The organism is Photobacterium sp. 2_MG-2023 (genome assembly GCF_030547675.1).
Classification (GTDB): Bacteria; Pseudomonadota; Gammaproteobacteria; order Enterobacterales; family Vibrionaceae; genus Photobacterium; species Photobacterium arenosum.
In genome coordinates this window covers 1-84,436 of record NZ_JAUOQQ010000020.1, presented here as the reverse complement: position 1 = coordinate 84,436, position 84,436 = coordinate 1, and the positions used below count along the sequence as shown (strand labels likewise).

Annotated in this window: 76 protein-coding genes, 1 tRNA gene and 1 rRNA gene; 50 read left to right on the top strand and 28 right to left on the bottom strand. The window is 52.1% G+C overall.

The genetic code is table 11. The features are described from left to right. The first annotated feature begins 275 nt into the window (after positions 1-275). The 5 genes from rrf to Q4491_RS15745 all read left to right on the top strand — a co-directional run bounded on the left by rrf (position 276) and on the right by Q4491_RS15745 (position 3,048). Positions 276-391: ribosomal RNA gene (gene rrf / locus Q4491_RS15765) — 5S ribosomal RNA — on the top strand. Positions 392-678: 287 nt separating this feature from the next. Continuing rightward, positions 679-755, top strand: a tRNA-Asp gene (locus Q4491_RS15760). Positions 756-975: 220 nt separating this feature from the next. Next, positions 976-1,293 (top strand): hypothetical protein, encoded by a 318-nt coding sequence (locus Q4491_RS15755; protein WP_303458707.1) that lies wholly within the window; start codon positions 976-978, stop codon positions 1,291-1,293. Between the two features lie 139 nt (positions 1,294-1,432). After that, positions 1,433-2,635: a multidrug effflux MFS transporter gene (locus Q4491_RS15750; RefSeq protein WP_303458705.1), complete on the top strand. Its 1,203-nt coding sequence runs from the start codon at positions 1,433-1,435 to the stop codon at positions 2,633-2,635. Positions 2,636-2,721: 86 nt separating this feature from the next. Beyond that, complete coding sequence (locus Q4491_RS15745; protein WP_192017542.1) at positions 2,722-3,048, top strand: DUF2799 domain-containing protein; 327 nt, start codon at positions 2,722-2,724, stop codon at positions 3,046-3,048. A gap of 60 nt (positions 3,049-3,108) precedes the next feature. Here the strand turns inward: Q4491_RS15745 and dapD are convergent, their stop codons facing one another. Together dapD and Q4491_RS15735 are read right to left on the bottom strand one after the other, a co-directional pair. Next, on the bottom strand, positions 3,109-4,140 hold the full coding sequence (gene dapD / locus Q4491_RS15740) for a 2,3,4,5-tetrahydropyridine-2,6-dicarboxylate N-succinyltransferase (RefSeq protein WP_218386497.1): 1,032 nt from the start codon (positions 4,138-4,140) through the stop codon (positions 3,109-3,111). Between the two features lie 256 nt (positions 4,141-4,396). Further along, positions 4,397-4,699, bottom strand: a complete 303-nt coding sequence (locus Q4491_RS15735; protein WP_192017544.1) for a YebG family protein — start codon at positions 4,697-4,699, stop codon at positions 4,397-4,399. A 96-nt stretch (positions 4,700-4,795) separates the two neighbouring features. Between Q4491_RS15735 and Q4491_RS15730 the strand changes: the two genes are divergently transcribed. Next, positions 4,796-5,479: a DNA-3-methyladenine glycosylase I gene (locus Q4491_RS15730; RefSeq protein ID WP_192017545.1), complete on the top strand. Its 684-nt coding sequence runs from the start codon at positions 4,796-4,798 to the stop codon at positions 5,477-5,479. On the opposite strand, the gene Q4491_RS15725 is transcribed toward Q4491_RS15730, so the two are convergent. Beyond that, positions 5,426-6,364: a LysR substrate-binding domain-containing protein gene (locus Q4491_RS15725; protein ID WP_303458701.1), complete on the bottom strand. Its 939-nt coding sequence runs from the start codon at positions 6,362-6,364 to the stop codon at positions 5,426-5,428. The genes Q4491_RS15730 and Q4491_RS15725 overlap by 54 nt on opposite strands. Before the next feature lie 136 nt (positions 6,365-6,500). Between Q4491_RS15725 and Q4491_RS15720 the strand changes: the two genes are divergently transcribed. The 4 genes from Q4491_RS15720 to recD all read left to right on the top strand — a co-directional run bounded on the left by Q4491_RS15720 (position 6,501) and on the right by recD (position 17,147). Then, positions 6,501-7,472, top strand: coding sequence for a TDT family transporter (locus Q4491_RS15720; protein WP_303458699.1), 972 nt, complete (start codon positions 6,501-6,503; stop codon positions 7,470-7,472). Between the two features lie 104 nt (positions 7,473-7,576). Beyond that, positions 7,577-11,020 (top strand): exodeoxyribonuclease V subunit gamma, encoded by a 3,444-nt coding sequence (recC, locus tag Q4491_RS15715; RefSeq protein WP_303458697.1) that lies wholly within the window; start codon positions 7,577-7,579, stop codon positions 11,018-11,020. 350 nt (positions 11,021-11,370) lie between these two features. Then, positions 11,371-15,015 carry an exodeoxyribonuclease V subunit beta gene (gene recB / locus Q4491_RS15710; RefSeq protein WP_303458713.1) on the top strand — a complete coding sequence of 1,215 codons (3,645 nt, stop codon included), beginning with the start codon at positions 11,371-11,373 and terminating at the stop codon, positions 15,013-15,015. Next, positions 15,015-17,147 (top strand): exodeoxyribonuclease V subunit alpha, encoded by a 2,133-nt coding sequence (gene recD / locus Q4491_RS15705; RefSeq protein WP_303458695.1) that lies wholly within the window; start codon positions 15,015-15,017, stop codon positions 17,145-17,147. The genes recB and recD overlap by 1 nt, the downstream gene beginning before the upstream one ends. Positions 17,148-17,186: 39 nt before the next feature. Here recD and argA read toward each other — a convergent pair whose 3' ends face one another. Further along, positions 17,187-18,512: an amino-acid N-acetyltransferase gene (gene argA, locus Q4491_RS15700; protein ID WP_237796174.1), complete on the bottom strand. Its 1,326-nt coding sequence runs from the start codon at positions 18,510-18,512 to the stop codon at positions 17,187-17,189. Between the two features lie 217 nt (positions 18,513-18,729). Between argA and Q4491_RS15695 the strand changes: the two genes are divergently transcribed. Beyond that, positions 18,730-19,113 carry a DUF2850 domain-containing protein gene (locus Q4491_RS15695; protein WP_192017551.1) on the top strand — a complete coding sequence of 128 codons (384 nt, stop codon included), beginning with the start codon at positions 18,730-18,732 and terminating at the stop codon, positions 19,111-19,113. Positions 19,114-19,135: 22 nt separating this feature from the next. On the opposite strand, the gene Q4491_RS15690 is transcribed toward Q4491_RS15695, so the two are convergent. After that, positions 19,136-19,363 (bottom strand): hypothetical protein, encoded by a 228-nt coding sequence (locus Q4491_RS15690; RefSeq protein ID WP_303458692.1) that lies wholly within the window; start codon positions 19,361-19,363, stop codon positions 19,136-19,138. Between the two features lie 335 nt (positions 19,364-19,698). Between Q4491_RS15690 and mltA the strand changes: the two genes are divergently transcribed. Together mltA and tcdA are read left to right on the top strand one after the other, a co-directional pair. Then, a complete protein-coding gene (gene mltA / locus Q4491_RS15685) occupies positions 19,699-20,895 on the top strand; it encodes a murein transglycosylase A (protein WP_192017606.1) in 1,197 nt (398 codons plus the stop codon). A 54-nt stretch (positions 20,896-20,949) separates the two neighbouring features. Beyond that, a complete protein-coding gene (tcdA, locus tag Q4491_RS15680) occupies positions 20,950-21,756 on the top strand; it encodes a tRNA cyclic N6-threonylcarbamoyladenosine(37) synthase TcdA (protein WP_192017553.1) in 807 nt (268 codons plus the stop codon). Positions 21,757-21,781: 25 nt separating this feature from the next. On the opposite strand, the gene csdE is transcribed toward tcdA, so the two are convergent. Both csdE and csdA read right to left on the bottom strand, forming a co-directional pair. After that, a complete protein-coding gene (gene csdE, locus Q4491_RS15675; protein WP_192017554.1) occupies positions 21,782-22,219 on the bottom strand; it encodes a cysteine desulfurase sulfur acceptor subunit CsdE in 438 nt (145 codons plus the stop codon). A gap of 15 nt (positions 22,220-22,234) precedes the next feature. After that, complete coding sequence (gene csdA / locus Q4491_RS15670) at positions 22,235-23,449, bottom strand: cysteine desulfurase CsdA (RefSeq protein WP_303458689.1); 1,215 nt, start codon at positions 23,447-23,449, stop codon at positions 22,235-22,237. 382 nt (positions 23,450-23,831) lie between these two features. Here csdA and Q4491_RS15665 point away from each other — a divergent pair, with 382 nt between their 5' ends. From Q4491_RS15665 to rlmM, 4 genes are all read left to right on the top strand, one after another. Then, positions 23,832-24,770, top strand: coding sequence for a transcriptional regulator GcvA (locus Q4491_RS15665; protein WP_192017556.1), 939 nt, complete (start codon positions 23,832-23,834; stop codon positions 24,768-24,770). A gap of 128 nt (positions 24,771-24,898) precedes the next feature. Continuing rightward, on the top strand, positions 24,899-25,555 hold the full coding sequence (locus Q4491_RS15660; protein ID WP_225445364.1) for an alpha/beta fold hydrolase: 657 nt from the start codon (positions 24,899-24,901) through the stop codon (positions 25,553-25,555). Between the two features lie 39 nt (positions 25,556-25,594). Further along, positions 25,595-25,969 (top strand): DUF423 domain-containing protein, encoded by a 375-nt coding sequence (locus Q4491_RS15655; RefSeq protein WP_192017557.1) that lies wholly within the window; start codon positions 25,595-25,597, stop codon positions 25,967-25,969. A 9-nt stretch (positions 25,970-25,978) separates the two neighbouring features. Continuing rightward, on the top strand, positions 25,979-27,061 hold the full coding sequence (rlmM, locus tag Q4491_RS15650) for a 23S rRNA (cytidine(2498)-2'-O)-methyltransferase RlmM (protein WP_192017558.1): 1,083 nt from the start codon (positions 25,979-25,981) through the stop codon (positions 27,059-27,061). A 24-nt stretch (positions 27,062-27,085) separates the two neighbouring features. Here rlmM and xni read toward each other — a convergent pair whose 3' ends face one another. From xni to queF, 5 genes are all read right to left on the bottom strand, one after another. Next, positions 27,086-27,859, bottom strand: coding sequence for a flap endonuclease Xni (xni, locus tag Q4491_RS15645; RefSeq protein ID WP_218386475.1), 774 nt, complete (start codon positions 27,857-27,859; stop codon positions 27,086-27,088). A 59-nt stretch (positions 27,860-27,918) separates the two neighbouring features. Further along, complete coding sequence (gene ppnN, locus Q4491_RS15640; protein ID WP_192017560.1) at positions 27,919-29,292, bottom strand: nucleotide 5'-monophosphate nucleosidase PpnN; 1,374 nt, start codon at positions 29,290-29,292, stop codon at positions 27,919-27,921. Between the two features lie 227 nt (positions 29,293-29,519). Continuing rightward, positions 29,520-31,046, bottom strand: a complete 1,527-nt coding sequence (locus Q4491_RS15635) for a GGDEF domain-containing protein (protein WP_303458684.1) — start codon at positions 31,044-31,046, stop codon at positions 29,520-29,522. A gap of 229 nt (positions 31,047-31,275) precedes the next feature. Beyond that, positions 31,276-33,540 carry a lipopolysaccharide assembly protein LapB gene (locus Q4491_RS15630; protein WP_303458681.1) on the bottom strand — a complete coding sequence of 755 codons (2,265 nt, stop codon included), beginning with the start codon at positions 33,538-33,540 and terminating at the stop codon, positions 31,276-31,278. A 107-nt stretch (positions 33,541-33,647) separates the two neighbouring features. After that, on the bottom strand, positions 33,648-34,493 hold the full coding sequence (queF, locus tag Q4491_RS15625) for an NADPH-dependent 7-cyano-7-deazaguanine reductase QueF (RefSeq protein WP_192017563.1): 846 nt from the start codon (positions 34,491-34,493) through the stop codon (positions 33,648-33,650). A 67-nt stretch (positions 34,494-34,560) separates the two neighbouring features. Between queF and syd the strand changes: the two genes are divergently transcribed. Both syd and Q4491_RS15615 read left to right on the top strand, forming a co-directional pair. Further along, complete coding sequence (gene syd, locus Q4491_RS15620; RefSeq protein ID WP_192017564.1) at positions 34,561-35,115, top strand: SecY-interacting protein; 555 nt, start codon at positions 34,561-34,563, stop codon at positions 35,113-35,115. A 3-nt stretch (positions 35,116-35,118) separates the two neighbouring features. Next, a complete protein-coding gene (locus Q4491_RS15615) occupies positions 35,119-35,889 on the top strand; it encodes a Zn-ribbon-containing protein (RefSeq protein ID WP_192017565.1) in 771 nt (256 codons plus the stop codon). A 91-nt stretch (positions 35,890-35,980) separates the two neighbouring features. Here Q4491_RS15615 and Q4491_RS15610 read toward each other — a convergent pair whose 3' ends face one another. The 4 genes from Q4491_RS15610 to Q4491_RS15595 form a co-directional block, all read right to left on the bottom strand. Next, the gene (locus tag Q4491_RS15610; RefSeq protein WP_218386468.1) at positions 35,981-36,268 is read right to left on the bottom strand and encodes a hypothetical protein; all 288 of its coding nucleotides are present in this window, start codon (positions 36,266-36,268) and stop codon (positions 35,981-35,983) included. A gap of 31 nt (positions 36,269-36,299) precedes the next feature. Beyond that, positions 36,300-36,530, bottom strand: coding sequence for a DUF2789 domain-containing protein (locus Q4491_RS15605; RefSeq protein ID WP_303458676.1), 231 nt, complete (start codon positions 36,528-36,530; stop codon positions 36,300-36,302). A 1,392-nt stretch (positions 36,531-37,922) separates the two neighbouring features. Beyond that, complete coding sequence (locus Q4491_RS15600) at positions 37,923-38,225, bottom strand: DUF3301 domain-containing protein (protein WP_192017567.1); 303 nt, start codon at positions 38,223-38,225, stop codon at positions 37,923-37,925. Between the two features lie 34 nt (positions 38,226-38,259). Continuing rightward, complete coding sequence (locus Q4491_RS15595) at positions 38,260-39,306, bottom strand: DUF3549 family protein (RefSeq protein ID WP_255558084.1); 1,047 nt, start codon at positions 39,304-39,306, stop codon at positions 38,260-38,262. 142 nt (positions 39,307-39,448) lie between these two features. Between Q4491_RS15595 and Q4491_RS15590 the strand changes: the two genes are divergently transcribed. From Q4491_RS15590 to Q4491_RS15580, 3 genes are all read left to right on the top strand, one after another. Then, positions 39,449-39,775 (top strand): YqcC family protein, encoded by a 327-nt coding sequence (locus Q4491_RS15590; RefSeq protein ID WP_303458672.1) that lies wholly within the window; start codon positions 39,449-39,451, stop codon positions 39,773-39,775. Then, on the top strand, positions 39,772-40,524 hold the full coding sequence (truC, locus tag Q4491_RS15585; protein ID WP_303458670.1) for a tRNA pseudouridine(65) synthase TruC: 753 nt from the start codon (positions 39,772-39,774) through the stop codon (positions 40,522-40,524). The genes Q4491_RS15590 and truC overlap by 4 nt, the downstream gene beginning before the upstream one ends. Before the next feature lie 120 nt (positions 40,525-40,644). After that, entirely contained in the window at positions 40,645-41,100 is a 456-nt protein-coding gene (locus Q4491_RS15580; RefSeq protein ID WP_192017609.1) for a flavodoxin, read from the top strand. 80 nt (positions 41,101-41,180) lie between these two features. Here the strand turns inward: Q4491_RS15580 and Q4491_RS15575 are convergent, their stop codons facing one another. The 3 genes from Q4491_RS15575 to map form a co-directional block, all read right to left on the bottom strand. Next, on the bottom strand, positions 41,181-41,561 hold the full coding sequence (locus Q4491_RS15575) for a DUF3461 family protein (RefSeq protein WP_192017569.1): 381 nt from the start codon (positions 41,559-41,561) through the stop codon (positions 41,181-41,183). 203 nt (positions 41,562-41,764) lie between these two features. Further along, positions 41,765-44,395, bottom strand: coding sequence for a bifunctional uridylyltransferase/uridylyl-removing protein GlnD (glnD, locus tag Q4491_RS15570; protein ID WP_303458668.1), 2,631 nt, complete (start codon positions 44,393-44,395; stop codon positions 41,765-41,767). 180 nt (positions 44,396-44,575) lie between these two features. After that, positions 44,576-45,373, bottom strand: coding sequence for a type I methionyl aminopeptidase (gene map, locus Q4491_RS15565; protein WP_192017571.1), 798 nt, complete (start codon positions 45,371-45,373; stop codon positions 44,576-44,578). Between the two features lie 326 nt (positions 45,374-45,699). On the opposite strand from map, the gene rpsB reads away from it, so the two are divergent. From rpsB to Q4491_RS15465, 20 genes are all read left to right on the top strand, one after another. After that, on the top strand, positions 45,700-46,428 hold the full coding sequence (rpsB, locus tag Q4491_RS15560) for a 30S ribosomal protein S2 (protein WP_192017572.1): 729 nt from the start codon (positions 45,700-45,702) through the stop codon (positions 46,426-46,428). A 114-nt stretch (positions 46,429-46,542) separates the two neighbouring features. Further along, positions 46,543-47,388 carry a translation elongation factor Ts gene (tsf, locus tag Q4491_RS15555; protein WP_192017573.1) on the top strand — a complete coding sequence of 282 codons (846 nt, stop codon included), beginning with the start codon at positions 46,543-46,545 and terminating at the stop codon, positions 47,386-47,388. Between the two features lie 91 nt (positions 47,389-47,479). Then, positions 47,480-48,211 (top strand): UMP kinase, encoded by a 732-nt coding sequence (gene pyrH, locus Q4491_RS15550; protein WP_027251665.1) that lies wholly within the window; start codon positions 47,480-47,482, stop codon positions 48,209-48,211. 67 nt (positions 48,212-48,278) lie between these two features. Next, positions 48,279-48,836 (top strand): ribosome recycling factor, encoded by a 558-nt coding sequence (gene frr / locus Q4491_RS15545; protein WP_192017574.1) that lies wholly within the window; start codon positions 48,279-48,281, stop codon positions 48,834-48,836. An 87-nt stretch (positions 48,837-48,923) separates the two neighbouring features. After that, entirely contained in the window at positions 48,924-49,691 is a 768-nt protein-coding gene (locus Q4491_RS15540; protein WP_192017575.1) for an isoprenyl transferase, read from the top strand. A 130-nt stretch (positions 49,692-49,821) separates the two neighbouring features. Next, on the top strand, positions 49,822-50,670 hold the full coding sequence (locus Q4491_RS15535; protein WP_237796166.1) for a phosphatidate cytidylyltransferase: 849 nt from the start codon (positions 49,822-49,824) through the stop codon (positions 50,668-50,670). 149 nt (positions 50,671-50,819) lie between these two features. Continuing rightward, complete coding sequence (ispC, locus tag Q4491_RS15530; protein WP_192017577.1) at positions 50,820-52,016, top strand: 1-deoxy-D-xylulose-5-phosphate reductoisomerase; 1,197 nt, start codon at positions 50,820-50,822, stop codon at positions 52,014-52,016. Continuing rightward, complete coding sequence (rseP, locus tag Q4491_RS15525; protein ID WP_303458663.1) at positions 52,013-53,368, top strand: sigma E protease regulator RseP; 1,356 nt, start codon at positions 52,013-52,015, stop codon at positions 53,366-53,368. Before ispC ends, rseP begins: the two co-directional genes overlap by 4 nt. Before the next feature lie 36 nt (positions 53,369-53,404). After that, the gene (gene bamA, locus Q4491_RS15520; RefSeq protein WP_192017579.1) at positions 53,405-55,822 is read left to right on the top strand and encodes an outer membrane protein assembly factor BamA; all 2,418 of its coding nucleotides are present in this window, start codon (positions 53,405-53,407) and stop codon (positions 55,820-55,822) included. Positions 55,823-55,841: 19 nt separating this feature from the next. After that, positions 55,842-56,351 (top strand): OmpH family outer membrane protein, encoded by a 510-nt coding sequence (locus Q4491_RS15515; protein ID WP_192017580.1) that lies wholly within the window; start codon positions 55,842-55,844, stop codon positions 56,349-56,351. Between the two features lie 207 nt (positions 56,352-56,558). After that, positions 56,559-57,587, top strand: coding sequence for a UDP-3-O-(3-hydroxymyristoyl)glucosamine N-acyltransferase (lpxD, locus tag Q4491_RS15510; RefSeq protein ID WP_192017581.1), 1,029 nt, complete (start codon positions 56,559-56,561; stop codon positions 57,585-57,587). 103 nt (positions 57,588-57,690) lie between these two features. After that, positions 57,691-58,146, top strand: a complete 456-nt coding sequence (gene fabZ / locus Q4491_RS15505) for a 3-hydroxyacyl-ACP dehydratase FabZ (RefSeq protein ID WP_027251674.1) — start codon at positions 57,691-57,693, stop codon at positions 58,144-58,146. Beyond that, complete coding sequence (gene lpxA, locus Q4491_RS15500; protein ID WP_192017582.1) at positions 58,143-58,931, top strand: acyl-ACP--UDP-N-acetylglucosamine O-acyltransferase; 789 nt, start codon at positions 58,143-58,145, stop codon at positions 58,929-58,931. The genes fabZ and lpxA overlap by 4 nt, the downstream gene beginning before the upstream one ends. Position 58,932: 1 nt before the next feature. Continuing rightward, positions 58,933-60,093, top strand: coding sequence for a lipid-A-disaccharide synthase (gene lpxB, locus Q4491_RS15495; protein ID WP_303458657.1), 1,161 nt, complete (start codon positions 58,933-58,935; stop codon positions 60,091-60,093). Between the two features lie 13 nt (positions 60,094-60,106). Then, complete coding sequence (gene rnhB / locus Q4491_RS15490) at positions 60,107-60,724, top strand: ribonuclease HII (protein ID WP_303458655.1); 618 nt, start codon at positions 60,107-60,109, stop codon at positions 60,722-60,724. Between the two features lie 85 nt (positions 60,725-60,809). Further along, positions 60,810-64,289, top strand: coding sequence for a DNA polymerase III subunit alpha (gene dnaE, locus Q4491_RS15485; RefSeq protein ID WP_303458653.1), 3,480 nt, complete (start codon positions 60,810-60,812; stop codon positions 64,287-64,289). Positions 64,290-64,345: 56 nt separating this feature from the next. Next, positions 64,346-65,305, top strand: a complete 960-nt coding sequence (accA, locus tag Q4491_RS15480) for an acetyl-CoA carboxylase carboxyl transferase subunit alpha (protein WP_192017586.1) — start codon at positions 64,346-64,348, stop codon at positions 65,303-65,305. Positions 65,306-65,470: 165 nt separating this feature from the next. Next, positions 65,471-66,781 carry a tRNA lysidine(34) synthetase TilS gene (gene tilS, locus Q4491_RS15475; protein ID WP_303458710.1) on the top strand — a complete coding sequence of 437 codons (1,311 nt, stop codon included), beginning with the start codon at positions 65,471-65,473 and terminating at the stop codon, positions 66,779-66,781. A 70-nt stretch (positions 66,782-66,851) separates the two neighbouring features. Further along, a complete protein-coding gene (locus Q4491_RS15470) occupies positions 66,852-67,160 on the top strand; it encodes a cytochrome c (protein WP_192017588.1) in 309 nt (102 codons plus the stop codon). A 174-nt stretch (positions 67,161-67,334) separates the two neighbouring features. Then, positions 67,335-68,684 (top strand): sodium-dependent transporter, encoded by a 1,350-nt coding sequence (locus tag Q4491_RS15465; protein ID WP_303458649.1) that lies wholly within the window; start codon positions 67,335-67,337, stop codon positions 68,682-68,684. Positions 68,685-68,756: 72 nt separating this feature from the next. On the opposite strand, the gene Q4491_RS15460 is transcribed toward Q4491_RS15465, so the two are convergent. The 6 genes from Q4491_RS15460 to tsaA form a co-directional block, all read right to left on the bottom strand. Further along, positions 68,757-68,945: a DUF4250 domain-containing protein gene (locus Q4491_RS15460; protein WP_192017590.1), complete on the bottom strand. Its 189-nt coding sequence runs from the start codon at positions 68,943-68,945 to the stop codon at positions 68,757-68,759. Further along, the gene (locus Q4491_RS15455; RefSeq protein ID WP_192017591.1) at positions 68,942-69,151 is read right to left on the bottom strand and encodes a YaeP family protein; all 210 of its coding nucleotides are present in this window, start codon (positions 69,149-69,151) and stop codon (positions 68,942-68,944) included. The genes Q4491_RS15460 and Q4491_RS15455 overlap by 4 nt, the downstream gene beginning before the upstream one ends. Positions 69,152-69,226: 75 nt before the next feature. After that, positions 69,227-70,081: a GGDEF domain-containing protein gene (locus Q4491_RS15450; RefSeq protein WP_192017592.1), complete on the bottom strand. Its 855-nt coding sequence runs from the start codon at positions 70,079-70,081 to the stop codon at positions 69,227-69,229. Between the two features lie 93 nt (positions 70,082-70,174). Next, entirely contained in the window at positions 70,175-71,299 is a 1,125-nt protein-coding gene (locus Q4491_RS15445; protein WP_192017593.1) for a patatin-like phospholipase family protein, read from the bottom strand. Positions 71,300-71,464: 165 nt separating this feature from the next. Next, positions 71,465-73,180: a proline--tRNA ligase gene (locus tag Q4491_RS15440; protein ID WP_303458645.1), complete on the bottom strand. Its 1,716-nt coding sequence runs from the start codon at positions 73,178-73,180 to the stop codon at positions 71,465-71,467. A gap of 127 nt (positions 73,181-73,307) precedes the next feature. After that, positions 73,308-74,030, bottom strand: coding sequence for a tRNA (N6-threonylcarbamoyladenosine(37)-N6)-methyltransferase TrmO (gene tsaA / locus Q4491_RS15435; protein ID WP_303458643.1), 723 nt, complete (start codon positions 74,028-74,030; stop codon positions 73,308-73,310). A gap of 143 nt (positions 74,031-74,173) precedes the next feature. Here tsaA and Q4491_RS15430 point away from each other — a divergent pair, with 143 nt between their 5' ends. Beyond that, on the top strand, positions 74,174-74,437 hold the full coding sequence (locus tag Q4491_RS15430) for a type B 50S ribosomal protein L31 (protein ID WP_192017610.1): 264 nt from the start codon (positions 74,174-74,176) through the stop codon (positions 74,435-74,437). After that, a complete protein-coding gene (gene ykgO, locus Q4491_RS15425; RefSeq protein WP_192017596.1) occupies positions 74,434-74,577 on the top strand; it encodes a type B 50S ribosomal protein L36 in 144 nt (47 codons plus the stop codon). Before Q4491_RS15430 ends, ykgO begins: the two co-directional genes overlap by 4 nt. A gap of 105 nt (positions 74,578-74,682) precedes the next feature. On the opposite strand, the gene Q4491_RS15420 is transcribed toward ykgO, so the two are convergent. The 3 genes from Q4491_RS15420 to metN all read right to left on the bottom strand — a co-directional run bounded on the left by Q4491_RS15420 (position 74,683) and on the right by metN (position 77,341). Continuing rightward, complete coding sequence (locus Q4491_RS15420; RefSeq protein WP_192017597.1) at positions 74,683-75,507, bottom strand: MetQ/NlpA family lipoprotein; 825 nt, start codon at positions 75,505-75,507, stop codon at positions 74,683-74,685. Between the two features lie 123 nt (positions 75,508-75,630). Next, positions 75,631-76,317 carry a methionine ABC transporter permease gene (locus Q4491_RS15415; RefSeq protein ID WP_120513953.1) on the bottom strand — a complete coding sequence of 229 codons (687 nt, stop codon included), beginning with the start codon at positions 76,315-76,317 and terminating at the stop codon, positions 75,631-75,633. Then, positions 76,307-77,341: a methionine ABC transporter ATP-binding protein MetN gene (gene metN / locus Q4491_RS15410; RefSeq protein WP_192017598.1), complete on the bottom strand. Its 1,035-nt coding sequence runs from the start codon at positions 77,339-77,341 to the stop codon at positions 76,307-76,309. Before metN ends, Q4491_RS15415 begins: the two co-directional genes overlap by 11 nt. Before the next feature lie 341 nt (positions 77,342-77,682). On the opposite strand from metN, the gene gmhB reads away from it, so the two are divergent. The 6 genes from gmhB (at position 77,683) to Q4491_RS15380 (ending at position 84,184) form a co-directional block, all read left to right on the top strand. Continuing rightward, entirely contained in the window at positions 77,683-78,240 is a 558-nt protein-coding gene (gene gmhB, locus Q4491_RS15405; RefSeq protein WP_192017599.1) for a D-glycero-beta-D-manno-heptose 1,7-bisphosphate 7-phosphatase, read from the top strand. A gap of 270 nt (positions 78,241-78,510) precedes the next feature. After that, positions 78,511-79,536, top strand: coding sequence for an ABC transporter permease subunit (locus Q4491_RS15400; protein WP_192017600.1), 1,026 nt, complete (start codon positions 78,511-78,513; stop codon positions 79,534-79,536). 1 nt (position 79,537) lies between these two features. Further along, on the top strand, positions 79,538-80,581 hold the full coding sequence (locus Q4491_RS15395) for an ABC transporter permease (RefSeq protein ID WP_237796158.1): 1,044 nt from the start codon (positions 79,538-79,540) through the stop codon (positions 80,579-80,581). A 33-nt stretch (positions 80,582-80,614) separates the two neighbouring features. Next, positions 80,615-82,447, top strand: a complete 1,833-nt coding sequence (locus Q4491_RS15390; RefSeq protein WP_303458639.1) for an extracellular solute-binding protein — start codon at positions 80,615-80,617, stop codon at positions 82,445-82,447. Between the two features lie 16 nt (positions 82,448-82,463). Continuing rightward, positions 82,464-83,333, top strand: a complete 870-nt coding sequence (locus tag Q4491_RS15385; protein WP_237796156.1) for an ABC transporter ATP-binding protein — start codon at positions 82,464-82,466, stop codon at positions 83,331-83,333. A gap of 32 nt (positions 83,334-83,365) precedes the next feature. Next, positions 83,366-84,184, top strand: a complete 819-nt coding sequence (locus tag Q4491_RS15380) for an ABC transporter ATP-binding protein (protein WP_192017604.1) — start codon at positions 83,366-83,368, stop codon at positions 84,182-84,184. Positions 84,185-84,436: the final 252 nt, after the last annotated feature.

The window sequence follows — 84,436 nt, the reverse complement described above, 5'->3', positions numbered from 1 at the left end:
TAACCTGTACTAATTGCCCGTGAGGCTTAACCATACAACACCCAAGGGGTTTTACGGACTCCATGAGCACTTGAATGTCGTGCTGAGAACACTAGTTAACTTTCCAGAATTGTGAAAATATCCCACCTGCTCAGGTAGTGCCGGGATAAAGCTTGATAGCAAGGCAAGTTGTGAGTCGAGGGAGGGGGTTTAGTACGCTAAATGACCGAACGAGAGAGCCACTTAACGCCGATAGCGAGCTTTATAACCAGCGGGATGTTTTCAAACAGAATTTGCCTGGCGACCATAGCGTTGCGGACCCACCTGATCCCATGCCGAACTCAGACGTGAAACGCAGCAGCGCCGATGGTAGTGTGGGGTCTCCCCATGTGAGAGTAGGTCATCGCCAGGCTTTAATTGCCAATTTGTCTACGGTAGCTTGCCGCTTTTGAGTGCTGCGATGCTCATGTACTGAATGTACACTGCGCTTCTCGCATCAAAATCGTCATCGCACAGCGACAAATTACTCAAACAAAGCATTGTAAGAGTAAGACTTTGTTTGAAAGATATTTCCTGGGAAACGCAGGAATTTTTGATGCGCTCAAGACATTCAAAAGATGAACGAAGGAGCATACATAAAGTATGTGACTGAGTGAAGAATGCAGAATAACGACGAGCACATTGAAAATAACCAGTTTCGGAGCGGTAGTTCAGTTGGTTAGAATACCGGCCTGTCACGCCGGGGGTCGCGGGTTCGAGTCCCGTCCGCTCCGCCACTTATCAGAGAAACCCAGTCAGCAATGGCTGGGTTTTTTGCTATCTGGCGTTTGTAATTTGTTCGACTGCTCGTTACTTATTGAAACCTCATGACACGCCTCTGAACCCGCTCTAGCAGGTAGAAACTGGTTACAATTTGGTTGGTTAAGCTCTTGCCTTAGGTGTGAAGCTGTGAGAGGGTTAGGACAATTTTTCTGGGATGATTAAAGATAATTCGCCATGAGTTTATTCTACGAGCGGCAAGAAACCGCTGATTCTGTCACTATTACGCTGAAACCGCATTCCTTGTACCTGATGCTGGTGATGCTCGCGATCTGGTTAGGGAATGATTTCTTGTTAAAGTCAGCCTCCATGGCGCAAATCATCATGCCGATATTTATTGTGTTCATGGTGATACGTTTCTTTTCGTTAGTCAGAATACAGCGCGAAGTGCTGGTTGCAATGAAACAGGGGCGGGTTACCACTCAGGGCAGCAAGTTCTCTTTCACTAATCCGTTTCGTTATGTGATTCAAAAAACACAGAGCTCCGACTCCTAAGTCTTTCATTTCATGAAATAGCCGTAAAACAGTGCGGCTATTCTTTCCTGTCAGGACATAGCTCCTGTTGCCAATGATGGCTTATTCCTGGCCAGTATGCAGGCATAATATCTGTGTTGTTATCGATATAGAGAAATGTATGCCAGCATTCCATTGGAAACCCCTGTTATTTGCTTGTTTGATTGTCAGTATTGGTCAGCTCAGTCTTGGCCTGGTGTTTCCATTGTTACCCTGGATTGGACAGGATCTGACATTGACCTCAGATCAAACACAGCTTCTGGTTGCCATTTATCTTTTAGGTTTTGGTCCCTCACAGCTGGTTTACGGTCCGCTTTCTGACGTGCTGGGTCGTCGGCCGGTATTGCTTGCTGGGGTGATGATAGCTTTGTTCGGTGTTGCGCTGGCGATTTTCAAAGCGGAATCGTTTTCCGGATTATTGCTTGGACGCTTTATTCAGGGCTGTGGGGCCGGCAGTGTGTCTGTACTGGCCAGGGCGACAATCCGGGATAGCTACCAAAAGCAAAATCTGGCGAAAGCCATGACTTGGTTAGCCATTGTTGCCGCATTTACTCCTATTATGGCCCCAGTGATTGGCGGTATGGTTAATCATTATCTGGGCTGGCTTTCTGTTTTTGTGCTGCTTATTGCTTACATCGCACTGGTTTGGTTATTGCTTGTATTTAGCTTTCGCGAAACCTTAAAGACAACAGGCATGCCACCTTCAGTTAAGCAACTTGCGGGTAATAACCTGTCTTTGTTTAAAGACCGCCATTTCCTGACATTTGCCGGTATAGGCTGGATCAATTTTGCCATGGTTGTACTGGCAATTTCCATGATGCCCTACATTATGCAAGTTCAGTTAGGGATAAGCTCTGACCAGTATGCGATGTGGGCTATGGTGCCGGCTTGCGGACTGCTTTTTGGTGGTTTGCTGTGTCAGCGCTTACGGCCAAAGTTGGGGACAGCAAGAATGTTGCAGCTGGCACCTTTGATGCAATTGGTCTCGGCCGCTGTGTATGTGTTGGCCCCGTTAGACCCGGTCTGGATGTCAGCGGCCCATTTTCTGCTGGCGATGACAAACGGCATTGCTTTTCCGTGTGCACAGTCGATGCTTTTGGTTCCGTACGGTGAAAAAGCAGGGACTGTGTCTGCGTTATCCGGGGCTTGCCAGATGGTTGCGGCGTCTGTTATCAGCCATTGCCTGTTACAGATGGGGATCAGCCAGCCCTGGCATCTTGGGGCAGTATTGCTGAGCGCCGCATTTCTTGGGATCGTATTGGTGAATCTGGGGGTAAGAAGTGAATCAGGGCGGCAGGCATCGCTGGAACTGAGCCAGCCTTGATAAAAGGCTCAGATGAGAAACTTTCTCACGCCAGAGATATTCTTCCATACTTAAGACACCGGATCGCAGTTGGCTGAGGAGGTCGTATGCGTCAGCTGATCTGTTTGGTGGTGATTATTTTGCTATCGGCTTGTGTCAGTCAGTATGAGGCTAACTTGTCTCAGCATGGTGAATGGCAGGAACTGGGGGCTTATCACGGAGAGTATGGTTATCAGGAGTGGGAGAAAAAGCGCCTGGACCGGCTTGGCGTGATGTCTGAATCTGATTATGAAAAATACCGCGCGGGCTATCTGCAGGGGCGATATGAGTACTGCACGGGTAAGAAAACAGTGACCACAGCGCTTAACCCAGGTTACCCAGATGAATGCCGGCAAGATGCCAGCCAGTTCGGGCTGGCGGAAAGAGGCTACTGATACAAATAAGAAAGGCTGCCATTGGCAGCCTTTTGGGATCTTTCACTCAGTGACTGAGGATCAGTTGTTGCTGTGCAGCTCGCTGTTCAGCTCAACCGCAGTTTTATTGGTCAGACATTCGATCGCGCCGCTTACTGAGTTACGACGGAACAGCAGATCGGATTTGCCCGCCAGGTCACGTGCCTTGACGGTTTCAACGACATTGCCATCTGCATCCAGCATAGTTACTTTGGTGCCTGCGGTGACATACAAGCCAGACTCAATGGTACAACGATCGCCAAGCGGGAAGCCAAGACCGGCATTGGCACCCAGCAGGCTGTTTTCACCAATCGCAATGACCACTTTACCGCCGCCACTCAGGGTACCCATGATAGAAGCGCCGCCGCCGATATCGGAACCATCGCCGACCACAACACCGGCAGAAATACGGCCTTCAACCATGCTCACACCTGTTGTACCAGCATTGAAGTTGATAAAGCCTTCGTGCATCACTGTGGTACCTTCACCGACGTGAGCGCCGAGGCGAACACGGGAGGTATCGGCAATTCGCACGCCAGCCGGGACTATGTAATCGACCATTTTCGGGAATTTATCAACGCAATCGACGCTCAGCACCTCGCCGCTCAGGCGAGCTTCAATCTGACGCTCTGCCAGTTCAGGCAGATCAATCGGGCCTTTATTGGTCCAGGCAATGTTGTGCAGCAAACCAAAGATACCGTCCAGTACCAGACCATGAGGCTTAACCAGTCGCTGAGAGATCAATTGCAGTTTCAGGAAGCCTTCAGCAACAGAAGCCGGCGCCGTATCAGCAGCCAGAATGACTACCACGAGAGACTGGCTAGATTGTGCTGCTTTTTCAGCAAAACCAGCACTGGCTTGCTCGCCATTCGCTGCGAAAGCACCGGCTAGTTCAGCCGCCTGAGCCGGGGTAATCTCAATGGCTTGGTTACCTTCCTGGTAATCAACAACTTTTGCGATGGTATCAACCAGAGCCTGAGCTGGATTCAGCAGCGGGGTCGGGAAGAAAGCTTCGATGATTTTACCGTCACGGTTTTTGGTCGCGGTACCCAGGGCTAGAGAAAATGTCGCCATGATGAAATGGTCTCCATGTCAAAAGGGATAACGACTGCAATGTATGGCAGTCTGTCTGATATTGAAAAAGTGAGATGTTCCCATCATAAAGAGACTGAGCGGGATATTGAAGGGGAAATCTGCCATTCATGGCAAAATGACTGAGAAATGACGAAAATCCGCACTTAACCACATATAAAATCAGTCTTTGTGAATAAACACGGAAATAAATAAACCTCCCGGCGGAGGTTTATTATTCATCGTCAAGGGGACTGACTCAGGCGGCTTCGCTGTCAGCGTCGTCTTGCACAGCTTCGGGTTCTACCGCTTTCTTTTTAGCGGCGGGTTTGGCTTTTTTCGCCCCCAGAGCGACAAGGACTTTTTCACGCTCTTGTGCCAGGAATAGTGCTAATTCTTCCTGTTTGGCTTCGTCTTCAAGCAGTTTGCTTTCACTCAGAACAGCAAACAGCTCGTCAGCCATATCCAACATTTTATCGTAGGCATCAGCTTCAGATTTAGAGGTAAAAGTCATCTTCTCTTCTCCGTTGCGCTCTACTACATATTTGACGATAACAGCCATGGTCACCCTCTCCAGATATTGATTAACTGGTTTTTTATACAGTAGGATAAAGGCATAGTCCAGTGCTGAGTTCTGACAGAAGGTGTTCTTGTGAGCATGAGAGAAAAATTTGAACAAATTTATACCCGTGCCGCTGATCGCAAAGGGGGCAAGGCGGCGTTGGAAAGCTTGTTGTCGGCCCCGCTTAGTGCAGAGGCGTTGACCGCCATTGCCGATGATCGCTGGCTGGCCGCCTTTACGCAGAAAGTGTTCCAGTCTGGTATGAGCTGGAAAGTGGTCAGGCAAAAGTGGGACGGTTTTGAGTCGGTATTCTTTGGCTTTGATATAGAAAAGTTATTGCTGGTGCCGAACGAAATGTGGGAGCGAAAAGCCACAGATCCGGCCATTATCCGTCATCTCGGCAAAGTCATGACGATTCCGGAAAATGCGTACATGATTCACCGAGCCGCGAAAGAGCACGGCTCGTTTGCCGCTATGGTCGCAGCATGGCCATCGGATGACATTATCGGTTTATGGCACTATCTGAAAAGCAAAGGTAAGCGTTTGGGCGGTAATACCGGCCCCTATACATTGCGGGTGATGGGCAAAGATACTTTTATTCTCAGCCAGGATGTTGAAGCTTACCTGCGCAGTACCGGAATTATTGATGGCGGTCGGGACACCCAGCGCTCCCTGTCGGCGGCACAGGCGGCGTTTAATGACTGGCAGCAGGAATCCGGCCGGCCTTTATGTCAGATCAGCCAGATCATTGCCTTCAGTGGCGGCGATAACCGGATCTGAGCCCGGTTGCCAATGCTGACAGAATGCAATAAATGCAGATAACAGCGGGCTGTTGTATTTGTCTTTGTGATACAGCAGCCAGTATTGTCTCTGCTTGCTCAGCGTGATGGGCAGTTCAGCCACGCGTTTTTCCTGTACTGCATGATGGACCGCGCGCCGCGATAAACAGGTCAGGCCCAGTCCGGCGGCGACGCTGTTGATAATGGCTTCTGTGGTGTTGAGCTCAAAGGCCAACTGCCAGTTATCAATTCCCGGGGCGAGATGATGCAGGAAATAATCCCGGGTGCCGGATCCGGCTTCCCTGAGTACCCATTCCGAGTGTTCAAGATCTGACAGAGACAGGTTGTTTCTGGTCAGCAGTGGGTGCTCGGGATGACCGATAATTACCATCTCATCCTTAAGCCAGGGTTGGCTTACCAAGTGTTTTTCCGTGACCCGGCCTTCAACCAGTCCGATATCCAGTTCAAAATCACCTAACTTTTTCACGATTGACGCGGTATTGCCGATCAGCAGTGACTGGTCAGTATGTGCTGTCTGCGCCCTGAAATCCCGCAGCAGAAAAGGCGTGAGCTGATTACCTACGGTATCGCTGGAACCTACAGCCAAGCTGCCGGACAACGCGCCGGTTTGTGCGAAGAGTTGTTCAATACTCTGGGTACGCTGGAGCAGTTCATCGGCCAGAGGTAACAGGCGCTTGCCTTCGCTGTTCAGGGTCAGCCGGTTGTTGTGGCGATCAAACAGTGGCTGGCTGAGTTGTTTTTCCAGCTCGGCCAGCGCCATGCTGACAGCCGGCTTGGTTAGAAACAGCCGCTCGGCGGCAGCAGTAATGGTTTTTTCCTGTGCTACGGCAACGAAGACTCTTAATTGTTTCAGCGCAATGTTCATAGTCGTTCTTTATCGGTTAAATTAAATTTAACTATTGTTTAAATTTATTCAATTATTCTAAACCATGCGAGAGAAGTACACTGCCTCTATCGACAAAAAGAACAAAAAACGAATCGGATGTGATGGAGAGCAAATCATGAATCAAGCCTGGAAAAATCGGTTTACCTTGATGCCGACACCCATGGCCGGGCTGGCGCTGGCCATTGCCAGCCTGGGCTGGTGCTGGGAGAATGCGGCGCCATTTCAAGGTATGGCGCAAACGGGCAGTGCCGTCATTGCCGCTGTGATGCTGCTGGGGCTGACGCTGAAGTTTGTTTTACATCCTCAGTTACTGTGGCAGGATTTGAAGCACCCTGTGGTCGGCAGTGTCGTGCCTACTTTTTCGATGGCACTTATGGTGGTTTCTCATGCGCTGGCGAAATATCTGCCGCTTGCCGGGTTAGTATTGTGGCTGGCGGCTGTGATCTTGCATCTGGCGTTTTTAGCCTGCTTTGTCTTCCACCGCTTGAGCCGGTTTGAGCTGCACCATATGGTGCCCAGCTGGTTTGTGCCGCCTGTCGGTATCATAGTGGCCGATGTCACTTTTCCGGGTGGGGCGCTGGCACCCCTGGCGCAGGGCTTGATGGTGTTTGGCCTGAGTGCTTACGCCCTGATGCTGCCCGTGATGTTATACCGGCTGATTTTCTGTCATCAAGTACCGGATGCGGCCAAGCCGACCATTGCGATTTTGGCGGCACCGGCCAGTTTGTCACTGGCGGGTTATCTGACAGTGACGGCGCACCCTTCAGTGTTACTGGTAGCGCTGCTGGCGAGTATCGGATTGCTGATGACGCTGGTGATTTATCTGGCCTTCTTCAGACTCTTGCGATTACCCTTCAGTCCGGCTTATGCCGCGTTTACGTTCCCTATGGTGATCGGGGCGACGGCCTTGTACAAAACGGCTCACTGGATGAGCACTCAGCCCCTGCTGGCCGACTACGCGCATCAGGTTCAGGTGCTGGCTCTGGCCGAGCTGTTAATCGCTACTGTGGTGGTCAGTTATGTCATAGTGCGCTATCTGGCCCATTATTGTACCGCTGAGACAGGTTATCGCAGAGCAGCGATGTAATGCATTGAAGCGAAAGGTCGGCGGTCATCACAGGCACTGCTGTTTACACCCTGCGTGCCTTGGTAGACAATCATGGCATTATTCTCTGCCAGCGAGCCTGATGCGTGTTTACTGTCTACCATTCCAACCAGCTGGATCTGCTGAAGTCTTTGTTGGTTGAGCTGATCCGCCGGGATCCGCTTTCAGACCCTTTTATCCCTGAGCAGATTCTGGTGCAGAGTCCGGGCATGTCACAATGGCTCAAACTCGAACTGGCCCAGTCGCTGGGCGTGGCCGCCAATATTACTTTTCCGCTGCCAGCGACCTTCATCTGGGACATGTTCACCAAAGTGCTGCAGGACGTGCCGGCACGCAGTGCCTTCAATAAAGACGGCATGACCTGGACGCTGATGCAGGTGCTGCCCGGATTGCTGGAGCAGCCGGAATTTGCGCCACTGGCGCGTTACCTTGCAGAGGATGCCCATCAGCAGCGCCGTTTTCAGCTGGCCGGAAAAATTGCCGACATTTTTGATCAGTATCTGGTGTACCGGCCGGAGTGGATACAGGAGTGGGAAGCGGGGCACATTGATCCTGAATTGGCGGGCGATCACCCCTGGCAGCCAGTGTTATGGCAGGCGCTGTATGACCACATTCTGGCGCAGGGGCAATCGCCATACCACCGCGCTAATTTGTATCAGCAGTTTATTGAAACGCTGACGCATTACGCCCAGTCCGGGACAGAGCTACCGGATGGATTACCTCAGCGTCTGTTTGTCTTCGGTATCTCAGCGCTGCCGCCACGCTATATGGATGCCCTGGCGGCGTTGGGGCAGCACATTGATGTGCACCTGATGTTTACCAATCCTTGTCGCCACTATTGGGGGGATGTCAGAGATCGCAAGTATCTGGCCCGGCTGGCAGCGCAGCAGCGTCAGCAGGTGATTTGGCAGGATCAACACAGCGAGAAGGCCGGGGCCGTGGGGATACTCAAAGGCTCGCTGGAAGATAACCTGATTGACGAAACGCATCAGGATGCCGCAGTTGGCAACACATTGTTAGCGTCACTGGGTAAGCTGGGACGGGACAATCTGTATCTGCTGTCGGAATTACAGGCCTATGAAGTTGATGCGTTTGTCGATATTCAGTCTGACAGCCTGCTGCACAGCATTCAGTCGGACATCCTGAATCTGGAAGACAGAGTGAATGACCAGCTGCTGGCCGACAGCCGGCACAAACAGCCGGTTGAGGCGCAAGACCGCTCTTTGTCGGTGCACGTCTGCCACTCACCGATGCGGGAAGTGGAAGTTCTCTATGATAATTTGCTGGCGATGCTGGATGCCGATCCCGGCCTGTCGCCACGCGATATCGTGGTCATGGTTGCCGATATCAATGCCTACAGCCCTTATATTCAGGCCGTTTTCGGTAATGCGCCGTCTGATCGCTACCTGCCATTTTCCATTTCTGACCGCAGTGCCGATCAGGAAAACCCCGTACTGCTGGCCTGTCTGCGCTTGCTGGATTTGCCCAATAGCCGTTGTCATGCCTCTGAGCTGACGGAATTGCTGGAAGTACCGGCCATCATGAAGCGGTTTAATCTCGACAGCGATCGTTTCATGCAGGTAAAGGGCTGGATTGAGGAAGCCGGGATCCGCTGGGGACTGGATGCCGACACGGCGAGCGAATTTTCACTGCCGGTGCAGCAGCAAAATACCTGGCTGTTCGGGTTGCAGCGTATGTTGCTTGGCTATGCGATGCCGGCGCAGGCGGGTTTGTATCAGGGGATACTGGCCTATGATGAAGTGCAGGGCATGGATGCCGAACTGGCCGGTCAGCTCAGTGTCTTTGTTGAGCAGCTAATCCATTACCGCCGGGTACTCAATCAGCCGCATTCGGCGGTCGAGTGGTTCAGTGTGCTGAATCAGCTGTTGGATGACTTTTTCAGTGTCGATACTGAAGGCGAACTGGTGCTGCGTCTGATCCGGGAAAAGCTGCAGCAACTGGAGCAACAGCTGGATGATGCCGGTTATCAGCAAGCGCTGACGCCAGCGATCATGCGCGATTACCTCAATGATAAGCTGAGCGGCGAGCGTGTCAGTCAGCGCTTTCTGGCCGGTCAGATAAACTTCTGTACTCTGATGCCGATGCGTTCGATCCCGTTTAAAGTGGTCTGTCTGCTGGGAATGAATGATGGTGTGTATCCCAGAACGATTGCCCCTGAAGGCTTTGATCTGATGGTGGGGCGCCAGCGCGCCGGTGACCGTTCTCGCCGCGACGATGACAGATACCTGTTTCTGGAAGCACTCCTGTCTGCCCAGCAGCAGCTGTACATCAGTTATGTCGGGCGCTCTATTCAGGATAACAGCGAAAAAATGCCTTCCGTCCTGCTCAGTGAGTTACTGGATTATTGCCAGCAGGGTTTTTGTCTGCAGGGAGACAGCGCGCTGCCTCCTGAAGACTCCGCGGAGCGTTTGATCCGCTGGTTGACTCACCACCATCCACTGACGCCGTTCAGCCCGCAGGCGTTTCTGGGAACATTGCCCAGCTATGCCGCCGAATGGCTGCCCGCGGCACGGCGCATCACGGTCGACACTGTGGATTTTCTGTCGCAATCGCTGTCCCCGTTTGCGCTGACGGATCTGGCGGAGTCATCCTCCTCACTGCCTGTGATTGAAATGGCAGAGTTGCAGCGCTTCTGGCGCCTGCCGGTGCAGTACTTTTTTAACCGGCGTCTCAAGGTGTATTTTGACGCCGCTGCTGGGGCCATGGTGGATGAAGAGCCCTTTGCGCTCGATGGTCTGCAGAGTTATCAGCTGCGGGCACATTTGCTGACCACTATGCTCGAAGCGCAAACCCGCCCCGAAGCGATGAGCCGTTTTCAGGCAATGCAGCAGGCGGCCGGCACCTTGCCGATTGCGGCATTTGGTGAGCTGACTCTGGAGCAGGAACAACAGCAGATAGCCCCGCTGGCTGAGCGAATTGCCGGTTTGCTTGCCTCACCACTCGATGATCCGGAAATTGACCTGCCGATGGCGATCTCTTCCGGGCAGTGCCGGTTACTAGGCTGGATCCGCCATTATACTGCGTCTGGAGTGATTCACTTCAGGCCCGGCAAAGTGCGGACCCAGGATCTTGTTCATGCCTGGCTGGAGCATCTGGCGATGTCGGTACAGGGGATAACTGCCGATAGCCATATACTGGGTATTGACAAGCATGTTCGTCTGCGGCCCGTTGAGGCAGCGTACGCCAGGGAGCAACTGACTATGCTGACAGAAGGGTATCTGGCCGGACAGTCATCCCCTTTGCCTTATTTTCCGCGAACGGCGCAGGCCGGCCTGGAGGCGCTGCGCGACAAAAGCGGGCACTGGCTGACAGATGAAGACAGTCAGGAAAAAGCATTCACCAAAATGGCCGGGGTGTTTAACGACAGTTATCTGTTCAGCGGTGAAGGCAGCAATGCTTACATCGCCCGGGTCTGGCCGAACTGGCAGGACGATCTTGCCATTGAGGCAATGGAGTGGGCGCGGCGGGTGTTACAGCCTGTGTTGATGCATCTTGAAGAGATAGCTTAGTGGAAGGTGCGAGGAGAAAGGTGCGAGGTGGCCGCCGGCAAAATCGTTATAAGGTGTAGGGTGTTCACCGGTCGGCCACAAGGTCCAGAGGTAGACCAAATTTCTTGGCAGCGATACTACCGAAAGCCCGGCACTGAAAATGTGAAACGTATCCCATAGTGATAGATGAATCAGGATAGAATCCGCTGGCTGAGAGCTAATCAGTCAGAGATCACACAGTGCTTTGAAACCAGCGGCAGCTTTCCATCATTTATGCTGCCTGAAACCTAAATTATTGTCGCTGCGGCTTATGGAGTGAGTGCATGAGCCGCAGCGAGCCTGACAACAGGAACCGGTTGACGATCATGACTTTGACCCCATCAACAGATGTCTCCGCCATCATGCCGCAAACACTGGAACCTATGGTGTTTCCGCTGCACGGTACGCGACTGATAGAAGCATCGGCAGGGACAGGGAAAACCTTTACCATAGCGACCTTGTACCTGCGTTTGCTGCTGGGACACGGTGATGCCAATACCGCGTACCCGCAGCCTCTGACGGTGGACAAGATACTGGTGGTGACTTTTACCGAAGCGGCAACGGCTGAGCTGCGTGACCGGATCCGTCGCCGTATTCATGATGCCAGGATCGCCTTCAGCCGCGGCATGAGTGATGATCCTGTGCTGGCGGCTCTGCTGCGTGATCTGCCGGATCATGCCCGATCGGCGGCCTTGCTGCTGCAGGCGGAAAGGCAGATCGATGAAGCGGCGATCTTCACCATCCATGGTTTCTGCCAGCGTATGCTGACGCAAAATGCCTTCGAGTCAGGCAGCCTGTTTTCCAATGAATTCATTACCGAAGAAAGCCAGCTGCGGGCGCAGGTGGCGGCGGATTACTGGCGGCGCTATTTTTACCCTCTGCCCCGCGAACTGGCGAACGAAATCCGTCGTTGCTGGCCTGCACCGGCAGAGCTGCTCAAAGATATCAATGCATTTTTGTCCGGCGCCCCGGTCACGCTGATGGCCCCGCCGCTGTTGGGCGATCTGACGCAGCTGCATCAGCAGAATCTGCAGCGGATTGAGGCGGTAAAGCAGGGCTGGCGCGAGCACGCGGCAGATTTTCTGGCGCTGATCAGTGACTCAGGTGTGAATAAACGCAGCTATACCAAAACCAGCCTGCCTAAAGCGCTTGAAGAAGTGGGACTGTGGTCAAGCCAGCCAACGCTGGATTACAGCTTGCCCAAGGCGCTGGAAAAATTTGATCAGGCGGTGCTGGAAGAGAAAACCGCCAAGGGCACCGTGCCGCAGCATCCGGTGTTTGCCGCCATTCATGACTTGCTGGCTGCCAAGCCCAGTGTCAGGGAGCCGATTCTGGCCCATGCGATTCAGGCCTGCCGGGAGCTGCTGGCAGAGGCCAAGCAGCGCAAGGGCTGGCTGTCGTTTGATGATCTGCTGACTCAGCTGGCGGCGGCTTTACTGGCGGACAAAGATAGCGGCGAAGGCGCATTGGCTGCCAGGATCCGCCATTTGTATCCCGTTGCCATGATTGATGAGTTTCAGGACACCGATCCGCTTCAGTATCAGATCTTCAGCACTGTGTATCTGCCTGATGATCAGGCCGGACCGGATCATGCGGCTATGAGCTCCGGATTGTTCATGATCGGCGATCCCAAACAGGCGATCTATGCTTTTCGCGGTGCAGATATCTTTACCTACATCCGGGCAAGGCGCCAGGTCAGCGCGCACTATACGCTGGGCACTAACTGGCGTTCGACCGCCGGCATGGTGGCAGCGGCTAACCGGGTGTTTGCACTGCCGGACAGCCCGTTTATTTATGACAGCGATATCCAGTTTCTGCCCGTTCAGCCCAGCCCGAATGCGCAGAGCAAGCACTGGCAGCTCAACGGTGAGCGTCAGCCGGCACTGTGTTTGTGGCAGATGGACGCCGACGCCCCGGTCAGCAAAGGTGAATATCAGCAGTCGATGGCGGATGCGACGGCAGCGCAGATTCAGGCCATTCTGACTCAGGCTCAGGATAACCAGGCGTTATTGGTTAAGGGCAGCGAGCAGCGGCCGGTGTCGGCCGGTGATATTGCTGTGCTGGTGCGTACCGGTTCAGAAGCGGCGCTGGTACGCCAGGCACTGGCTGTTCAGGGGATACCCAGTGTGTACCTGTCTAACCGCGACAGTGTGTTTGCCAGCCAGGAAGCGGCAGATTTGCTTCGCTTGCTGGTGGCTGTACTGCACCCGGAGCAGGAAACGACCTTGCGGGCCGCCCTGGCCACCCGTCTGTTTGCGCTCAGTGCCTTTCAGCTCGACAGGCTGAATAACGAAGAAGACGAGTGGGAGCGCTGGATTGCGGAGTTTCGTGACTATCGCAGCCTGTGGCTGCGCCGCGGTGTACTCCCTATGATTCGTCATGCTTTAACACGCCGCCAGATCGCCGAACGTCTGCTGGGTGAAAACGGCGGTGAGCGCAGATTGACGGATTTACTGCATTTGGGCGAGCTGCTCCAGCAGGCCAGTCAGACCCTGGACAGTGATCAGGCCTTGATCCGCTGGCTGGCTGAACACATGGCATCGCCGAACGGTAACAGTGATGAACAGCAATTGCGGCTGGAATCCGACAGTAATCTGGTGCAAATCGTCACCATCCACAAATCCAAAGGGCTGGAATACGAGCTGGTCTTTCTGCCGTTTGTCTGCAGTTACCGCAGCACCGAAACAGCGCTGTTCCATGATCCGCTGTCTCAGCAGGCGGTGCTGGATATCAGTGGCCAAGAGCGCAGCTTGGCTCTGGCCGATCAAGAGCGACTGGCCGAGGATCTGCGCCTGATTTATGTGGCGCTGACCCGGGCTGTTTATGGCTGTTATGTCGGCATGGCGCCGCTGCGCAATGGACGAAGCACTAAGGAACCCACCGGGCTGCACCTGTCTGCAATGGGTTATCTGATTCAGAACGGCAAAGAAGGCGGGTTGGCCGAGCTGTCTGAGGCACTCAATACGCTGGCGCAAAGTGAGGATATCCGTGTGGAGCTCCCGCCCGCGCTGCCTGAGTCGCTCTGGCAACCGGCGTTGAGCGAGCAGCCTGTGCCGCAAGCGGCCCGCTTTTCACATCCCATCGAGCACAACTGGTGGATCACCAGTTATTCCGCTTTGGTGAAGCAGGGCCACTCGGCGCTGGACGCCACCAGCGAATTACCCGGTTTTGATACCGATTCATCGCAAGACAACCTGCTGGATGACCCGGACAGTGAAATGGCCGTTGCCGCGCCTGAGCGCTCTGTGTTTACCTTCCCGAAAGGCGCCAGGCCGGGAACCTTTCTGCACAGCCTGTTCGAGACTATTGAATTCACCGATGCGGTCGACAGTGCTGCCACCACCCAGGTCATCAGTGATTTACTGCGACAGGAAAATTACGACCCCGAGTGGCTGCCGGTACTGCAGCAAATGCTGAACCAGGTACTGAACTGTGCCCTGGATGGTCAGGATTTGCGTCTTGGCGCCCTTCAGCCCCAGCAACGTCTGGTCGAGATGGAATTCATGCTGCCGATTCGCCTGCTGTCATCGGCCTTGCTGAACAAAACGCTGGCCCGGCATGATGCTTTGTCGGCAAAAGCAGGGGAGCTGGGGTTCTCTACGGTCAGCGGGATGCTGAAAGGGTTTATCGATCTGGTGTTTGAGTATCAGGGGAAATATTACGTGCTGGACTGGAAATCGAACTGGCTGGGAGACACCCATGAGGCGTACCGTGGTGAGGCATTGAATACGGCGATGAGCGAGCACCGCTACGATCTGCAATACCAGCTCTATGCGCTGGCGCTACACCGTTTTCTGAAAAGCCGAAAAGCCGATTACGATTATGAGCAGCACTTTGGCGGCGTGTATTACCTGTTTTTGCGCGGCGTACGGGCAGAAGACAACAGTGGTATTTTTCATGCCCGGCCAAGCCATGCGCTGCTGAGCGAACTTGAACAGCTGATCGATGGTCAGATTAGCCAGGGAGAGCCAGCCTGATGAGCCTGTTAAGCCACACTACCTATGATATTGCTGTTATCGGCCAGCTTGAGCGATTGACCCGTCAGGGCGCGCTGCGGCCGCTGGATAGCCAGTTTGCCAAGTTTATCTGTCAGTCGGTCAACGGACAGGATGATGAAGCGTTGCAACAGGTGCTGGCCCTGGCTGCGGCCTGGCTCAGTCAGGAGCTGGGGCGCGGCCATGTTTGCCTGCCGCTGGCGACTGCGACCAGCCCGCCTTTGGGGCTGCCAAGAGAGATGGCTGAATCGTTGCTGGCGGTATTGCCGGCAGCCTGGCGTTTACCAGCCAGCTGGCCAGCTGTACTGAGCCAGTCCGCTGCCGTGTCCGATGGTTCTCAGCCCACGCCTTTGGTGCTGATCGACAATCGATTGTATCTGCATCGTTACTGGCAATATGAACAGACTGTCGCGCAGCGACTGCTGGTCTCTGCCGGGCAGGGGAATGTCCGGGGAGCCCGCCAGGCCGGCATGCTGGACACCTTGTTTTCACGCAATTATCGCTATGTTTATGACGCTCTGGCTGATTTACGACGCAACGGCAACGACAGCGCGGAGCAGCGCCGGATGATGGTGTGCGATAAGCTGGATGTGGTGGCAGCGGAATCCCTGAAATGGGCTGAGATAGACAGTGTGCTGTGTCAGGCGCAGCGCTTTTCCGATTTGGTAGCGCTTGATCGGCTGATCCCGGATGATGCTTGCCTGAACTGGCAGAAAGTGGCGGCCGCCACCGCCCTCAGTCGTCAGTTTGCTGTGATCTCCGGCGGGCCGGGAACAGGGAAAACCACCACAGTCGCCAAATTGCTGGCCGCGCTGGTGATGCAGGCGCAACCCGATACAGAAACGCTTGATTCAGCCAAAGTGCCCCATATTGTGCTGGTGGCGCCGACCGGAAAGGCGGCCGCACGCCTGACCGAATCGATCGGCAAGGCGGTTCAGTCTTTGCCTGTGCCACCGGCGATTCAGTCGGCCATTCCGACCCAGGCCAGTACCTTGCACCGTTTGCTCGGCGCCATTCCGGGCCGGGCCTCTTTCCGGCATCACGCTGCGAACCCATTGCATGCCGATGTGCTGGTGGTGGATGAAGCTTCTATGGTCGATTTGCCTATGATGGCCCGCCTGCTGGAAGCACTGCCTGCTCACTGCAAGCTGATTCTGCTGGGCGACAAAGACCAGCTGGCTTCGGTGGAGGCGGGCGCTGTGTTGGGGGATATCTGTGCATTTTCCGGTCAGGGCTACAGTGCCGGACAAGCCAGACAGCTGAGTGAGATGACGGGCTTTGTGTTGCCGGCCGGGCCGTCAGGCGGGCAGAGTCCGGTCGCTGATTGTTTGTGTGTCCTGCAAAAAAGCTACCGTTTTCATGCATTGTCAGGCATAGGGCAACTGGCGAAAGCCATCAACAGCGGCCTGCCCGACAGGCTTGCGACTGTGTGGCAACAGAATTTTACCGATATTCATCAGTACCCGCTCAGTGCCGAGCATTACCAGCGTCTGATCAAACAGATGTCCGTTTTTTATCGTCGCTATCTTGAGGCAATTGCTGAGGGTAAAGAGCCCGGTGAGGTGCTGCAGGCGTTTGCCAGCGTAAGGCTGCTGTGTGCGGTCAGGGAAGGGGATTTTGGCGTGAAGGGTCTCAATACACGCATTGAGCGGCAACTGGCCAAAGAGGGGCTGATCGCCCCCGGCGAGGAAACCTGGTATGTCGGGCGGCCGGTAATGATCACCCGCAATGATCATGGTCTGGGCTTGTATAACGGGGATATTGGTATTGCGATGCCAGACCCTGAGGGGCGGACTGACAGTAAAGGCCGTCTGGCACTCAGGGTGTATTTCGATATGCCGGACGGCAGTATTCGCAGCTTTCTGCCCAGTCGTCTGCCGGATCATGAACTGGTATATGCGATGACAATCCATAAATCGCAAGGCTCGGAATTTGCCGATACCCTGATGATACTGCCGCCGGATTTCAGCCCGATCCTGACACGGGAGTTGGTGTATACCGGCGTTACCCGGGCCAGGGAAAGACTGTACCTGTATGCTCAGCCAGAGGTGTTGCAGCGCAGTATCCAGCGTTGTATTGAGCGGGCCAGTGGCTTGGAAGCCAACTTAAGCTGAGGGCTGCTTATCCGCCAGTCTTTGACTGGCGGTAGCGGCTCACAGTGCCAGCGTCAGGATTTTTGAGCGGCGTTGCAGGTTATAGAGTGCCTGTTTTGCCATAGGCAAATCAGAGACATCAATTTCGACAAAACCGTGTTCCCTGAACCAGTGCAGACTGCGGGTGGTCAGCACAAAGAGTTGTTTCAGCCCCTGAGTGCGTGCCTGGTGGCGAATGCGGTTGAGCAGCAGAGAGCCGCGGTCACCGTCGCGATAGTCAGGGTGAACGGCAACGCAGGCCATCTCGCCCATCTGCTCTTCCATAAAGGAATACAGGGCCGCACAGCCGATGATCAGGCCGTCCCGTTCGATCACCGTAAATTGTTTGATTTCCTGCTCCAGCTGTTCGCGGGAGCGACGAACCAGAATGCCATCCTGCTCCAGCGGGCGGATCAGTGCCAGAATACCGCCGATATCATCTATGTTCGCGCCCCGGACTTTTTCAGCACTGGCCATGACGATTTGCGTACCTATCCCGTCAAAAGAGAAGAGCTCCTGGATCAGTGCGCCATCCTCTTTATAGCTGATCAGGTGGCTGCGCGGCACACCTGCCCGGCAAGCGGTCATCGCGCCACGCAAGAAACGCGCGGTGCCTGAATCGGCTTTGTTTTGTTCTGTCAGTCGCTGCAGTGTGGCTTCGGCTTCAGCGGGAAGCATTTCAGAAACGATTTGATCATTTTCATCCCTCACGCCCTGGTGAGAGCAAAAGCCAATCAGTTTGTCGGCTTCGAGCCGGATTGCCACCTGAGTTGCCACTTCTTCCGAGGTCAGATTGAAACACTCTCCGGTGACCGAGCTGGCAATCGGGCCCAGCAGTACAATGCTGTTCTGATCCAACTGGCGTTTAATGCCGTCGACATCGATGCGGCGGATGCGGCCGCTGTGGCAATAATCGATACCGTCATCAATGCCCAAAGGCTGGGCGATGACGAAGTTGCCGCTGACCACATTGATCTGCGAGCCCGCCATAGGGGTATTGTTCAGACCCATAGAGAAGCGGGCTGTGATATCTAAATGGAGCTGACCCGCGGCCTGCTTGGCAATTTCCAGTGAACGTTCATCGGTGACCCGGACGCTTTTATGGTACGGGGTGCTGTACCCGTGCATATCGAGCAGGTGAGAGATCTGCGGACGAGCGCCATAAACCAGCACGATGCGCAGCCCGAGGCAGTTCAGCAGAGCAACATCGTTAACGATATTGCGAAAGTTGTTATCGGCGATGGCTTCACCGCCCAGCATAATCACCAGCGTCTTGCCGCGGTGGGCATTTACATAAGGCGCTGATTGGCGAAAGCCTTTCACCAGCGCAGTGCTTCTGAGCTTCACTCTGTCTTCCGTTACAATAATTAATAGGGATCAAGCATGCCTGCATGTTGCCTGTTTATCCTCTGCGCAGCAAGCATGAAAATCACTCAGGACGCGCGGCGTCGGAAGGAAAATATTGAGTCGAGATCCCATTCTGACATTACGCACTTATTCGATGCGCCGAAGCGACGCCAGATAAGCGTATAGTTGTAGAACGTGCGGATGACTGGCAATGTTAATGGCATTCAATAATTACACCCGGTGGCAGGCAGCCACAGTACTGTTTATCTTGGTGAGTGGCCTTGCATTAAGTGGCTTTATTGCGGTGGGGGCAGCCAAAGGAGACTGGTTTTCCCCTACGCCAGAGCCAACTATTTACGGCACCTGGATAGAGCAGGACGTGGCGCCCTACGCCGCGGACCAGTTCGAACTAAGAGCTAATGGTGTCTATGTGTCAGGCCGTCTGGTCAGTACCACCTATGAATGGGACGGTAGCCAGTTACGTTACCGCATGGGAGAGGATACTTACCGTTATACCTTTGAAGAAGGTCAGTTCATCCGCCAGCAGCCTGCGCATTATGTGTCTTCGTTCGCACGGCAAGAAACCAAACAGGGCTCGTAAATCTCCAAGCGGGCCACCCGCTTTATTCTTCTTCCTTGAGGCGGGTAAAAAGCTGGTGGACCGGAAGTTTATTCAAGGCTACCTTGCGCAGTGTATCCGCAGTCTGGGCTGTGCCGCCAAGGCAACGCTGGATCACAGTGTTGATTTGTTGCGGAGAATTGCCGTCACTGGCCAGATTGCGAATCCACTGATATTCAATAGCGTTTGGATCAAGTAAGGTTTCTTTGCCAATTTTAAACTGATTGTTCATGCCAGTCCTTCCTGAAATGTCATGCTCTGGGGCTTAAGACCCGTAAAGGTGCTCGCATTGCTGTTTGTCGTTTTGTTGCCATGCTGACATTGTCTGTCGGCTGGGCAATGATGTCGTTTGTATGACGTTTTTATTAAACCGTTATATTGTGACACTTATATGACAGCCAATGCGTATTATTAATCTTTCGTGACAATCAAAACAAGACTTTGACATTGGTTATGATAAAACAGCCTAACATTGTGGCTTTATATGTACATGGTATGTTTGAGATGACCTGCCATGCGTTAACCTGTCGATATTACTAAGGCATTTCTGTGTTCCAACAACTTTCCCTGCTAAGAAAACTGACCTTCGTTTCCTGTGTGTTCGGCCTGGCGGCGTGTGCCCGACCGGTTGACCGCGGCCAGCAATACCTTGATGGCGAGTTTGATGATCTGCTGAACCCGGTCACCAATGTGGTATCGGATAAACCTCGCGATTACAGCCGCTTCGAAGCGCAAGCGGAACAAGTGCTCACCCGTTCTCCTTCTATGATGCTGCGTTATCAGAATTTGTATCAGCAGATTAACGACTGGGCGGCGAACAGCGGCGATCCGACATCTTTCTCTCAGTACGGTTTGACGACTGAGCAGATGGGCGGCGGTGACGGTTACGGTAATGTGATGTTCACCGGTTACTTTTCGCCGGTGATCGAATTGCGTCACGAGCAGGACGACAGGTTCAAATACCCGGTTTACGCGCTGCCAGAATGTAACGGCCAGTGCCCGACCCGTGCCGAGATTTACAATGGTGCACTGGCTGGTCAGGGGCTGGAGCTGGGGTATTCCGCCTCCAAGCTGGATGTTTTCATGATGGAAGTGCAGGGCAGCGGTTTTGTCCACTTCGAGGACAATGACGAGCTGCAGTATTTTGCTTATGGCGGTAAGAACGGCCATCCTTATGTCAGTATCGGTAAAGTGCTGATTGAGCGCGGTGAGGTGCCAAGAGAGAAAATGTCTCTGAAAGCGATCGCTGAGTGGGTCAGTGAGCATGATGATGCCACAGTACGTGAGCTGCTGGAGCAGAATCCGTCTTATGTCTTCTTTAGTCCGCGCGACGAGCTGGATGTGTTAGGCACTGCGGGTATTCCGCTGTTACCTATGGCTTCGGTAGCGGCTGACCGGGAATTCTTACCTATGGGCAGTGTGCTGCTGGCTGAAGTGCCACAGCTGGATGCGGACGGCAACTGGAATGGCAAGCATGTATTAACCTTGCTGATGGCGCTGGATACCGGCGGCGCAGTCAAGCGTAACCATTTGGATCTTTACCATGGTATGGGCGCTCAGGCCGGAATCGATGCCGGTCATTACAAGCATTTTGGCCGGGTATGGAAACTGGGACTGACACCAGATACCGACGCTGAGCTGACGGAACAGAGAATCGAAGCCAGTCAGGAAGCCGTGATATCACCGGTGGATACCACGCTGACCTTCCATGAGGAAGCTGTTGTGGCCCAGCCGGCTCAACAGGCGCAGGGACTGGACAACTGACAGCAGAGCGCGTATAAAAACGCGCTCATTCTCAACACACTCTGACAGGCCGTTATGCAGCATCCCGACACTCCAGCATCAGACAATTATAACCAGCGTTTTGGCGGCACCCGCCGTTTGTATGGTCATCAGGAGGTTGAGATCCTGAGGGCTGCTCATGTCTGTGTGATTGGTATCGGCGGTGTCGGTTCCTGGGCTGCCGAAGCCCTGGCCCGATCCGGTATCGGTCAGCTGACGCTGATCGACATGGATGATGTCTGTGTGACTAATATCAACCGTCAGATCCATGCCATGTCGGGGACGGTAGGCCGCAGTAAAATTGAGGTGATGGCAGAGCGGATCGCGTTAATCAATCCGGACTGTAAAGTGAACCTGATTGACGATTTTATTTCCCCGGAAAACATCCCCGAGTACATAGGTAGTCAGTTTGATTATGTGCTGGATGCGATTGACAGTGTGAAGCCTAAAGCGGCGTTGCTGGCGTTCTGCAAGCGAAATAAAATCAAGGTGATCACCACAGGTGGTGCGGGCGGCCAGATTGATCCGACCCAGATTCAGATCGCTGATCTGGCCAAAACCATTCAGGATCCGCTGGCGGCGAAAATCCGCAATATGCTGCGCCGCTTTTACAACTTCAGCAAAAATCCGGCGCGCAAATTTGGTATTGACTGTGTGTTCTCAACCGAGCAGCTCAAGTACCCTCAGGCTGACGGCAGTGTCTGTGAGGCCAAAGCGACGGCGGAAGGCCCGAAACGTATGGATTGTGCAACCGGGTTTGGCGCGGCAACTATGGTCACCGCGACCTTCGGTTTTGTGGCAGTATCCCGCATTTTGCAAAAACTGATTGAAAAACACCGTTAACAGCCACTGCTGCGTGAGCCGTGTTTTAGCGGCTCACATTAGTGATAATGGCGTCGACAATAGCTTTCAGCCCGTTACTGCGTGATGGGCTCAAGTGCGCCAGTAATCCCAGCTGTTCGAAATACCCGTCGATGTCAAACACCAGAATCTGCTCCGCAGTTTTCCCCTCGTAGGCGGCCAGCACCAGGCAAATCAGCCCTTTGACAATTCTGGCGTCGGAATCGGCGGCGAAATGGTAATGACCGTTGTCACAGCGCTGAACCAGCCACACCTGGCTTTCACAACCACTGATTTTCACTTCCTCGTTTTTCAGCGTCTCCGGCAGGGCGGGCAATTGCTTGCCAAACTGAATCACATGGCGGTATTTGTCTTCCCAGCCTTTGGTCTGAGCCATTTTCTCCAGAATATCTTCAGCAGAAATCGTGGTGCCAAACGGGTGCGAAGGGAATGGAACTGAGGTCATGCTCTCTCTCTTTGGTTACAACAAATCACAGGCTTTGTGCAGCGCAGCCACAAAACGCTCAATATCTTCTTCAGTATTATAGAGGGCCAGAGAAACCCGCAGGGTGCCTGTCAGTCCGAGTGCATCCAGCATTGGGTGGGCGCAGTGATTGCCGGCACGCAGTGTCACGCCCTGTTCATCGAGCAGGGTCGCGATATCCTGATGGTGAATGCCGTCAACCACAAACGAAAACAGGCTGGCGTCAGCTTGCAGGCCGACAATCCGCAAGCCGTCGATGTCCTGGATTCCATCCAGTGCTTTTTGGCGGAGCGCGTGAATATGGCACTCGGCACCCTGACGATCAATGCTGTTGAGCCAGTGAATACTCTCTGCCAGCGCGATTGTGCTGGAAATGTTTGGTGTACCGGCTTCAAACTTGCCCGGTAGTCCGGTGTAGTGAGTACCTTCGAAGGACACTTTTTCGACCATCTTGCCGCCGCCGTGCCAGGGCGGCATGGCTTCAAGCAACGCCTGTTTGCCATAGAGCACACCAATGCCGGAAGGGCCGAACAGCTTATGGCCTGAAAAAACATAGAAATCGGCATCCAGCGCCTGTACATCAACAGTTTCATGCACAATGCCCTGCGCACCATCAATCACGACAATGGCGCCGTGGGCGTGCGCTGCGGTGATTATGGTTTCAATCGGATTCCGGGTGCCGGTGACATTGGTGATGTGCGCAACCGCGACAATGCGGGTTTTGGCACCGAGCAGCTGATGAAAGGCATCCATATCCAGGGTGCAGTCGGGCTTCATCGGGATCTTCACCACAGTTGCGCCAGTCTGTTCGGCAACCATCTGCCACGGCACTATGTTGGCGTGGTGCTCCAGTTCGCTGACCAGAATCTCGTCTCCCGGCTGCAGGGTGCTGCGCGCCCAGGATTGTGCGATCAGGTTGAGAGCCTCAGTGGCCCCGCGGGTCCAGATGATTTCTTTCGGGCTGCTGGCGTGAATAAGCTGGCGCACCGTCTCTCTGGCTTGTTCGAAACGCTGCGTCAGACCCGCTGTCAGCTGATGACTTCCCCGGTGCACATTAGCACTGTGTTGCCGGTAAAAGCTGTCAAGAGACTGAATCATGGCCAGCGGCTTTTGCGTGGTCGCAGCACTGTCGAGGAAAGTGATCGGGTGCTGCGCATCATGTAATGCCGGAAACTGCGAACGGATCGCCTGAATGTCAAATGGGATGGTCATACTGGGCTCATTGTCTGGTGTATGGGACGATCTTCCTTATTATCCGTCACTGAGGCAAGGGGTGCAGGGGGATTATCTAAAAAAATGGCACCGCGTTGGGGCGCAGTGCCATAAAAAAGTTTTGACAGACAGGTCAAAAAACAGGAAGTAAATCGGTAGCACTCCGGCTACCCGCCCAGAAGAGACCGGGCAATATGCAAACACAACATTGCAATCTAAGAGGTAACAAAAGCTGATAAACAATTCTGCGATTAAGCAAAATTACAGCGTTTTACCCTTGAGATTGCGGCGCCAATCTTAGGGTTTATGTGGTACTTGAACAATCGACAATTTATAATGACCTGGATAAAAAAAACTAATGCAACCAGTATGGCAGGACATTATGTCAAGACGACTCCCACCACTTAATTCGCTGAAAGTATTTGAGGCTGCCGCCCGGCACCTGAGTTTTACCCGAGCGGCAGAGGAGCTGTTTGTTACTCAGGCCGCAGTCAGCCACCAGATTAAAGCGTTGGAGGAATTTCTGGGCCTGAAACTGTTTCGCCGGCGTAACCGTTCCTTGTTGCTGACCGAAGAGGGACAAGGGTATTTTCTCGATCTGAAAGATATCTTCAGTGCCATCTCAGATGCCACCGACAAAGTGTTGGAACGGGGTTCAAAAGGGGCGCTGACCATTAGTTTATCTCCCAGTTTTGCCATCCAGTGGCTGGTGCCCAGACTGAGTGACTTTAATCAGCTGCATCCTGATGTGGATGTCAGAATCAAAGCGGTTGATCTGGATGAAGGCTCTCTGACAGATGACGTGGATGTAGCGATTTATTATGGTCGTGGCAACTGGCCTGGACTGCGCTGTGACCGGCTGTATCAGGAATTTCTGCTGCCCGTCTGCTCCCCTATGCTGCTCAGTGGCCCTAAGCCGCTCGACACCCTGGCTGATCTGCAAAAGCACACCCTGTTACATGACGGCTCGCGTAAGGAGTGGAAAAACTACATGCGTGAGTTCGATATTCCGGGCGCCAATGTCAACCAGGGGCCGATTTTCAGTCACTCTACCATGGTGTTGCAGGCCGCTATCCACAGTCAGGGGATTGCACTGGCCAACAATGTATTGGCGCAACCTGAGCTGGAAGCCGGCCGATTAGTCTGTCCGTTTGATGAGGCTTTGCTGAGTAAAAATGCCTTCTATCTGGTGTGTCAGGAAAAGCAGGCCGAAACCGGCCGGATTCAGATCTTCCGTGACTGGGTGCTGGAGAAAGCCCGTAAAGAACAGGAAGAGGGTCCGCTCCCTCAGCCTGAATATCAGGCCGAGGTCATGGCTTGATCCCACCAGCGTTACTCTGATTTTGTGTTGCTGGTTCTGCACCGGCCGATGAGTGATTAACAATCAGGGTGGGCCAGTAACCCAGGTTCAGTCTGCCAATCGAATATGAGAGGAAATCAGTGGAATATCTGATAACAACACCAGAAAACGGCCAGTTCGCTGCCACCTTTCTGTTTGCCCACGGCGCCGGTGCCGGGATGGATCACGCGTTTATGACGGCGGTTGCCCAAGGGCTGGCTGCCGAAGGGATTCGCGTGGTGCGTTTTGATTTTCCCTATATGGTGAAACGGCGGGAAGACGGCAAAAAGCGTCCTCCAGACCGGCAGCCAAAGCTGCTGGTGGATTTTCAGCGCCATATTGAACATTTCAGTCAGCAAGGGCCGCTGGTGATCGGCGGCAAATCTATGGGCGGCCGCATGGCCAGTCTGATGGTGACGGAAGCTGCCGAATCGACACCGGATGTCCATAACTGTCAGGACAAGGTCTGCGGCGTCGCTTGTCTGGGGTTCCCGTTTCATCCGCCGGGCAAACCGGAGAATTTTCGCGGCGATCATCTGAAAACAATCGCTGTCCCGACCCTGATTCTGCAGGGCGAGCGCGATACCTTTGGTATCCGCAGTGAGGTGGAAGGGTGGAGCTATGCCGACACAGTGACGCTGTCTTTTCTGCCGGACGGAGACCACAGTTTCAAGCCGCGCAAAGCCTCGGGCTTTAGTGAAGCCGGTAACCTGGCGCAGGCTGTCGATGTGTTAGCCCGGTTTATTCGCCAGTGCGTATCAGACTGAAATCATTCCATGAATACAAACCACAGAAGGACAGAGTGAATGCAGAGCCGGAGTATGATTCTTTTCGCCGCGATCAGCGGTGCCATTGGGGTAGGTTTAGGGGCCTTTGCCGCCCACGGACTGAAAGTGCACCTTAGCCCGCATTTACTGGATGTTTTTAAGACAGGCGTGGATTATCAGCTCTGGCACAGCCTGGCATTGTTGGGCTGCGGCATTTGGGCACGCAATTTTTCTGCAAAAGCGCTATCATACGCGGCCCTGTTATTTGCAGTGGGGATCTGTCTGTTCAGTGGCAGCCTTTATCTGCTGGCATTAACGGGGATGAAGTGGCTTGGTCCCGTAACACCACTGGGGGGACTGTGTTTTATTCTAGCCTGGTTGTCACTTGCTGTGGCGGCCTGGCGTTCTGCGTGAGGACTCGTGGTGAATCAGGTTCTGTTGTACTGCCGTCAGGGATTTGAAAACGAATGTGCCGGAGAGGTGCAGGATAAAGCCAATAAACTCGAATTGTTTGGCTTTCCGCGTGCGAAGAAAAATACCGGTTATGTACTGTTTGAATTTTATCAGGCAGGGGATGCTGATAAGTTCGTGCAACTACAGCCGTTTTCGGAGCTGATTTTTGCCCGTCAGATGCTGGTAGTGACAGCACGTCTGGAAGATTTACCGACCGATGATCGTATCAGCCCTATTCTGGCTGAGGCGGAAGCATTGCCGCGTTGTGGCGATCTGCGGGTTGAAACCCCAGATACCAACGAAGCCAAAGAACTGTTGAAGTTTTGCCGCAAGTTTACTGTGCCATTGCGCCAGGCATTTCGTAAGCAGGGGGCTTTGTACGCGAAAGATAACCCGAAGAAGCCGGTGCTGCACTTGTGCTTTACTGCACCGGGCTGCTGTTTTATCGGCTATTCCTACACCAATAACAATTCGCCATTTTTCATGGGAATCCCGCGGCTGAAGTTCCCGGCGGATGCCCCAAGCCGTTCTACGCTCAAGCTGGAAGAGGCATTTCATGTCTTTATTCCGCGCGAAGAGTGGGACGAACGACTGGCCTCTGGCATGTGGGGCGTGGATCTCGGGGCTTGCCCTGGGGGCTGGACCTATCAGCTGGTGAAGCGTTCCATGTTTGTGCATGCTATTGATAACGGGCAAATGGCCCAGAGTCTGATGGATACGGGACAGGTGAAGCATCACATGGTGGATGGCTTCAAGTTTGAGCCGCCACGTAAGAATGTCACCTGGCTGGTGTGTGACATGGTTGAAAAGCCTGCCCGGGTCGCGCATTTGGTGGGGCAGTGGCTGATTAAAGGCTGGGCAAAAGAAACCATCTTCAACCTGAAATTGCCCATGAAAGGCCGTTATGAGGAAGTACTGCAGGATATTGAAAATCTGAAAGTCTTTCTGATTCAGAATGGCATGAAATTCCGCCTGCAGGCCAAACACCTGTACCATGACCGTGAAGAAATCACGGTACATATCCAGAGTCTGGACAACCGTCATCCTCACTAATTGATCTGGTAGCTGGCGGGCTGCTCAGCCCGCCAGCTGAAATCGGATATCCTGCAAATTAAAGCCAAGCTCTAGATCGGTTTTCAGCCTGGCGACCGCTTTACTGGCTCTTGCGCTGTCTTTATTGGGTGCGATTTTCTTGCGCCATTTCTCCGGGAGATTGTCCGCGGACAAAATGCTGTCGAGATCCGGATAAAGTTGTAACAATTCACACGCTGCTTTAGGGCCGATTCCTGGTACGCCCGGAATTTTGCTTGAGCTGATCCCCGCCAGTCCCCAGTAATCGGGCAACTGCTCAGGACGGACCCCGAATTCTTTTGCAATGAACGGGCTGTCAAGCCACCGCTGCTGGAAGTAATCACGGATCATTACAGTCGGTCGCAGCAGCTGGCAGTAGCCTTTGTCGGTTGACACTATAGTGACCTTGCCGCCATGGTCTGCCACTTTGAGCGCCAGGGTGGCAATCAGATCATCGGCTTCATCGCCGTCAGACAGCAGTGAGTCGACGCCCAGCGCCATGAAGTCATCCTGTATCTGATCCATCCCTGTCTGCAGTTCCGGCGGCATAGGTTTGCGCCCTTCTTTGTAATTGGGCAACAGCTCAGCCCGCCAGCCTCTGTCATCGCCATGATGGTCAAACACCGCCACGATATGGGTTGGCTGGCTGATGGCAATGATTTTACTCAGCGCCTGGCAGCACACCTTACTGGTGCTGGCGATATCGGGCTCGCCCGGCTGGGCGGCATGCACACGGCGGATCAGGTTGAGGGCATCAATGACGACTAAGTGTATGGACATATATATCAACAATAGTAAAACAGGGCCTGCTGGCCCTGTATTCTACGTTGCATGGCAAATTATTTCACCATGTCGGGGTGAGTGAGGATCCGGTAGCAGGGAATATATTCGCTGCCCGGCAGTTTCATGCGTCGCTGAGCGACGAAATTTTTGAGCAGCTTATCCATGCGCTTCATCAGGGATGGATCGCCGTTGATCAGAAAGGGGCCATTGCGTTCAATTTCCTTGATCCCTTCTTCTTTGACGTTGCCGGCGACAATACCGGAAAAAGCACGGCGTAGATTCGCGGCAAGCTGTTCCGGCCGCTGGTTGAAGTGCAAATCCAGACTGCCCATGGCATCGTGGTTGGGTTCAAAGGGCAGTTGAAATTCCGGTGGGATTTTCAACGACCAGTTGTAACAATACGCGTCCCCGGTTTCCTGACGGTATTCTTTGGTTTGCGGCATGGCCGCTTTCATGATGCGGGCCACTTTCGCCGGGTCATCAATGACTATCTGATAATGTTTGGTTGCTTCTGCACCTAAGGTATCGCGCACAAAGCTGTCCAGGGTGCGGAAATACGGCTCACTGCTTTTCGGACCGGTGAGCACTACAGGCAAAGGTTGATCCTGATTTTCCGGATGCATCAGAATACCTATGATGTACAGCAGCTCTTCGGCGGTACCGGCTCCTCCGGGGAAGATAATGATGCCGTGACCCACACGGACAAAGGCTTCCAGCCGTTTTTCAATATCTGGCATGATCACCAGTTCATTGACGATAGGGTTAGGTGGCTCGGCGGCAATGATGGACGGTTCGGTCAGGCCTATAAAACGGCTTTTACCGTATCTTTGCTGGGCATGGCCGATGGCGGCCCCTTTCATTGGCCCTTCCATGGCACCGGGCCCGCAGCCGGTGCAGATATTCATCTCACGTAATCCTAACTGGTGGCCGACATCCCGGGTGTATTGATATTCTTCCGGGTTAATGGAGTGCCCCCCCCAGCAGACCACGATATTGGGATCTTCCCTTGAGCGGACTGTCTGGGCGTTACGCAGAATACTGAAGATGAAATTGGTGATGTGTGGTGCACTGGTCAGGTTTAAATCGTTGCGCTGGTTAACGTGAACGTTGACGTAAATAATGTCCCTCAGCACGGCAAACAGGTGCTCCTGAATACCGCGAATAATTTTACCGTCGACAAAGGCGTGCTCGGGTGGGTCTTTGAGTTCGAGTTTTATCCCGCGTTCTCTTCTCAGTACATTGATATCAAATGACTTATTGAGTTCCAGCAGTGCGTTGGAATCGTCACTGTTACTGCCTGAATTAAGTACAGCCAGTGAACAGTTGCGGTACAGGCGATACAGGTCGCTGGCCGCTGTGGCCTTCAGACTGTCAACTTCGAGCTGCGACAGCAGTGTCATCGCACCAACCGGACTGATGTGTGTAATCATGCTTACCTCCCTGGAGACGAATACAGAGGCTGATGCTTCTGTATGTAAGCGATTTTCCTGGCGGATAAAGGATCGACCGCGGATGGAAATAGCGGGCATTTTCCTGACCCGTACTATTGAACATACACAGGGTTACAGGGTTTGACTAGGGCAGAAAGAAAAAAAAGAGTTTGTGTAGCAGTGGGTTAGAGCCTGGATTTGCCAGCAGCTGAGTGAGTAATCAGTGATTAAGCGATCCAGATCAGATGGTTGCGGCCAGCGTGTTTCGCGCTGCTCAGAGCCTTTTGTCCCCGCTCGATCACCTTGCCCGGGGTATCTGTGTCATCAAAGAGCGTCGCGCCTATTGAGGCCGAAATGGTGACGTTCTTTTCCCTGAACCGGAAGGGGAGCTGCAAGATGGCTTCACGAATACCGGACAGCCGTCGATGACGTTCATCTTCGGCGATATCAGGCAGGATAAGCATGAACTCGTCATTGCCGACCCGGGCGATAAAGTCGGTATCTCTGAGATGCTGGTGCACAGTACGGGCGATAATCTTCAGCACTTTGTCGCCAGCCTGGAAACCATAGTTGTCATTGAGATCCCCGAAATGATCGATATTGACAATGGCCAGGCACAGCGGGTGCTGATAGCGAATCCAGCGGCGGTATTCGTGCTCCAGCCGGTCATGAAAAGCCGCCCGGTTGTAAACACGGGTCAGCGGGTCAAGGAATATCCGGCGTTGCAGATCTTCAATCTGGCGATGCTGGTTCTGCGTTTGCTGATAGAGGTGCTCGGCACGATTCTGGTGATAATGTAGTTGCTCCAGCAACGCCTGTTCGCGGTTTTCAAGCGAGCGCTGGCGCTCGACCAGTTGTCTGAGTGAGGTATCGAGCGAATGTGCGGCACCGCGCCAGCTTTCCAGGTTGGTGTACTGCTGCAGCGCGTGGTGGAAGCGGTCAGACAGTTGCCCAAGCTCGGCAGTCAGTTCAGAACGGTGCTTGTACAGCGCTTGCCCCTGATCGGCGGTCTGGCGCGTCGTTTGTTCCAGTGCTGCCAGATCGCCGCTGATGACATCAAGAAATTTTTGCGAATGGCGACGTTCGTGAATAAAGCTGTCCAGCGCCAACCGCAACACATCCAGGCATAGCTCGACCAGTGAAATGGGCTCGACACCGGCGAGCAATTGGTGCCGTATGGCCAGCAACTGGTCGCCGGATTCACCCTCGGCATCCAGCTCTGTGATGATCTGTTGCAGCTCATTGCACAGCTTATGCTGTAAATCGTTGTCTTTTGAGCGTGATTCACGTTCGATGCTGACAGGCACAGTCAGGAGTTTCAGGGCGCGATCATACAGACCGAACAATTGGGTGATTTGCTGGTGGCTGTGGTGCAGTGAGTCAGGTGCCTGGGACAGAAGATCATGGATGTCGCGTTTTAGCTGAACCGGCAGGGCAGGGATGCGTTTCAGGCTTTCAGAGCTTTGCCGGATCAGATCAGACAGGCGTTCCATGGTTGAATGGGTTGAGGTTTGCCGGAGCAATAACCGTTCAACCTGGGCCAGATGCGGCACAATCTTACTGATATCTTTGTTTTGTTCCAGATCGGTACGCAGGGTATCAAGCCGTTTGTCCAGCTCGCTATCCAAACCTTTACAGGCAACAGACATACGGGCAATCAGGCGTTTTAGAATAACGATTTCACGACGCGATTTTAATGACACATCGCGGTATGACAATTGAGCCTGATCCAAACGCAGCTTCAATTCACTCACATCAGAAGCTGCATTATATTTCGCAGTCACGTCGACTAATAATTACCTTATCTAAACATCCATTACACCCAGCGGCAGGCGCTGTGCAAGCTCGGATGTTAGCAAAAATGTTCTGATGAGTTGAACATTATTAACGGCTTGTTTTCCCAGACACAAACGCTCGCGTGCTTTTTATGCTATTTCGTGATCTTTGTAGCTCTAAACAGCGGAAATACTGAGCGTTTTTTCCTCAGAGGTGCCGGCGCCAGTCATATTCCTGATGGGAAGAGGTCTGCACCCTGACCAAACCTTTGTCCATCGCCAGTATGCAAGCGCGGCGGATATTCTCGCCGGCGAAACTGGCGGCCGGGGCTGCTTCGATGGCACTCAGGTGCACCCATTGGCTGCCGGTTTCGGTTTTGCTTATCTGGCGGGCGGCATGGGTGGCCATCAGCAGAATGTCGATCAGTTCCTGATCATTGATGGCGGTACAGGCCCGAGGCAGAAAAGGGTACTCGGCCATTCCTATGCGTACCCGGCTGTCGAGCTGCCTGTCGTTCATGAAAGTGTCCACCAGTTGTTTGATGGAATCTGCCAGCTGCTGAGGCGCACTTTCAAGGCGTGAGTTTGGCTCTATGTACAGGAACATGGCATCGGAAAAATGGTACAGGCGGGCCGGTTCGCAAATCTGGGCTTTGAGGTAATCACCAAACTGGCGCTCCAGCTCCAGTCCCTGCTGGTAGCCATGTTCAAGATAGACATGTTTGAGTAGTGGGACTTCAAACAGGGCAAAGCGTAACCGGTCGCTCAGGGGTTCGTTAATGATCTCCCCCAGGTGCCACTGCTCGAAATGCGCACTGCTCTGCTGCAGCGAGCTGGAGAGTCTGGCATTGAGCATTCTCAGGTTGCGCAGGCCACTGCGGGGGTGGGTGTAGAATTCATCCCGCAGCAGCGCCAGGCGCTCCCGCCAGCGGCATGCGGAGCGGTGACGATACCAGAGCACCAGCAGGGCCAGCAACAGGCCGATCAACAGTACTGTGGTGATGTTCTTTTGCTGATAAAGGGCTTTTTCCTGGGTGAATTGCTGTCGTTCAAGTTCTTCTAACTGCAGCGCCCGCGCCATCATACGCTGTTGCTGGCGGAACACTTCGGCATTACTTTTCACCTGATTTTCCTGCAAAGAGGCATACAACTGCTCATAGCGGCGTTGGCTCAGCAGGGCGTTGTAATAGTCTTTCTGCTTCTCAAATGCGGCCGACAGGCTGATTTCTCCCTGCATTTGCAGAGCCGGCTGTGCTTTGGGCAAACGGCTCGCCGCCAGCAGTGCCGCCTGGATGGTCGAGATTGCCTGCGCGGTTTTATCTTCTGCCAGCTCAAGCTGTCCCTGGAGCAGCTGTGACTTGATCAGAGTGATTTCATCATCGCTTTCCTGCGCCAGCTGACGGGCATGGTGCAGGTATTGTTCAGTTTTCGGGTAGTTATAGAGTTTGAGATAAACGCGGGCAATACTCAGGCGCAGCTTGGAGGAGCGGGTAGGTAAGCGCAGCTGGTTTTCCTGATCTAAAGCATTGAAGTAATGCACCAGCGCAAGGTTATACCGGCCCTGCTGTTCGTAAATATTGGCTATCAGCGCCAGAGTGCGGGCCAGGGGGATGGTGCGATTGAAGTGCTCGAAAAACTCTCCTGCCTGCGTCGCGTGTTCCAGTGCCTTGTCAAAGACTTTGCGCTCTTCGTAAAGCGTGGCCAGTTCCAGGTTGGCGATCGCCATTTTGCCGTGATCGTCTTTTTCCTGCGCCAGCCAGTAGCCGCTCAGCAAACGATCCAGCGCCAGATCATAGTGCTGGTGCCGTAAATAATGCATCCCGTGATTAAGCAGGAAGTTGATTTCTTCTTTACTATCATCAAGCTCGGACAGGTCACGCTTGGCACGGATATACATTTTCTCTGCCTGTCTTTCATCGCCAAGGGTGGATTCCATATCGGCACGGAGCATCAGCAACTGATACTGCAGAATCTTGATTTGTTCGCTGCGTTGCAGTTTCTCATCACCGGCGATGACCTGATCGATTTTATCCAGTCGAGCCGCCGCTGAGGAGGCCTCGCCCATCCCGTGCCATAGAACATTGGCATGAATGAGCTGTGTTTCGAGTAGCGTATAGCTGAACGCGTTTTCAATCGCCAGTGCTTCGGCTTCGTTGATGGTGTGAATGGCGTCGCTTTGCGCATTTAACAAAGACTGCGCTCTGGCTTTTATTTGCAGCGCATTGATGGTGCTCAGCGGGGTGCGGATAGAATGGTCAGTTTCTTCATTAACATGGACGCGAGAGCTGTCGACAGGCACACTGAGGCGACGTTGGTTCAGGTAGCGTTCGGTGATCTCCAGTGCTTTTTCCGGGCTGGTTTCCAACAGGAGATCGGCATCGGCCAGAATAGGGGTGGCATAAATCTTCGCCTGAGCCGGCAGGGCGGTGAGAAACAAAAGCAGGATGCTGAAGAGCCAGTAACGACAGTTCATAGCGCACTTATCCATCGGGAAACACGGCCCTCATATTACTGGCTCAGGACGTCAAGTCCAGCAAAGTAAAGCGATTTGCCGGACTTGACTGCTAAGCGGGCGAGCCTTTACTGACGTGCCATGCGATCGTTGTTGCTTGGCGTCTTGCCCTGATTGGTGCGGTAAGGGTTAATATCCAGACCGCCACGGCGGGTGTAGCGGGCGTAAACAGTCAGTCGCTCCGGCTGGCAAAAACGCATCAGATCCATGAAGATCCGCTCAACACATTGTTCGTGGAACTCATTGTGATTGCGGAAAGACACCAGGTAGCGCAGCAGTTTTTCACGATCTATCCGCTTGCCTTTATAGGCAATTCGTACGCTGCCCCAGTCTGGCTGGCTGGTGATCAGGCAATTAGATTTCAGCAGATGGCTGTGCAGCACTTCCTCTACTTCCTCACCACTGGCGGCATTGTTCAGCAGCTCAGGTTCAAAGTCGAAACTGGTAATCTCAATATCCTGCTCATCAATGCATTCACCGGCAAAATCCACGATAGGCTGATCGGTAAAGTCACTCAGCGGCTGGATAGTCACGTCCACATCCATCCCGGCGCAGGCGGATAAATCTTTCTGCAGAATATCTGCCACTTCCTGCCAGCTGCCGAAACGGGTATTGTTCAGGCTGTTCAGGAAGAGTTTGAAAGACTTGGATTCAATCAGATTAGGGCTGCTGGCGGGCAGACGCACTTCACCGATAGCCACCTGAGGCAGTCCTTTGCTGTTGAGCCAGGACAACTCGTACAGGGTCCAGATGTCATACCCGGTGAATGGCAGGTCGTCGCTCAGCGACAGATCATCACGATTTAGCTTACGCGGCACGGCCTGCAGCAGAGTGGGATCGTACTGATCTTTGTATTCGCTTTTTTGGCCAAGAGTTAAACCGGCTAGTTCTTTCGCGTCTTTGTATTTGCTCATATTGTCCTGGACACACACACTTGGATTAGAATAGGCAAAGTTTACTGAATCTTGCTTGAGGTTGCGAATGAATCATCCTGTAACGGCCGCATTGGCTGAATTTTCTTCCCGTTTTATTAAAGTGTGGCACGATGAGCGCGCCTGTCTGCCCTGCAGCAGCGATCTGATTGGCCTCACATCTCCTTGTATTGAAACGGATAATGGCGATACCGTGAGCTGGCAGCCGGTCGCGCGTGAGCCTGCTGGCCGTTTTGATGCGGTTGAGACAGGCATTGAACTTCGTCTGCATCCGGATATTACGGCGTTTTACGGCAGCTTTTTCAGTGGCGATATGGCGGCCCGTTTCAAGGCGCTGGAATTTGACCTGCTGCAGGTGTTTAGTGAGTCGGATCATCAACGGCTGCAGGAAAACATTCTGGGTCACCTGGTGACTCAGCGCCGGCTGAAGCTCAAGCCGACTGTCTTTATCGGGGTGATGGATGCAGAAGATCAGGTAATTGCTATCTGTAATCTGACCGGTAACGTTATTCTCGAGACGCTGGGCAAATCCGACCGGGAGGTGCTGGCGTACGATGTCGAGACCTTTATTCGCCAGCTTGAGCCCGTTGTGAAGGTGAGTTAAGCCATGTATGTCGTTGAGCTACAGTTTGAATGCTTTGACAACACCACTGTCGCTGCGGTGGAGCAGGCGATCAATGGCCTGATGGATGCGCTGCGCTATAACGGCCAGGTGCTGGGGCGGGAGTTCCCTGTCGTGATGGATGAAGCCGTGTTTAAAGTGCGGGCTGTCTGTCCGGAGAAAACCAGCCTGCACAGCCAGTTTCACAGTCCGCAGGTCAAAGCGGGTATCAACAGGCTGACACAAGCCAGTTTGCTGGCCCCGAAAATTAAAGTCTTGGGGCGTGATATCAATTCGGAAGCGACGGCCGAAGAAGCACCGGGCTGGCAGGTGCTGTATACCACTTATGTGCACACCTGCTCCCCGCTGCGCAGCGGCGACAGCTTATTGCCTATCCCTTTGTACCGGATACCGGCAACCTTTAACGGTGATCATAAAGCCTTGGTCAAATGGCAGACCGAATGGCAAGCCTGTGATGAAATTCAGATGGCCGGAGGCTGTAAAGCTGAACATGCGGCCCTGCATGAAATCCGCGATGCCGACAGTGATTTGTTCCGCCGTGGCTGGGATTTACGCGGCAGGATTGAATTTCTGACCAAAGTGCCCACCTATTATTATCAGTACCGGGTGGGTGGGGTCAGTCTGGTCGATGAGGCTGATCGTCCTTGCCCTAAATGCGGACAAGCCTGGCGGGTGGATGAGCCGATCCACGGTATTTTCCATTTCAAATGCGATCCGTGCCGGCTGGTGTCCAACCTGTCCTGGGATTATCAGTAGCTCAACCCCCGTTGGTCGGCATGCGCCGTTCGACGCAGTCACCGCCCGTTACCACAAAGCAACGGGCGGTGACTGCACTTAACAAGGCAGGTTATTTATCTTGCTGGGTCTGCTCCAGGGCGACAAGGCGTGCTGTCAGGCTGGCGACTTGTTGCTCCAGGGCAGCCAGTCGTTCGCTGTCGCTGGCCGGTGCTGCCTGGCTGGCTTTAATGTCTGGTACTTTGGCATGCTGTTTCCAGCTTTTAAGCGCCTGAATGATCACAGGCATAGGTAAAGGCTCACGCAGGCGGGCTTTCACCAGTGCGACACTGGGCTCTTTACCTTCCGCGATGAGTGTGGATATGGCGCGCTCCAGCGCATCGGTAATGGCAGATGACATATTTCTTCCTGAAAGAGTGGCTCGGGTTCACTTATTTTCGTAGCAAAGCGTCTAATTGATCAATCACTTCGCACCAATCGGCATCTTCAGCAATCGATTCTTTGAGAAAACGGCACTGGGCGGGTTGCCAGAAATCAGCCTGAGCGAGGGTTTCGTCTTGTTTGAGATTATGGTCGCGAATGAAGCCTTCTATCGATTCCTTGGACGAATTCATTCCTAACTGATTGAATAAACTGTGTAAGTCGTGGCTGAATGTTTCCATCTTGCTATTCCCCTACTGGTGTTTGTCATAAGTATAGTGGGGAATAGTCGTCAATTCGTCTCTGTGGTTTGTGAGAGATCGCTTACAAGCATGTAAGACATACTGAAGTCTTGCTATGGCAGTTAGCCTAAATGGATACAGATAATTGTTTATTATCATGTGTTTATGTTGATTTTGTCGTGCCGGGCTAAATGTGGCGTGATAACTGACATTCAATGTGCGCTTGTTCGAATCGGGATATCGCGTAATCTTAACTCTGTCGGAAGGAGCTGACACGGAACAGGAACATGAGCCACGGAGTTGGCGGTCTCAGGATGAGACACGGTCTTCAGGATGAGGGCTGACATGGACAGTTCGGAGACTGCAGGATGTAGTCAGTGCAAGCAGGATGTTTGCCGTCAGGATGACACAAGGATGATGCTTCAGGAAGAAGCCAGGGACACCGCCAGGATGGCTGTTGAGAGTTCACCCGGGATGGGTAACGGGTCAGGAGACCAGGACACTTCAGGATGAAGTTCAACAAGGGAAGCGCTGAAGGATACAGCATACAAAGGAATGATGCAGGGAGCACCATAGTAGTAGGAAGCTACAGGTAAGACCTAAGGGCGCAACGCAAGTTGCGCCCATTCTTTTATGTCTGGAATGTGGTAACAGGGCGTACCACAGCAGGCATTCCGACCGTCAGCTCATTTTTGTTCCCTTGTCTCATACCCTGTATTGGCTGTACTGAGTTGCGACGGCTGATTACGCGTCATCCTGCTTCATATTTTGCCTGCTATCTTGTAAGCGATCTCTCACAAAAGCGTGAGAAATATGCGTTTTCTATGATCTCTTTCAGCGCACAAATCTAAAAATATATCAACCAATTCATTGTCTTATGTTTTTATCGCCTTGTGGCCTGAGCGCAGGGGAAAGAGCAAACCAACGACTGTGCTGTGTCCGGCGCGTAATTATCGTAGTCTTAGAAGTGTCGAAGGAATTGACACACGGAACAGGATAACGGCCAGGGAGCAGGGTCGGTTAAGGATGATAGTGAAGGCGAGGACAGCTTTCACGCTAAGGACGGTTCAGGACATGGCGGGATGCCGGCTGCAGTGTTCAGGATGACACTGCTCAGGAAGAGACAGGGATACTTTCAGAACGAAAGCAGGGACACCGCCAGGAAGGTCGAAGAGAGTTATTTCAGGATGAAGTAACGGATCAGGAGATCAACGGACACGTTCAGGATGAGCGTTTAAAGGAAAATCGCCGACGGATTCCGGCGCATCAAAGGAATGAGGCAGGGAGCCTATGTGTAGCCGGATTGCTGCAAGTAAGACCTAAGGGCGCAACGTAAGTTGCGCCCGTTTTATTTTGTGTGTTGGGAAAAAGAAAAATTGGCGCGGGAACGGTTCAGCCCGGCATATGGTGCGGCGGCACATAAAACTGTACCGGACGCAGCCCCTTGAAGGTGGCGCATCCCTGATAGGCATCAGCACCGTCAGCTGAAAACTCAAACAAGTACAGGGTTTGCCAGCTCCAGTTGCCGGCATCATCTTTCAGGCGGTGCGAGCCTCTGGCGACACTCAGCAACTGCAAGCCTAACTGCTGGCAGCGTTGAGTGATAAATTGCTGGGCCAGCTCGCTCTGGCGCCTTTGCTGCCAGAACAGATAGCCCAGTATGGCCATCGCCAGTATGCCAAGTAAATTATCCATCCGTGGGATTTCCTTCTCAGTTCCGTTTCATTTGTTATTGGCCGCGAGTGGCTTGTTGCAACCGGGTAATGGCCTCGGTCAGCTCGGCATTGGCTGAACTGTGCAGCACCTGCAGCATAGTGCCGCGCAGTGCTGGCAGCATCACCAGATCGGCAAACAGCTGGTTGAATAAATTCTGATCCTGAGTCTGGGCCAGGCGCAGTAAAAACTGACTGGCTGAGTCAGTGTCAGCTAGGCCTTTCCAGCACCGGCCGGCTATGGCGACCAGCATTTCAGGGTGGCAGAGTTCAGGTTTGGCCAGTATGGCCTGAAGCGCCCGGTTCAGCATAGCCGTCTCGGCACCTGACATGGCACGCAGTAAGGCAGACAACAGGAAGATGTCGGTTTGCTGTGCCGTCAGCTCACCTTGAATGCGTTCCGCCAGACGCTCAGACAGCGCCGCTGGCAGCTCACAGTGTTCCAGACAACCCAGCAGCGCGTACAGCGGCGTCATGGGGAGATTCTGCAGCGCCTTGCGCAGGCAGGTCGCGTTATTTTCCTGCTTCATGCGGGCGCAGATATCGGCCAGCCCCTGTAAGCCGACGCCCTGCCATTGCGCCCAATCCAGTTTACCGCTGAGATAGACCTGGGCATGTTCGTAATACTGGCTGGCTGGCAACGCCAGTTGCTGACGCAGATGGGCGTGGAAGATCGCCATTTTGTCGTCTTTCGGTTTGAAGGTGTACGGGTTGGCTGCCAGCTTCTCCTGCTCTTCGTCTGTTGGCACCGCATTGAGTGTGGCGCCCATGGCTTCGATGACATACTTAATGAAATCGCCGACTGCGGCCTGTTTGAGTAAGCCCCGCTCATCCAGCGGCAGCTTGAGAAACCAGATCCAGGGCGGATTACCCTGCTGCCAGAAGGAAATCGACAGGTGAGCATGCTGCTGTAACGGCCATGGATAAGGTTGGCGGTTATCTTCAACCGCTTTGAAAGTTGCTCGCTCGATTTCACAGACCCGGCGGCCCAGATCGAAAATCTTATACTGGCATCCGGCATTGTCCAACAGTTGGGTCAGGGTGTGAAATTTATCCATGGGCATGCTACAGGGCTCCTAGAGTTTGACGGCTTATGGTGGCGCATTATAGGGAGTTGAGCGTGAAGATGGTATCCTTGCGCGCCAGTTGTCCGGCTGAGCTCACCCTCAGCCATCAGGCTAGATATGTTGATCCAGGAGTACAGCATTGGATTGTTACGAAAAAACCACCCGTTTGCTGGTACGGTTAGAACAGCAGTTACACGCGCAAGGACTGTGGCAGCACAGCCCACCCAGTGAGGAAGCGTTGGCCAGTACTGAGCCATTCGCCATTGATACGCTGACATGTGCAGAATGGCTGCAATGGATTTTTCTGCCCCGTATGTATCATCTGGTCGAGGAAAGGCTGATGTTGCCGACTCAGTTCAATATTTATCCCTATGCTGAAGAGTCAGCCAAACTGGAACCTGAACTGGCCGGTGTGTTGCCGCTGATTGCTGAACTGGATCACTGGCTGGGCGGGGCGAATCAATGACAGCGCCAAATACTGAACTTGAGATCCTGTATCAGGATGACTATCTGGTTGCCGTTAACAAACCGGCCGGTATGCTGGTGCACCGCTCCTGGCTTGATCGCCACGAAACCCGGTTTGTGATGCAGACCCTGCGGGATCAGCTCGGTGGGCAGCATGTGTTTCCCTTACACCGACTCGATAAACCGACCTCAGGCGTACTGTTATTTGCACTCTCAAGCGAGATGGCCGCTGAAATGATGCCAAAATTTGCGGGCCGGGAGGTGAAGAAAACCTATCATGCTGTGGTACGCGGCTGGGTGAAAGAAGCCGCAGTATTGGATTATCCGCTGAAAGAAGAGCTGGATAAGATGAGCGATAAGCGGACCTTGCAGGACAAAGCACCGCAGGAGGCCGTCACAGCGTATCGTCCGCTCGCCAGAGTGGAAACCCCAATCCCTGTCGGCCGTTATGCAACCAGCCGCTATACCCTGGTTGAAATGAAACCGGAAACCGGCCGCAAGCATCAGCTGCGCCGGCACATGCATCATCTGAGTCATCATATTATTGGTGATGTGAACCATGGTGATGGCCGGCATAACCGCATGTTCAGGGAGCACTATGACTGTCACCGGCTGATGCTGCATGCCTCTGCGCTGGAATTTATCCATCCGGTTACCGGTCTGCCGCTAACGATCCGTGCAACCGTGGATCAGAGCTGGCAGGGTGTGATGCTGGCCTTCCAGTGGCCGCTGTCTTATCTGGACGGATAAAATCACCGTTTTTGATTGCAGGATCGCGCATTTGTGTTTCGGAATTTGCATCTGGCCGGTACAAGGGTCAGAGTAATCTCAGGTCATTGAAATTTAAACAGGGAGTGAGGTGTGACTGTGATGGCAACTATTGGTGTATTTGTGGGCTCTGTGTTTGGCGGGGCAGAGGAAGTCGCAGAAGAAGTCGTCAGCGAGCTGAAAACCAATGGCCACGATGCGGAACTGTTCACAGATCCCAGTCTGGACGATTTTCTTGCTTACCGGGATCAGGTCGCGTTGGTGATTACTTCCACCACAGGGCAGGGGGAGATCCCTGAAAATCTGTTGCCGCTGTATATGGCGCTGAATGATCAGTTTCCACTGATGCCGGCGCTCAACTATGGTGTGATAGCGATGGGCGATTCCAGTTACGGTGAGGACAGATACTGTGGCGGCGGACGGCAGTTTGACGCCTTACTTCAGGAGCTGCAGGCCAAGCCTGTGACTGCGCGTCTGGATATTGATGCCTGCGTCAATTTTGATCCGGCGGAAGCGGCGCTGCCCTGGCTGCAGGACTTTATGAAAAAAGTGCAGTAATGCCGGTGACTCACAGGTAGCGAGATGTAAAAAGGGCACCTCAGCAGGTGCCCGATTTCTGACTTATTATTTACCACTAGTTACTTCAGTTTTGCCAGATCGGATTCGATCTCGGCAATTTTATGGCTGACCACCTGTTCCAGATGGCGTAAATCGTCCAGAATTTTTTTCTTGATATCGACATCGGTGTGGCGCTTTTTCGTGATCTTGTCTAACTCGTCGGTGACAAAAGTCAGCTTGCGGTTAATCTCCGAGACTTCCTTGGCTTCACGGTTGCCGCTGTTCACGATGACAGACTTGGACTGGCGTTGGAATTTGAACTTCATGCTTTTGGCAAAAATCTCTCCTTTTCCTTTGGCGAAGTAGATTTTCAGAATGTCATTCGCAGCTTCCTGGCGCAGACTATAACTTTCAATGCGCTCAGGGTGTTCGATGCCCAGGCTGGTAAGGTTGGGGTACATGGCGGCCTCGTGTTGTTTCAGTCAATAAACCGTCTGCGCTCAGTACAACAAATGCGAACCTAAGTGGCATTACCTGGCGTTGATAGAGGCAGTTTGTTGCTACTCTAGCAATTTATGCTGGGTAAATCTTGCACGCGGCGCAGAATCTGCGTCAAGGATTCGCAACAGCCAGTCATGTTTGGCTGACGGGCTGACTGGTTTGACTATGCCGCGTCGTCAATACGTTCAATCAGTGCGGTTTTGAGCGCCGATTCCTGCTCGGCGCTCAGTTGCTGACCCTCTTCATTGACCAGAATGAAAAAGTCTTCTGCTCTCTCCCCTATGGTGGTGATCTTGGCGGCCTGCAGACTGACATTCTGATCGGCAAACACTGAACCTATCCGGGCCAGCAGCCCTGGCATGTCCAGTGCCACCAGCTCCATCATGGTCTTTTTGCCTGTTTTGGTGGGCAGAAAATCGACCTGGGTTTTGACGTTGAAATGGCGCAGCTTGCGTGGCGGACGCTTATTGCGCCGCACCGAAACCATGGTGTCCAGGGCATGGATAAGATCGTCCCGGACCGTGGCGCGGCGGTTGTCCGTCAGGGGATCACCGTTTGGATCCAGCACCATGAAGGTATCTAAGGTGTAGCCATCTTTACTGGTCATGATTTGTGCATCATGAACGCTGAGGTTTTTCTTATCCAGTTCGGCCACAACAATGGCAAACAGTTTGGCTTTGTCGCGGCTGTAAACGAACACTTCGGTCCCGCCACGGGTCGGCTTTTTGCTGATCAGTATCAGCGGCACATCCGGATTCTCATGTTTCAGCAGCGCCTCGGCATGCCAGGCTATCTGCTGGTGGGTGTGACGCAGAAAATAGTCGGCTTTAAAACGTTGCCAGAGCACGTCGACTTCACGCTGGCTGAAGCCTTGGCTGCGCAGCAGGGCAGAGGCCATTTGCTGGTTGTGGCGAATACGTTCGCGGACATCAGGCGGGTTTTCCAGGCCGCGACGTAGCGCTTTCTGGCTGGAGTAATACAGTTCGGCCAGCAGGGTGCGCTTCCAGCTGTTCCACAGCTCCTGATTGGTGGCGCAGATATCTGCCACTGTCAGGCAAATCAGATAATCCAACCGCTCTTCATCGCGCACTGTCTTGGCAAACTCAGTGATCACATCCGGGTCATAAATGTCTCTGCGCTGGGCGGTGACTGACATCAGCAGGTGATTCTTGACCAGCCAGGTGACCAGATTGGCTTCCGGTCGCGACAGGCCATGTTCAAGGCAGAACCGGTAGGCGTCGTCTGCCCCCAGCTCGGAATGGTCGCCGCCTCGGCCTTTGGCGATGTCGTGGAAAATTGCCGCCAGTATCAGCAGTTCTTTTTTCTGAATCCGCGGATACACTTCGCAGCAGATAGGGTGAACCTCCCGGTTGGCCGGATCGCTGAATTTGTTCATGTGTTTGAGCAGGCGGACACTGTGCTCATCCACGGTGTAAACATGGAACAGGTCAAACTGCATTTGCCCCACTATCTGGCTCCATTGCGGGAGATAGGCGGCAAGCACACCGTGGCGGTGCATCAGGTGAAAAGCTTTGTTCAGGGCGTTTGGCTGGCGTACCAGCTCCATGAATTTCTCGCGTGCTTCAGGAATATCCACTAAAAAACGGTTCAGACGGCGTCGGGCAGTACGTAACTGGCGCAGCGTGGGGGCTGAAATGCCTTCTATCTCTGAATTACCTGCGATATGCAGGAACATGTCGAGAATGGTCTCCGGACGTGCCTGAAATAAGGCTGGCTTTCTGGCTTCGATGAGGTTGCCGACCAGGCGGAAATCGTCGTCCAGATCGACGATGGCTAACTCGTCACCGTTTTTCAGTATCGCCTGATCAAACAGCTGCAGCAGCATTTTATTGAGTTCGGCCACACGCCTGAGCGTGCGGTAGAACTCTTTCATCATCATTTCGACCGGTTTGTTGCCTTCCCCTTGATAGCCCAGTTTTTGCGCGACGGAAGCCTGATGCTCGAAGGTCAGCCGGTTGTCGTAGCGTTTGAGCTCACAATGCAGGGCAAACCGGATACGCCACAACGAGGCCTGGCACTCATACAGTTCACGGTACTCGGCATCGGTCAGAAAACCAAAGCGGCTCATCTCCAGTAGATTGGTCGCGCCGAAATGCCGGCGGGCGACCCAGCTTAAGGTGTGAATGTCACGCAGCCCGCCAGGGCTGGATTTGATATCCGGTTCCAGGTTATAGGTGGTGTCGTGATAGCGGGCATGGCGGATGCGCTGCTCTTCGACTTTGGCACGGTAGAAGGCTTCGCTGGGCCAGAATTTGCCGGAATTGACCTGATCCTGCAATTGCAGAAAGCTGTCTTCACTGCCGCACAGCAGGCGGGCTTCCTGAAGATTGGTGGCCACGGTTAAATCTTCCAGCCCGATATTGATACACTCTTCAACGGTACGGACGCTGTGGCCCACTTCCAGCTTGAGATCCCACAGTAAGGTCAGAAACTCACTGATTTGTTTTCCTGTATGATTATCAAGCGGGATGGTACTGAGCAGCAGGATGTCGACGTCAGACAAGGGATGCAGCTCGCCGCGACCGTATCCGCCGACCGCAACCAGCGAGAGATCGTCGCGCTTATCGAGTCCGAACAGGGGCCAGAGATGGCGAAGCAGCCGGTCTATACAGCCCGCTCTGGCTTCGACCAGCTCAGTCACAGGAACATGCTGGGAGAAGAGTAACTGCTGCTGATCGTTGAATTGCTCCAACTCTTCTTTGAGCATGATAAGCAGCTGAGCAGTGTCTTCGCAGCTGGTTGGGGTGTGGGGTTCGGATTGAATCTGTGTCATTGCTGTCCATGCCATGTTGAGGTATCAGTGACGGGCAATAAAGCCTTGTTTCCAAGCCTTTGCTGGTGGCTGGGAGGAAAACTGCCGTCTCTTTACTCTAGCCTGAATTACAGCAACAAAAAAGCCAGCAATGTGCTGGCTTTGAGTCAATGGTCAGTAATCGTCGAACTGACCTGCGGATCAGGCGTTTTTCATCACCCGTGGCAGGCTTTCTTCTTTACGCAGGGTCAGGATTTCACAGCCGCTATCGGTGACCAGCAGCGTGTGTTCCCATTGCGCCGATTTCTTGCCGTCGACAGTGTAAACCGTCCAGCCGTCTTCATCATCGAGAAGGCAGCCGAACTTACCGGCATTGATCATTGGCTCGATGGTGAAACACATACCCGCTTTCAGTACAGTGCGGTCGGCGTTTTTGTAATGGACCACTTGCGGCTCTTCATGGAATTCATCGCCGATGCCGTGGCCACAGTAGTCTCTGACAATGGTGAAGCGGCTGTTACCGTTTTTCACAAACTTCTGGATTGTGGTGCCAATCTCGCCCAGCTTGGTGCCCGGCTTCACTTTTTTAATGGCCTGGTAAAGGCTTTCCTGCGCGACACGGCACAGGCGTTTGTCTTCCAGTGAGACCTCGCCTACTTCAAACATTTTAGAGGTATCGCCGTGGTAGCCATCTTTGATTACCGTGATATCAATGTTGATGATATCGCCATCTTGCAATACATCTTGTTCGCTGGGAATGCCGTGGCATACCACATGGTTGATTGAGGTACAGATGGATTTAGGGAAACCGTGATAGTTCAGCGGAGCCGGGATCGCACCCTGGGTTTCGGTGATGTACTCATGACAGATCCGGTTCAGTTCTTCAGTGGATACGCCAGGTTTTACATACGGCTCAATCATTTCCAGTACGTCGGCAGCCAACTGGCCGGCAACGCGCATCTTTTCAATTTCTTCAGCCGTCTTGATCTTAATGCTCATGCAAACTTCTCTGCTCTGTCAGTCTCTATACTTTATATGGTATCAGCGAGAGCGGAGGATGAAAACTGACTTTGGTCTGCACAGAAGATTTTGACTGGATTTTTGCGGTCTAAATATGGTATAAAGCGCGCCGTAATTTGGCATATTGTGCGTTGACGAAAGTCAGTGCGGCAGGTCAGATTGCGAAAACATTATTTTATTTAATCACTCACACATATCGACACGTGCTCCGGGGTGCCCAAGGCTTATGAGTAAGTCGACCTTAAAAGGTCAAGGGTCGGTAGCATGGGATATGTGGACGCCTAACCCCAATTGAGGAATATTCAATGGCAACTGTATCAATGCGCGACATGCTGAAGGCTGGTGTACACTTTGGTCACCAAACCCGTTACTGGAACCCTAAGATGAAGCCATTCATCTTCGGTGCTCGTAACCGTGTACACATCATCAACCTTGAAAAAACTGTACCAATGTTCAACGAAGCGCTGGCAGAAATCAACAAGATCGCTGCTCGCAAAGGTAAAATCCTGTTCGTTGGTACTAAGCGTGCTGCAAGCGAATCTATCAAAGACGCGGCCAACAGCTGTGATCAGTACTACGTGAACAACCGTTGGTTGGGCGGTATGCTGACTAACTGGAAAACTGTTCGTCAGTCAATCAAACGTCTGAAAGATCTGGAGACTCAGTCTACCGATGGTACTTTCGACAAGCTGACTAAGAAAGAAGCGCTGATGCGTACTCGTGAAATGGAAAAACTGGAGAAATCTCTGGGCGGTATCAAGAACATGGGCGGTCTGCCAGACGCTATGTTCGTTATCGATGCTGATCACGAGCACATTGCTATCAAAGAAGCGAACAACCTGGGTATCCCAGTATTCTCTATCGTAGATACTAACTCTAACCCAGACGGCGTAGATTACGTTATCCCAGGTAACGATGACGCAATCCGTGCTATCCAGCTGTACACAGGTGCTGTTGCAACTACTGTTACTGAAGCTCGTAACCAGGACATCGTTGTTCAGGCTGAGCAAGACGGTTTCGTAGAAGCTGAGTAATCAGTCGCTCCTTTGAGCATCTTAAGTTACCTTGTGTAAACTAAGTATGGTTAACAGGGGCCGTTTACAGGCCCCTGATTTTTACACCAAGATTTGAAAACTGAGGATATAACAATGGCAACAGTTACAGCTGCCCTGGTTAAAGAACTGCGTGAGCGTACTGGCGCAGGTATGATGGAATGTAAAAAAGCACTGGTTGAAGCAAATGCTGATATCGAGCTGGCCATCGAGAACATGCGTAAGAGCGGCGCTGCAAAAGCGGCTAAGAAAGCAGGTAACATCGCTGCTGAAGGTTCTATCATCATCAAGAACAACGACAGCCTGGCTGCTCTGGTAGAAGTGAACTGCCAGACTGACTTCGTTGCTAAAGACGGCAACTTCCTGGCTTTCGCCAACGAAGTCGCTGATGCTGCACTGGCTGGCAAAACTGACATCGCTGAACTGCAAGCTCAGTTCGAAGAGAAGCGTATTGCTCTGGTTGCTAAAATTGGTGAGAACATCTCTATCCGTCGTGTTGCTTACATCGAAGGTGAGAAAGTGGCTTCTTACCGTCACGGCGACCGTATCGGTGTTGTTGTTGCTGGTAACGGCGAAGACGAAACCCTGAAGCACATTGCAATGCACGTTGCAGCTTCACGCCCAGAGTACGTGAACCCAGAAGACGTACCAGCTGACGTTGTTGCTAAAGAACGTGAAGTTCAGGTTGAAATCGCCATGAACGAAGGCAAGCCTCAGGAAATCGCTGAGAAGATGGTTGAAGGCCGCATGAAGAAGTTCACTGGCGAAGTCTCTCTGACTGGTCAGCCTTTCATCATGGAGCCTAAGAAATCTGTCGGTGACGTACTGAAAGAAAACGGCGCTTCTGTTTCTACCTTTATTCGCCTGGAAGTAGGTGAAGGTATTGAGAAAGCAGAAGGCCTGAGCTTCGCTGAAGAAGTTGCTCTGGCGCAGAAAGGTTAATCTTTCGCAAATTGCTTATAGAAGACCGTGGCCAAGGCTGCGGTCTTTTTACAACTCCATATCTCTATAGTAAGCCTGGAAGGTACAATAAATGACCACGAATCCTAAACCGACTTATCAACGGATCCTGCTGAAACTGAGTGGCGAAGCGCTGCAGGGCGACGAAGGTTTTGGTATTGATGCACATGTGCTTGACCGCATGGCTCAGGAAATTAAAGAACTGGTAGAACTGGGCGTACAGGTGGGTCTGGTTATCGGTGGTGGTAATCTGTTCCGTGGTGCAGGTCTGGCTGCTGCGGGTATGAACCGAGTTGTGGGCGATCACATGGGTATGCTGGCGACAGTGATGAATGGCCTTGCCATGCGTGACGCGCTGCACCGTGCCTATGTGAACGCGAAAGTAATGTCAGCTATTCCGCTGAATGGTGTCTGTGACAGCTATAACTGGGCAGAAGCTATCAGCCAGCTTCGCCAGGGCCGGGTTGTTATTTTCTCTGCCGGTACAGGTAATCCTTTCTTTACGACAGATTCAGCGGCATGTCTGCGTGGTATTGAAATTGAAGCTGATGTTGTGCTGAAAGCCACAAAAGTGGACGGTGTTTACAGCGACGATCCAGTTAAAAACCCAGAAGCTGTTCTTTATGATAAGCTAGGTTATCAGGATGTTCTGGAACAAGAGCTGAAAGTCATGGATCTCGCCGCCTTCACATTGGCTCGTGACCACGGTATGCCGATTCGTGTGTTCAACATGAATAAACCTGGCGCACTGCGCAAAGTGGTGATGGGTGAGCCGGAAGGTACCTTGATCGCTCACAGCGAGTAAGGGCGTAATATATTGATAGGGTAGGAAAACAGCTTCCTGCTAAGACCGACTATTCAAGGGTACAAACGTGATTAACGATATTAAAACTGATGCGCAAACGCGCATGGAAAAAAGTGTTGAAGCACTGAAATCTCAGCTGGCAAAAGTGCGTACTGGTCGTGCACATCCAAGTTTGCTAGATGGTATTCAGGTTGACTACTACGGCTCCAACACACCGCTGCGTCAAGTAGCTAACGTCATCGCTGAAGATGCCCGTACCCTGGCCATTACGGTATTCGACAAGGAACTGACGCCTAAAATTGAAAAGGCGATCATGATGTCGGATCTGGGCCTTAACCCATCCTCTGCAGGTACGGTTATCCGGGTTCCACTGCCAGCATTGACGGAAGAGCGTCGTAAAGACCTGGTGAAGGTTGTTCGTGCTGAAGCAGAACAAGGCCGTGTTGCCATTCGTAATATCCGTCGTGATGCCAACGCAGAAGTGAAGGCACTGCTGAAAGATAAAGAAATTTCAGAAGACGATGATCGTCGTGCTCAGGATGACATTCAGAAGCTGACTGATGCTGCCGTGAAGAAAATTGATACCATTTTGGAAGCGAAAGAAAAAGAGTTGATGGAAGTATAAGGTTCTCCTTACTTATTATTGACTCTGGCTTGATAAGCTCTAAAGCGCTGTGCGTGCAGCACGGCGCTTTTTTGTTGAGGGAAAAGTATGACAGAGCATACAAGCAGCACTGAATGGTACACCCAGAACCTGCCCAAGCACGTGGCTATCATTATGGATGGTAACGGACGCTGGGCGAAGGCGAAGGGTAAAGCGCGGGTGTTTGGCCATAAAGCCGGTGTAGAAGCCGTACGTAAAACTGTCTCTGCTGCGAGCCGTATTGGTATCCAGGTAGTGACTCTGTTTGCATTCAGCAGTGAAAACTGGCGCCGTCCGGAAGATGAAGTGTCTTTATTGATGGAACTCTTTCTGACCGTTCTTGGCCGGGAAGTGAAGCGTCTGCATAAAAATAACATCCGTCTTAAAATTATTGGCGACACCAGCCGCTTCAGTCAGCGTCTTCAGGACAAAATCACGGCAGCCGAAACTTTAACCGCTGGCAACACCGGCATGGTTCTCAACGTGGCGGCGAATTATGGCGGACAATGGGATATTCTTCAGGCTACTCAGGCTCTCGCCCGGGAAGTGGCCGAGCAGGGGCTGACCCCGGATGATATCACTGAAGACATGCTGGCTGCTCGCTTATCCACCAGTGGCTTGCCTGATGTCGATCTTCTTATTCGTACCAGTGGCGAATGCCGGATCAGCAACTTTATGCTGTGGCAGACCGCCTATGCCGAGTTGTATTTCACACCGCAACTCTGGCCTGATTTTGATGAAAATACCTTAGCCGATGCCATTGCCTGGTTTATGGATCGGGAGCGTCGTTTTGGTTGTACGGGTGAACAAATAAAAAAGTTACTGAAAGCTCAGTAACACCAAGATGGTAGCGCGGAAAATGGAACCCCGCTGCCATTCTGAAAACAAGCTCGTGGCTTGTTGGATTGCTGCCAAGCAAGATATTGCTGAGAAGCGACAACGATAAATAATAACGAGAGGAACAAGCTTGCTTAAGCAACGAATTTTGACTGCATTGGTTCTGGCACCATTGGTGGTAGCCGGCATCTTCCTGCTACCTTTTTCGGGTTTTATGTTGGCTATCGCAGGTATCACCCTGGTTGGCTTCTGGGAATGGACCCAGTTTGTAAATACCCGTTCACGCCTGCTGGCGATGGTACCCCCTGTTTTAGTCTTACTGGCGTCATTTCTGGCTCTCCCTGCAGATGCCATCGAATTGGGTAATTTACAATTTCCTCATCACATCATGTTAGCTGCAGGTGGCGTCTGGTGGTTGTTTGCCTGCTTGCTGGTCGTGACTTATCCGAACCAATCTGGCTTCTGGGTTGGTTCAACCACGCTTCGCTACCTTTTTGGCTTACTGACTTTGATTCCCTTTTTCTGGGGCGTCGTCATGTTACGTGCTGTTAACTATGCCGAAGCCCCCTATCTGGGTGCCAAACTGGTTATGTTGGTGTGTTTACTGGTCTGGGCGGCAGACAGCGGTGCTTATTTCGCGGGTAAACGTTTTGGCCGCCATAAAATGGCCCCCAGAGTCAGCCCGAATAAAACACTTGAAGGGCTTGCCGGTGGTGTGGTGCTGGCAGTGGTCGTCGCGTGGGCAACCGCTGAACTGTTTGGCATAACCTTTAATAACAGCGGTGCACTGTTAGTGACAGTGGTGCTGACTGTGATTGCCTCTGTATTTGGTGATCTGGCAGAGAGTATGCTCAAGCGTGTTTCCGGAATTAAAGACAGTGGACAGATCTTACCTGGTCACGGTGGTATTCTGGACCGGATAGACAGCCTGACGGCGGCACTGCCCGTTTTTGCATTGCTCTATCTCTGGCTTATCTGAGACCTGATTCGGGGGGAAGCGGGTAACCACTTCCCCCATTTTGATTTTGATACCCTTGATAGTGTGTTGACCCCCTGTTTACACACTAACTGGAAATGGACGGTAGGATTATGGCTGTGAACAGCCAGAATTCATAAAGTAGTGAAGGTATGCGTAAGTTAACCATTCTTGGAGCAACGGGGTCGGTAGGCACCAGTACACTGGCCGTAGCGGCAAACAATCCTGACCACTTTGAGGTGGTCGCGCTGGCGGCTGGGACAGACAGCCGTAAAATGTTTGAACTGTGCTGTCAGTGGAAGCCCAAGTTTGCAGCTATGGCCTGCGAGCAGGCCGCACGTGAACTGTCTGAGCAGTTGAAAGCTCACGGTGTTGCCACTCAGGTGCTGACCGGTGTTGCTGGCATGTGCGAAATTGCCGCGCTGGATGAAGTGGATACCGTAATGGCCGCCATAGTGGGGGCAGCAGGGTTGATGCCGACTATGTCTGCGGTTAAAGCCGGGAAGCGAGTGCTGCTGGCTAATAAAGAAGCCCTGGTGATGTCTGGCCAGATGTTTATTGATGCCGTTGCGAAGTATGACGCAGAATTATTACCGGTGGACAGTGAACATAATGCTATTTATCAGTGTCTACCCTTAGGTGTTCAAAAGCAGACCGGGCGCTGTGATCTGTCTGCAGCTGGGATCAGTAAGATTTTGCTGACCGGCTCTGGTGGTCCGTTTCGCTATACCGATCCACGGGATCTGGAGACTGTGACACCGGAAATGGCCATTGCGCATCCAAACTGGTCGATGGGACCGAAGATTTCCGTTGACTCGGCCACTATGATGAATAAAGGGCTGGAGTACATAGAAGCCCGCTGGTTGTTTAATGCGTCCAGGGAGCAACTGGAGGTGCTGATTCATCCCCAGTCGGTGATTCACTCTATGGTACAGTACAAAGATGGTTCAGTGATTGCGCAGATGGGTTTGCCGGATATGCAGACGCCAATCGCTTTTGCCATGGCCTATCCTGAAAGGGTGGATGCCGGCGTTAAGCCGCTTGATTTTACCCAGGCGGGAGAACTGACATTTATGGCGCCGGATATGTCGCGTTATCCGTGTCTGCAGCTTGCGATAGATGCGTGCTACAGTGGACAGGCAGCAACAACGTCGCTCAATGCTGCCAATGAGGTGGCGGTGGCAGAGTTTCTGGCCGGTGGAATACGTTTTACCGATATCGCGCGAGTGAACCAGCAAGTGCTGGAGCGGATTAACCTGACAGAGCCGCGGAGTCTGGAGTGTGTGATGGCGTTGGATGCTGATGCACGACAGCTTGCGCAGCAAGTGATTCAGAAGGTAGCTAAATGATGGGAATTTTGTGGAATTTGGGCGCCTTTCTCGTTGCGCTGGGCATTTTAATTGCGGTGCATGAATTCGGACACTTCTGGGTTGCACGCCGTTGCGGCGTGTATGTCGAGCGTTTTTCCATTGGTTTTGGCAAACCCCTATGGCGCCGGGTTGATAAGCAAGGCACCGAATACATACTGGCAATGATCCCACTCGGCGGCTATGTCAAAATGCTGGATGAGCGGGTTGACACTGTACCGGCTGAACGTCGCCATCAGGCTTTCAATAACAAGTCATTGTGGCAAAGAAGCGCCATTGTGGCGGCTGGCCCTCTTGCTAACTTTGCTTTTGCTATCTTTGCCTATTGGGTTGTGTACCTGATTGGTGTCCCTGCGGTTAAGCCGGTGATCGGAGAGGTTGCGCCGCAGTCAATAGCTGCCCAGGCCGGTATTGAAAGCGGCATGGAACTTAAGTCAGTTTCCGGTATCCAAACTCCGGATTGGGAGTCCGTCAATATGGCCATGATAAGCCATATTGGTGATGATGAGATGACGCTGACAGCCGTGCCGTCGGAAGAGTCTTATGAAAAGACATTCAATCTGGATTTGCGCAACTGGTCTTTTGACCCGGAAAGTGAGCGTATACTGACGACTCTGGGTCTCACCCCGTTTTCACCGCCGATCACGCTGGAAATTGGTCAGTTGGTGGATAACGGAGCGGCCAAAAAAGCTGGCTTCGAAATAGGGGATACGATTGTCGCTATCGATAAGCAGCCGATTACTCAATGGCTGCAGGTGGTTGATGCGGTTCGTTCCAGCCCGGATCAAACGCTGACAGTTCAGTTGCGCCGTGGCGACGAGCTGGTAGAAGCCTCCTTGACGCCCATTAGCAAAAAGTTGCCGAGCGGTGAGTGGGTTGGATATGCTGGCTTCGCACCTGTGATGTCAGAGTGGCCAGCAGATCAGCGCTTTGTTCGCCAGTATGGACCGATTGAGGCCATTGGTGAAGCGACCGGGAAAACCTGGCAACTGGTGACACTGACCTTTGATATGGTAACCAAACTGGTGACCGGGGATGTGGCACTGAAGAATTTAAGCGGCCCGATTTCTATCGCCAAAGGTGCGGGAACAACGGCTGATTATGGCATAGTGTACTTTTTGGGTTTCCTGGCTTTAATTAGCGTTAACCTGGGTATAGTGAACCTGTTGCCGCTGCCTGTGCTGGATGGTGGGCATTTACTCTTTTTTGCAATTGAAGCTGTGACACGACGTCCTGTTTCAGAGCGTATACAGGATCTTGGCTACCGTCTTGGATCTGTGATTTTAGTCGTTTTGATGGCTGTAGCGCTCATAAATGATTTTACCCGCCTTTAATAAGTGCGTTTTTAGCAAGGAATAATCAGAACAGTAATGGCGATGAAGAAACTGTTAGTCGCATCCCTCTTGCTTGGCAGCAGTGTGGTACATGCGGAACAATTTGTGGTGGATGATATCCGCTTTGAGGGATTACAGCGTGTAGCCTTGGGTGCTGCATTGCTGAAAACGCCTGTCAGAATTGGTGATTCGGTCGATGAACGTGACGTCGCGGATATGATCCAGGCCTTGTTTGCTTCAGGCAATTTTGAAGATATTCAGGTTTTTCGTGACGGCAATGCTCTGGTGGTGAAAGTCATTGAGCGTCCGACCATTGCCAGCATTACGTTTTCTGGCAACAAGGCAATCAAAGACGAGCAGCTCCAGGAAAACCTCAACGCGTCTAAAATCAGCGTGGGTGAAGCACTGGATCGCACAACTCTGAGTAAGATTGAAAAGGGCCTGGAAGATTTCTACTACAGTGTGGGCAAGTACAACGCCAGTGTTAAGGCCGTTGTGACCCCATTGCCACGAAATCGTGCTGACCTGAAATTTGTCTTTACCGAAGGGGTATCGGCGAAAATTCAGCAAATTAATTTCATTGGTAATAACGTGTTTACCGATGAAGATCTGCGCGACAAATTCAATCTGCAGGCCGATGTACCCTGGTGGAACTTCCTGGCCGATGAAAAGTATCAGAAACAGGTGTTGGCTGGTGATCTGGAAACCCTGCGTTCTCAGTACCTCAACAACGGTTATCTGAAATACAAGCTTGAATCGACCCATGTGTCTATCTCCCCTGATAAGAAAGGGGTATACATCACCCTGAATATCAATGAAGGCCAGCAGTATACTGTCAAGGGCGTCAAATTCCGCGGAAACCTGGTTGGCGCGCAGGGCGAACTGGCCGGGCTGGTCACCTTTAAAGAGGGTGATATTTACAACGGTGCGAAAGTCACAGGGTTGGAAGAATCGATCAAACGCCGGCTTGGCGAGTTGGGTTATGCCTACCCGCAGGTGAATACCATTCCAGAGTTTGATGATACCAATCAGCAGGTGTCCCTGCTGGTGAACGTTGAGCCAGGCAAGCGTATTTACGTGCGTAATATTGCTTTCTCTGGCAATACATCAACTCAGGACGAAGTGTTGCGCCGCGAAATGCGCCAGATGGAAGGCAGCTGGCTCAACTCTAAGTCAATTGAACGCGGTAAAGAACGTCTGAACCGTACCGGTTTCTTTGAATCGGTTGATGTACAGACAGTGCGTGTTCCGGGTACCGAAGATCAGGTCGATGTTCAGTACAAGGTGAAAGAAGCCAACGCTGGTAACATCAACTTTGGTGTCGGTTATGGTACTGAATCCGGAGTTTCTTTCCAGGCTGGTATCCAGCAGGACAACTTCCTGGGAACCGGTAACCGTTTCGGCATCAGTGCCATGATGAATGACTACCAGAAAAACGTGAGCGTTGAGTACCGCGACCCGTATTTCACGCTGGATGGTATCAGCCTGGGCGGCAAAGTGTACTACAACGAGTTTGAAGCCTCTGACGCTAACATTTCTGACTATACCAACCAGAGCTACGGTACCAGTCTGACCTGGGGTTTTCCGTATGATGAACTGAATTTCTTTGAATTTGGTCTGGGCTATGACCACAACAAGATCTCGAATACGGAAGAGTATTATCAGATCGAAAAATTCAAACAAATTCATGATTTTGATCAAGCGAATACTTCCATTGAGCTGGATGACTTTGACTGGTCGGTTTCCTGGACCCGCAATAACCTGAACCGTGGCTTCTTCCCGACAGCAGGTAACCATCAGCGTGCTACCTTCCGCATGACAGTACCGGGTTCAGATGCCCAGTATTTTAAAGCGCAGTATGATGTCCGTCAGTACTTCCCGTTAACTCAGGAACAGGACTTTACCCTGTTGCTTCGCGGACGGCTGGGCTATGGTAATGGTTACGGCACAACGGATAATGGCAGTGATCAGCTATTGCCGTTTTATGAAAACTTCTATGCGGGTGGCTTCTCTACCCTGCGTGGGTTCCGTTCCAATACTGTGGGTCCGAAAGCTGTCTATGTTGGCGGCTGTGATAGCGGTGGTAGCATAGGTGGCAATAACAGCTGTGCGACAGGTTCTGACGATGCTGCGGGCGGTAATGCTGTCGCACTGGCCAGTGTTGAGCTGATCGTCCCGACTCCGTTTGCTTCTGAAGAGGCGAGGAATCAGATCCGTACCAGCCTGTTTATTGATGCCGGTAACGTGTGGGACACAGAATACGATTTGAGCGGACAGGACGGTGATTTTCTGTATGACTATTCAGATCCTTTCCTGATCCGTGCTTCATATGGTGCGGCTCTGCAGTGGATGTCACCAATGGGACCTCTGGTCTTTTCGGTAGCGAGGCCACTTAAGAAATACGATGGCGATGACGAAGAATTCTTCACATTTACCATCGGACGCACATTCTAACCCTTTAAGGAGAGAGCATTTGAAACAGTGGATTAAAGCAGCCGGTCTTAGCCTGGTCGTTCTTTCATCATCTATGTATACCCAGGCAGCGGCAGCGGCTGAGAAGGTAGGCTACGTTGCCACGGCTCAAGCCATGGCGCAACTGGCACAGCGTTACAACTTGCAGGATAAGCTGCGTAACGAGTTCCAGGGACGGGTAACAGAATTGCGCTCGCTGGAAACCAATATCAAATCTAAGCTGGAAAAGCTCAAGCGTGATGGTCAGCTGATGAGTGCCAGCGACAAGTCTAAACTGCAAAACGAGTTGCAGACGCTGGATGGCCAGTTCAAGCAAAAAGCGCGTGCTCTGCAGGAAGATCAGGCGCGTCGTGCGTCGGAAGAGCAGCAAAAGCTGGCCATGAAACTGCGTACAGCGATTCAGGATGTGGCTAAGCGCGAAGGCTACGATATGGTTGTTGATGGTCAGGCAATCCTGTTTGCTAACCCTAAAGATGATCTGTCTGCGAAAGTGATGTCAGCGGTGAAATAAGCTGCGCTTGTTTCACTGAGTGCTAGCGAGAGAGTACACCGGGAGGGAATCAAGGTCCGTCTGGTGTATTCCTCTTAGTATCCAAAATGACATTATTATGTGAACATTGTTCAAATTGTGGGCGTTTCTGCGTTATCCCTTTGCATTGTCTCTTACTCCGCAGATAATAAGGCGCAGTACGTACAAAACGAAATATTAAGGTAAATAATGGCTGCATTGACGCTTGCTGCATTAGCAGAAAAATTAGGTGCGGAGCTGCGTGGTGACGCAGCGGCCGAAGTCACAGCAATTGCAGGGTTGGGCCAGGCAGGCTCCGGCCAGATCACTTTCCTTTCCAGCAGTAAATACCGTCAGCACCTGCAAGCGTGCAAGGCGACAGCGGTGATGTTGACACCGGCTGATGCTGAATATTTCGACGGAAATGCACTGATCGTTAAAGACCCTTATCTGGCCTACGCCAAAGTGGCTCAGTGGCTCGATTCCACACCAGCCAGCGCGGTAGATATTGCGCCATCAGCGTATATTGCCCCTGACGCCGTTCTGGGTGAGGGCGTTGCCGTTGGCCATAATGCCGTGATCGAATCCGGTGTGGTGCTGGGTGATCATGTTCAGGTTGGTCCCGGCTGCTTTGTCGGTAAAGGTGCGCGCCTTGGCAGTCGCACTAAGCTATGGGCCAATGTCAGTATTTATCACAATGTTGTGCTGGGTGACGATTGCCTGGTTCAGTCGGGGACAGTGATTGGCTCTGATGGCTTTGGTTATGCGAACGATAAAGGCCAGTGGCAAAAAATTCCTCAATTGGGCACGGTGCGTATTGGTAACAGAGTAGAGATCGGAGCTTGTACCACTATTGATCGTGGTGCGCTTGAGGATACCCTGATCGCTGATGGTGTTATCATTGATAACCAGTGTCAGATTGCCCATAACGTTTCCATTGGTGAAAATACTGCGATTGCAGGTGCTACGGTTATGGCTGGCAGCCTGAAAGTCGGTAAACATTGTTTTATTGGCGGAGCCAGTGTGTTCAATGGCCATATGGAAATTACCGATGGCGTGACTGTGACAGGTATGGCAATGGTCATGAGACCTATTACTGAGCCTGGCGTGTATTCATCCGGTATCCCACTACAAACTAACCGGGAATGGCGTAAAACGGCGGCACGTGTTCTGAAAATTGAAGAAATGAATAAGCGATTGAAATCTGTAGAGAAAAAACTCGAAAAAGATAGTCAGTAGTTTTTCGTTCTCATTTTGCCGTTTCGGGCCTGCGTCACTTACCGCGTAGGCCGCTTACGTTTTTGTCCGGCGCTTTATTAACTTTTTAGACAGGAATGCAGTTTTGACTAGCGAAAACAAAACGCTGAATATCACCGAGATCCAAGCTCTTCTTCCGCACCGTTATCCTTTTCTGATGGTTGATCGTGTTGTTAACTACGAAGAAGGCAAAACACTGACAGCGATTAAAAACGTTTCCGTCAATGAGCCGCAATTTACCGGCCACTTCCCGAAAATGCCTGTTTTTCCTGGTGTACTGATTCTTGAAGCCATGGCACAGGCCACTGGCTTGCTGGCGTTTAAAACCTTTGGTGCGCCGGCAGAAAATGAACTGTACTACTTTGCCAGTATTGATAATGCGAAATTCCGTAAACCCGTTGGCCCTGGTGACCAGCTGGTAATTGAAGTGGAATTCCTGAAAGAGCGCCGCGGTATTGCCATGTTTAATGGCATTGCGAAAGTGGACGGCGATGTTGTGTGTTCTGCTGAGTTGAAATGCGCGAGACGAGAGTTTTCATGATTCACGAAACAGCACAAATTCACCCATCAGCGGTGATTGAAGACGGTGTGATAATCGGAGCCAATGTTACCGTTGGCCCTTTTACCTACATTGGCAAAGATGTCGAAATTGGCGACGGTAACGAGATCATGTCACACGTTGTGATCAAAGGCCCGACCACGATTGGCAAGGATAATCGCATTTTTCCTTATGCAATTGTCGGTGAAGAGTGCCAGGACAAGAAATACAACGGTGAACCGACGCGCCTGGAAATTGGTGATCGCAATGTGATCCGCGAAAGCGTACAGATCCATCGCGGCACGGTACAGGATAAAGGCGTGACTATTGTTGGCGATGACAACCTGCTGTGTGTCAATGCCCACGTTGCTCACGACGTCGTGATTGGTAATCACACCCATATTGGTAACAACTCAATTCTGGGTGGCCATGTGGTGGTAGGCGATTACGCCGGCGTGATGGCACTGTCAGCCATCCACCCATTCTGTAATGTGGGTGCGTACAGTTATGTCGGTGGCTGTTCTGCCGTGGTGCAGGATGTGCCGCCTTATGTACTGGCTCAGGGTAACCATGCCACACCGTTTGGACTGAACATTGTGGGTTTGCAGCGTAATGGCTTTGAAAAGCCTGAAATTCATGCCTTGCGCCGTGCCTATAAAGAGATTTACCGCTCGGGTAAAACGCAGGCCGAGGTGAAGCCGGTACTGGAAGAGATGGTGAAAGACTGGCCGTCGGTTGGCCTGTTGCTGGATGCTCTGAACAATACCGAACGCGGAATTATTCGCTGATATGAGCAAGCCTCTTCGAATTGGAATTGTCGCCGGGGAGATCTCCGGCGATATTTTAGGGGCCGGCTTTATTGAAGCGGTCAAAGCGCGCTATCCGGATGCCGAGTTTGTTGGCGTTGCAGGACCGCGCATGCAGGCGCTGGGCTGCGAAGCTCTGTTTGATATGGAAGAGCTGGCGGTCATGGGGATCGTCGAGGTTGTCGGTCGGCTGCCTCGTCTGTTTCACATTAAAGCCGAGCTGGTTAAGTATTTTTCAGCCAATCCGCCGGATGTGTTCGTGGGCATTGATGCGCCTGACTTTAATCTGCGTTTGGAAAAAGACCTGAAATGTCAGGGTATTAAAACCGTTCATTATGTCAGCCCGTCGGTCTGGGCCTGGCGGCAGAAGCGGATCTTCAAAATTGAAGCCGCGACCAATCTGGTTTTGGCCTTCCTGCCCTTTGAAAAAGCCTTTTACGATAAATTTAACGTTCCGTGTGAATTCATCGGTCATACCATGGCGGATGCCATTCCATTAGAGACAGACAAAGCCGCTGCCCGGCAAAAACTGGGACTGAACAGCGATAAACGCTGGCTGGCCGTGTTACCTGGCAGCCGTGGCGGTGAAATGGGTCTGCTGGCAGAGCCGTTTATTCAGGCTTGCCAGTTGCTGAAAGCGAAACAGCCAGAGCTGGGTTTTGTGGTGGCGCTGGTGAACCAGAAACGCCGGGAACAGTTTGAACAGGCGTGGAAGGCGACAGCGCCCGAACTGGATTTTGTTCTGGTTGATGATACCGCGCGCGATGTCATGACGGCGTCAGATGCGGTGTTACTGGCTTCCGGTACCGTAGCGCTGGAATGTATGTTGGTTAAGCGTCCAATGGTGGTGGGCTATAAAGTCAAACCGCTGACAGCCTGGTTAGCCAAACGCATGCTCAAGACCAAATATGTGTCATTACCCAATATTCTGGCGGACAAAGAACTGGTGCCTGAATTATTGCAGCAAGAGTGTGTGCCAGAGAAACTGGCCGCGGCAGTTGAGCAAAGCCTGACAGCCGACAACCAGCCGCTGATGGCCGAATTTACCCGGCTGCACCAGCTTATCCGGTGTGATGCGGATAAGCAGGCTGCCGAAGCCGTGCTGACCTTAATCGGTAAGTCATCTAGCAGTGGCCGGTGTTAATTTACCGGACAGAGTGAAACACATTATGCAATACGAACCCTTTGTATACCCGGATGCCCGATTGATTGCGGGTGTGGATGAGGTTGGCCGTGGGCCGCTGGTCGGTGCTGTTGTGACAGCCGCTGTCATACTCGATCCGGCCAATCCTATAGTCGGGCTTGCTGACTCGAAAAAGCTGAGTGAGAAAAAGCGGCTGGCGCTGTTTGACGACATTCAGGAAAAAGCACTGAGCTGGTCTTTGGGCCGCTGTGAGCCGGAAGAAATTGACGAGCTGAATATCCTGCAGGCTACTATGGTCGCGATGCAGCGAGCGGTTGCTGGCCTGTCTGTACAGCCCGATTATGTCTTGATCGACGGCAACCGTGTGCCATCGTTACCTGTGTCGGCCCAGGCCGTGGTGAAAGGTGATATGCGGGTAGCAGAAATCAGTGCTGCCTCGATTCTGGCCAAAGTGACCCGCGACAGAGAAATGCAAGTCCTGGATGCGCAGTACCCTGCTTACGGGTTTGCCCAGCACAAAGGTTACCCGACCAAAGCACACTTTGCGGCGTTGGAAAAACATGGCGTGATTGAGCAGCACCGTAAGAGTTTTAAGCCAGTTCGAGAGCGAATTGCGCAAAATTTGAAGTAATGGCTTTCGGGCACTTGCGTTGACGAAAAATCATTTTAGACTCAACCCCTGTTTGTGTCTTAACCGCTGAATTGACGACATCATCATGGCTGAACCACGCTTTATACACCTGCGCATCCACAGTGACTTTTCCATGGTCGACGGCCTGAGTAAGGTCCCGCCTCTGGTCAAGAAAGTGGCAGAGCTGGGCATGCCCGCAATGGCCCTGACAGATTTCACTAACCTGTGCGGCCTGGTGAAATTCTATTTCGCAGCCCATGGCGCGGGGGTGAAGCCTATTATCGGTGCGGATTTCAAAGTGCGCAGCGATGAGAATGGCGATGAGCTGTCTGATCTCACTGTCCTGGCGGCAGACAATGACGGTTATAAAAACCTGACTTTGCTGATATCCCGTGCCTATCAGCGCGGGCATGTGCAACACATGCCTGTGATTGACCGCGACTGGCTGGTTGAGCAGAAGCAGGGGTTGATCCTGTTGTCTGGCGGTAAAACCGGAGATGTCGGACAGGCCTTGCTCAAAGGCAACCAGGCGGCGGCAGAGCGCTGTGTGGCCTTTTATCAGCAACACTTTCCCGGCAATTATTATCTGGAACTGGTCCGTACCGGCCGGCCGGATGAAGAAGCGTACCTGCATTTTGCCATTGAACTGGCCGCGCAGGCAGACTTGCCTGTGGTGGCAACCAACGATGTGCGTTTTATCAACCCGGATCAGTTCGATGCTCATGAAATCCGCGTCTGTATCCATGATGGTTATACCCTGGTCGATCCCCGACGTCCCAAACATTACAGTGCTCAGCAATATCTGCGCAGTGAAGAAGAAATGTGCAAGCTATTTGCTGATATTCCGGAAGCCCTGGAAAACTCAGTAGAAATTGCCAAGCGCTGTAATGTAACGGTCCGGTTAGGTGAATATTTCCTGCCAAACTTTCCGACCGGTGACATGACGACGGAAGATTTCCTGGTCTTGAAGTCTAAAGAAGGTTTGGAGCGACGTCTGGAATTCTTATTCCCGGATGAAGAAGTGCGCAAAAACCGTCGCCCTGAATACGACGAACGTCTGGATATTGAACTGGAAGTGATCAACCAGATGGGTTTTCCCGGCTACTTCCTGATCGTCATGGAATTTATCCAGTGGTCGAAGGAGAACGGTGTGCCCGTTGGCCCGGGGCGGGGCTCGGGTGCAGGATCCCTGGTCGCTTATGCGCTGGATATCACGGATCTCGATCCGCTGGCCTTTGACCTGCTGTTCGAACGCTTTCTGAACCCGGAACGGGTATCCATGCCTGATTTTGATATCGATTTCTGTATGGATAAGCGGGATCAGGTGATAGATCACGTGGCCGAAATGTACGGCCGGGATGCGGTATCCCAGATCATCACTTTTGGCACCATGGCGGCTAAAGCCGTTATCCGGGATGTGGGCCGGGTACTGGGCCACCCTTATGGCTTTGTCGATCGCATTTCCAAGATGATTCCGGCAGAACCGGGCATGACACTGGCAAAAGCTTTTGAGGCCGAGCCGCAGCTGGGTGAAGTGTACGAAGCCGATGAAGAAGTCAAAGATCTGATCGACATGTGCCGGGTGCTGGAAGGGGTAACCCGAAACGCCGGTAAACACGCCGGAGGGGTGGTCATATCGCCGACCACAATTACAGATTTTGCCCCGCTGTATTGTGACGCTGAAGGCCATCATCCGGTCACACAGTTTGATAAGAACGATGTAGAAACAGCGGGGCTGGTGAAGTTCGACTTCCTGGGCTTGCGTACGCTGACCATTATTGACTGGGCACTGGGCATGATTAACCCGCGCCTGGAAGCTCAGGGCAAGCCGCCGGTCAATATTACGGCTATCCCGATGGCGGATCAGAAATCGTTCGCCATGCTGCAACGCTCAGAATCCACCGCGGTGTTCCAGCTTGAATCGCGCGGCATGAAAGATTTGATCAAGCGCCTGCAGCCGGACTGTTTTGAAGACATGATCGCACTGGTGGCCCTGTTCCGTCCTGGCCCGCTGCAATCAGGCATGGTGGATAACTTCATCGACCGTAAGCATGGTCGTGAAGAAATCTCTTATCCCGATGCCACTTATCAGCACGAGTCGCTGAAAGAGATTCTGGAGCCGACATACGGCATTATTCTGTACCAGGAACAGGTCATGCAAATTGCCCAGGTCCTGGCCGGTTACAGCCTGGGCGGTGCTGACTTGCTGCGCCGTGCTATGGGTAAGAAAAAACCGGAAGAAATGGCGAAACAGCGAGCCACGTTTGAAAGCGGCGCCGTGAATAACGGGGTCGACGGCGAGCTGGCGATGAAGATCTTCGATCTGGTAGAGAAATTCGCAGGTTACGGCTTCAACAAATCGCACTCGGCCGCCTATGCCCTGGTGTCTTACCAGACTCTGTGGCTGAAGGCGCATTATCCGGCTGAGTTTATGGCTGCGGTAATGACCGCCGACATGGATAATACCGATAAAGTGGTCGGCCTGGTGGAAGAATGCCAGCGCATGAATCTGCAAATACTGCCGCCGGATGTTAACAAGGGGCTTTACCGCTTCACCGTTGATGATGAGGGCGCCATTGTCTATGGCATAGGCGCTATTAAAGGGGTAGGTGAAGGCCCGATCGAGAATATTATTGCGGCACGGGAAAAAGGCGGCCATTTTAAGGACTTATTTGATTTCTGTGCCAGAATAGACACCAAGAAGGTCAATAAACGCGTTCTGGAGCGGTTGATCAAAGCCGGTGCGATGGATCGTCTCGGACCTAACCGCGCGGCGATGATGGCAACATTGGACGACGCGCTGAAAGCCGCTGGCCAGCACCATCAGGCCGAGGCATTTGGTCAGGCGGATATGTTCGGCGTGCTGACAGCAGCGCCGGAAGAAGTGGAAAAAGCGTACGCCAATATTCCGGAATGGCCAGAAAAAATCTGGCTGGAAGGCGAGCGGGACACGCTCGGCTTGTACCTGACCGGCCACCCGATCAACAGTTATGTGCGTGAGCTTAAGCACTATGTCACCTGGCGCCTGAAAGATGCCCATCCGACAGGGCGTGATAAGGTAGTGACGATTGCCGGACTGGTTATCGCCGCCCGGGTTATGACAACCAAGCGCGGTACCCGGATTGGAGTGCTGACATTGGATGACAGATCGGGGCGCATGGAAGTTATGCTGTTTTCCGATGCTTTGGATCGATATCTCGATCTGATTGAAAAAGACCGGATTTTGGTCGTTTCCGGACAGGTCAGCTTTGATGATTTCAATGGTGGCCTTAAAATGTCTGCACGTGAAGTCCTTGATATTTCTGACGCTAGAGAAAAGCACCTGCGGGGTCTTGCTATCTCGCTGACTGAAGGGCAGATTGATCACACATTTTTTGAGCGTTTCAGCAAAGCGCTGGAGCCGCATCGGGCAGGTACTGTCCCGGTGAATATTTATTATCAGCGTTCGAATGCACGCGCTAAACTTACCCTTGGCACAGAGTGGCGGATAACGCCAAGTGATGATTTAATCACTGATCTCAAAGTGTTACTGGGCGAGCAGCAAGTCGAATTTGAGTTTAATTAATGAGTCCGATACCTGTCAGACAGGTTGCTAATAATGGACAAAGGATTACAAGTGGTATGAGCCTGAACTTCCTTGATTTTGAACAACCCATTGCCGAGCTAGAAGCCAAAATTGAAGCACTGCGCGATGTATCGCACCGTGATAAATCGGCTTCGGTTGATCTGGACAAAGAAATTGCACAGCTTGAACAAAAAAGCCTGGAACTGACCAAAAAGATTTTTGGCGATCTGGGCGCCTGGCAGGTCGCACAACTGGCCCGTCACCCGCAGCGTCCGTATACGCTGGATTATATCGAGCATATCTTTACTGAATTCGATCCGCTGGCCGGTGATCGTGCATTTGCCGACGATAAAGCCCTGATCGGCGGTATCGCCCGTCTGGATGGCCGTCCGGTTATGGTGATTGGCCATCAGAAAGGCCGAGAGACCCGTGAAAAAGTATTGCGTAACTTCGGTATGCCTAAACCTGAAGGCTACCGTAAGGCATTGCGCCTGATGAAAATGGCTGAGCGTTTCCGCATGCCGATCATCACTTTTATAGACACAGCAGGCGCGTACCCTGGTGTGGGTGCCGAGGAACGCGGTCAGTCTGAAGCCATCGCTATGAACTTGAAAGTCATGGCCGGTTTGAGCGTACCTGTGATTTGTAACGTGGTCGGTGAAGGCGGCTCTGGCGGCGCACTGGCAATCGGTGTCGGTGATTGCGTGAATATGCTGCAATACTCGACTTATTCAGTGATCTCCCCGGAAGGCTGCGCGTCGATTCTGTGGCGTGATTCTGATAAAGCCCCTCAGGCTGCAGAAGCTATGGGTATGACAGCCAATCGTCTGAAAGAGCTGGGTCTGATTGATAACATCATTGAAGAGCCTCTCGGTGGCGCGCACCGTGACGTGCCTGTGATGGCTTCGCGGATCAAGCAGCAACTGCTTAATACACTGAACGATCTGGAAGGCCTGGATGATGACAGCCTGCGGGAGCGTCGTTATCAGCGTTTGCTGAGTTACGGCTACTGCTGATAAGCACTTCCGGATACAGATCAACGGGTCGCCACAGGCGGCCCGTTTTGCTATCTGTTGCGCGTCGTTGTTGCGCACGGGCCCAAAGCAGCACTAACACCTGGCACTGCACTGATATAAGATAGCCTTATTGCCACAGATCACAGAGCAGAATTGCTGACATTTATGTTGTTTACTCATTTCTCTGACACCCTCTTGCGCCTTTGCCCGCAGCCATCACAGCTTGTTCTTGCGCTCAGCGGCGGACTGGATTCCCGTGTTTTACTGCATCTTTTGAGTCGGTTTGTACAAAAGTATCCGCATTATCAGTCGATTGCTGTGCATGTGCATCACGGCTTAAGCCCGAATGCGGATCGCTGGTTAGCACAGTGCGCAGCCTGGGCGAAGAAAGATGGGGTGACCTTTCACTGGGAACGAGTCAGTGTGCCGTCGGGTAACCGTATCAGTCTGGAACAGGCCGCGAGAGAAGCTCGCTATGACGCACTGGCGGGGTATGTTCAGTCTCAGGAGTACCTGCTGACCGCGCAGCATGCCGACGATCAGCTGGAAACTGTCTTGCTGGCGTTAAAGCGCGGCAGTGGCCCTGCCGGTCTGGCTGCAATGCCCGAGGTCAAACCCTTTGCCAATGGCTTACACCTACGCCCTTTGCTTGATGTCAGCCGCGCCGAGTTACAAGCCTATGCCAATGAGCATCATTTGGACTGGGTGGACGATGAGAGCAATCAGGACAGGCGTTTTGACCGTAATTTTTTGCGGCTGGACATTGTGCCGGCACTGACATCACGCTGGCCGGGATTACGGCAGGCTGTAGCACGAAGCGCCGCATTGTGCGGCGAGCAGCAGTCATTGCTGGAATCCTTACTGACAGACAAACTTCATCAGATGAGTGCGCCAGACGGCAGCATAGATCTGAGCACAGTGACGGACGAGAAACAGGGCAGAGCGCTGGTGCGTCTCTGGTTGCAGCACCAGAACCTGTCTGTTCCCTCTAAAGCGCAACTGGAACAAATCTGGCAGGCGGTCTGCCTGGCTCGTGAAGACGCTAACCCTTGTGTGTCGTTGAGCGGATACGATATACGCCGCTTTCAGTCTCGTTTATATGCGGTCCGGCCCCGGCAGGATGTGACGGAATGGCGCCGGGAGATCACCCCGGATATCCCTTGTCCGCTACCGGCTTCGCTGGGCGTTATTACACTCAGCAGTCTGTCTGGCGGACATCTGCGCAGCCCTGAGCCGGGTGAGCGGGTGTGGGTTGCTTTTGACCCCAGTGGTCTGCAGGCACAACCACTGGGGCGTGCAGGCAGCCGCAAGCTGAAAAAGCTGTTTCAAGAGTATGGGGTGCCCAGCTGGCGTCGGCGCCAGACACCCTTACTGTTTTATGGTGACAAACTGGCCGCGGTGGCGGGCTTATTTGTGGTCGAAGGCTTTGAAGGCAATGAATGCGAGTTAGTCTGGAAGTGTGATCACCTACACTGACACCGGGGTCAGGAATGTAGATAGTCAATCAGTGTTTGAATGTCGATATAAGTAAAATAATGAGGATCTTATGAAAAAAGCAATGACGCTGACACTGGCTGCGGCACTATTTTCACTTCCTGTTATGGCTGCAGGTGATGCCGAGGCCGGTAAGGGAAAGGCCGCTATTTGTGCCGCCTGCCACGGTGCTGATGGTAAGACTTTGATTCCGGGCTATCCCAACCTGAATGGCCAGAATGAGCAGTATCTGGTTTATGCCCTGAAAGCTTACAAGAATAAAGAACGAAATGGTGGTAACGCCATGTTGATGCAGGCGCAGGCTGCAATGCTGAGTGATACAGATATTGATAATCTGGCGGCTTACTTCTCGCAAATGTAGTAACGGCCACCCGTATCCGCCCGGCGGGGCTGGGCGGATAAACTCCCTTCATTCTCTTCGCGATTAAACAATCTTCTGGTTGCTGTAATATTGACCAGTTGGATTCACTGGCATTGATAAAATCCACCAATAAATATATTGTACTAGTTCACTGATACGGTAGGGTTGTAAAGCATGGCAGGAACACGCGAACATTTTGGCTCACGGATAGGCTTTATCCTCGCGGCTGCAGGAGCAGCGGTAGGGTTGGGTAACATCTGGGGGTTCCCCACTCAAGCGGCCAGTAATGGTGGCGGCGCTTTCCTGCTGGTTTATCTCCTGATGATTCTGGTGGTGGCTTTTCCTATGTTGATCGTTGAAATGGCGATTGGTCGTTATGGTCAGGCTAACCCGGTAGACAGTATGCGAAGCCTGAGCGATAACCCGACAGCAAAGCGTGCGGGTGCGTTGGTGGGCTGGGTTGGCCTGATGGTTCCTTGTCTGGTGCTGGCATTTTACAGCATAGTGGCTGGCTGGCTGGTAACCTTTCTGCTGGCGGCTGTTACCGATATTCTGGGAATGGCAGATGTCACCGCCTGGCTGAAAGGTTTTTCTGTCTCTCGAAACCTGTTTGGTGCGGCTATCTTTTATTTGCTGACCATTTTGATCGTACAAAGCGGGGTGAAGCAGGGAATTGAAAAATGGTCTACCCGCTTGATGCCGGCGCTGTTTGTGCTTTTCCTGCTGATGTTTGTCTACATCATGACTCAGGATGGGGCAATGGAAGGCCTGAAGCATTATCTGATTCCTGATTTCAGTAAGGTACTGGAACCTAAGCTATTGTTGGCAGCAATGGGACAGGGCTTTTTCTCCCTGACGATCGGCGGTTGCTCAATGCTGATTTACGGCTCTTACCTGAGCAAAAAAGAGAGCCTGCCTAAAATGGCGCTGAGCGTCACCCTGGTTGATACGGCGGTGGCCTTTATCGCCGGTCTGGTGGTGCTGCCCGCGATGTTTGTTGCCATGCAGAAAGGGGTGGCGATATACGCTGAAGACGGTTCGTTGCTGGGATCGGATACCCTGGTATTTACCGTACTGCCGCTGCTGTTTGACAGCCTGGGCTTTGCCGGTCAGCTGATTGCACTGGTGTTTTTTGTCTTGATGACCATTGCGGCGCTGACGTCTTCGATTTCAATGCTGGAGTGCCCGGTGGCTTTGGTCAGTGAGCGCTTTGAAACGGACCGTAAAGCGACAAGCTGGGTTTTGGGCGGGGTTATTGCCGTATTCAGTGCGGTGATTATCTTTAACTTTGGCCAGCTGTTTGGCCTGGTGGCGACCATAGCCACCCAGTATTTCCAGCCCGTAGCGGCCTTGTTGTTCACTGTGTTTGGTGGTTGGGTATGGTCTCGTCACCGTAAACTGAAAGAGCTGAGCGAAGGTAGCCCGGAACTGGAGAAGTCGCTGTTCTGGAAAATCTGGCCTGTGTATCTGAAGTTTGTTTGCCCTGTGCTGGTCATCGCGGTCTTGGTGTCTTCTTTCAGCTAACTCAATCGCTTTAGAACATCACGCAACATAAAAAAACGGAAAGCCTGGCTTTCCGTTTTTTGTGTGCGGTATTTAGCGAAATTGTCTGGCGTCGGGTAAATAGTCAAATCCGGCAGTAGCAAGCCTGGCGATCAGTTTATCTTTGTCAATCTCGTAATAGCGGACCAGAGCGTCCAGATCGCCAAACTCATCGCGTATCTTCATATTGACGATGCTCATCAGCATGACAGGATCCATGGTGTCGAAGGTTTTCAGATTCATTCTGCGTCCTCGTGATCACTGATCAATAAATTTGCAGCGGCAAAGGCTGCTTGATCTCGGATGGACTGCGGCACCTCAGAGCTGGCCGCGACATTATTTAAAGCACGTACGGCGCAGGCAATCGCGGCAGGGATATAGCCCTGATCTCCACTGCCAATCTGGCTGTAACTCTGACGGACAAGCTCGCAGCAGTCAGCGACTTTCATAGTGTCTCCTGATTATGGTCACGAAAGATGAGTCAGAGCTTACCGCTATCGGCTATTGAGATCGAGTGAAGAGGGTTATTTAGAGCGCTTGTGCTGGTAGAGCTGGCGATCTGCCCGCTCTAATAAGCTTATCGGCGTATCACCACGCCGATAGGGGGTGGCGCCAATCGAGGTGCCTATGTCCAGGCTGCGCAGGGTATGGTCCTGATCTATCCGCGTCATGACGCGGTGAATGACTTTGCGTGCAGACTGCTCAGAGGCCGGTTGCAGCAACAGGACAAATTCGTCTCCGCCCATGCGGTAACATCGGTCTGAGGTGCGGACTGATTGTTTCAGGATCGACGAAAAACGGCGGATAACGTTATCGCCATCCAGGTGGCCATATTTATCATTGACCTGCTTGAAGTTGTCCAGATCAAACAATAGAAGTACCAGGCCAACCTGGCGGCGATCACTCATGGCGATGGCATGCAGTATGTCCTGATCCAGACAGCTGCGGTTACGCAGGCCGGACAGATGATCCCGCATCGCCATTTCTTTGATCCGGCGATACTCTATCGCACTGAATAACGGGCCGGCCAGGAGCCTGTGGTAGGTATGGAGAAGGTTAATTTCATCCTGATCCAGCGCGTAGGGTGTGTCGTACTGGATCTCCCCCAGAGAGTGATCGGCATACCGCAGGGCAAAGCACTGGCGGTTGTCCGTTCCTTGCCCGTGGCGTATCAGGGTGGTGGTGGTTTCATGGCGCCAAAGCATGCGACTGATATCAATCTGTTTCTCAACTTCCAGTGCAAAGACTTCCAGCAGCACAGACAGCTCAGGCTTGCCCTGCATTTTTTGCAGGATAAGCAAGCGCTGATCCGCACCCAGCGGCTTGGCGCGGGTTCGGCAGGTGTCGGTTTGCTTTTTGTGCCAGATAATTGGATCCATGACTAATATCATTGATAAGCAAGGTTTTTAATATATGAGATTTTGGAACTAGATCAATAGAAAATGGAATGAAATGAAAATCTCCCATTGTTTTTATTCTAAAAACGAACGTAGCTCACTTTCTCTCTCCTGGGCATCCAAATAACCGAGATTAATCAGTGCGTGTATGTAATTGGGCTCGAAAAGTATATAGCTGGTAAGGGCGGCATCGTCCTTGGGACTGATGCCTAGTAAGCGCATCAGAGAGCGGGCGGCCAGCGGCATATGGTGATAGAAAGCCTGGGCCAGAGGCTCAAATGACTGACTCGGGTACAGGTGCAGGGTATCAACCGATTTGACCGCCATCTTGCGCCTTTCATCGTCTGGCAGCTTGCTGAGCAAAGTATTGGTGTATTCCAGATGCTCCAGCTCAGCGGCCATGGTATCACTGAAAATGGTATCCATCAGATGGCCTGTCAACATGCCTACGCCAGGGGCCTGAGTGGGATCTTGCGGCCGTAATCTTTGATTGATCAAATCAATGATCAGAATCTTATCTGCGCCCATTTTCATCGAAGGACGCAGTGGCGTCAGTTGGTGAATTGATCCGTCGCCATAGTATGCCTGTCCAATCCGGCTGGCCGGGAAGACAAAAGGGATGGCTGATGAGGCCAGCAGGTGCTCTGTGGTGATCAGTGAACGGCGTCCTTTGGATTTCGAATAGGTCCAGGGCGTAATACTCTGCTGGCCCTGAAAAAAGCTGACGGTTTTCCCGCTTTTATAGCTGGAGGCTGTGATGGAAATGCCGTGCAGATTACCTGCCAGGATCTGCTGTTCCAGCCGACCGTAATTATTGACCTGGTTCAGCAACAGGCGCAGTGGCCGATTGTCCAGTAACCCGAACGGCGGCCTGGGGTGATGTTCTGCCCGCAGCCTTGCCAGCAGTTGATGTGATAAATGCTGGGTGATGCCCCAACCACTAGAACGGAACACCCGTCTGCTGTGCAGGCGTGCCCAGATCCATTCCAGCTTTTTTACTCCTAATCGAAAACAGGATGCATAACAGGCAATCGCAGTAGCGTTAATGGCGCCGGCAGAGGTACCACTGTAGATGACAAAAGGGCTGTGATGGTTACGGGGATACCACTCAGAAATCGCTTTCAGTACGCCAACCTGGTAGGCCGCTCTGGCGCCACCCCCTGAAAGCAAGAGACTGATTTTTGGCTTTTCCTTGCCCATGCAAAACGTTCCACTCAAGATACTAAACAGATGCGACAGACACTGGTGGCGTCTAGTCTAGTGATAATACTCAGTTTATTTGTAATTTAAACTGAGTATATGTGGCACAGACACAAAAAAGCCTCCGTCCGGAGGCTTTTTTTAATATTACGGGTCAGCAAAGGCTTAAGCCAGCTTTTGCTTAATGAAGTTTGAAATGCTGCCGGCGGCCACAGGCTCTTTCGTACCTGTGCGGCGGTCTTTGTATTCCACTTCACCGTTTTTCAGGCTGCGATCGCCGATCACCACAGTATGTGGCACACCGATCAGTTCCATATCGGCAAACATGACGCCAGGACGTTCTTTACGATCATCAAACAGTACCTCGATACCGGCAGCCGTCAGATCCGTATACAGTGCTTCAGCAGCCTGCTGAACTTCTTCTGATTTGTGCATGTTCATCGGCACAATGGCCACCTGGAACGGCGCAATGGCATCCGGCCAGATAATACCGTTATCATCGTTATTCTGTTCGATAGCCGCTGCGACCACTCGGGTACAGCCAATGCCGTAACAACCCATTTCCATTACGGCCTGCTTGCCGTTGGCATCCAGTACAGTGGCGTTCATGGATGAAGAGTAGTTAGTTCCCAGTTGGAAAATATGGCCCACTTCGATACCGCGTTTGAGCAAGATAGTCCCTTTACCGCATGGGCTTGGGTCACCTTCAATCACATTGCGAATATCTTCGACACGACCCAGCTCTACGTCACGGCCCCAGTTGATGCCAAAGTAGTGTTTGCCGTCAATGTTGGCACCGGCACCGAAGTCGCTCATCACGGCAACGCTGCGATCAACAATGAAAGTGGCAGGCAGATTGACAGGTCCCAGTGAGCCCGGGCCGGCATTCACAACGGCGCGGATTTCTTCTTCTGTCGCAAACTCCAGTGGTTTGGCAACACAATCCAGGTTTTCTGCTTTCACTTCGTTGAGTTCGTGATCGCCACGCACGATCAGAGCGATTAACTCTGCGTCTGACTCTTCAGACGCTTTCACGAACAGTGTTTTAACGGTTTTTTCAACCGGCAGGCCAAATTGCTCAACCAGCTCAGCGATGGTTTTAGCATTTGGTGTATCAACCAGCTTCATCTCCTCTGCTGGCTCTGCGCGCTCGAAGGCAGGCGCCAGCGCTTCGGCTTTTTCGATGTTGGCGGCGTATTCCGACTCGGTAGAGAAGGCAATCAGATCTTCGCCACTTTCGGCCAGAACGTGGAACTCGTGCGAGCCGCTGCCACCGATAGAACCGGTATCTGCCAGCACGGCACGGAAATCCAGACCCATGCGACTGAAGACGTTGCTGTAAGCACGGTACATGTCGTTATAGGTGTCTTGCAGGCTGTCTTTATCCAGGTGGAAGGAGTAGGCATCCTTCATGATGAATTCACGTGAGCGCATCACACCGAAACGGGGACGAACTTCATCACGGAACTTGGTCTGGATCTGGTACAGATTCAGTGGCAACTGCTTGTAGGATTTCACCTCATTCCGCACGATGTCAGTGATCACTTCTTCGTGCGTCGGTCCCAGTACAAACGGTCGGTCATGGCGGTCAGCAATTCGCAGCAGCTCAGGACCGAATTTGTCCCAGCGGCCTGTTTCCTGCCACAGTTCAGACGGCTGAACCACAGGCATCAGTGTTTCGACTGCACCGGCATTGTTCATTTCTTCGCGAACAATGGTTTCGACCTTACGCAGGACACGCAGACCTGTAGGCAGCCAGGTGTACAAACCTGAGGCCAGCTTACGGATCATACCTGCACGTAGCATCAGCTGGTGGCTGATGACTTCTGCGTCGTTTGGAGTCTCCTTCAGGGTAGAAAGAAGATATTTACTGGTACGCATTGATGGTATCCGTTGGTAATTATGAGGATTAATATTGAGAGCAGTATATTAGCAGCGTATCTGCCTTTCGCCAAAGGGAACCCGAGGCTTATTGGCTGTCCGGTGACTTCAGTCACCGGAAAACAGGTTAAGTATAGTCTGTAAGGTCAGCTTGCCCGGAGGCGACTATTTGTTCGACCAGGACTTTATGGCCTTCAAACCGAAACAGTACGTTGTAGTCAAACAATAGTACGCCATAGCGCTTGTCATCCGTTTTCGCTTTCTTATAGGCCGGGCGGGGATCCTGCGCCAGTACTTCTTCAATCACCGCTTGTTGATAGGCTGCGTCTTCGCCATCAAGCTGGGCCAGTGCAGCAGGGGTAAACTCGACGGGAAGCAGTTCAGGTATCTCTGCCGCAAAGCCGCCACTGGCATCCGGCACACTGTCGGAATAGGGAATATAGGGTTTTATGTCAATGACAGGCGTACCGTCAACCAAATCCACACCGGCCAAATCCAACAGCACCTGACCTTTTTCATGCCGCACGCCGTTCAGCTTGATCGCTGACATCCCTATACCGTTAGGGCGAAAAGTGGCCCGGCTGGCAAAGACGCCGATGCGGTCATTACCGCCTAGTCTGGGCGGTCTCACGGTAGGGCGCCAGCCCGCCGCCAGGTTCTGATCAAATAAAAACAGCAGCCACAAATGGCTGAACTGTTCTATGCCTCTGATCGATTCCGGCGTGTTCGCATCGCCGCAAAGCACCAGGGTTGCTCTGGCACTGGGTACCAGGCCGGGCTGACGGGGAACGGCGAATTTCTCTTTGTAAGGGGAGTGGATGACACCAATTGGCTCAATCTGAAAAGTCATTTTCTCTGTCATTCATGCATGTCGCTGCAGATCATATCTGCCAGACCTTAGCACATCTCAATGTGGTGTTGCTGAAAATCTTGTTGTGGGAAAAGCGCATTAAGTGTTATGTTATACTATAACATTTAATGCGAGGAGGCATGATGAAACCAGGTATCCATCCCGAGTACCGTAAAGTGGTGTTTCACGACACTAGCGTAGATAAATATTTCGTTGTCGGCTCGACACTGAAGACAGATAAAACCATCACATGGCAGGACGGCAAGGAGTACCCCTACTTCTTGCTGGACGTGTCGTCTGAATCGCACCCTTTCTACACCGGCAAGCAGCGGGTGATTAAGACAGAAGGCCGGATGGCAAACTTTAACCGCCGTTTTGCGGCGTTTGGAAATAAGGAAGCACAATGAAGGTATTAAGCTCACTCAAAAGCGCCAAGCTGCGCCATAGAGATTGCCAGGTGGTCAAGCGACGTGGCCGCATTTACGTAATTTGCAAATCCAATCCACGCTTTAAAGCCGTGCAGGGTACGGTGAAAAAGAAGAAGTAAAAGACCGAGCTGTCTGATCAGATCATTGTTCCCCATCCAGAACAACAAAAGCCCCTTTGCAGGGGCTTTTGAACTTTTATCGGCAAGGTGTTGTGAGGCGATGGCTTACCAGCCTTTGACAATGCCGCCTTTGAAGATCTCCATCGCTGCATCGTTCACCGCATCAGACTGATATGCCTTGATAAAGGTCTGCACGTTTTCGGCATTCACGTTATCTTCACGGGCAACAATCAGGTTCACATAAGGTGATTCTTTGTCTTCCACAAAGATACCGTCATGATCCGGAGACAAGTCGATAGTGCTGGCGTAGGTGTTGTTGATAATGGCCAGTTTGACGTCATCCAGAGAGCGCGGCAGTTGCGGTGCTTCCAGTTCAACGATGTCCAGGTTCTTTGGATTTTCAACGATATCCAGCACAGTGGCTGTCAGGCCTGCGCCGTCTTTAAGTTTGATCAGACCTTGTTGCTGCAGCAACAGCAGCGAGCGGCCCAGGTTGGTTGGATCGTTTGGCACTGCGATCTGATCACCGTCTTGCAGCTCATCGATAGAAGCGATTTTGCTTGAGTAGGCTGCAATCGGGTAGACAAAGGTGTTACCGGCAATCGCGAACTTGTAGCCACGGTCTTTAATTTGCTGATCCAGATAAGGCTTATGCTGGAAGGCGTTAACGTCGATCGAGCCTTCTTCCAGCGCCGCGTTAGGTGACACATAGTCGGTGAAAGTGATCAGCTCAACGTCCAGACCATACTTGTCTTTGGCTTCTTTGGCGGCCACTTCAGCTACCTGCGCTTCTGCACCGGCCATCACACCCACTTTGATTTTGCTGTTGTCAGCAGCAGCGGTAGATTCCTGTTTTTCGCCACAGCCAGTCAGTGCCAGAGCTGACGCCAGACCCGCGACTGCAAAGAAATGTTTAATATTCAGAGCCATTGTACTTCTCCTATTGTTCAGGGAATCCCTGTACTTTGTTGTCGTTGTATTTCTGTAACTTATCGGTTTCGCCGGCAAGCCATGTCCGGCGGATGTGAGTTTTCTGTTGTGTTCCCGTCAAACTTATCTGTGGTCGACGCGGCGGACCAGATGATCCCCGGCGGACTGGATCAGCTGTACTAACACGACCAGCATGATCACAGTGATCATCATGACTGTGCCGTCAAAGCGCTGATAACCATAGCGGATACCGACATCACCTAAACCGCCGCCGCCGACTGTACCTGCCATGGCCGAGTAGCTGACCAGAGTGACCAGAGTAATGGTGACGGCATTAATAATGCCCGGCAGCGCTTCCGGCAGCAGTACCTTGCGAATGATTTGCACTGGCGTGGCACCCATAGCTTGCGCGGCTTCAACCAGACCGCTGGGTACTTCGAGCAGTGCACCTTCCACCAGACGGGCGATAAAGGGAATTGCGCCGACTGTCAGTGGCACAATGGCCGCCGCAGTACCGATGGAACTGCCCACCACAAAGCGGGTGAATGGAATAATGGCCACCAGCAGAATAATGAACGGGATGGAGCGGCCGATATTAACCACACCACCCAGCACTTTATTAAAGCCCGGGTTGGCCAGCAGGCCGTTGGGCTTGGTCAGGTGCAGAGCGACACCCACAGGAATGCCGATGGCGAAACCAATCAGGCCGGAAGCGAAGACCATCATCAGTGTTTCGCCTAAAGCGTCCGTCAGCAGACCAATCAGGCGTTCGTTGGTTTGCCACCAGGTGGCGATAGAATCAAGCAACATAACCCAGCACCTCTACATTTACTTTGTGTTCGCGAAGGAAAGCGATGGTTTGTTGTGTCGCTTCTTCAGAGCCAAAAAATTCCGCCAGCATCAGGCCGAACTTCACACCGCCGGCATAGTCCATGTCGGCACTCAGAATGTTGGCATCAATACCGAACTGCCGCGATGCCTGACTGAGCAGTGGCGCATCCACGGAAGCGCCGGTGAATTCCAGCCGTATCAGAGGGTAGTTAGTCTCTGTACGCTCTGTTTCCAGGCGCGCTTTATAATCTTCCGGTATCGACAGATCTAAGGTAGAACGGATAAATTCACGTGCCAGTTCTGTTTTCGGATGGGCAAAGATATCACCCACCGGACCTTTCTCGACCAGCTCGCCGTTGCCTATGATGGCCACTTCTGAACAGATGCTTTTCACCACGTTCATTTCATGGGTGATCAGCAAAATTGTCAGGTTCAGCTTATTATTGATTTCTTTCAGTAACTCAAGAATGGACTGGGTGGTGGCCGGATCCAGTGCGCTGGTGGCTTCGTCACACAACAAAACTTTAGGATCAGAGGCCAGGGCACGGGCAATAGCCACCCGTTGTTTTTGTCCGCCGCTGAGGTTTGACGGGTAGGACTGATGTTTGTCAGCTAAACCAACCAGATTGAGCAATTCGGTTACTTTGCGTTTGACTTCCGCTTTATCCGTGCCAGCCAGTTCCAGCGGCAGCGCGACATTGTCGAAAACGGTGCGGGACGATAACAGATTGAAGTGCTGGAAAATCATGCCGATTTTACGGCGAGCCAGTGTTAATTCCTGATTAGAGAGCTGAGTGAGATCGATACCATCAACAATGATGTGTCCTGAGGTTGGCTTCTCAAGCAAGTTAACGCAACGTATCAGGGTACTTTTTCCCGCACCGGACGCACCGATGACACCAAAAATTGTGCCTTGCTCAATGCTGAGGTTGATATCGCGTAAGGCGTGGATGTCTTTATCCCCGACTTTGAAGGTTTTATTGACCCTGTTGATCTCTATCATGCTGTGTCCTGCTACTGCTTTTTTAACTTGCTTGCTGTGTTGTAAACCAGCATAGCTTTATGGTCGTCATTTCGCCTGCATTAGTGTTTTTGTGTGTAGTTTAAGCGATAGACCTTGTCATCTTCTTGTGTTACCGGAATTTTTCCGTGTCATCTGTTGTGGATGCTAGGGTGTCTAGATGGCTAAGTCAATAGATATTTTTACGTCTAGACGGCTAAATCAAAAAACACTGCGATTCAGCCGGAAAAGTGTCAGCCAGTCTGCCTGAGGATAAAGAGATGATTCCGTGTGTCAGCCATGCCATAATTTAGCGAATTTGATTTCTATCTTTAGGTGATCGCTTGGCTAAGCCTGCTGTGTTTATTGATCGTGACGGCGTCATTAACGTTGATCACGGCTATGTCCATACTGTTGACGATTTTGAATATATCGAAGGGGTGTTTGACGCCTGCAAGAAACTGAAAGAGCAGGGTTACCTTCTGGTGCTGGTGACCAATCAGGCCGGTATTGCCAGAGGCATGTATACCGAAGATGAATTCCTGACCCTGACAGAGTGGATGGACTGGAATTTTGTCGATAACGGTGTTGAATTTGACGGCATCTATTACTGCCCGCATCACCCGACAGAAGGAAAGGGCGATTATCTGCAAGATTGTGATTGCCGCAAGCCCAAGCCAGGCATGTTTATTTCAGCCCGCGATTTTCTGAACATTGATATGGCCCGTTCAGTGATGATTGGCGATAAAACCGATGATATGACAGCGGCGCAAGCGGCTGACGTGGGCACCAGAATTCTGGTGCGTACCGGTAAGCCAGTCACTCAAGAAGGGGAGGCACTGGCTTCGGTTGTGCTCGACAGTGTCGCGGATGTCCCGGCCTGGTTAGCGGCCAGCAACTAACTGTCCGGCATCTTTAAGGTTCACAAAAACAGACACGCTCAAAACGTGTCTGTTTTTTTATATCTGTATAGTGACCACTCTGATGGCCTGCCAGGTGGGTCAGAATATCAGGACAGTATTTTCCCTTTGATACAGGGGGAAATATAAACTCATGTTTTTATTGTCAAATAGTGAGCAGGCTGCTGTTTGGATCATCATTAAACATTCAACCAACTGCTATACTGACTAGACCAAGGAACAGGCGGACAATGACAGGAGTCATTTACCTTCATGCTTTCATACTTTTTGCGCCGTTTGGTGCTGGTAATCCCCACTTTTATCGGCATTACGATTCTTATTTTTGCCCTCACCCGTTTTGTGCCGGGCGGACCGGTCGAGCGTATGCTGGCCAGTATTCAGGCGCAGCAAAGTATGTCTATGTCTCCTTCTATGGCAGGGGAAAGCAATGCACTGTCAGAAGATCAACTGGCCGAACTCAATGCGTTTTACGGATTAGACAAGCCGGTCTTTGAAGCTTATTCCGAGTGGCTGATGAAAATGCTGCATCTGGACTTCGGATTGTCGACCCGTTACTACGAACCTGTCTGGGACATGATTATGGACAGGCTGCCGGTGTCCATGTTCTACGGCGGTGTGACCTTTTTTCTCAGTTACTTTATCTCTATTCCTCTGGGTTACTACAAAGCCTTAAAACACGGCAGCGGCTTTGACTCCGGATCTTCAATTCTGATTTTTGTCGGTTATGCCTTGCCGGGGTATGTGGTAGGGGTGATGCTTATTACGCTTTTCAGCTATCAGCTGGAATGGTTTCCAATGGGCGGCTTTGTCAGTGACGATTTCGATGACTATGAATCACTCTGGCAGCAGGTTAAAGATATCCTCTGGCATGCCTGTCTGCCGCTGATTTGTTATCTGATTGGTGATTTTGCCACTCTGACAATGACGATGAAAAACAACATGATGGAAACATTGTCAGCGGATTATATCCGTACAGCTATCGCCAAAGGGTTACCCTTTTCGACCGCGGTTCGCCGCCATGCGCTCCGCAATAGTCTTATTCCTATCGCCAGCCACTTTGGCAACTCCTTGCTGTTCTTTATGACAGGGTCTTTCTTGATTGAGGTGATATTCAATATTGATGGGATCGGTCTGCTGGGGTACGAATCTATCATTGAGCGGGACTATCCTGTGGTGATGGGAATCGTTGCGATAAATGCTGCGTTATTAATGCTGGGCAATATCATTTCCGATGCTTGTGTTGCCATGATTGATCCCCGAGTGAGATTCGGAGCCTGAGATGCTGACACTTAGCCCACTGACAAAAAAGAAAATCCAGCGTTTTAAAACGATAAAGCGAGGTTACTGGTCACTGATAATATTATCCACACTGCTGGTGTTATCCTTCTTTGCCGAGTTTTTGATTAACAGCAAAGCGCTGATCGTCAAATATCAGGGGGAGTACTATTTTCCGGTCGTCAGCGATGTGCTGCCTGGCACTCAGTTCGGGCAGGAGTACCAAAGCGAGGCACAGTACCGGGAATTGCAGCAGGCTTTTTCGCAAAGCGATACGGATAATTTTGTGCTGATGCCGCTCGTGCCCTGGAACCCCTATGAACAGGATTTTAGCGGGGATTATCCTCCCACCGCGCCTGACGCCCAGTCCCGGCATTACCTTGGCACCGATACCATAGGGCGGGATATTCTAGCCCGGCTGGTTTACGGTTTTCGTATCACTATGGGTTTTGCCTTACTGACCATGGCTATTTCCTATGCCATAGGTACAGCTGTCGGCTGTGCGATGGGTTTTTGGGGCGGAAAGTTTGACTTGCTGGTGCAGCGTTTTATTGAAATCTGGTCAATGGTGCCTTTTCTCTATGTCATCATGATACTTGTCTCTATCACTCAGCCTTCGTTTACGCTTTTTGTCGCCATCAATGTGCTGTTCGGCTGGATGGGGATGACCTGGTACATGCGCACTATGACCTACAAAGAAGTGGCCCGGGATTACGTCATGGCCGCGAAGGCACTGGGCGCCTCAAACTGGCGGATTCTTTACGCGCACATTTTGCCCAATGTTATGGTGATGATAGTGACATTGGCTCCGTTTACCATAGCAGCCAATATTACAGCGTTAACGGCACTGGATTATCTTGGTCTGGGCTTAATGCCGCCGACACCCAGTTGGGGAGATTTACTGCAGCAAGGGAAATCGAATTTGGGTGCGCCCTGGATAGTGATTACCGTGGTGACGGCCATCGTGCTGGTCCTGGTAATGGTGACCTTTATTGGTGAGAGCGTGCGTGCGGCTTTCGATCCGAAAAAATTTACCCGTTATAGTTAATAAAGACGTGTAGCCAGATAACAAGGATGTACGATGAGAAAGATACTGAACATTTTCGCCTTTTGGACCATCACATTGAGCGGTGCACCGGCAGGGGCAGCCGAGCTTCCGGCCGGGCTGAAATGGGAGTCTAATCTGCATGAGCCGCGTTTTGCTTCTCCGCATGCCAAATTCGGCGGCACTTTTAATACTTATATTGAGAGTTTTCCGCAGACATTTCGTATCGTCGGACCGGATTCCAACGGCCGCTTCCGTACCTGGCTGCTTGACAGCCGACCCGCTGCAGTAACCCGTCATCCTGATACCAAGGCCTGGATCCCGGATATCGCCAGTGAATGGGCTTATGGCAATGACGATAAAACCGTTTATTATCGTATTAACCCCAACGCCAGATGGTCTGATGGAAAGCCTATTACGGCGGATGATTTCATCTATGTACTGACGTTTATGCGCTCCAAAGACATAGTTGCCCCCTGGTATAACACCTTTTATACCCAGCAGATTGCCGATGTCGTTAAATATGATGCTCACACCTTTGCTGTGGTATCAGCAGAAAAACGCAATAAAGAAGAGTTGATGCTGTACACCAATCTGCAGCCCCGTCCCGCTCATTTCTATAAACCGAAAGTCGATAAAAACAGTGATGGGGTAGAAGATAACTTTGTTCGCTACTACAACTTTAAAGCCGAGCCGTCCGCCGGCCCGTATTACATTGACGATATCAAAAAAGGCAAGTCGATCACTTTCAAACATGTTGGCAAAGACTGGTGGGGATACTCAAATCCTTATTATCTGTATCGTTATAATGTCGAGAAAATTCGCGTTAAAGTGATACGCGACAAAGACATTGCCCGTCAGCACTTTGAAAAAGGCAATCTGGACTCTTTCTGGCTGGACACCCCGGAGCTGTGGCGCGAGAAGTCGGACACCCCCAATTTTGAGCATGGCTATATCCATAAGTTTTGGGGATATAATCAAGTCCCCATGGGCGCGGGTGGATTATGGCTAAATACCGCCAAACCACTGCTGGGGAATCTGGATATCCGTAAAGGCCTGGCATACGCCACCGATTTTGATGGTCTGATTGAGAAAGTCTTACGTGGTGATGTCATCAGGAAACCCAATCCTATGGGAGTCGGGCATGGTGATTACACCAACAGCGAGCTGAAAGCGCCACCGTTTGATCCGGATACCGCGATTGAGTATTTTACAAAAGCGGGGTTCGGTAACATTGGCCCGGATGGCATTCGGATCAACGATAAAGGACAGCGGCTTTCGTTTGCTATCACCTACAGCTATGGCTACCTGACACCACAAGTGGCTTATCTGAAAGAACAGGCCAAACTGGCCGGGCTCGAATACACCCTGAATCTGGTTGATGGTTCATCGGCATTCAAATATGTGCTGGAGAAAAAGCACGAGCTCTCTTTTCACTCTATGGGCACCAGCGAAATCCCCCAATACTGGGAATATTTCTACTCTGAGAACGCCAATAAGCCGCAGAATAATAACTTCACCAATTACAGCACCCCTGAATTAGACCGGCTGATCCTGGCCTATCGTTCCGAATTTGACTTGAATAAAAAGAAAGCTCTCGCCAAGCAAATACAGGTCATTGTGGCAGACGCAAGCGTCATTATTCCTGGTTACATGCGCCCCTATGCCCGTGAAGCTTACTGGCGCTGGCTGCAGATACCGCAACCGGCGATGACAAAATCCACTGAATTTCTGTTTCCCTCGGGGACGTTCCGGGATCTGGGCACGTATTGGATTGATGAGTCGCTGAAGCGTGAAACCAAAGCGGCTATGAAGTCAGGCAAAACCTTCGAGCCCGTCACTATCATGGAAGAGGCATACAAGCTGTAAGCGGGCGGAGGGCGAAATGAACGAGCATCAGGTTATCCTGCGGGTAGAGGGGCTGGAAACTGAGTTTTGCACAGATGACGGTGTGGTAAAGGTACTGCACGGCGTGTCATTTGATGTCAGAAAAGGCCGCACTCTTGGGTTGGTCGGCGAGTCAGGGTCAGGAAAAAGCGTGACGGCCATGTCTGTCATGGGCCTGCTGCCAAAGCCTTATGGCCGGGTAACCAATGGCAAGGTTTTGTACCGGGAGACGAACTTACTCGAACTTTCCGCCCAGGACATGTGCGCTATGCGTGGCGATCGCATATCAATGATCTTTCAGGACCCAATGACAGCACTCAATCCTGTGTACACCATAGGTAAACAGCTTAACGAAGTGCTGGCGCTTCATCGTCCGGAACTGAACAAAAAGGAGCGTAACCGTTATTCACTGGACATGCTGAATAAAGTGCAGATACCCATGGCCGAAAAACGCCTGCATGAATATCCCCACAGCTTGTCCGGCGGCATGCGGCAACGGGTGATGATCGCCATGGCGCTGGCCTGCAAGCCAGACATTCTGATCTGTGATGAGCCGACCACGGCACTGGATGTCACGATCCAGGCCGAAATCCTGAAATTGATGAAGGCACTGCAGGAAGAAACCCAGATGGCGATGATCTTTATTACCCATGATTTGGGTGTAGTGGCGGAAATTTGTGATGATGTGGCTGTTATGTATGGCGGTAAAGTGCTGGAAACGGCCGATGTGTTTGAGTTGTTCGACCATCCCCGGCATCCCTACACCCAACGGCTGTTGGGATTGATGCCCAGCGCTGAACGTCCAAGCAAACAAATGATTCCGCTTGAACCCATAGATCCATCAAGGTTTCCGGAATTTGGGGAATAGAGTGGCAACTACGCAAAGGAGTGGGTGTCTTCATGGACGACATTTTACGTATTGAGAACCTGAAGCAGCACTTTGTTTCAGGTAAAGGAATATTTAAAAAGGGCTACACAGTGAAAGCCGTTGATGGTGTCTCTTTTTCAATAAGAAAAGGAGAGACCTTAGGGCTGGTGGGGGAATCCGGCTGCGGCAAAAGTACACTGGGCCGAACCATTCTGAAGTTGCATGAGCCGACAGAAGGTAACATCTTTTTCGACGGTAAGGATATTACGCACTTGTCTCCTCGCCAGATGCGCCCGCTCAGAAAAGATATGCAGATTGTGTTTCAGGATCCTCTGGAATCGCTGAATCAGCGACATACGGTAGGCATGATTCTGGAAGAGCCATTTATTATCCATAATGTAGGAACATCAGCCGAGCGTAAGCAATGGGTACTGGAATTGCTGAATAAAGTCGATTTACCTGCTACTGCCATTAATCGGTATCCTCATGAGTTTTCTGGCGGGCAGCGCCAACGAATCGGAATTGCCCGCGCGATTGCACTAAAACCTAAATTATTAATCTGTGATGAATCTGTCTCTGCTTTGGATGTCTCTGTCCAGGCGCAGATATTGAACCTGTTACTGGCGCTGCAACAGGAGATGAAACTCACCGTGATTTTCATTTCTCACGATTTGTCAGTCGTAAAGCATGTATCAGACAGAGTCGCGGTTATGTACTTCGGCAAACTTGTTGAGATAGGAACGGCTGAAGAGATTTATCATGCACCGAAAGCGGATTATACGAAAACCTTATTAGCTGCGATCCCTATCAGCCATCCATCGCAACGGAAAAGACCTGCAGTACCTCAATAATTTCCTTTTAAAGCGGGTGAAATGTGCTGTTTTTAGGCTTTATGTTTTGGTGTTGTCTAAAAAATAGACCAACGAAATAAAAATCAAAAAAAACTATTGCGCTGTAAGAACATCTCTCTATAATGCGCCCTCGTTGTCACGATAAACCGCACGGCTTAACGGGATAACAAAACGTTCTTTAACAATTTGACCATGCAATCTGTGTGGGCACTCGACAATGATACAGTCATAAAAGATTTATCAGTGAACTGA

Bases quoted from the DNA above. Each gene is read 5' to 3' on its own strand.
- Q4491_RS15755 (WP_303458707.1), top strand. From the start codon at position 976: ATGAGTTTATTCTACGAGCGGCAAGAAACCGCTGATTCTGTCACTATT.
- Q4491_RS15750 (WP_303458705.1), top strand. From the start codon at position 1,433: ATGCCAGCATTCCATTGGAAACCCCTGTTATTTGCTTGTTTGATTGTC.
- Q4491_RS15745 (WP_192017542.1), top strand. From the start codon at position 2,722: ATGCGTCAGCTGATCTGTTTGGTGGTGATTATTTTGCTATCGGCTTGT.
- dapD (WP_218386497.1), bottom strand. From the start codon at position 4,140: ATGGCGACATTTTCTCTAGCCCTGGGTACCGCGACCAAAAACCGTGAC.
- Q4491_RS15735 (WP_192017544.1), bottom strand. From the start codon at position 4,699: ATGGCTGTTATCGTCAAATATGTAGTAGAGCGCAACGGAGAAGAGAAG.
- Q4491_RS15730 (WP_192017545.1), top strand. From the start codon at position 4,796: ATGAGAGAAAAATTTGAACAAATTTATACCCGTGCCGCTGATCGCAAA.
- Q4491_RS15725 (WP_303458701.1), bottom strand. From the start codon at position 6,364: ATGAACATTGCGCTGAAACAATTAAGAGTCTTCGTTGCCGTAGCACAG.
- Q4491_RS15720 (WP_303458699.1), top strand. From the start codon at position 6,501: ATGAATCAAGCCTGGAAAAATCGGTTTACCTTGATGCCGACACCCATG.
- recD (WP_303458695.1), top strand. From the start codon at position 15,015: ATGAGCCTGTTAAGCCACACTACCTATGATATTGCTGTTATCGGCCAG.
- Q4491_RS15695 (WP_192017551.1), top strand. From the start codon at position 18,730: ATGGCATTCAATAATTACACCCGGTGGCAGGCAGCCACAGTACTGTTT.
- Q4491_RS15690 (WP_303458692.1), bottom strand. From the start codon at position 19,363: ATGAACAATCAGTTTAAAATTGGCAAAGAAACCTTACTTGATCCAAAC.
- tcdA (WP_192017553.1), top strand. From the start codon at position 20,950: ATGCAGCATCCCGACACTCCAGCATCAGACAATTATAACCAGCGTTTT.
- csdE (WP_192017554.1), bottom strand. From the start codon at position 22,219: ATGACCTCAGTTCCATTCCCTTCGCACCCGTTTGGCACCACGATTTCT.
- csdA (WP_303458689.1), bottom strand. From the start codon at position 23,449: ATGACCATCCCATTTGACATTCAGGCGATCCGTTCGCAGTTTCCGGCA.
- Q4491_RS15665 (WP_192017556.1), top strand. From the start codon at position 23,832: ATGTCAAGACGACTCCCACCACTTAATTCGCTGAAAGTATTTGAGGCT.
- Q4491_RS15655 (WP_192017557.1), top strand. From the start codon at position 25,595: ATGCAGAGCCGGAGTATGATTCTTTTCGCCGCGATCAGCGGTGCCATT.
- xni (WP_218386475.1), bottom strand. From the start codon at position 27,859: ATGTCCATACACTTAGTCGTCATTGATGCCCTCAACCTGATCCGCCGT.
- ppnN (WP_192017560.1), bottom strand. From the start codon at position 29,292: ATGATTACACACATCAGTCCGGTTGGTGCGATGACACTGCTGTCGCAG.
- Q4491_RS15630 (WP_303458681.1), bottom strand. From the start codon at position 33,540: ATGAACTGTCGTTACTGGCTCTTCAGCATCCTGCTTTTGTTTCTCACC.
- queF (WP_192017563.1), bottom strand. From the start codon at position 34,493: ATGAGCAAATACAAAGACGCGAAAGAACTAGCCGGTTTAACTCTTGGC.
- syd (WP_192017564.1), top strand. From the start codon at position 34,561: ATGAATCATCCTGTAACGGCCGCATTGGCTGAATTTTCTTCCCGTTTT.
- Q4491_RS15615 (WP_192017565.1), top strand. From the start codon at position 35,119: ATGTATGTCGTTGAGCTACAGTTTGAATGCTTTGACAACACCACTGTC.
- Q4491_RS15610 (WP_218386468.1), bottom strand. From the start codon at position 36,268: ATGTCATCTGCCATTACCGATGCGCTGGAGCGCGCCATATCCACACTC.
- Q4491_RS15605 (WP_303458676.1), bottom strand. From the start codon at position 36,530: ATGGAAACATTCAGCCACGACTTACACAGTTTATTCAATCAGTTAGGA.
- Q4491_RS15600 (WP_192017567.1), bottom strand. From the start codon at position 38,225: ATGGATAATTTACTTGGCATACTGGCGATGGCCATACTGGGCTATCTG.
- Q4491_RS15595 (WP_255558084.1), bottom strand. From the start codon at position 39,306: ATGCCCATGGATAAATTTCACACCCTGACCCAACTGTTGGACAATGCC.
- truC (WP_303458670.1), top strand. From the start codon at position 39,772: ATGACAGCGCCAAATACTGAACTTGAGATCCTGTATCAGGATGACTAT.
- Q4491_RS15580 (WP_192017609.1), top strand. From the start codon at position 40,645: ATGGCAACTATTGGTGTATTTGTGGGCTCTGTGTTTGGCGGGGCAGAG.
- Q4491_RS15575 (WP_192017569.1), bottom strand. From the start codon at position 41,561: ATGTACCCCAACCTTACCAGCCTGGGCATCGAACACCCTGAGCGCATT.
- glnD (WP_303458668.1), bottom strand. From the start codon at position 44,395: ATGACACAGATTCAATCCGAACCCCACACCCCAACCAGCTGCGAAGAC.
- map (WP_192017571.1), bottom strand. From the start codon at position 45,373: ATGAGCATTAAGATCAAGACGGCTGAAGAAATTGAAAAGATGCGCGTT.
- rpsB (WP_192017572.1), top strand. From the start codon at position 45,700: ATGGCAACTGTATCAATGCGCGACATGCTGAAGGCTGGTGTACACTTT.
- tsf (WP_192017573.1), top strand. From the start codon at position 46,543: ATGGCAACAGTTACAGCTGCCCTGGTTAAAGAACTGCGTGAGCGTACT.
- pyrH (WP_027251665.1), top strand. From the start codon at position 47,480: ATGACCACGAATCCTAAACCGACTTATCAACGGATCCTGCTGAAACTG.
- Q4491_RS15540 (WP_192017575.1), top strand. From the start codon at position 48,924: ATGACAGAGCATACAAGCAGCACTGAATGGTACACCCAGAACCTGCCC.
- ispC (WP_192017577.1), top strand. From the start codon at position 50,820: ATGCGTAAGTTAACCATTCTTGGAGCAACGGGGTCGGTAGGCACCAGT.
- rseP (WP_303458663.1), top strand. From the start codon at position 52,013: ATGATGGGAATTTTGTGGAATTTGGGCGCCTTTCTCGTTGCGCTGGGC.
- bamA (WP_192017579.1), top strand. From the start codon at position 53,405: ATGGCGATGAAGAAACTGTTAGTCGCATCCCTCTTGCTTGGCAGCAGT.
- lpxD (WP_192017581.1), top strand. From the start codon at position 56,559: ATGGCTGCATTGACGCTTGCTGCATTAGCAGAAAAATTAGGTGCGGAG.
- lpxA (WP_192017582.1), top strand. From the start codon at position 58,143: ATGATTCACGAAACAGCACAAATTCACCCATCAGCGGTGATTGAAGAC.
- lpxB (WP_303458657.1), top strand. From the start codon at position 58,933: ATGAGCAAGCCTCTTCGAATTGGAATTGTCGCCGGGGAGATCTCCGGC.
- dnaE (WP_303458653.1), top strand. From the start codon at position 60,810: ATGGCTGAACCACGCTTTATACACCTGCGCATCCACAGTGACTTTTCC.
- accA (WP_192017586.1), top strand. From the start codon at position 64,346: ATGAGCCTGAACTTCCTTGATTTTGAACAACCCATTGCCGAGCTAGAA.
- tilS (WP_303458710.1), top strand. From the start codon at position 65,471: ATGTTGTTTACTCATTTCTCTGACACCCTCTTGCGCCTTTGCCCGCAG.
- Q4491_RS15470 (WP_192017588.1), top strand. From the start codon at position 66,852: ATGAAAAAAGCAATGACGCTGACACTGGCTGCGGCACTATTTTCACTT.
- Q4491_RS15465 (WP_303458649.1), top strand. From the start codon at position 67,335: ATGGCAGGAACACGCGAACATTTTGGCTCACGGATAGGCTTTATCCTC.
- Q4491_RS15460 (WP_192017590.1), bottom strand. From the start codon at position 68,945: ATGAATCTGAAAACCTTCGACACCATGGATCCTGTCATGCTGATGAGC.
- Q4491_RS15455 (WP_192017591.1), bottom strand. From the start codon at position 69,151: ATGAAAGTCGCTGACTGCTGCGAGCTTGTCCGTCAGAGTTACAGCCAG.
- Q4491_RS15450 (WP_192017592.1), bottom strand. From the start codon at position 70,081: ATGGATCCAATTATCTGGCACAAAAAGCAAACCGACACCTGCCGAACC.
- Q4491_RS15445 (WP_192017593.1), bottom strand. From the start codon at position 71,299: ATGGGCAAGGAAAAGCCAAAAATCAGTCTCTTGCTTTCAGGGGGTGGC.
- Q4491_RS15440 (WP_303458645.1), bottom strand. From the start codon at position 73,180: ATGCGTACCAGTAAATATCTTCTTTCTACCCTGAAGGAGACTCCAAAC.
- tsaA (WP_303458643.1), bottom strand. From the start codon at position 74,030: ATGACTTTTCAGATTGAGCCAATTGGTGTCATCCACTCCCCTTACAAA.
- Q4491_RS15430 (WP_192017610.1), top strand. From the start codon at position 74,174: ATGAAACCAGGTATCCATCCCGAGTACCGTAAAGTGGTGTTTCACGAC.
- ykgO (WP_192017596.1), top strand. From the start codon at position 74,434: ATGAAGGTATTAAGCTCACTCAAAAGCGCCAAGCTGCGCCATAGAGAT.
- Q4491_RS15420 (WP_192017597.1), bottom strand. From the start codon at position 75,507: ATGGCTCTGAATATTAAACATTTCTTTGCAGTCGCGGGTCTGGCGTCA.
- Q4491_RS15415 (WP_120513953.1), bottom strand. From the start codon at position 76,317: ATGTTGCTTGATTCTATCGCCACCTGGTGGCAAACCAACGAACGCCTG.
- metN (WP_192017598.1), bottom strand. From the start codon at position 77,341: ATGATAGAGATCAACAGGGTCAATAAAACCTTCAAAGTCGGGGATAAA.
- Q4491_RS15400 (WP_192017600.1), top strand. From the start codon at position 78,511: ATGCTTTCATACTTTTTGCGCCGTTTGGTGCTGGTAATCCCCACTTTT.
- Q4491_RS15395 (WP_237796158.1), top strand. From the start codon at position 79,538: ATGCTGACACTTAGCCCACTGACAAAAAAGAAAATCCAGCGTTTTAAA.
- Q4491_RS15390 (WP_303458639.1), top strand. From the start codon at position 80,615: ATGAGAAAGATACTGAACATTTTCGCCTTTTGGACCATCACATTGAGC.
- Q4491_RS15385 (WP_237796156.1), top strand. From the start codon at position 82,464: ATGAACGAGCATCAGGTTATCCTGCGGGTAGAGGGGCTGGAAACTGAG.
- Q4491_RS15380 (WP_192017604.1), top strand. From the start codon at position 83,366: ATGGACGACATTTTACGTATTGAGAACCTGAAGCAGCACTTTGTTTCA.